The 115,343-nt window shown below is 58.2% G+C and carries 99 protein-coding genes, 5 tRNA genes, 2 rRNA genes and 3 pseudogenes (2 of these 109 only partly in view); 77 read left to right on the top strand and 32 right to left on the bottom strand.

Features of this window, described 5'->3' with window-relative positions; all coding sequences use genetic code 11:
• The 13 genes from AXF13_RS03870 to holA all read left to right on the top strand — a co-directional run.
• Nucleotides 1–766, top strand: the 3' portion of a protein-coding gene (locus tag AXF13_RS03870; protein WP_062251711.1) for a beta-ketoacyl-ACP synthase III. It extends 221 nt beyond the left edge of the window; only the last 766 of its 987 coding nucleotides appear in the window; the start codon falls outside the window, past its left edge; the stop codon is at nt 764–766.
• 225 nt (nt 767–991) lie between these two features.
• Nucleotides 992–1,762, top strand: a complete 771-nt coding sequence (gene fabG / locus AXF13_RS03865) for a 3-oxoacyl-[acyl-carrier-protein] reductase (RefSeq protein WP_062251710.1) — start codon at nt 992–994, stop codon at nt 1,760–1,762.
• A gap of 90 nt (nt 1,763–1,852) precedes the next feature.
• A complete protein-coding gene (acpP, locus tag AXF13_RS03860) occupies nt 1,853–2,086 on the top strand; it encodes an acyl carrier protein (RefSeq protein WP_008684722.1) in 234 nt (77 codons plus the stop codon).
• A 202-nt stretch (nt 2,087–2,288) separates the two neighbouring features.
• On the top strand, nt 2,289–3,536 hold the full coding sequence (fabF, locus tag AXF13_RS03855; RefSeq protein WP_062251709.1) for a beta-ketoacyl-ACP synthase II: 1,248 nt from the start codon (nt 2,289–2,291) through the stop codon (nt 3,534–3,536).
• 78 nt (nt 3,537–3,614) lie between these two features.
• Entirely contained in the window at nt 3,615–3,794 is a 180-nt protein-coding gene (locus AXF13_RS16450; RefSeq protein WP_150116066.1) for a hypothetical protein, read from the top strand.
• 17 nt (nt 3,795–3,811) lie between these two features.
• Nucleotides 3,812–5,050, top strand: a complete 1,239-nt coding sequence (gene glyA, locus AXF13_RS03850; RefSeq protein ID WP_009301853.1) for a serine hydroxymethyltransferase — start codon at nt 3,812–3,814, stop codon at nt 5,048–5,050.
• A gap of 206 nt (nt 5,051–5,256) precedes the next feature.
• Nucleotides 5,257–5,760 (top strand): deoxycytidylate deaminase, encoded by a 504-nt coding sequence (locus tag AXF13_RS03845; RefSeq protein ID WP_009301855.1) that lies wholly within the window; start codon nt 5,257–5,259, stop codon nt 5,758–5,760.
• A complete protein-coding gene (gene ribD / locus AXF13_RS03840; RefSeq protein ID WP_062251708.1) occupies nt 5,753–6,910 on the top strand; it encodes a bifunctional diaminohydroxyphosphoribosylaminopyrimidine deaminase/5-amino-6-(5-phosphoribosylamino)uracil reductase RibD in 1,158 nt (385 codons plus the stop codon). The genes AXF13_RS03845 and ribD overlap by 8 nt, the downstream gene beginning before the upstream one ends.
• Nucleotides 6,911–6,915: 5 nt before the next feature.
• Nucleotides 6,916–7,599: a riboflavin synthase gene (locus tag AXF13_RS03835; RefSeq protein ID WP_062251707.1), complete on the top strand. Its 684-nt coding sequence runs from the start codon at nt 6,916–6,918 to the stop codon at nt 7,597–7,599.
• 75 nt (nt 7,600–7,674) lie between these two features.
• Entirely contained in the window at nt 7,675–8,145 is a 471-nt protein-coding gene (gene ribH, locus AXF13_RS03830; protein ID WP_008684728.1) for a 6,7-dimethyl-8-ribityllumazine synthase, read from the top strand.
• Between the two features lie 3 nt (nt 8,146–8,148).
• Nucleotides 8,149–8,640: a transcription antitermination factor NusB gene (nusB, locus tag AXF13_RS03825; protein ID WP_008684729.1), complete on the top strand. Its 492-nt coding sequence runs from the start codon at nt 8,149–8,151 to the stop codon at nt 8,638–8,640.
• A 21-nt stretch (nt 8,641–8,661) separates the two neighbouring features.
• On the top strand, nt 8,662–11,175 hold the full coding sequence (gene leuS / locus AXF13_RS03820; RefSeq protein ID WP_062251706.1) for a leucine--tRNA ligase: 2,514 nt from the start codon (nt 8,662–8,664) through the stop codon (nt 11,173–11,175).
• Nucleotides 11,176–11,187: 12 nt separating this feature from the next.
• Nucleotides 11,188–12,213, top strand: coding sequence for a DNA polymerase III subunit delta (gene holA / locus AXF13_RS03815; RefSeq protein WP_062251705.1), 1,026 nt, complete (start codon nt 11,188–11,190; stop codon nt 12,211–12,213).
• A gap of 96 nt (nt 12,214–12,309) precedes the next feature.
• Here the strand turns inward: holA and AXF13_RS17210 are convergent, their stop codons facing one another.
• A complete protein-coding gene (locus AXF13_RS17210) occupies nt 12,310–12,576 on the bottom strand; it encodes a hypothetical protein (protein WP_223300019.1) in 267 nt (88 codons plus the stop codon).
• Between the two features lie 78 nt (nt 12,577–12,654).
• Nucleotides 12,655–12,774: pseudogene (locus tag AXF13_RS17430) on the bottom strand (helix-turn-helix domain-containing protein); the annotation flags it as partial.
• A 304-nt stretch (nt 12,775–13,078) separates the two neighbouring features.
• On the opposite strand from AXF13_RS17430, the pseudogene AXF13_RS03805 reads away from it, so the two are divergent.
• The 21 genes and pseudogenes from AXF13_RS03805 to rpoC form a co-directional block, all read left to right on the top strand.
• Nucleotides 13,079–13,642 (top strand): annotated as a pseudogene (locus tag AXF13_RS03805) (flagellin); the annotation flags it as partial.
• Between the two features lie 543 nt (nt 13,643–14,185).
• Nucleotides 14,186–14,500 (top strand): annotated as a pseudogene (locus AXF13_RS03800) (flagellin); the annotation flags it as partial.
• Nucleotides 14,501–14,616: 116 nt separating this feature from the next.
• A complete protein-coding gene (gene csrA / locus AXF13_RS03795) occupies nt 14,617–14,853 on the top strand; it encodes a carbon storage regulator CsrA (RefSeq protein WP_062251703.1) in 237 nt (78 codons plus the stop codon).
• Entirely contained in the window at nt 14,832–15,308 is a 477-nt protein-coding gene (gene fliW / locus AXF13_RS03790; RefSeq protein ID WP_083521942.1) for a flagellar assembly protein FliW, read from the top strand. The genes csrA and fliW overlap by 22 nt, the downstream gene beginning before the upstream one ends.
• Before the next feature lie 268 nt (nt 15,309–15,576).
• Nucleotides 15,577–16,269, top strand: a complete 693-nt coding sequence (locus AXF13_RS03785) for a JAB domain-containing protein (RefSeq protein WP_062251701.1) — start codon at nt 15,577–15,579, stop codon at nt 16,267–16,269.
• A 108-nt stretch (nt 16,270–16,377) separates the two neighbouring features.
• Nucleotides 16,378–18,978 carry an endopeptidase La gene (lon, locus tag AXF13_RS03780; protein WP_062251700.1) on the top strand — a complete coding sequence of 867 codons (2,601 nt, stop codon included), beginning with the start codon at nt 16,378–16,380 and terminating at the stop codon, nt 18,976–18,978.
• Nucleotides 18,979–19,034: 56 nt separating this feature from the next.
• Nucleotides 19,035–19,832, top strand: coding sequence for a peptide chain release factor N(5)-glutamine methyltransferase (gene prmC / locus AXF13_RS03775; RefSeq protein ID WP_236887154.1), 798 nt, complete (start codon nt 19,035–19,037; stop codon nt 19,830–19,832).
• Between the two features lie 117 nt (nt 19,833–19,949).
• A tRNA-Thr gene (locus AXF13_RS03770) sits at nt 19,950–20,025 on the top strand.
• A gap of 51 nt (nt 20,026–20,076) precedes the next feature.
• Nucleotides 20,077–20,162 (top strand) — tRNA-Tyr (locus tag AXF13_RS03765).
• Between the two features lie 143 nt (nt 20,163–20,305).
• Nucleotides 20,306–20,381 (top strand) — tRNA-Gly (locus tag AXF13_RS03760).
• A 208-nt stretch (nt 20,382–20,589) separates the two neighbouring features.
• A complete protein-coding gene (gene tuf / locus AXF13_RS03755) occupies nt 20,590–21,783 on the top strand; it encodes an elongation factor Tu (protein WP_008684736.1) in 1,194 nt (397 codons plus the stop codon).
• Nucleotides 21,784–21,786: 3 nt separating this feature from the next.
• On the top strand, nt 21,787–21,936 hold the full coding sequence (gene rpmG, locus AXF13_RS03750) for a 50S ribosomal protein L33 (RefSeq protein ID WP_008684737.1): 150 nt from the start codon (nt 21,787–21,789) through the stop codon (nt 21,934–21,936).
• Nucleotides 21,937–21,978: 42 nt separating this feature from the next.
• Nucleotides 21,979–22,055: transfer RNA gene (locus AXF13_RS03745), tRNA-Trp, on the top strand.
• Nucleotides 22,056–22,080: 25 nt separating this feature from the next.
• Complete coding sequence (gene secE / locus AXF13_RS03740; RefSeq protein WP_008684738.1) at nt 22,081–22,320, top strand: preprotein translocase subunit SecE; 240 nt, start codon at nt 22,081–22,083, stop codon at nt 22,318–22,320.
• 8 nt (nt 22,321–22,328) lie between these two features.
• Nucleotides 22,329–22,901, top strand: a complete 573-nt coding sequence (nusG, locus tag AXF13_RS03735; RefSeq protein WP_008684739.1) for a transcription termination/antitermination protein NusG — start codon at nt 22,329–22,331, stop codon at nt 22,899–22,901.
• Nucleotides 22,902–23,081: 180 nt separating this feature from the next.
• Nucleotides 23,082–23,504, top strand: a complete 423-nt coding sequence (gene rplK / locus AXF13_RS03730) for a 50S ribosomal protein L11 (protein WP_008684740.1) — start codon at nt 23,082–23,084, stop codon at nt 23,502–23,504.
• A gap of 174 nt (nt 23,505–23,678) precedes the next feature.
• Nucleotides 23,679–24,386 (top strand): 50S ribosomal protein L1, encoded by a 708-nt coding sequence (gene rplA / locus AXF13_RS03725; protein WP_062254702.1) that lies wholly within the window; start codon nt 23,679–23,681, stop codon nt 24,384–24,386.
• A gap of 199 nt (nt 24,387–24,585) precedes the next feature.
• A complete protein-coding gene (gene rplJ, locus AXF13_RS03720) occupies nt 24,586–25,113 on the top strand; it encodes a 50S ribosomal protein L10 (protein ID WP_008684742.1) in 528 nt (175 codons plus the stop codon).
• A 48-nt stretch (nt 25,114–25,161) separates the two neighbouring features.
• Nucleotides 25,162–25,548, top strand: a complete 387-nt coding sequence (rplL, locus tag AXF13_RS03715; RefSeq protein WP_008684743.1) for a 50S ribosomal protein L7/L12 — start codon at nt 25,162–25,164, stop codon at nt 25,546–25,548.
• A 527-nt stretch (nt 25,549–26,075) separates the two neighbouring features.
• Nucleotides 26,076–30,215 (top strand): DNA-directed RNA polymerase subunit beta, encoded by a 4,140-nt coding sequence (rpoB, locus tag AXF13_RS03710; protein WP_062251698.1) that lies wholly within the window; start codon nt 26,076–26,078, stop codon nt 30,213–30,215.
• Nucleotides 30,216–30,380: 165 nt separating this feature from the next.
• Nucleotides 30,381–34,553 (top strand): DNA-directed RNA polymerase subunit beta', encoded by a 4,173-nt coding sequence (gene rpoC / locus AXF13_RS03705; RefSeq protein WP_008684749.1) that lies wholly within the window; start codon nt 30,381–30,383, stop codon nt 34,551–34,553.
• A gap of 321 nt (nt 34,554–34,874) precedes the next feature.
• Here rpoC and AXF13_RS03700 read toward each other — a convergent pair whose 3' ends face one another.
• Entirely contained in the window at nt 34,875–35,558 is a 684-nt protein-coding gene (locus tag AXF13_RS03700) for an MgtC/SapB family protein (RefSeq protein WP_008684750.1), read from the bottom strand.
• 543 nt (nt 35,559–36,101) lie between these two features.
• Here AXF13_RS03700 and AXF13_RS03695 point away from each other — a divergent pair.
• From AXF13_RS03695 to AXF13_RS03650, 10 genes are all read left to right on the top strand, one after another.
• Entirely contained in the window at nt 36,102–37,040 is a 939-nt protein-coding gene (locus tag AXF13_RS03695; RefSeq protein WP_062251697.1) for a respiratory nitrate reductase subunit gamma, read from the top strand.
• Between the two features lie 11 nt (nt 37,041–37,051).
• Nucleotides 37,052–38,647, top strand: coding sequence for a (Fe-S)-binding protein (locus tag AXF13_RS03690; protein ID WP_008684768.1), 1,596 nt, complete (start codon nt 37,052–37,054; stop codon nt 38,645–38,647).
• Nucleotides 38,648–39,508: 861 nt separating this feature from the next.
• Complete coding sequence (locus tag AXF13_RS03685; RefSeq protein WP_009301877.1) at nt 39,509–40,066, top strand: DUF305 domain-containing protein; 558 nt, start codon at nt 39,509–39,511, stop codon at nt 40,064–40,066.
• A 221-nt stretch (nt 40,067–40,287) separates the two neighbouring features.
• Entirely contained in the window at nt 40,288–41,406 is a 1,119-nt protein-coding gene (locus AXF13_RS03680) for a hydrogenase small subunit (RefSeq protein WP_008684772.1), read from the top strand.
• Nucleotides 41,407–41,418: 12 nt separating this feature from the next.
• Nucleotides 41,419–43,227 carry a nickel-dependent hydrogenase large subunit gene (locus AXF13_RS03675; protein WP_062251696.1) on the top strand — a complete coding sequence of 603 codons (1,809 nt, stop codon included), beginning with the start codon at nt 41,419–41,421 and terminating at the stop codon, nt 43,225–43,227.
• Nucleotides 43,228–43,313: 86 nt separating this feature from the next.
• Entirely contained in the window at nt 43,314–44,012 is a 699-nt protein-coding gene (cybH, locus tag AXF13_RS03670) for a Ni/Fe-hydrogenase, b-type cytochrome subunit (protein ID WP_008684775.1), read from the top strand.
• An 87-nt stretch (nt 44,013–44,099) separates the two neighbouring features.
• Nucleotides 44,100–44,618, top strand: a complete 519-nt coding sequence (locus AXF13_RS03665) for a HyaD/HybD family hydrogenase maturation endopeptidase (RefSeq protein ID WP_008684777.1) — start codon at nt 44,100–44,102, stop codon at nt 44,616–44,618.
• 583 nt (nt 44,619–45,201) lie between these two features.
• The gene (locus AXF13_RS03660; protein WP_062251695.1) at nt 45,202–46,644 is read left to right on the top strand and encodes a putative sulfate exporter family transporter; all 1,443 of its coding nucleotides are present in this window, start codon (nt 45,202–45,204) and stop codon (nt 46,642–46,644) included.
• Nucleotides 46,645–46,686: 42 nt separating this feature from the next.
• Complete coding sequence (locus tag AXF13_RS03655) at nt 46,687–46,857, top strand: hypothetical protein (RefSeq protein WP_008684781.1); 171 nt, start codon at nt 46,687–46,689, stop codon at nt 46,855–46,857.
• A gap of 185 nt (nt 46,858–47,042) precedes the next feature.
• Complete coding sequence (locus AXF13_RS03650; protein ID WP_008684783.1) at nt 47,043–47,270, top strand: hypothetical protein; 228 nt, start codon at nt 47,043–47,045, stop codon at nt 47,268–47,270.
• A gap of 31 nt (nt 47,271–47,301) precedes the next feature.
• Here AXF13_RS03650 and AXF13_RS03645 read toward each other — a convergent pair whose 3' ends face one another.
• The 4 genes from AXF13_RS03645 to dsrO all read right to left on the bottom strand — a co-directional run bounded on the left by AXF13_RS03645 (nt 47,302) and on the right by dsrO (nt 52,817).
• A complete protein-coding gene (locus AXF13_RS03645) occupies nt 47,302–47,829 on the bottom strand; it encodes a P-loop nucleotide/nucleoside kinase family protein (protein WP_062251694.1) in 528 nt (175 codons plus the stop codon).
• Between the two features lie 5 nt (nt 47,830–47,834).
• A complete protein-coding gene (locus AXF13_RS03640; RefSeq protein ID WP_062251693.1) occupies nt 47,835–50,936 on the bottom strand; it encodes a molybdopterin dinucleotide binding domain-containing protein in 3,102 nt (1,033 codons plus the stop codon).
• 203 nt (nt 50,937–51,139) lie between these two features.
• On the bottom strand, nt 51,140–52,087 hold the full coding sequence (locus AXF13_RS03635; protein WP_062251692.1) for a hypothetical protein: 948 nt from the start codon (nt 52,085–52,087) through the stop codon (nt 51,140–51,142).
• Entirely contained in the window at nt 52,080–52,817 is a 738-nt protein-coding gene (dsrO, locus tag AXF13_RS03630; RefSeq protein WP_062251691.1) for a sulfate reduction electron transfer complex DsrMKJOP subunit DsrO, read from the bottom strand. Before dsrO ends, AXF13_RS03635 begins: the two co-directional genes overlap by 8 nt.
• 834 nt (nt 52,818–53,651) lie before the next feature.
• On the opposite strand from dsrO, the gene AXF13_RS17425 reads away from it, so the two are divergent.
• Nucleotides 53,652–53,894: a DUF2726 domain-containing protein gene (locus AXF13_RS17425; RefSeq protein WP_083521940.1), complete on the top strand. Its 243-nt coding sequence runs from the start codon at nt 53,652–53,654 to the stop codon at nt 53,892–53,894.
• Nucleotides 53,895–54,302: 408 nt separating this feature from the next.
• Here the strand turns inward: AXF13_RS17425 and AXF13_RS03620 are convergent, their stop codons facing one another.
• Nucleotides 54,303–55,973 carry a DUF3987 domain-containing protein gene (locus AXF13_RS03620; RefSeq protein ID WP_062251689.1) on the bottom strand — a complete coding sequence of 557 codons (1,671 nt, stop codon included), beginning with the start codon at nt 55,971–55,973 and terminating at the stop codon, nt 54,303–54,305.
• Between the two features lie 265 nt (nt 55,974–56,238).
• Here AXF13_RS03620 and AXF13_RS03615 point away from each other — a divergent pair, with 265 nt between their 5' ends.
• The 13 genes from AXF13_RS03615 to AXF13_RS03570 all read left to right on the top strand — a co-directional run bounded on the left by AXF13_RS03615 (nt 56,239) and on the right by AXF13_RS03570 (nt 72,350).
• Nucleotides 56,239–56,469, top strand: a complete 231-nt coding sequence (locus AXF13_RS03615; RefSeq protein WP_062251688.1) for a hypothetical protein — start codon at nt 56,239–56,241, stop codon at nt 56,467–56,469.
• A gap of 200 nt (nt 56,470–56,669) precedes the next feature.
• On the top strand, nt 56,670–57,089 hold the full coding sequence (locus AXF13_RS16440; RefSeq protein ID WP_150116063.1) for a hypothetical protein: 420 nt from the start codon (nt 56,670–56,672) through the stop codon (nt 57,087–57,089).
• Between the two features lie 368 nt (nt 57,090–57,457).
• Nucleotides 57,458–57,709 carry a hypothetical protein gene (locus tag AXF13_RS03605; RefSeq protein ID WP_062251686.1) on the top strand — a complete coding sequence of 84 codons (252 nt, stop codon included), beginning with the start codon at nt 57,458–57,460 and terminating at the stop codon, nt 57,707–57,709.
• Nucleotides 57,702–57,962, top strand: a complete 261-nt coding sequence (locus AXF13_RS16435; RefSeq protein ID WP_150116062.1) for a hypothetical protein — start codon at nt 57,702–57,704, stop codon at nt 57,960–57,962. The genes AXF13_RS03605 and AXF13_RS16435 overlap by 8 nt, the downstream gene beginning before the upstream one ends.
• Nucleotides 57,925–59,868, top strand: a complete 1,944-nt coding sequence (locus tag AXF13_RS03600) for a hypothetical protein (RefSeq protein ID WP_150116061.1) — start codon at nt 57,925–57,927, stop codon at nt 59,866–59,868. Before AXF13_RS16435 ends, AXF13_RS03600 begins: the two co-directional genes overlap by 38 nt.
• Before the next feature lie 384 nt (nt 59,869–60,252).
• Nucleotides 60,253–60,483 carry a DUF2188 domain-containing protein gene (locus AXF13_RS03595; RefSeq protein ID WP_062251684.1) on the top strand — a complete coding sequence of 77 codons (231 nt, stop codon included), beginning with the start codon at nt 60,253–60,255 and terminating at the stop codon, nt 60,481–60,483.
• 181 nt (nt 60,484–60,664) lie between these two features.
• Entirely contained in the window at nt 60,665–61,255 is a 591-nt protein-coding gene (locus tag AXF13_RS03590; RefSeq protein ID WP_062251683.1) for a restriction endonuclease subunit S, read from the top strand.
• A gap of 15 nt (nt 61,256–61,270) precedes the next feature.
• Complete coding sequence (locus AXF13_RS15730; RefSeq protein ID WP_083521939.1) at nt 61,271–62,833, top strand: N-6 DNA methylase; 1,563 nt, start codon at nt 61,271–61,273, stop codon at nt 62,831–62,833.
• 170 nt (nt 62,834–63,003) lie between these two features.
• The gene (locus AXF13_RS03585; RefSeq protein ID WP_062251682.1) at nt 63,004–64,518 is read left to right on the top strand and encodes a type I restriction-modification system subunit M; all 1,515 of its coding nucleotides are present in this window, start codon (nt 63,004–63,006) and stop codon (nt 64,516–64,518) included.
• Nucleotides 64,515–66,044 carry a type I restriction-modification system subunit M gene (locus AXF13_RS03580; protein WP_062251681.1) on the top strand — a complete coding sequence of 510 codons (1,530 nt, stop codon included), beginning with the start codon at nt 64,515–64,517 and terminating at the stop codon, nt 66,042–66,044. Before AXF13_RS03585 ends, AXF13_RS03580 begins: the two co-directional genes overlap by 4 nt.
• Nucleotides 66,037–67,248 carry a restriction endonuclease subunit S gene (locus AXF13_RS15725; protein ID WP_083521938.1) on the top strand — a complete coding sequence of 404 codons (1,212 nt, stop codon included), beginning with the start codon at nt 66,037–66,039 and terminating at the stop codon, nt 67,246–67,248. Before AXF13_RS03580 ends, AXF13_RS15725 begins: the two co-directional genes overlap by 8 nt.
• A complete protein-coding gene (locus AXF13_RS03575; protein WP_062251680.1) occupies nt 67,241–70,177 on the top strand; it encodes a type I restriction endonuclease subunit R in 2,937 nt (978 codons plus the stop codon). Before AXF13_RS15725 ends, AXF13_RS03575 begins: the two co-directional genes overlap by 8 nt.
• 82 nt (nt 70,178–70,259) lie before the next feature.
• Nucleotides 70,260–72,350 carry a GmrSD restriction endonuclease domain-containing protein gene (locus tag AXF13_RS03570; RefSeq protein WP_062251679.1) on the top strand — a complete coding sequence of 697 codons (2,091 nt, stop codon included), beginning with the start codon at nt 70,260–70,262 and terminating at the stop codon, nt 72,348–72,350.
• 64 nt (nt 72,351–72,414) lie between these two features.
• Here the strand turns inward: AXF13_RS03570 and AXF13_RS03565 are convergent, their stop codons facing one another.
• Both AXF13_RS03565 and AXF13_RS03560 read right to left on the bottom strand, forming a co-directional pair.
• Nucleotides 72,415–73,671, bottom strand: coding sequence for a hypothetical protein (locus AXF13_RS03565; RefSeq protein WP_150116060.1), 1,257 nt, complete (start codon nt 73,669–73,671; stop codon nt 72,415–72,417).
• 14 nt (nt 73,672–73,685) lie between these two features.
• Nucleotides 73,686–74,033, bottom strand: coding sequence for a helix-turn-helix domain-containing protein (locus tag AXF13_RS03560; RefSeq protein ID WP_062251677.1), 348 nt, complete (start codon nt 74,031–74,033; stop codon nt 73,686–73,688).
• A gap of 139 nt (nt 74,034–74,172) precedes the next feature.
• Here AXF13_RS03560 and AXF13_RS15720 point away from each other — a divergent pair, with 139 nt between their 5' ends.
• The 14 genes from AXF13_RS15720 to AXF13_RS17010 all read left to right on the top strand — a co-directional run bounded on the left by AXF13_RS15720 (nt 74,173) and on the right by AXF13_RS17010 (nt 82,791).
• Nucleotides 74,173–74,703, top strand: coding sequence for a phospholipase D family nuclease (locus tag AXF13_RS15720; protein ID WP_083521937.1), 531 nt, complete (start codon nt 74,173–74,175; stop codon nt 74,701–74,703).
• A 30-nt stretch (nt 74,704–74,733) separates the two neighbouring features.
• Complete coding sequence (locus AXF13_RS03555) at nt 74,734–75,399, top strand: hypothetical protein (protein ID WP_062251676.1); 666 nt, start codon at nt 74,734–74,736, stop codon at nt 75,397–75,399.
• A gap of 13 nt (nt 75,400–75,412) precedes the next feature.
• Entirely contained in the window at nt 75,413–75,877 is a 465-nt protein-coding gene (locus tag AXF13_RS03550) for a hypothetical protein (RefSeq protein WP_062251675.1), read from the top strand.
• Nucleotides 75,878–76,128: 251 nt separating this feature from the next.
• On the top strand, nt 76,129–76,548 hold the full coding sequence (locus tag AXF13_RS03545; RefSeq protein WP_062251674.1) for a hypothetical protein: 420 nt from the start codon (nt 76,129–76,131) through the stop codon (nt 76,546–76,548).
• Nucleotides 76,549–76,664: 116 nt separating this feature from the next.
• Nucleotides 76,665–76,892 carry an AbrB/MazE/SpoVT family DNA-binding domain-containing protein gene (locus tag AXF13_RS03540; protein WP_062251673.1) on the top strand — a complete coding sequence of 76 codons (228 nt, stop codon included), beginning with the start codon at nt 76,665–76,667 and terminating at the stop codon, nt 76,890–76,892.
• The gene (locus AXF13_RS03535) at nt 76,889–77,320 is read left to right on the top strand and encodes a putative toxin-antitoxin system toxin component, PIN family (protein ID WP_062251672.1); all 432 of its coding nucleotides are present in this window, start codon (nt 76,889–76,891) and stop codon (nt 77,318–77,320) included. The genes AXF13_RS03540 and AXF13_RS03535 overlap by 4 nt, the downstream gene beginning before the upstream one ends.
• 193 nt (nt 77,321–77,513) lie before the next feature.
• Nucleotides 77,514–77,972, top strand: a complete 459-nt coding sequence (gene tnpA / locus AXF13_RS03530) for an IS200/IS605 family transposase (RefSeq protein WP_062251401.1) — start codon at nt 77,514–77,516, stop codon at nt 77,970–77,972.
• A gap of 120 nt (nt 77,973–78,092) precedes the next feature.
• Nucleotides 78,093–79,088, top strand: a complete 996-nt coding sequence (locus AXF13_RS03525) for an AAA family ATPase (protein WP_062251671.1) — start codon at nt 78,093–78,095, stop codon at nt 79,086–79,088.
• A 17-nt stretch (nt 79,089–79,105) separates the two neighbouring features.
• Nucleotides 79,106–79,474 carry a hypothetical protein gene (locus AXF13_RS03520; RefSeq protein ID WP_062251670.1) on the top strand — a complete coding sequence of 123 codons (369 nt, stop codon included), beginning with the start codon at nt 79,106–79,108 and terminating at the stop codon, nt 79,472–79,474.
• 10 nt (nt 79,475–79,484) lie between these two features.
• Nucleotides 79,485–80,468, top strand: coding sequence for a DUF3150 domain-containing protein (locus AXF13_RS03515; protein ID WP_083521936.1), 984 nt, complete (start codon nt 79,485–79,487; stop codon nt 80,466–80,468).
• Nucleotides 80,469–80,539: 71 nt separating this feature from the next.
• Nucleotides 80,540–81,211, top strand: coding sequence for a hypothetical protein (locus AXF13_RS03510; RefSeq protein ID WP_190276375.1), 672 nt, complete (start codon nt 80,540–80,542; stop codon nt 81,209–81,211).
• Nucleotides 81,208–82,167, top strand: coding sequence for a vWA domain-containing protein (locus tag AXF13_RS03505; RefSeq protein WP_062251668.1), 960 nt, complete (start codon nt 81,208–81,210; stop codon nt 82,165–82,167). Before AXF13_RS03510 ends, AXF13_RS03505 begins: the two co-directional genes overlap by 4 nt.
• 84 nt (nt 82,168–82,251) lie before the next feature.
• Nucleotides 82,252–82,587, top strand: coding sequence for a hypothetical protein (locus AXF13_RS03500; protein ID WP_062251667.1), 336 nt, complete (start codon nt 82,252–82,254; stop codon nt 82,585–82,587).
• 27 nt (nt 82,588–82,614) lie between these two features.
• Complete coding sequence (locus tag AXF13_RS17010) at nt 82,615–82,791, top strand: hypothetical protein (RefSeq protein ID WP_190276374.1); 177 nt, start codon at nt 82,615–82,617, stop codon at nt 82,789–82,791.
• Between the two features lie 148 nt (nt 82,792–82,939).
• On the opposite strand, the gene AXF13_RS03495 is transcribed toward AXF13_RS17010, so the two are convergent.
• Together AXF13_RS03495 and AXF13_RS03490 are read right to left on the bottom strand one after the other, a co-directional pair.
• Nucleotides 82,940–84,148, bottom strand: a complete 1,209-nt coding sequence (locus AXF13_RS03495) for a tyrosine-type recombinase/integrase (RefSeq protein WP_062251666.1) — start codon at nt 84,146–84,148, stop codon at nt 82,940–82,942.
• Nucleotides 84,149–84,425: 277 nt separating this feature from the next.
• A tRNA-Leu gene (locus AXF13_RS03490) sits at nt 84,426–84,512 on the bottom strand.
• Nucleotides 84,513–84,915: 403 nt separating this feature from the next.
• On the opposite strand from AXF13_RS03490, the gene AXF13_RS03485 reads away from it, so the two are divergent.
• A complete protein-coding gene (locus tag AXF13_RS03485; RefSeq protein WP_062251665.1) occupies nt 84,916–85,476 on the top strand; it encodes a hypothetical protein in 561 nt (186 codons plus the stop codon).
• 13 nt (nt 85,477–85,489) lie between these two features.
• Here AXF13_RS03485 and AXF13_RS03480 read toward each other — a convergent pair whose 3' ends face one another.
• From AXF13_RS03480 to AXF13_RS03435, 10 genes are all read right to left on the bottom strand, one after another.
• On the bottom strand, nt 85,490–86,005 hold the full coding sequence (locus AXF13_RS03480) for a histidine phosphatase family protein (protein WP_236887153.1): 516 nt from the start codon (nt 86,003–86,005) through the stop codon (nt 85,490–85,492).
• A gap of 65 nt (nt 86,006–86,070) precedes the next feature.
• A complete protein-coding gene (locus AXF13_RS03475; protein WP_062251663.1) occupies nt 86,071–87,306 on the bottom strand; it encodes a DVU_1551 family NTP transferase in 1,236 nt (411 codons plus the stop codon).
• The gene (locus AXF13_RS03470; protein WP_083521935.1) at nt 87,303–88,457 is read right to left on the bottom strand and encodes a DVU_1553 family AMP-dependent CoA ligase; all 1,155 of its coding nucleotides are present in this window, start codon (nt 88,455–88,457) and stop codon (nt 87,303–87,305) included. The genes AXF13_RS03475 and AXF13_RS03470 overlap by 4 nt, the downstream gene beginning before the upstream one ends.
• Nucleotides 88,448–89,890 carry a radical SAM (seleno)protein TrsS gene (trsS, locus tag AXF13_RS03465; protein ID WP_062251661.1) on the bottom strand — a complete coding sequence of 481 codons (1,443 nt, stop codon included), beginning with the start codon at nt 89,888–89,890 and terminating at the stop codon, nt 88,448–88,450. Before trsS ends, AXF13_RS03470 begins: the two co-directional genes overlap by 10 nt.
• Nucleotides 89,887–90,372 (bottom strand): DVU_1555 family C-GCAxxG-C-C protein, encoded by a 486-nt coding sequence (locus AXF13_RS03460; protein WP_062251660.1) that lies wholly within the window; start codon nt 90,370–90,372, stop codon nt 89,887–89,889. The genes trsS and AXF13_RS03460 overlap by 4 nt, the downstream gene beginning before the upstream one ends.
• Nucleotides 90,369–91,091, bottom strand: coding sequence for a DVU_1556 family methyltransferase (gene trsM, locus AXF13_RS03455; protein WP_062251659.1), 723 nt, complete (start codon nt 91,089–91,091; stop codon nt 90,369–90,371). The genes AXF13_RS03460 and trsM overlap by 4 nt, the downstream gene beginning before the upstream one ends.
• On the bottom strand, nt 91,088–91,303 hold the full coding sequence (locus AXF13_RS03450; protein WP_062251658.1) for a DVU_1557 family redox protein: 216 nt from the start codon (nt 91,301–91,303) through the stop codon (nt 91,088–91,090). The genes trsM and AXF13_RS03450 overlap by 4 nt, the downstream gene beginning before the upstream one ends.
• Nucleotides 91,300–93,765: a pyridine nucleotide-disulfide oxidoreductase/dicluster-binding protein gene (locus tag AXF13_RS03445; protein ID WP_062251657.1), complete on the bottom strand. Its 2,466-nt coding sequence runs from the start codon at nt 93,763–93,765 to the stop codon at nt 91,300–91,302. Before AXF13_RS03445 ends, AXF13_RS03450 begins: the two co-directional genes overlap by 4 nt.
• 358 nt (nt 93,766–94,123) lie before the next feature.
• Complete coding sequence (locus tag AXF13_RS03440) at nt 94,124–96,847, bottom strand: molybdopterin-dependent aldehyde oxidoreductase (RefSeq protein ID WP_062251656.1); 2,724 nt, start codon at nt 96,845–96,847, stop codon at nt 94,124–94,126.
• A 59-nt stretch (nt 96,848–96,906) separates the two neighbouring features.
• The gene (locus AXF13_RS03435) at nt 96,907–97,932 is read right to left on the bottom strand and encodes a molybdopterin-binding protein (protein WP_335339377.1); all 1,026 of its coding nucleotides are present in this window, start codon (nt 97,930–97,932) and stop codon (nt 96,907–96,909) included.
• A 464-nt stretch (nt 97,933–98,396) separates the two neighbouring features.
• Between AXF13_RS03435 and AXF13_RS03430 the strand changes: the two genes are divergently transcribed.
• Nucleotides 98,397–98,795 (top strand): DVU3141 family protein, encoded by a 399-nt coding sequence (locus AXF13_RS03430; RefSeq protein ID WP_062251654.1) that lies wholly within the window; start codon nt 98,397–98,399, stop codon nt 98,793–98,795.
• Nucleotides 98,796–98,996: 201 nt separating this feature from the next.
• Nucleotides 98,997–100,562, top strand: coding sequence for a polysaccharide biosynthesis/export family protein (locus AXF13_RS03425; RefSeq protein ID WP_062251653.1), 1,566 nt, complete (start codon nt 98,997–98,999; stop codon nt 100,560–100,562).
• A gap of 78 nt (nt 100,563–100,640) precedes the next feature.
• Here the strand turns inward: AXF13_RS03425 and AXF13_RS03420 are convergent, their stop codons facing one another.
• Complete coding sequence (locus AXF13_RS03420; RefSeq protein ID WP_062251652.1) at nt 100,641–101,219, bottom strand: hypothetical protein; 579 nt, start codon at nt 101,217–101,219, stop codon at nt 100,641–100,643.
• 250 nt (nt 101,220–101,469) lie between these two features.
• On the opposite strand from AXF13_RS03420, the gene AXF13_RS03415 reads away from it, so the two are divergent.
• Entirely contained in the window at nt 101,470–102,327 is an 858-nt protein-coding gene (locus AXF13_RS03415) for a DMT family transporter (RefSeq protein WP_062251651.1), read from the top strand.
• A gap of 7 nt (nt 102,328–102,334) precedes the next feature.
• Here the strand turns inward: AXF13_RS03415 and AXF13_RS03410 are convergent, their stop codons facing one another.
• On the bottom strand, nt 102,335–103,102 hold the full coding sequence (locus AXF13_RS03410; RefSeq protein WP_062251650.1) for a helix-turn-helix domain-containing protein: 768 nt from the start codon (nt 103,100–103,102) through the stop codon (nt 102,335–102,337).
• A gap of 110 nt (nt 103,103–103,212) precedes the next feature.
• Between AXF13_RS03410 and AXF13_RS03405 the strand changes: the two genes are divergently transcribed.
• Nucleotides 103,213–104,046: a nitroreductase family protein gene (locus AXF13_RS03405; protein ID WP_062251649.1), complete on the top strand. Its 834-nt coding sequence runs from the start codon at nt 103,213–103,215 to the stop codon at nt 104,044–104,046.
• A gap of 51 nt (nt 104,047–104,097) precedes the next feature.
• Here the strand turns inward: AXF13_RS03405 and AXF13_RS03400 are convergent, their stop codons facing one another.
• The 8 genes from AXF13_RS03400 to AXF13_RS03360 form a co-directional block, all read right to left on the bottom strand.
• The gene (locus AXF13_RS03400) at nt 104,098–105,744 is read right to left on the bottom strand and encodes a Ppx/GppA phosphatase family protein (RefSeq protein WP_223299968.1); all 1,647 of its coding nucleotides are present in this window, start codon (nt 105,742–105,744) and stop codon (nt 104,098–104,100) included.
• The gene (locus AXF13_RS03395) at nt 105,729–106,517 is read right to left on the bottom strand and encodes an HD domain-containing protein (protein WP_062251647.1); all 789 of its coding nucleotides are present in this window, start codon (nt 106,515–106,517) and stop codon (nt 105,729–105,731) included. Before AXF13_RS03395 ends, AXF13_RS03400 begins: the two co-directional genes overlap by 16 nt.
• Before the next feature lie 25 nt (nt 106,518–106,542).
• Nucleotides 106,543–108,708 (bottom strand): polyphosphate kinase 1, encoded by a 2,166-nt coding sequence (gene ppk1, locus AXF13_RS03390; protein ID WP_062251646.1) that lies wholly within the window; start codon nt 108,706–108,708, stop codon nt 106,543–106,545.
• A gap of 139 nt (nt 108,709–108,847) precedes the next feature.
• Nucleotides 108,848–110,089, bottom strand: coding sequence for a pentapeptide repeat-containing protein (locus AXF13_RS03385; RefSeq protein ID WP_062251645.1), 1,242 nt, complete (start codon nt 110,087–110,089; stop codon nt 108,848–108,850).
• Nucleotides 110,090–110,414: 325 nt separating this feature from the next.
• Entirely contained in the window at nt 110,415–111,236 is an 822-nt protein-coding gene (locus AXF13_RS03380; protein WP_062251644.1) for a DUF4851 domain-containing protein, read from the bottom strand.
• 354 nt (nt 111,237–111,590) lie between these two features.
• Entirely contained in the window at nt 111,591–112,058 is a 468-nt protein-coding gene (locus AXF13_RS03375; RefSeq protein ID WP_083521934.1) for a hypothetical protein, read from the bottom strand.
• Between the two features lie 476 nt (nt 112,059–112,534).
• Nucleotides 112,535–112,649, bottom strand: a 5S ribosomal RNA gene (rrf, locus tag AXF13_RS03365).
• A gap of 45 nt (nt 112,650–112,694) precedes the next feature.
• Nucleotides 112,695–115,343, bottom strand: a 23S ribosomal RNA gene (locus AXF13_RS03360) (it continues 283 nt past the right edge of the window).

The following is a 115,343-nucleotide window of genomic DNA, read 5'->3' as shown; positions in this document are numbered from 1 at the left end:
CCTGACCCACATCGTCGCGGCCACCTGCACGCCGGACCTGCTTTCCCCTTCCGTGGCCTGCATTCTGGCCGGGAAGCTGGGCGCGGGCCCGGTCATGGCCTTTGATTTCAGCGCCGCCTGCTCGGGTTTTCTGTACGGTCTTTCCATCTGCCGGGCCATGCTCTGCCAGGCCCCGGAGGCGCGCATCCTTTTCGTCTGCACCGAAGCCCTGACCCGCCGCGTCAACTGGAGCGACCGCTCCACCTGCGTGCTGTTCGGCGACGCGGCCACGGCCTGCGTGCTCACGGCCTCGGCGGACAAAGCCCTGGCCGGAGTGGAAGACGTCATCTGCCAGAGCGACGGCAACCAGCGAGACCTGATCACCGTGGGCGGCGGCACGGCCTGCCGCTACGGCCTGGGCCAGCCCACCGACGAAAACTTTTTCATCACCATGCAGGGCCGTGAGACCTACAAGCACGCCGTGCGCCAGATGGTGCGCATCTGCGAGCAGATTCTCGCCCGCAACGGTCTTTCCATTGAGGATGTGGACCTTTTTGTGCCGCATCAGGCCAATATGCGGATCATTGAAGCCGTGGGCAGCCGCCTGAACATTGCCGAGGACCGCGTGTTCACCAATGTGGAGAGGTACGGCAATACCTCGTCGGCCTCCATCCCGCTGGCGCTGGCTGAAGCTCGTGCCGCCGGGCGCATAGCGCCGGGCAGCCGCGTGCTGATGACGGCTTTCGGCGCCGGGCTCACGTGGGGGGCGGCCCTGTTGAGCTTTTAAGGAAGCGCCGGTTGATGGTCTTTCTGCCCATTGCCTGCGGCAGGCTCGCTCCGTGCGAAATTCATACCGCCCGGCGTTCGCCTTCCCGGCAAAGGACAAAAATTCTGATAATCACCGCATCCCGTGTCGGGCCACGCCACTGACCGGCGCACGCGCGCATTGAAATTCCCCCGTGTCTGAGCTATAAACAGCATTCCACGTTCCCACAGCAAAGGCAGAACCAGCATGAGCACAGCGCAGTCCACGCCTTCCGCCGCAGAGACGCTCCCCACGGCCCTGGTGACCGGCGGTTCGCGCGGCATCGGCCGGGCCATCGCCCAGACCCTTGCCCGCGACGGCTTTCAGGTTTTTCTCACCTATGTGAGCCGCCCCGAAGAGGCGGAACAGGCCGTGGCCGAAATCACGGCGGCCGGAGGCCGGGCCCGTGCCTTCGCCCTCAATGTGGGCGACAGCGCGGCCGTGGCGGATTTTTTCGCCGCGGAAATCAAGGACAAGGTGGACTTGGCCGTGCTGGTCAACAATGCAGGCATCACCAAGGACGGATTTCTGGTGCGCATGAAGGACGAGGATTTCGACAAGGTCCTGGCCGTCAATCTGCGCGGAGCCTTTGTCTGCACTCGTGAAGCCGCCAAGATCATGAGTAAAAACCGCAAAGGGCGGATCATCAATATTTCTTCGGTGGTGGGCCAGATGGGCAATGCCGGACAGATCAATTATGCCTCGGCCAAGGCCGGTCTGCTGGGCCTCACCAAATCCTGCGCCAAGGAGCTGGCCTCCCGCCAGATCACGGTCAATGCCGTGGCTCCGGGCTTCATTGAAACCGATATGACGGCGGCCCTGAACGACGACGTGCGCGCGAGCTATGTGGAATCCATTCCCCTGAAGCGCATGGGCGTGGCCCAGGATGTGGCCGAGGCTGCGGCTTTTCTGGCTTCGGACAAAGCCGGATACATCACCGGACAGGTGCTGGCCGTCAACGGCGGCATGTACTGCTGAGACGGCGCGCCCAACCCTGCGGCAACGCGCCCGGAGCGCCTGCGCGCCACCGGGGCATATGATAAGAGTCAATATTACCTGGAGGATACCATGTCTGATGTCGCGGAAAAAGTAACAAAAATCATTGTGGACCAACTGGGCGTGAGCGCCGATGAAGTGAAGCCTGAAGCCTCCTTTGTGGAAGACCTCGGCGCTGATTCCCTGGACCTGACCGAACTGATCATGGCCATGGAAGAAGAGTTCGACATCGAAATCGCCGATGACGACGCCCAGAAAATTCTCAAGGTCCAGGACGCCATTTCCTATATTGAAAACAAAAAATAGTACGGCCCGGCGGCGGTTCCTTTGTCATAAAGGGCCGCAGCCGGAACGGGGCATGTCCGTTCCGCATCCGGCGGCCTAGCGTTTCCGGCGGATGCGCGACAGGCGCGGACGCGGTTTCGCGCCGTTGCGTAACGGCACATGTCTTGGCCGGTAGTCATCCGCAGAGCGGGGGGAATCGGCCCCCCGCCCAAAAGGAGTCCGCATGACCCGTCCCCGCGTAGTGATCACCGGCGTAGCCGGCGTTACGCCTCTCGCCAACGACATTGAAACCACCTGGAAACGCCTGCTTGCCGGCGAGTCGGGCATCGCGCCCATCACGCTGTTTGACGCTTCGGCCTACGATTCACGCATCGCCGGCGAAGTGAAAAACTTCGTGCCCGAGAACTATATGCCTCCCAAACAGGTGCGGCGCATGGACCGCTTCACCCAGTTTGCCGTGGCCTCGGCCAAGATGCTGTTGCAGGACGCCGGCTTTGAAGTCACCGAGGCCAATGCCTACGATGTGGCCGTGATCCTCGGCGTCGGCCTTGGTGGCCTGCACACCTTGGAGACGTACCACACCAAGCTGCTGGAAGCCGGGCCCAACAAAATTTCGCCCTTTATGATTCCCATGCTGATTTCCAATATGGGACCGGGGCAGATCTCCATTTTCACCGGGGCCAAAGGCCCCAACATCGTCACCACCACAGCCTGCGCCTCGGCCATCCACGCTGTGGGCACGGCCTACAGCGAAATTCTGCTGGGACGGGCCACCACCGCCATTTCCGGCGGCGTGGAAGCCACGGTGACGCCTCTGGGGGTGGCCGGTTTTACGGCCCTCAAAGCCCTGTCCACCCATTACAACGACGACCCCACGCACGCTTCCCGCCCCTTTGACGGCAAGCGCGACGGTTTTGTGATCGGCGAGGGCGCGGGCCTCCTGCTGCTGGAAAGTCTTGAATCCGCCCGGGCGCGCGGCGCGAAGATTTACGCGGAAGTGGCCGGTTACGGCGCTTCCGGCGACGCCTATCACATGACGGCCCCCTGCGACACCGGCGAGGGCATGGCCCGCGCCATGCAGAACGCCCTGCGCGAGGCGGGCATCGCGCCCGAGGCCGTGGGTCACATCAACGCCCATGCCACCTCCACCCAGCTCAACGACAGCACGGAAACCAAGGCCATCAAGCTGGTCTTCGGCGAGCACGCCGGGAAGATCAAAATCTCCGCCACCAAGTCCATGACCGGCCACCTGCTGGGCGCGGCGGGCGGCATTGAGACGGTCTTCACGGCCTTGGCCCTGCGAGAAGAAATGCTGCCCGGCACCATCAACCTGGAAAATCCCGACCCTGAGTGCGATCTGGATTATCTGGCGGACGGCTCGCGGCACGTTGCCTGTGAATACGCAATGTGCAATTCCTTCGGCTTCGGCGGCACCAATGCGAGCCTGATTCTGAAAAAGTGGACCGAGTAAGCGCTACTAAACGCCGCGCTTCACCAGCCTAGGGTTTTAGCGAAAAGACAAATTTTTTCGCTGACGATCCTGCAAAATATGTTGCGAACAACACTGCCCGCCGCCGTGGCGGGCAGCATTCTTACAGATATGCGCGGTAAAATTTTTCAGTTTACCGCGAAATCGGCGGCGCAAACGCGGTTGCGCCTTGCCTCCGCCGCCCGCGGCGGCGCATCGGTCTCACGACCGGTGTTTACTGATTTCCGCGGAAATCCGTAAGCAAAGGACAAGCGTTCATGGACGAAATTCTGCTTCAAGATCCGGAGCTGGCCCGGGCCATCATTCTGGAATCCGACCGGCAGGTGAGCAAACTGGAACTGATCGCCTCTGAGAACTTTGTTTCGCCCGCCGTGCGCGAAGCCCAGGGCAGCGTGCTGACCCACAAATATGCCGAAGGCTATCCCGGCAAGCGCTATTACGGCGGCTGCGAATACGTGGACATCGCCGAAACCCTGGCCCAGGACCGGGCCAAGCAGCTCTTCGGTTGCGGCTACGTCAACGTGCAGCCCCATTCCGGTTCCCAGGCCAATATGGCCGCCTATTTCGCCTGCCTCAAGCCCGGCGACGTGATCCTGGGCATGAATCTCTCCCACGGCGGGCATCTGACCCACGGCAGCCCGGTGAACTTCTCAGGTCGCCTGTTCAAGGTCGTTTCCTACGGCGTGCGCAAGGAAACAGGCCGCATCGATTATGACGAAGTGGCCGCTCTGGCCCGCGAGCACAAGCCCGCCGTAATCATGGCCGGGGCCAGCGCCTATCCGCGCCGCATCGACTTTGCCCGCTTCCGGGCCATCGCCGACGAGGTGGGGGCCAAACTGATGGTGGACATGGCCCATATCGCGGGCCTGGTGGCCGTGGGTCTGCACGAGAGCCCCATTCCCCACGCCCATATCACCACCACCACCACGCACAAAACCCTGCGCGGCCCGCGCGGCGGCATGATCCTCTCCAGCGAGGACAACGCCAAGACCCTGAACAGCCAGATTTTCCCCGGCATCCAGGGCGGCCCGCTGATGCACGTCATCGCGGCCAAGGCCGTGGCCTTCGGCGAAGCCCTGCGCCCGGCCTTCGCGGCCTATCAGCAGCGGGTGCTCGACAATACCGCCGCTCTGGCCCAATCCATGATGGACGCCGGTTTCGAACTCGTCTCCGGCGGCACGGACAACCACCTCATGCTGGTGGACCTGACCAACAAGGATATCACCGGCAAGGACGCCGAACAGGCCCTGGACCAAGCCGGAATCACGGTGAACAAGAACACCGTGCCCTTTGAAACCCGCTCGCCCTTTGTGACCTCGGGCATCCGCCTGGGCACGGCGGCCCTGACTACGCGCGGCCTGCAACAGGAAGATATGCGCACGGTGGGCGGTTTCATCGTGGAGGCTTTGGAAAAACGCCAGGATGCCCAGGAGCTGACCCGCATTCGCAAGAATGTGGAGGACTTCGCCCGCCAGTTCCCGCTGTTCACCTGGTAGCCCGCGTCCTTTCGTTTTTTGGGGAGGGGCTCCCTCCCCCAATTTTTATGATTCATCAGGATAGAGCAATGCACGATTAAAAAGCGTGAACCGCTCTCAAACAGGCCGTTTGCGCGGCCTGTTTCGTTTTCCGTGCCGCACTCCGCGCGGCTTGGCTTTTGGGCCGCCTCTGTGTAAACTGCTGGAAATCTTTTTGTGAGCGTCCTATGCAACGACTGCCCTGGCCTGATTATTTCATGAATATCACCTATCTGGTAAGCGAGCGTTCCACTTGTACCCGCCGCCGGGTGGGCGCCGTGGCCGTCAAAGACAAACGAATTCTGGCCACAGGCTACAACGGCGCGCCCGCAGGCGTGCCCCACTGCCTGGAGGTGGGCTGCCTGCGCGAGCAGCTCGGCATTCCTTCGGGCCAGCGCCATGAGATCTGCCGCGGCCTGCACGCCGAGCAGAACGTCATCATCCAGGCTGCGGTGCACGGCATCAACATTCAGGGCGCCGAACTCTACTGCACTACCCACCCCTGTGTGCTGTGCAGCAAAATGCTGATCAATTGCGGCATCCGCCGCATTTATTACGCCGAGGACTATCCCGACGACCTGGCCACGGCCATGCTGCGGGAGGCCGGCGTCACGGTGGAACAATTCCCCTTCACCCCGCCCCGCATCAGCGGTATGCCCGGGGGCATGAGCGGAGAAAAACGCCATGACTGAACAGGATTTCGCTCCGTTCATGCGCGAGGCCATAGCCTTGGCCGAACAGGGCCGCTGGAAGGCCTGCCCCAACCCCACGGTGGGGGCGGTGCTGTTGCGCGACGGCCGGGTTGTGGCGCGCGGCTGGCACCATGAGGCGGGACGGGACCACGCCGAGGTGGATTGCCTGAAAGACGCGGCGACGCGGGGCGTGGACCCCAAAGGCTGCACCCTGGTGGTCACGCTGGAACCCTGCAACCACCAGGGCAAGACGCCGCCCTGCACCCAAGCCATCCTGGACGCGGGCATCAGCCGGGTGGTTATGGGCCTGGCGGACCCCAATCCCCAGGCCGCGGGCGGCGCGGCCCGCCTGTGCGATGCCGGAGTGGAAGTGCTCGGCCCGGTCTGCGAAGCGGAATGCCGCGATCTGGTGGCGGATTTTCTGGTCTGGCAAAGCACGGACAGGCCCTATGTCATTTTGAAGATGGCCGCCACCCTGGACGGACGGATCGCCACACGCAACGGCCAGTCCCAGTGGATCAGCTGCGAGACATCCCGCCATGAAGTGCAGGAACTGCGCGCGGGTCTGGGACTGAGCGGCGGGGCCGTGCTGGTGGGCGGGGGCACCTTCCGGGCGGACAATCCCCGGCTGACCGCGCGCGAGGACGGCTACGACGGCCCGCAGCCTCTGGCCTGCCTGCTGACTTCGCGTCTGCCCAAACCTGACGCTGACTTCCATCTGCTCAAGGAACGCCCCGGTCAGACGATTTTTCTGGCCTCCCCGGCCGCGGCGGCCTCTACCACGGCCCAGGCCCTGCGCCAAATGGGCGTACGCGTGCTGGCCCTGGGACCCGGCCCGCAAGGCGGCCCGGATTTTCCCGAACTGTTCCGGGCCCTGCGCCGGGAACTGGGCTGCCCCTATGTGCTCTGCGAAGGCGGCGGACGTCTGGCCCTGGCCCTGCTGGAAGCGGGCTTTGTGGATGAATTCCATCTGCATCTCGCGCCCATGATCCTGGGCGACAGCGATGCCCGTCCGTTGTTCGCCGGGCGTGCGCCCCTGAGCCTGGACGAGGCCCTGCGCCTGCGGGTCAGCCGTACCGGCCTCTGCGGCAACGATGTCCATATTCTGCTGCGTCCGGCGGTCCCGCCTGACGCCGGCCGGGGGGCCTGAGCCGCATGTTCACAGGCATCATCCAGGGACAGGGCGAAATAACCTCCCTGCGCAAAAACGGCACGGAATGCCGCCTGGCCATCCGCCCCCTGTTCACCCTGACGGACGTCATCGACGGCGAATCCATCGCGGTCAACGGCGCCTGCCTTTCGGTGGAAAGCCACAGCCGCGAGGGCTTCACGGCATACGCCTCGGCGGAAACCCTGGCGCGCACCACTTTGGGCACTCTGCGCAACGGGGATCCGGTCAACCTGGAACGGGCTCTGGCTCTGGGCGACCGCCTGGGCGGCCATCTGGTCAGCGGCCATGTGGACTGCCTGGCCACGGTGCGCGAAGTGCGCCCCTCCGGGCAATCCGTGTGCTGCCGCCTGGAATTTCCGGCATCTTTCGGCCCCGAAGTCATTGCCAAAGGTTCGGTGGCCCTTGACGGAATCAGTCTGACGGTCAATGATTGCGGCCCGGATTTTCTGGAGGTCAATATCATTCCCGACACGCAGAAGCGCACCACCATGCGCCTGTGGCGGCCCGGCACGCGCGTCAATATGGAAACGGACCTCATCGGCAAATATGTGCGCAGCCTGCTGGGCCCCTGGTCAGGGTTGTCCGGCAAGGATGCCGGAAGCGACGCGGCAACGCGAACGGGCGCGGGCCTCAGCCGGGAGCTGCTGCTGCGCAACGGATTCATATAAAAAAAGCGTTACTACTCTATAGTAGTAGTAAGCAAACGTATTTTTGCCATCGTCTTGCACAGCACAGGAGTTTACATGAACCAAGTCAAAACCATCGCGGGCCGACTCGACGCCAAAGGCCTGAAGGTCGCCATCGTGGCAACCCGCTTCAACGACTTCATCGTGGACCGCCTGGTGGGCGGCGCTCTGGACTACCTGGAACGCCACGGCCTGGACCCGGCGGACATCACCCTGGTGCGCATTCCCGGCGCGTTCGAGCTGCCCCTGGTCTGCCAGAAGCTCGCCGATGCGCGCAAATACGACGGCATTCTGGCCTTGGGCGCGGTGATCCGGGGCGGCACCCCGCACTTCGACTATGTCTGCGCCGAGGCCAGCAAAGGGATTGCCCAAGCCATGCTGGGGTCCGGCACGCCCATCGGCTTCGGCCTGCTGACCTGCGACAGCATCGAGCAGGCCATTGAACGCGCCGGGTCCAAAGGCGGCAACAAAGGCGTGGAAGCCGCCGCGGCCATGCTGGAAACCATCCGCGTGCTGGAGCAGTTGTAATCCATGAGCAAGGCTAAGAACACCACCCGCCGGGGCGCGCGCGAACTGGCCTTTCAGGTGCTCTACGGGCTTTCCTTCACTCCGGCGGAAAGCCGCGCGGACCTGCGCCGGGCCTTTGTGCTCTCCCCCCACAATACGGCCATGGACGAGCAGGATCTCGGCAGCGAGCCCACGGGCTTCGCCTGGGAACTGGTGGAAGGCGTCTGGGGCAACAGCGCCGCACTGGACACGGCCATCAGCCGTTTTTCCCACAACTGGCGGGTGGACCGCATGGGCCGCATCGAACTGACCCTGCTGCGCCTGGCCGTGTTTGAAATGCTCTACCGCCAGGACGTGCCGCCCAAGGTGGCCATCAACGAGGCGCTGGAGCTGAGCGGCCAGTTCGGCGAAGACAACGCCAAAAACTTCGTCAACGGCATTCTGGACGCGGCGGCCAAGGCCCTGGAAAGCGGCGAACTGGTGCCGTCCGCGGGTCAGGCCCCCGCCAATTCCTAACCCGCCGCACGGTATCCGCACATGACGCAAGAACGCTACAATCCGCAGGCTATCGAAGAAAAATGGCAGGCCCGCTGGCGGAAGGAAAACGCCTTCGCCAGCACCCATGAGAGCGACAAGCCCAAATATTACGTGCTGGAGATGTTCCCCTATCCCTCGGGCAACATCCACATGGGCCATGTGCGCAACTATTCCATCGGCGACGTGGTGGCGCGCTGCAAGCGCATGCAGGGCTTCAACGTGCTGCACCCCATGGGCTGGGATGCCTTCGGCCTGCCCGCCGAAAACGCGGCCATCAAGCACCACGTGCACCCGGCCCAGTGGACCTACGCCAATATCGACAATATGCGCGCCCAGTTGCAGCGCCTGGGCTATTCCTATGACTGGTCGCGCGAAATCGCCACCTGCCGCCCGGAATACTACCGCTGGGAACAGATGTTCTTCCTGCGCCTGCTGGAAAAAGGCCTGGTCTACCGTAAAAAGGCCCCGCAGAACTGGTGCCCCTCCTGTCATACTGTGCTTGCCAACGAACAGGTCATCGACGGCCTCTGCTGGCGCTGCGACAGCAGGGTGGAACAGAAGGATCTGACCCAGTGGTTCCTGAAGATCACGGCCTACGGGGACGAACTGCTGGCCGACCTCTCCCGCCTGGAAGGCGGCTGGCCGGACCGCGTGCTGGCCATGCAGCGCAACTGGATCGGCAAATCCACGGGCGCGGCCATCAGCTTCGGCCTGGAAAAAAGCATTGGCGGCGTGCGGGGCATCGAGGTGTTCACCACCCGGCCGGACACCGTGTTCGGCGTGACCTTCATGACCCTGGCCCCGGAACATCCCCTGGTGGAAAAGCTCATTGAGGGCTACGAAAAAGCCGGGGACGTGCGCGCCTTTGTGGAACGCATCCGGAACATGGACCGCCTGGACCGCCAGTCCGACACCCTGGAAAAAGAAGGCATCTTCACCGGCGCATACGCCCTGCACCCCTTCACCGGCCAACGCGTGCCGCTCTGGCTGGGCAATTTCGTCCTGGCCGACTACGGCACCGGCGCGGTCATGGGCGTGCCCGCGCACGACCAGCGCGACTTTGACTTCGCCCGCAAGTACGGTCTGCCTGTGCGGGTGGTCATCAGTCCCGAGGGGCGTCAGCTCGATCCTCAAAATATGACCGAAGCCTGGACCGAACCCGGCATCATGGTCAATTCCGGTTCCTTTGACGGCATGCCCAACGAGGACGGCAAAAAGGCCGTGGCCGAAGCCCTGGACAAGGACGGCAAGGGCAAAGCCACCACCCAGTTCCGCCTGCGCGACTGGAACATCTCGCGCCAGCGCTTCTGGGGCGCGCCCATTCCGGTGATTTACTGTGAAAAGTGCGGCGTGGTGCCGGAAAAGGAAGAAAACCTTCCGGTGCTCCTGCCCCTGGACGTAAAAGTGCGCGACGACGGCCGCTCTCCCCTGCCGGAAACGCCCTCCTTCGCGGACTGCGCCTGCCCCTGCTGCGGCGGCCCGGCCCGGCGCGAAACCGACACCATGGACACTTTTGTGGAGTCCTCCTGGTACTTTGCCCGCTATACCGACGCCCGCGACGACAAAGCCCCCTTCAAGCCCGAAGCCCTGCAATACTGGCTGCCCGTGGACCAGTACATCGGCGGCGTGGAGCACGCCATTCTGCATCTGCTCTATTCCCGCTTCTTCACCAAGGTACTGCGCGATCTGGGCTTCTTCCCCAAGGATCTGGCCGAGCCCTTCACCAACCTGCTGACCCAGGGCATGGTGCTCAAGGACGGCGGCAAGATGTCCAAGTCCAAGGGCAATGTGGTCGATCCCACGGAGATGATCAAAAAATACGGTGCGGACACCGTGCGCCTGTTCTGTCTGTTCGCGGCCCCGCCGGAGCGGGATTTCGACTGGTCCGACTCGGGCATTGAAGGCGCGTCGCGCTTCCTCGCCCGCGTCTGGCGGCTGTTTACCGAAGAAGAGGCCCGGCTGCTGCCGCTCAATGCCTGCGGCTCCTCCGCCGAAGACGCAGACAGCGGGGAAAGCCGCGATCTGCGCCGCAGGGAACACCTCACGGTAAAAAAGGCCGGAGAGGACATGGGCGGCCGCTTCCAGTTCAATACGGCCATCGCCGCCGTCATGGAGCTGGTCAACGCCATGTACCTTTCGCGCGAAAAACTGGGCCGGAGCGAGGCAGAGCGCCGCGTCTTCTCCTCGGCCATGGCCACGGTGCTGACCCTGCTCTCGCCCATCACCCCGCATCTCTGCGAGGAGCTCTGGGAGCGCCTGGGCCACACGGCGCAACTTGCCGCCGAGCCCTGGCCCCAATGGGATGAAGCGGCCACGGCCCAGGACATGCTCACCGTGGCCCTGCAGGTCAACGGCAAGCTGCGCGGCACGTTGGAAGTGCCCGCCGGAGCGGACAAGGGCGCCCTGGAACAGGCAGCCCTGGCCGATCCCGCCGTGCAGCGCCACACAGCCGATCTGACCGTGCGCAAAGTGGTGGTAGTGCCCGGCAAACTGGTCAACATCGTGGCCAATTAGGCCGCCACCGGCATGAGCCCGCAGAACGGAACCGACAGACAGGGCAGGCCCGGTTTCAGCTTTCTGGTCTGCCCGGACAGCCAGTTGCTCCGCGCGCATCTCGCGGAGCAACTGGCTGTCTTTCCACCCGCGGGCGGCCCGTGGGAACGTCACGTCTATTGGGGCGACGAGGACCCCCCCCCGCGCTTCTGGGAGCAGCTCAGCCTGCAAGGCCTGTTCGGCGCTTCGCGTGTCCTGCTGGTCCGTCAGGCCCAGCTCTGGCCGGCGGCCGTCTGGAAAAAGATTTCCCAGGCCCTGGCCAGGCCCTCGGCCCAGTGCTGGCCTTTCTTCTGCCTGGAAGTGAACTGGGAAAAGGGGCAGCCCAAAATTCCGGCGCATATCGCCAAGCTGCGCTGTCTGGCCTTTGCCGACCGGCAGGGCTGGATCTGGCGGCATGAGGGCCTGACCGAACGCGGCGTCAAGCGCCATGTGCAGCAGCGCGCCCGCGATCTGGGTCTGACCTTTGAGGCCGATGCGCTGGAACAGTTCTGCGCCTCCGTGCCACCGGACGCCCAGGCTATCGAAAACGAACTGCAAAAACTCTCGCTTCTGCGCGGCGGGACCGGTGACGCAGGCGGAGGGGCCATCACCGCCGCCATGACCGCAACCGCCGCCTGGAGCCCGGAATGCAACGTCTTTGCCTGCATCCGGCATATGGAGGCCGGTAATCTGGCCGCCGTCTGGAAGGAACTGTCCCGCAGCCGGGACAGCGACAGCCTGCTTTTTTCCCTGCTGGCCCTGCTGGCCCGTGAGCTGCGCCTGCTCTGGCAGACCCAGGCCGGGGAAAAGGTACGCCTGCATCCCTCGGAGGCGGGCTTCAAGAAACAACTGGCACTGCGTCTCGGGCCACGGGGCCTGGCTGAGGGCATGGCGGCCGTGGCGGACGCCGAGTGGCAGGTCAAAAGCGGCCGCCGCACGCCGGAACAGACCCTGGACTTTCTGGCCGCCCGGCTGACCGGCCTGTTCGGCCTGCCTGGCTCAAATTCCCGTCCCTCATAACGGCGCCGCCTTCGGCGGAGCCGTCTGCTGACCTCCCGGCCCGCATCACTTCATTGCTCCGTCTTCATATCCCCTGCCCGTCGGGCGTCCACCCTCCTAGCCAGCATCCGCGCCAGGGCTGATACGGCCTGAAACCAAACGCGCGCTTTCAAGCCGCGCCAGGCTTTCGCGCAACTCCGCGTTCCGCTCAAGCAGAGCGGCTTTTTCACGGTGCAGCCGACGATTTTCCTCGCTCAGCTCGCGCCGTTCCTTGTTCACTTCGCGCAGCTGACTTTCAAGAGCGGCACAGCGGGCCTCCGCCTCCTGTGAAAGCGGCGCGTCATGGGGCCCCTCTCCCGGTGATGCCGCCGCGCCGGGGCGCATGGGGCCGGTTCCGAACAGAAGCCATTCCGGGCACACTTCAAAACGGGCGCAAATATCGCCTATCACTTCAAAACGGGGCTGGTTTCTGTTTCGCTCGTAATTTCCAAGTGTTACCTGCGGAATTCCCAACAGAGAGGCAAAGGCCGCCTGTGATTGGGAGCCGCGTAACTGCCGTAGCCGCTCGCCAAATGTTTCCATAACAAGCCGATATCACAGCGCCCGCCCTTTTCTTCCGGCTGTGCTCCCTTTGAATTTCCTATAATTTCAAAAAGAAATTATTTATCCCAAATTGAGTTGACAAATATCCCAAAACGGAAGATAAGGGCCTTGCGGGCGGTTGCATGGTTCCTGAAGAATGCGAAGTGAACTTACCCGGCCCCCCGCATGAAATCAATGGCCCGCCGCTTCCCTGACCAGGGAAGGGCGCGCAGGCGCTTGCCCGGATGCAAACGAGCCTTTGCGCTCCGCATGCAGGAACGACGCTATTCATGGAGGGATAGTCATGTACGTCAATCACAATCAGATGGCGACCAACGTCGCCAACACCCTGACCGACCACTACAGCAATCTGCAAACCTCAACCCGGCGCCTGTCCTCGGGCCTGCGCATCAACAGCGCGGCCGACGACGCGGCCGGGCTCGCCATCCGCGAGTTGATGCGCTCGGACATCGCCGCGCTGCAGCAGGGCGCGCGCAACGCCAACGACGCCATTTCCCTGATCCAGACCGCCGACGGCGCATTGGGCGTCATTGATGAAAAGCTGGTGCGCATGAAGGAACTGGCGGAACAGGCCTCTACCGGCACCTATGATGCCACCCAGCGCAAGATGATCGATGACGAATATCAGGCCATGGCCGCTGAAATCACCCGTATCGCCAATGCCACGGACTTTAATGGCATTCACCTCCTGGACGGAAGTCTCGAGGGCCAGCACGACGGCGAAACGGCAACCCCGACCGGCGCTCTCAAGGTGCACTTCGGCACGGCAAACGATGCGGCCGAGGACTACTACTTTCTTAATATCAACGACTGCACGGCCGAGGCGTTAGGCCTCGGAAAGGGCGCCACGCTGGACAATATGCTGGATCGCCTGAGCGTCAAATTCAAGAACAGCCTCTCCGCTCAAATTGATGCGGCTGAGGGCGATCCTTTTACTGCCGCGGCTAAAGGCGCCCTGCAAAAGCTGGTTGATACGTACGCCGACGACTTTAAGTCTGTATTGAGCACACTGGCGAAAGGAGGAGATGCGTATGATGCTGTAGAGGATGTCATGGGGATATGGAACGCTGACAAAGATACTGCGGGGTCCTTTCTCTCAAAGGAAACAGGCTATCATCTCGAATTCTTTGAGGGTAAAGAGGATTTTGCCAAACTCTCCGACAGAGACAAGGAGAAATGGCAATTCGCCTGGGCCAAGGCGGCTCTGTACAATTATGGTCACCCAAAGGAATTCACGGAAACGGAGCAGCAGGAATTCTATGGGTTCAATGATGGCGCGATAGGAGCCTTGATGGCATACGAGAATCAGGTAGGCGGGGTTGATGGTACTGCCTTCGAAAAGCTTCGCAGCGCGGCGCTCGCGGAGGTCTATGAGGCGTCAAAAACCTTCAGCGCCGGCGGCCGCTCCATCGCAACCCAGGAAGAGGCCCAGATGTCCCTGGTGGCCGTGAACAACGCCATTGTGGCCAAGGACAATGTGCGGGCGAGTCTGGGCGCCACCCAGAACCGGCTGGAAAACACGGTCACCAATCTGACCATTCAGGCCGAAAACCTGCAGGCGGCGGAATCGCGCATCAGCGATGTGGATGTGGCCACGGAAATGACGCAGTTCGTCCGCAATCAGATTCTGACCCAGTCCGCTGTGGCCATGCTGTCCCAGGCCAATTCCATGCCGCAGATGGCCATGCAGCTTATCGGCGGATAACGTCACCAACCCTCGTGGGGAGGGGAATGACCGTCACGGCGCGCGGCCATTCAAGCCGCCGCGCCGACGCAAGGCCGCTTCAGACATGTCACCTTCCAGCCCGATACGGACGCCGTATGCTCATATTAAGTCGCCGCGCGGGAGAAAGCATCTATGTGGGCCGCGATATACGCTTTACCGTCCTCAAGATGCAGGGCAAGCAGGTAAAAATCGGCCTGGAGGTTCCCGACGGCGTCACCGTGTACCGGGAGGAAGTCTATCAGCGCGTTATCGAGCAGAATCAGGACGCGCTGCAAATCCGCAATGAAGATATCATGAAGGTCGCGCAGCTATGGGAAACAACACACAGCTAGCCATCAACACCCGCATCGGGCCCCGCGAGATAGATCCCGACAGGATTATTCACTTCCCCTGCGGGCTGGTGGGTCTTGAGAGTGAACGGGAATTCGCGCTGCTGCAAATCCATCAGGACTGGCCGCTGCTCATCCTGCAAAGCGCCACGACCCCGGCCGTGGGTCTGATGGTGGCTGATCCTTACAGTTTTCTGGACTCCTATCCCATTCAGGTGGGCGAGGCCGAACTGGCGCTGCTCGGCCTTGAGAGCAAGGAGGAGGCCACGGTGCTCGTCACGGTGTCCAGACCGGCGGACCAGCCGGGAACGGTGAAGCTGAACCTCTGCGGCCCCATCTGCATCAATGCCCGGTTCCGGCTGGGCCTGCAGATTCCGCAGCCCGTGGACCTTTCCCGCATACCCGGCATTTTCCGGCCCGGCCCCAAAACGCCGGACAGAGAATCGGGCGGCCAGTGACCAGGAGCGCGGCCGCCGCATATTGAGGGGGAAAAAGATCGGCTTTTTTCCTCTCTCCCACAAAGGACTCGCGTCCTTGGATGGGCTAAGCTGTGAGGCAAGGGGGCGACTCCTTGCCTCTGCTTTTGTGCCGCCAGGCGGCACGCTGCGCGGAGGCTTTTTCCCGGGCCATATCCGGCTTCTTTTCTTTTACTTTTCATCGAAAATCGGCTAAGAATAACTCCCCTGAAATTCGCCCCCTTGCATCTCAGCTGAGACTGCTTACTTTATGTCAGCAAAGACTGTCTCCACCACCTCGCCGCACAGTGGGCACCGAGCCCGCGTGCGTGAACGTCTTGAGCGCGAGCCTCTGGCCGTGGCGGATTATGAGGTGCTGGAGCTTTTGCTTGGTTACGGGCTCACGCGCAAAGACACCAAACCGCTGGCTAAGGAATTGCTGCGGCGTTTCGGCAGCATTCGGGGCGCGCTGGACGCCAGGCCGGATGAATTATTGCAGGTGCCCGGCTTCGGGCCGGGGCTCATGGCCCTCTGGCGGGTTCTGCGTGAAGTACTGGCCCGTCACGCAACCTCGGCGGTGCGTAAACGCGAAATCATGGCTACGCCGGATGCAGTGGCCCGCATGGCTCAAAGCCGCCTGGCCGGGTGTCCGCATGAAGAATGCTGGTTGGCCCTGGTGGACGCGCAAAACGGACTGATCGCCTGGGAACGCCTACGGCGCGGAGGCATCAACTCAGTGCCCGTGCAGCCCAGAGATGTGCTTGAGACGGCACTCACGCACAAGGCCAGCGGCATCATTCTGGCCCACAACCACCCCGGCGGCAGTCCGGGCCCTTCCAAGCCGGACCTTATGCTGACCGAAGAACTGCAACGGCTGGCCCCGCGCATGGGCCTGCGCTTTCTGGACCATGTCATCGTCACCGAGGGAATCTGCTACAGCATAACGCAAAACAAGCCCCTTTAGAGCCTTACGTGTTCACCGCTGTAAAAGAACACAGACGAACCGCGTTCCCGGCGCAACCGAGCAAAGACTACGAATTTTACTGCTCCAAGGCAGTCAGGGAGAATATATATGGCTGACTACAAAGAAAAAGATCATCCGCTTCATGGGGAACAAGGGCTTGGCGCCGCCGAGCCCGCCGTCGACAACGACGTTCATGCGAAACAGGAAGAAGCGCCCGTGCAGGATCTGCTGAACGAAAACAATCTCAACGCCGCTGCCCAGGGCATTCCCGACGTGTTGCCCGTGCTGCCGGTGCGCGACGTGGTCATATTCAATTATATGATCCTGCCGCTGTTCATCGGCCGCGAAAAATCCGTGCAGGCCGTGGAATCCGCCCTGAAAAACGGACGGCATCTGCTGGTCTGCGCCCAGCGCGAGGAAAGCACCGACGATCCCGCGCCCGCGGACCTTTATAATGTGGGCACCGTGGTCCAGGTCATGCGCATGCTCAAGATGCCGGACTCGCGGGTGAAAATTCTGGTGCAGGGCGTAAGCCGCGCGCGGGTCACCGGCTACAGCCAGGTGGACCCCTATCTGGAAGCGCGCATTGAAACTCTGCCCGAAGTCGCTCCCCAGATCGACGCCACGGTGGAAGCGCTCTTGCGCTCCGCGCGCGAGCAGAGCGAAAAGGTGCTCACCCTGCGCGGCCTGTCCTCGCCGGACGTGCTGGCCGTGTTGCAGGGCGTGGAGGATCCGGGCCGTCTGGCGGATCTTATCGCCGCCAATATGCGCATGAAGATCGCGGACGCCCAGCGCATCCTGGAGGCGGAAAATCCGCTGGAACGCCTCACTTTGGTCAACACCCAACTTCAGCGCGAAGTGGAAGTCGCCACGGTGCAGGCCCGCATCCAGAGTTCGGCCCGCGAAGGCATGGACAAGGCCCAGAAGGATTATTTCCTGCGCGAGCAGCTCAAGGCCATCCGCCAGGAGCTGGGCGAAAACGAGTCCGAGGGCGAGGACGACCTGGAAAGCCTGAAAAAGGCCCTGGACAAGGCCGGCCTGCCCAAGGACGTGCGCCAGGAGGCGGACAAGCAGTTGCGTCGCCTGTCCGGCATGCACGCCGACTCCTCGGAAGCCAACGTGGTGCGCACCTATCTGGACTGGCTGGTGGATCTGCCTTGGAAAAAGCTCTCGCGTGACCGTCTGGACATCGCCCACGCCAAGGAAATTCTGGACGAGGACCATTGCGGTCTGGACAAGATCAAGGACCGCATTCTGGAATTCCTCAGTGTGCGCAAGCTCAATCCGCAGTCCAAAGGCCCGATCCTCTGCTTTGCCGGCCCTCCCGGCGTGGGCAAAACCTCGCTGGGCCGCTCCATCGCGCGGGCGCTGGGCCGTAAGTTCCAGCGGCTGTCTCTGGGCGGCATGCACGACGAGGCCGAAATCCGCGGCCACCGGCGCACTTACATCGGGGCCATGCCCGGGCGGATCATCCAGGCCATCAAGCAGGCCGGTACCCGCAATCCGGTCATTGTGCTGGACGAAGTGGACAAGCTGGGCACGGATTTCCGGGGCGACCCTTCCTCGGCTCTCCTGGAAGTGCTGGACCCGGAACAGAACCACACCTTCAGCGACCACTACCTGAACGTGCCCTTTGACTTGTCCAAGGTCATGTTCCTGTGCACGGCCAACCACCTGGAAACCATTCCCGCGGCCCTGCGCGACCGCATGGAAGTCATCTCCCTGCCCGGCTACACGCTGCAGGAAAAGGTGGAGATCGCCCGCAAGCATCTGCTGCCCAAGAAAATCACTGAAAACGGTCTGGCCGAAGGCGATATCGCGCTCAGCGACGGGGCTCTGGAAAAGGTGATCAAGGAATACACGCGCGAGGCGGGCCTCCGCAACCTGGAACGCGAACTGGCGTCCATCTGTCGCAAGCTGGCCCGGCGCAAGGCCGAAGGCAAAAAAGGCCCCTTCAAGGTGGAGCCCAAGGACGTGGAAAAGCTTCTCGGCGCGCCCCGCTTTGTGGAAGACGAGAAGGAAAAGGAACTCATGCCCGGCATGGCCCTGGGCCTGGCCTGGACCCCCGCCGGCGGCGAGGTGCTGACCGTGGAGGCCAGCGTCATGAAGGGCAAGGGCGGCCTGACTCTCACCGGCCAGTTGGGCGACGTGATGAAAGAAAGCGCCCAGGCGGCCCTGAGCTACATCCGCAGCCGCGCGGAAGAGCTGGGCGTGGACCCCTCCTTTGTGAGCAAATACGACATCCATGTGCATGTGCCCGCGGGCGCCACGCCCAAGGACGGCCCTTCGGCGGGCGTAACCCTGACCACGGCCCTGATTTCGGCTCTCAGCAATCGCAGGGTGCGGGCCGACCTCTGCATGACCGGCGAGATCACCCTGCAGGGCCGGGTGCTGCCCGTGGGCGGCATCAAGGAAAAAATCCTGGCCGGTGTGGCCCGTGGCCTGAAGCATGTCATCATCCCGCAGCAGAACGTGAAAGATCTGGAAGACGTGCCCAGGGAGCTGCTCAAGCGCATCACGGTGCACCCCGTGCACCACTATGACGAACTCCCGCCCCTGGTCTTTGAGACTCAGGGCAAGCGCGGCGGCGGTGAAAAGCACGGCCTGACCGAAAAAACGCCGCCCGCGCCGCGCAAAAAAAGTCCTGCCCGTCCGGCCGTCGCGGCCACGGGACGGCGCGGACGCGCGGAACGGCCCGCCGAGGCGTAAGCGTGCGCCTGCGGGAGTATGAACAGAACGCCGCACGGCGATTGACAAAGGCGGGGGTGGACAGCCCCCGCCTTTGCGCGCAACTGCTGGCCGGGCATGTGCTGGGTCTGGACCGTCTGCACTGCGTCCTGGCTGCGGAATGCGAGCTGACGCCCGACCAAGCCGGGACCCTGGAAGCCCTCACGGCCCGCCGGGCCACGGGCGAACCCCTGGCCCATATTCTCGGCGACAGGGAATTTTTCGGCCGCACTTTTCTGGTCACCCCGGACACCCTGATCCCCCGTCCGGAAACGGAACTGCTGGTGGAGACGGCTCTGGAACTGCTGCCCGCCGGACAGCCGCTGCGCTTTGCGGACCTGGGCGCTGGCTCGGGCTGCATCGGCGTGACCCTCTGCCTGGAACGCCCGCGCTGGTGCGGCCTGTTGCTGGAACTCAGCGCTCCGGCCCTGGAAGTGGCCCGCGCCAACGCCGCCCGGCTGGGAGCCGCCACGCGCCTGGACGCACTGCGGGCGGATCTGCGCGCCATCCCCCTGGCTGCGGGCTCCTGCGATCTTCTGGTCAGCAATCCGCCCTACATCGCGGATGCCGAGCGCGGCCAGGTCATGGACGAAGTACTGCGCTTTGAGCCGCATTCCGCGCTTTTTTCACCGGAAGCCGGTCTGGCCCATCTGCGCGCCGTCATTGCCCAGGCCGCCCGTCTGCTCCGGCCCGGCGGCCTGCTTTTACTGGAACACGGCGCGGCCCAGGGGAAGGCCGTGCGGGACCTGCTGTCCGCGGGCGATGCTTTTGTCGGCATCGCCACGCGCCGCGATCTGGCCGGACTGGAGCGTTGCGCTTTGGCCAGGAAAGTGTAATATGAAGTGCATTGCTTCCGGACAAAGCGCAATTACGGCCTTTTTTATAAAAAAATCGTGGAAAAGGCATTTTTTACTTGCCAAGAGCGTCGGAAGCGTTTAAGACACCATCTTGCCGCTGGCGTAGCTCAACTGGCAGAGCAGCTGATTTGTAATCAGCAGGTTGCGGGTTCGAGTCCCATCGCCAGCTCCACAAAAAGCTGAACAAAGGCCTGCTTACGGGCCGGACCTTTGCGGCACGTGTGGAGGGGTTCCCGAGTGGCCAAAGGGAACAGACTGTAAATCTGTCGTCGTAAGACTTCGGTGGTTCAAATCCACCCCCCTCCACCACCCCTTCCGCCTCATACTTTTTCAGGCGGTCGGTGGCTGGTTTTTACAAACTGCCTTGGCTGTAGGAGACAGAGTGACTGTCGGGGAACTACGGTGCGGTAGCCGTCAACTTGATTGACGGACAGCAACAGCATCGCCGGCGTGCGGGAATAGCTCAACGGCTAGAGCATCAGCCTTCCAAGCTGAGGGTTGCGGGTTCGAATCCCGTTTCCCGCTCCATTTCCTGCAAAATCAAAATCCCCCAGTCTGCCTCCTGCCAATGCACGTTCCCTGGCGACCAGGGACTGAATGCGGGCATCGGTTCAGGCCGTTCAGCGGCTTCCCCAGCCTGCCGTTACGCGAGGAACAGGCGCTACCAGAAATGGCAGAGCTCCGGGAATGTAGCGCACGTACAACCGCAAACAATTTTTTTCCAGGGAGACGTACAATGGGCAAAGCTAAATATGAACGCAAGAAGCCCCATGTAAACATCGGCACCATCGGCCACATCGACCACGGCAAAACCACCCTGACCGCCGCCATCACCAAGATCGCCGGCCTGAAGGGCGAGGGCAGCTTCATTTCCTATGACGAAATCGACAAGGCCCCCGAAGAAAAAGAGCGCGGCATCACCATTGCCACCGCTCACGTGGAATACGAAACCGACAAGCGCCACTACGCGCATGTGGACTGCCCCGGCCACGCCGACTACATCAAGAACATGATCACCGGCGCCGCCCAGATGGACGGCGGTATCCTGGTGGTGGCGGCCACCGACGGCCCCATGCCCCAGACCCGTGAGCACATCCTGCTCGCCCGCCAGGTGGGCGTGCCCCAGCTGGTGGTCTTCCTGAACAAGTGCGACCTGGTGGACGACGAGGAACTGCTGGAACTGGTGGAACTGGAAGTGCGCGAGCTGCTCTCTTCCTATGACTTCCCCGGCGACGACGTGCCCGTGATCCGCGGTTCCGCCCTGAAGGCTCTGGAATGCGACGATCCCAATGCGCCTGAAGCCAAGTGCATCGGCGAGCTGCTGGCTGCTTGCGACAGCTTTATCCCCGATCCCGTGCGCGACATCGACAAGCCCTTCCTGATGCCCATCGAAGACGTGTTTTCCATCTCCGGCCGCGGCACCGTGGTGACCGGTCGTGTGGAACGCGGCATCATCAAAGTGGGTGACGAAGTGGAAATCGTGGGTATCAAGCCCACCCAGAAGACCACCTGCACGGGCGTGGAAATGTTCCGCAAGCTGCTGGACCAGGGCGAAGCCGGCGACAATATCGGCGCCCTGCTGCGCGGCACCAAGCGTGACGACGTGGAACGCGGCCAGGTGCTCGCGGCTCCCAAATCCATCACGCCGCACAAGAAGTTCAAGGCTGAGGTGTACGTGCTCTCCAAGGAAGAAGGCGGCCGTCATACGCCCTTCTTCACCGGCTATCGTCCTCAGTTCTACTTCCGCACCACGGACATCACCGGCGTCATCGCCCTGCCCGAAGGCGTGGAAATGGTCATGCCCGGCGACAACTCGCAGTTCATTGTGGAGCTGATCGCCCCCATCGCCATGGAAGCCGGTCTGCGTTTCGCCATCCGTGAAGGCGGCCGCACCGTGGGTTCCGGCGTGGTTACCGAAATCATCGAGTAAGCCATGAGAGTCAACATCATTCTGGCTTGCACCGAATGCAAGCGGCGTAACTACAGCACTCGGAAGAACAAGAAGAACACCACCGGGCGGCTGGAAATGAAAAAATATTGTCCCTGGGACAAGAAGCACACCGTGCATCGCGAAACCAGGTAACAAACTTTCCGGCGGGGGGCGCAAGCCCCCCGGACGGTACGCAGGGCAGTAGCTCTAACGGCTAGAGCGGCGGTCTCCAAAACCGCAAGTTGGGGGTTCGAATCCCTCCTGCCCTGCCATTTTTTATCTCTCGGGTAGCACACCATGGCAAAAAAACAAGCGCAAACCGCGGACGTCAAGTCGGACAAGGCCCCCAATCCTTTTGTGCGCTTCTCGCGCTACGTGGAGGATTCCAAGGCCGAGTTGCGCAAAGTCACCTGGCCCACGCTGAAAGAAACGCGCAAGGCCACACTGGCGGTTTTGGGCTTCGTGGCTGTGATGGCCGTTATCCTGGGGCTGGTGGACCTTGGTCTGTCGGCTCTGATCAAGTCCATACTGTCCTGAAGGCTGTTATGAAAGATCCCGTCATCGATGAAGCCTCCGAGCTGAGCAAACGGCCTCGCTGGTATATTGTACACACCTACTCGGGTTTCGAGCAGCGCGTGCAGAAAACCATCAACGAGATGAGTCGCACCGGTCAGGATCAGGGCCTTATTCAGGAAGTGGTGGTGCCCACGGAAAAGGTCATTGAACTTGCCAAGGGCGGCGAAAAACGCACCACGACGCGCAAGTTCTATCCCGGCTACGTGATGGTGCGCATGATCATGACCGACTTGTCTTGGCATCTGGTGCAATCCATCCCCAAGGTAACCGGTTTTGTGGGCGGCAAAAATCGCCCCACGCCCATGCGCGACAGCGAGGCCGAACGCATTTTGGCACTCATGGAAACACGCCAGGAAACTCCCCGGCCCAAGTTCAACTTCGACAGGGGCGACGAGGTGCGCGTCATTGACGGGCCTTTCGGCGGCTTTAACGGCGTGGTGGAAGATGTCAACTACGACAAGGGAAAGCTGCGCGTCTCCGTTTCCATCTTCGGCCGTCAGACGCCGGTGGAGCTGGATTTCGTACAGGTTTCCAAAGGGTAGACATTTCACGGTTGAAATGCTCGGCAGGGTTTTTCCGCAAATCCTTGCCGCGAGGTGCCTGCGGGCGGGCTTTGCCCGACATACGGCAGGCATCGCAGGCGCAACAGGTTCTTAAGACTTGCCCCCGCGCGGCGGCCTGACGGCTGCGGACAGCGCGAGCAGCGATGAAGGATAACGAACATGGCCAAAAAAGAAGTTGCCAAGATCAAATTGCAGATTCCCGCCGGCGCGGCCAACCCCTCGCCGCCGGTGGGCCCGGCTCTGGGCCAGCACGGCCTGAACATCATGGGCTTCTGCAAGGAGTTCAATGCCCGCACCCAGGACCAGAAAGGGATGATCATCCCCGTGGTCATCACGGTTTACGCCGACCGCTCCTTCACCTTCATCACCAAGACGCCTCCGGCTGCGGTGCTGATTATGAAGGCGGCCAAACTCGAAAAGGGTTCCGGCGAACCCAACCGCAATAAAGTGGGCAGCCTCAGCATGGCGCAGGTGGAAGAGATCGCCAAGGTCAAGCTGCCGGACCTCAATGCCGCCACCTTGGAATCCGCGGTGAAGTCCATTGCCGGTACCGCCCGCAGCATGGGCATTGACGTTAAGTAAAGGCAGTCCGCGCCGGTTTTCCGGCGGATTCGCTCTTGCGGCGGCGGAAAGCCGTTCGGCGGAGATAGCAGAATCTCCGCTTTTTTCCGCCCATACTCGTTGAAATCAATTGTACTGCCGTTTTCCGCGCAGATTTGGAAACGGCAGGAGATGCCAAACGACAAGGAATATCTCATGCCCAGACATGGCAAAAATTTTCGTAAAGCCCTTGAGGCTTACAATCCGCAGGAGCGCTTCAGCATTGAAGAAGCTGTGAGCAAATCCTTGAACGCCTCCTTCGCCAAGTTCGACGAAACCGTGGATGTGGCCATCCGCTTGGGCGTTGACCCCAAGTATTCCGACCAGATGGTGCGCGGCGCCGTCACCCTGCCCAACGGGCTGGGCAAGACCGTGCGCGTGGCCGTGTTCTGTAAGGGCGAGAAGCAGGCCGAAGCCAAGGAAGCCGGTGCCGACGCTGTGGGCGCCGAAGAACTGGTGGCCAAGGTCAAGGAAGGCTGGCTGGAATTCGACGCCGCCGTGGCCACGCCCGACGTCATGGCTCTGGTGGGCCAGATCGGCCGTCTGCTCGGACCCCGCGGTCTGATGCCCAACGCCAAAACCGGTTCCGTCACCTTTGACGTGACCAAGGCCGTGACCGAACTCAAGGCCGGCCGCGTGGAATTCAAGGTCGACAAGGCCGGTGTGCTGCACGCCCCCTTGGGCAAGGTTTCTTTCGGTTCTGAAAAGATCCTGGGCAACCTCAAAGCCCTGCTGGACACCGTCAACCGCCTGAAACCCTCGGCCGCCAAGGGCTCTTACATGTTGTCCATGGCGGTTTCCACCACCATGGGGCCCGGCTTCAAGGTCGATATGCCCCAGGTCAAAAAATTTCTTGAAGGTTAGTGCCTTCAGGCTGTGGAACGCTTTGCGTCTCGCGGCCTGATCCGGCCGAATCTTCAAGCGGTTGTGAAAACAACCTCGGCAAAGGCTAAGGAATTCGAGTCGAAGACGGCAGGAGGACGCAAGTCCTTAATATCCTGCCCAGACGCTTCATCTTTGGCTCGGCATTCCACCTGGCAACCCCGAACGTGAGAGGTATCACGTGAACAGGTCTGAAAAAGCCGCAATTATTGAAGCCATCAAGGCCAAGGCCGACCAGGCTTCCTTTGCGGTGCTGACGGACTTCAAGGGCATGACGGTGGAAGAGCTGACGAACCTCCGGGTGAGCCTGCGCAATGCGGGCGGCGAATATCATGTCGTCAAAAACACCCTGGCTCGTATCGCTCTGACCGGCGGCACGCACGACGCCATCAAGGACAAGTTCCATGAGAACTGCGGCGTGGCCCTTGGGTTCGACGACCCGGTGGCGGTGGCCAAGGCGCTCAGTGATTTCGCCAAGCAGAGCAAGCTCTTTGAGCTGCGTTGCGCCAGCCTGGACGGCAAGGAAATGACCGCCGCCCAGGTGGATGCTCTGGCCAAACTGCCCGGTAGGGAGCAGTTGCTCGGCCAGTTGCTTGGCACTATGAACGCCGTGCCCACCAATTTTGTGTCGCTGTTTGCCAATATGCTGCGCGGTCTGCTCTATGCCCTCAAGGGTATTGAAGAACAGAAAGGCAAGGCCGCCGCGTAAGCGGATGTGGACAGCACAAACGTTAAGCCAAAGATCAGGAGAAATATCATGGCCGTGACCAAAGAAGAAGTTGTTGAATTCATCTCCAGCATGACCGTTCTGGAACTTTCCGAATTCATCAAGGAACTGGAAGAGAAATTCGGTGTTTCCGCCGCCGCGCCTGCCGCCGCCATGGTGATGGCCGCCCCGGCCGCCGGTGGCGACGGCGCCGCCGTTGAGGAAAAGACCGAATTCGACGTCATCCTCAAGGAAACCGGCGCCAACAAGATCGGCGTCATCAAGGTCGTGCGCGCCCTGACCAACCTTGGCCTCAAGGAAGCCAAGGAAAAGGTTGACGGCGCTCCCTCCACCCTGAAGGAAGCCGTTTCCAAGGAAGAAGCCGAGGAAGCCAAGAAGCAGCTCACCGAAGCCGGCGCCACCGTGGAAATCAAGTAAGTATTTTCCACTGCCTGCTTCGCTTCAGCGAAGCCGCTTTCCGCATGGCGGGGTCATTGATCCCGCCATGTTTTTTTTCGTCGGCGGGACTTTTTTGCTTTTCCGCTCCGAAACCCCGAGCAGAGCGGCAAAGTCGACGTTGCCACCAGCCTGTCGTTGCTGTCATCATCCGTAACGGCATTGCGGCGGACGCAAAATCCCCCTATATTTCTTCAAGAAAAAGTCTTGCCAAAAAAATAATTTCTGATTATCTATCTTTGTTCAATGAACGGCACGGGAGGCCTACTTTCTGTTTTTGATAACTCACTGTATATGCACACTTTTTTAAAATAGGCGCAACAGCCCAAGCCCTGTTTACCCAGACAGGGATGGGTTTTTGTCGTCTTTGCCGTGCACAGTAAGCTCCCCCGCGACTCCCCGCGGCCGTTTCATACGCTTTCAGGGTGCAGTGACAGCAAGTTTTTTGCCCGCCGGCAGACGCTTCTGTCCGCAGCCGGGGCGCAACCGCTACCTATCTTGAGGTACCCATGGGCCAGCTCACCAAACAGTTCGGCAAGATCAAGATCTCCCTCCCCATCCCCCATCTGCTGAATCTGCAGATCGATTCATATCAGAAATTCCTCCAGGAAGGCGTGCCCGAGGCCGACCGCAGGCCGGACGAAGGTCTGGAAGGCGTCTTCCATACGGTATTTCCCATTGAGGATTTCAACAAGACCGCCAGCCTGGAGTTCGTCAGTTACGAGGTTCAGGAACCCAAGTACGACCAGGCCGAATGCATTTCCAAGGGCCTGACCTATGAAGCGCCCATGCGCATCAAAGTGCGCCTGGTCGTCTATGATGCCGACGAGGCTTCGGGCAACCGGACCATCCGCGACATCAAGGAGCAGGATATCTACTTCGGCACCCTGCCTCTGATGACCGAAAAAGGCACCTTCATCATCAACGGCACCGAGCGCGTCATCGTCAACCAGTTGCAGCGCTCGCCCGGCATCATCTTCGAGCACGACGGCGGCAAGACCCACACCAGCCGCAAGGTGCTCTATTCCTGCCGGGTGATCCCCATGCGCGGCTCCTGGCTGGACTTTGATTTCGACCACAAAGACATTCTCTACGTGCGCATCGACCGCCGCCGCAAGATGCCCGCCACCATCCTGTTCAAGGCCATGGGCATGAGCAAGGAGCAGATTCTCGACTACTTCTACAGCCGGGAACAGTATCTGCTGGAAGACAGCGGCAGGCTGTACTGGGAAGTGCGCAAGGATCTCTACCGCAAGGACAACGCCTACGCGGACATCACCGCGCCTGACGGCAACGTGCTCGTCAAGGCGGGCAAGCCCATCACCAAGCGGAGCTGGCGGCTGATCTGCGAGGCCGGCATTCCGGCCATTGAAGTGCGCCCCGACCTGCTGGACGGCATGTTCCTGGCCGAGGACGCCGTGGCCCCCCTGAGCGGCGAAGTGCTGGCCGAAGCGGCCGACGAAATCACGCCCGGCATGCTGGAACGTATGCGCGAAGCGGGCATCAAGCGTCTCTCCGTGCTGCACACCAAGGGCACGGACACCTCTTCCTCCATCCGCGACACCCTGGTGCTGGACCGCATCCCGGACCAGCAAAAGGCTCAGGAAGAGATCTACCGCCGCCTGCGCCCGTCCTCGCCGCCCACCGCCGAGATCGCGGCCAGCTTCTTCGACAACCTGTTCCGCAATCCGGATTATTATGACCTTTCGCCCGTGGGCCGCTACAAGCTCAACCAGCGTCTGGGCATCGACGCGCCCGCCGACCTGCGCACCCTGAACGACGAGGACATTCTTACGGCCATCAAGGTGCTGGTCCAGCTCAAGGACAGCCACGGCCCGGCCGACGATATCGACCACCTGGGCAACCGCCGTGTGCGCCTGGTGGGCGAGCTGGTGGAAAACCAGTACCGCATCGGCCTGGTGCGCATGGAGCGCGCCATCAAGGAACGCATGAGCCTGCAGGAAATCTCCACCCTCATGCCCCACGATCTGATCAATCCCAAGCCCGTGGCCGCGGTGCTCAAGGAATTCTTCGGCACGTCCCAGCTCTCGCAGTTCATGGACCAGACCAACTCGCTCTCCGAGGTCACCCACAAGCGCCGTCTCTCGGCCCTGGGCCCCGGCGGCCTGACCCGCGAACGCGCCGGCTTTGAGGTCCGCGACGTACACACCTCGCACTACGGCCGCATCTGCCCCATTGAAACTCCGGAAGGCCCGAACATCGGCCTGATCGTCTCCCTGACCACCTTCGCCAAGGTCAATGACTACGGCTTCATCGAAACCCCCTACCGGGTGGTGCGTGAAGGCCGGGTGACCGACGAGGTGGTGCATCTGGACGCCTCGCGTGAAGGCGATCAGGTGGTGGCCCAGGCCGACGCCCGCCTGGACGGCGAAGGGCATCTGCTGGAAGAATTCGTCACTGTGCGCGTCAAGGGCGAAGTGGAAATGCGCCACCGCGACGAAGTGACCCTGATGGACATTTCGCCCAGCCAGATGGTTTCCATTTCCGCGGCGCTGATTCCCTTCCTGGAACATGACGACGCCAACCGCGCCCTGATGGGTTCCAACATGCAGCGCCAGGCCGTGCCTCTGCTGCGCTCGGAAAAGCCCCTGGTGGGCACGGGCATGGAAGTGGACGTGGCCCGCGACTCCGGCGCCTGCATTGTGGCCCCGGCCGACGGCAAGGTGCAGTACGCGGACGCCGACCGCATCGTGGTGGCCTATGAAGGCGACATCTACAAGGATCAGGGCGGCGTGCGGGCCTACGACCTGCTCAAGTTCCACAAGTCGAATCAGAACTCCTGCTTCGGGCAGAAGCCGACCTGCTATCCCGGCCAGATCGTCAAGAAAGGCCAGATCCTGGCTGACGGTCCCGGCATCGACGAAGGCCAGCTGGCCTTGGGCAAGAACCTGGTAGTGGCCTTCATGCCCTGGTGCGGCTACAACTACGAAGACTCCATCCTGATTTCCGAACGCACGGTCAAGGAGGACGTCTTCACCTCCATCCACATCGAAGAGTTCGAAGTGGTGGCCCGCGACACCAAGCTGGGACCCGAGGAAATCACCCGCGATATCCCCAACGTCAGCGAAGACATGCTGCGCAACCTGGACGAAAGCGGCATCATCCGCATCGGCGCGGCCGTCAAGCCTGACGACATTCTGGTGGGCAAGATCACCCCCAAGGGCGAAACCCAGCTCACCCCGGAAGAAAAGCTCCTGCGGGCCATTTTCGGCGAAAAGGCCAGGGATGTGAAAAACACCTCCCTGAAGGTTCCGCCGGGAGTGGAAGGCACCATTATCGACGTAAAGGTCTTCAACCGCCGTTCGGGCGAGAAGGACGAGCGCACCCTGGCTATCGAGGCCCACGACACTTCGGTGCTGGACCAGAAGGAAGCCGACCATATGCGCGCCCTTACCGAGCGCACGCGGGATCTGCTTGCACCGCATGTGCTGGGCAAGCAGATCGCGGCCTCCCTGCCCGGCAAGAAAAAGGGCGAAGTGCTGGCCGAAGCCGGCGCGGCCCTCACCGAGGAACAGCTGGCCCAGCTGCCTGTCAAGAAACTGGCCGGTCTGTTCAAGAGCAAGGAAGTCAACGACGAGGTGGCCGAACTGCTCCGGGCCTATGACCACGAGGTGGATTATCTCAAGGCCATTTACGACGCCAAGCGCGAGAAGGTCACCGAAGGCGACGATCTGCCCCCCGGCGTGATCAAGATGGTCAAGGTGCATATCGCCATCAAGCGCAAGCTCTCGGTGGGCGACAAAATGGCCGGCCGCCACGGCAACAAGGGCGTGGTTTCCTGCATCCTGCCGGAAGAGGACATGCCCTTCTTCGCCGACGGAAGGCCCGTGGACATTGTGCTCAACCCCCTGGGCGTGCCTTCGCGTATGAATATCGGCCAGATCATGGAAACCCACCTCGGCTGGGGCGCCAAGGAACTGGGCCGTCAGTTGGCCGAACTGGTGGATTCCGGCGCGGCCATGCAGGTCTTGCGCAAGGAAGTCAAGGACGTCTTCGGCTCCGAAGAGGTCTGCGCGCTGGTGGACGGCATGGACGACGAGGAATTTGTCGCCTCGGTCAAGAAGCTGCGCAACGGCATCGTGACCAAGACGCCGGTTTTCGACAGCGCCACTGAAGAAGACATCTGGGGCTGGATGGACAAGGCCGGTCTGGAAAACGACGGCAAAACCACCCTGTATGACGGACGCACCGGCGTGCCTTTCAGAAACCGGGTCACCACGGGCGTCATGTACATCCTCAAACTGCACCACCTGGTGGACGAAAAAATCCACGCCCGTTCCACGGGCCCCTACTCCCTGGTCACCCAGCAGCCTCTGGGCGGCAAGGCCCAGTTCGGCGGTCAGCGTCTGGGCGAAATGGAAGTCTGGGCTCTGGAGGCCTACGGCGCGGCCTACCTCCTCCAGGAATTCCTCACGGTCAAGTCCGACGACGTGACCGGGCGCGTCAAGATGTACGAGAAAATCGTCAAGGGCGACAACTTCCTGGAAGCCGGTCTGCCCGAATCCTTCAATGTTCTGGTCAAGGAACTCATGAGCCTCGGGCTCAACGTGACCCTGCACCAGGAGGAAGGCAAGAAAAAGCCCAAGCGCGTGGGCTACATGCGCGACCGCGACGAAGAGGCGGAATAGAGCAATTTGCGTTTGAAATGAGTGAACTGCTCTGCAAGGATTTGGTGCAAATCCTTGCCGCGAGATGCGGGTAGAGTGTTAAATTGCTTTAGACGCCTGTTGCGGCCTCCGTACGGATTACAGTAACGATTCCAACGAGCTTTTTACAAAGCAAGGTATGTATATATGAGCCTGGACGATCTTTTCACTGCTCGCGGCACGTCGGCCAATGTGACCAACATCCGCAATCTGAAAGCCATCCAGATTTCCATCGCTTCGCCCGAATCCATCCGCGAATGGTCCTACGGCGAAGTGAAAAAACCGGAAACCATCAACTACCGCACCTTCAAGCCGGAGCGGGACGGTCTGTTCTGCGCCAAAATCTTCGGCCCGGTGAAGGACTACGAGTGCAACTGCGGCAAATACAAGCGCATGAAGCACCGCGGCATCGTCTGCGAAAAATGCGGGGTTGAAGTCATCGCCTCCAAGGTGCGGCGCGAGCGCATGGGCCACATTGAGCTGGCCGCGCCCGTGGCCCACATCTGGTTCCTGAAGACCTTGCCCTCCAAGATCGGCACCCTGCTGGACATGACCATGGCCGATCTGGAAAAGGTGCTCTACTTCGACTCCTATATCGTGCTGGATCCCGGCCAGACCAATCTGCAGAAGCGGCAGGTCATTTCCGAGGACCAGTACCTTCAGATTCTGGACCACTACGGCAGCGACGAGGTGCTCACCGTGGGCATGGGCGCGGAAGCCGTGCGCAGCCTGCTGGAAGAGCTGGACCTGGAAAAGCTGCGTGTTGAGCTGCGCGAGGAAAGCGAGGCCACCAAGAGCCAGACCAAGAAGAAAAAGCTGACCAAGCGCCTGAAGATCGTGGAGGCTTTTCTGGAATCCCAGAACAAGCCCGAATGGATGATCATGGAGGTCATTCCGGTCATTCCGCCGGAACTGCGTCCCCTGGTGCCCCTGGACGGCGGCCGTTTCGCCACCTCGGACCTCAACGATCTCTACCGCCGGGTCATCAACCGCAACAACCGCCTCAAACGGCTCATGGAGCTGGGCGCGCCGGAAATCATCATCCGCAACGAAAAGCGTATGCTCCAGGAAGCCGTGGACGCGCTCTTCGACAACGGCCGCCGGGGCCGGGCCATCGCCGGCACCAACGGCCGCCCGCTCAAGTCTCTGTCGGACATGATCAAGGGCAAGCAGGGCCGCTTCCGCCAGAACCTCCTGGGCAAGCGCGTGGACTACTCGGGCCGTTCGGTCATCACCGTGGGCCCCTACCTCAAGCTGCACCAGTGCGGTCTGCCCAAGAAGATGGCCCTGGAGTTGTTCAAGCCCTTCATTTATTCGGAACTGGAAAAACGCGGCCATGCCTCCACCATCAAGAGCGCCAAAAAGATGGTGGAGCGCGAGGAACTGGTGGTCTGGGACATCCTTTCGGAAGTGGTACGCGAGTACCCCATTCTGCTCAACCGCGCCCCGACCCTGCACCGCCTGGGCATCCAGGCATTTGAGCCCCTGCTGGTGGAAGGCAAGGCCATCCGCCTGCATCCCCTGGTCTGCTCCGCCTACAACGCGGACTTCGACGGCGACCAGATGGCCGTGCATATTCCGCTGTCCGTGGAGGCCCAGATCGAATGCCGCGTGCTGATGATGAGCACCAACAACATTCTGTCCCCGGCCAACGGCGGTCCGGTCATTGTGCCCTCGCAGGACATCGTGCTGGGCCTCTACTACATGACCGTGGAGCGCAGCTTTGAAAAGGGCGAGGGCATGACCTTCTGCGCGCCTTGGGAAGTGGAAGCCGCCTACGACGCGGGCCAGGTCTCCCTGCACGCCCGGGTCAAGGTGCGCATGAAGGAAGGCGAGGATCTTGTGCAGACCACGCCGGGCCGTGTGCTGGTCAGCGACATTCTGCCGCCGGAACTCTCTTTCGAGCACGTCAACACGGTGCTGACCAAGAAGGCCATCGCCAAGCTGGTGGGCGCGGCCTACCGCACCTGCGGCATCAAGTCCACAGTCATCCTCTGCGACAAGCTCAAGGACATGGGGTATGAGTTCGCCACCCGCGCCGGTGTGACCATCGGCGTGAAGGACCTGACCATTCCCGAAAGCAAGAAGAACATCCTGGCCAAATCCCAGGCCGAGGTGGACGATATCGAACGCCAGTACCGCGACGGCATCATCACCCGTACGGAAAAGTACAACAAGGTGGTGGACGTCTGGACCAAGGCCACGCAGGACGTTTCCACGGAAATGATCAAGGAGATCTCCTACGACGTGCTCACGGACGAGAAGACGGGCAAGCAGGAAAAAAACCAGAGCTTCAATCCCATCTTCATGATGTCCAACTCCGGCGCGCGCGGCAACCAGGACCAGATGCGCCAGCTCGCGGGCATGCGCGGCCTGATGGCCAAACCGTCGGGCGAAATCATCGAAACGCCCATCACCTCGTCCTTCCGCGAAGGGCTCTCGGTGTTGCAGTACTTCACCTCCACCCACGGCGCGCGCAAGGGCCTGGCGGACACGGCCCTGAAGACGGCCAACTCCGGTTACCTGACCCGCCGCCTGGTGGACGTGGTCCAGGACGTGATCGTTTCCGAGCACGACTGCGGTACGGTGGACGGCATTGAGCTGACCCACATCAAGGAAGGCGGCGACATCAAGACCCCGCTGGCCGAACGCATCATAGGCCGTGTGCTGCTCTATCCCGTGCATGACCCGGACGAGCCGGAAAAAATCCTGCTGCCCGAAAACACCCTGATCACGGAAAGTGAAGCCAAGCTGATCAACGACAAGGGCATCTCCTCGGTCATGGTGCGCTCGCCCCTGACCTGCCAGTCGGAACGCGGCATCTGCGCCCTGTGCTACGGGCGCGACCTGGCCCGCGGCCATCTGGTCAATACCGGCGAAACCGTGGGCATCATCGCTGCCCAGTCCATCGGCGAGCCGGGCACCCAGTTGACCATGCGCACCTTCCACATCGGCGGCACGGCTTCGAGCACCATTGAAAAGAACAAGTTCGAAGCCCAGAACGCGGGCCGGGTGATCCTGAATCGCGTACGGGCCGTGACCAACCGTGACGGCGCGCAACTGGTGCTGGGCAAGAGCGGCCAGCTGACCATCGTTGACCCGCAGGGCCGCGAACGGGAGAAATACATTCTTCCCAACGGCGCGCGCCTGATGGTCCATGACGGCCAGGAAGTGACCAAGGGCGTCGTGCTGGCCGAATGGGACCCCTTCAACGAACCCTTTGTGTCCGAAGAAGACGGCGTGATCCGCTTCACGGACATCATCGACGGCAAGACCGTGCAGGAAAAGGTGGACGACGTCACCCGTCAGGCCTCACTGACCATCATGGAGTACCGCACCACCAACTTCCGGCCCTCCATCTCCATCTGCGACGACAACGGCAATGTGAAGAAGCGCGTGCACGGCGCGGCGGCGGCCATCTACAGCCTGCCCGTGGGTTCCATCATCATGGTCAAGGACGGCGAGAACATCCAGGCCGGCGACATCATCGCCCGCAAGCCCCGCGAAACCTCCAAGACCAAGGATATCGTGGGCGGCCTCCCGCGCGTGGCCGAGCTCTTTGAAGTGCGCAAGCCCAAGGACATGGCCGTGGTTTCCGAAATCGCGGGCACCGTCACCTACGCGGGCGAGTCCAAGGGCAAGCGCAAGCTGGTGGTCACGCCGGAAATCGGCGAGGCCAAGGAATACCTTGTGCCCAAGGGCAAGCACATCACCGCCGCGGACGGCGACTTCGTGGAAGCGGGCGATCCCCTCACCGAAGGCTATCCGGAACTGCACGATATCCTGCGCACCCGAGGCGAGAAATACCTGGCCCGCTATCTGGTGGACGAAATCCAGGAAGTCTACCGCTTCCAGGGCGTGGGCATCGACGACAAACACATCGAAGTGATTGTGCGCCAGATGCTCAAGAAGGTGACCATCCTCGACTCCGGCGGCACCAGCTTCCTGGTGGGCGAGCAGGTGGACAAGAGCGAGTTCAAGGCCGAAAACCAGAGGACCATAGCCGAGGGCCGCGTTCCGGCCACGGCGGAACCGCTGGTGCTGGGCATCACCCAGGCCTCGCTGACCACCTCATCCTTCATCTCGGCGGCTTCCTTCCAGGAAACCACCAAGGTGCTCACCGAAGCCTCGCTCAAGGGCAAGATGGACTATCTGCGCGGCCTCAAGGAAAACGTCATCGTGGGCCGCCTGATCCCGGCGGGTACGGGCTACCGCGAATACGTGAACGGCGACATCGAGGTGCCGGACCAGAAGGAACGCCCCGACAAGTTCCTGGAAGAACTGGAAGAAAACCCCGTGCTGGTGGATCTGAATCAGTAACGGCCGTACTCATAGAGATAACAGAAAGCCCCGGAAGCATGCCTTCCGGGGCTTTTTCGCGTTGACGTGATAGCGCGATTTCACTTTGGAATGGCTCTATCGCCGCACACAGTGCGGCGCGCCGCGAAGACCGGCCCCACGGGCGGCCCGTAGGGCCGTGCCTGTAGCCCAAAGGGCGTACAGGCATCGAGAGCAACGCGGCGTGGATTCCGGCGAAGCGGCCGAAGGCAGCCCGAATGGCTGTCCCCGTTGGCGGCAACGGAGCCATACGGGGTTTGAAATTTGTAAAATTTCAAAGTTAATCCGCTCCGGAGGCGGGGCTCAGCTCTTGATTTCCACCCGCAACACGTGTCCGTCCTTCTTCAGCAGATCCAGCAGGTCGGCCAGATCGTAGCCGTAGGGCACCTTGATGTGCGCGTCCACCATAATGATCTGACCCTCCTTGTCCGGAACGGCCTTAAAGCTCGAGATAAAGAGCTTGCGCTCGCGCAGGGCCGCGCGCACCACATCCAGACCCGTGCACCCGTCGCGGATATGCAGGCAGAGATGCTCCATGCTGGGCGCGCGCAGCCAGGTAAAGTGCCGGTGCAGAAAAATCTGGATCAAAAAAATCAACGCCGTGCCCAACACGCCGAGCAGATACAGGCCCGAGCCCACGGCCATGCCGATGCCCGCCGTGGCCCAGATGCCCGCCGCCGTGGTCAGGCCGCTGATGTTCTGCCCACGCACAAAGATCATGCCCGCGCCCAGAAAGCCCACCCCGGTCACGATCTGGGCCGCGACGCGCGAAGGGTCCAGGGCCACGCCGTGCAGGGGGATCATGTCCGCGAAGCCGTACTTGGAGACGATCATGAACAGCGCCGAACCCATGGAAACCACCAGATGGGTACGTATGCCCGCCTCTTTGCGGCGGTTGGCCCGTTCATAGCCGATAAAGGCTCCGCAGAGCCCGGCCAGGAAAAGGCGCCCCAGAAACTCAAATTCCTGCAACAATCCCAAGTCCATACCCTCTCCTCCAAATACCGGCCTAACACAGATGTACAACAGACTCAACCGCTACGAACCAACCATTCTCCAGGGAGGCGCGGATCGTACATGGTCTGCTGTCCGGCCCATGAACAGAGGCCCACAAATGCAACTGCGCACTGAGCCTCCGTGTTTTTCTTCTCCCGTCCCTGGCGAAAAAATTTTTTCCAAGCGCCGCGAAAAATTTTTTTTGCGGCGCTCTCTTTCACATAATATAGCTGATTTATTTAAATAAAATTATTTCACTCAAGATTACTATGATTCCTCCGAATCAGGCCGGGATCTTTGCATTTTTGTGAAATTCCGTTATCAGAAGTGACTTGCCACGTACCTTGACTTTCCCGTTTTTGTAACCAATTCCTGATAAGGATGAAGTTACAACGGGCTGGGCGCGTGCGTAATTTGGGATGAGGTTGAAAGGCAAGCAGGCGTATGCCGGGCTTGTTGCGGCGACATCGGCCCGGGGCCGATGTCCCGGCAAACCCATGATGCAGCGGCATCTTGACTTACGGGAGAAAACGCATGACCACTCTGTTCTACATTCTGGGCTACCTGGCGGTAGTCGGCTTCATTTGCCTGGCCTACTTGAAAATCAAGGCCTACATGGCGGCCAGCCCTCTGCACGTGCGCTGGGAACTCTATCCCGTGCCGCATGAAGGCCCCAAGGCCACGTACGGCGGCAGCTTCATGGAGGAAAAGGACTGGTGGACCAAGCCCCGCCACATTTCGCACTGGGGCGACATCAAGGGCATCCTGGTGGAAGTGCTTTTCCTGCACGCCACCCTGGAACACAACCAGAAGCTCTGGTTCCGCACCTATCCCTTCCATGTGGGCATGTATATGCTCATGGGCGGCACCATCATCGTGGTGCTGTCGGTCATTGCCCAGCTGTGCGGCCTGGACCCGCAGGGCGGCGTCATGGCCTTTGTGGGCAACGTGATCAGCGCCGTGGTGCTGCTGGGTTCGTTCTGTATCGTCGGCGGCGGCATCGCCCTGATCCAGCGTCGTCGTGAGGACGAAGGCCTGAAAAAGTACACCACGCCCGAGCACTACCTCAATCTTGGGGCCTTCGTGCTCTTCGGCCTGCTGTCGTTGGCGGCCTGGACCTTCAATCCCTCGTATTTCGAGCTGGCCCGCACCTTCATTTACAACCTGTTCACCTTCAACTTCCAACCCCTGCCCAGCGTCTTCTTCACTCTGAATCTGCTGGTGGGCTTTTTCCTGCTGATCTGGATTCCCGTGACCAACATGGGCCATCTGATCATGAAGTACTTCATGTACCACGACATCCGCTGGGGCGATGAACCCACCAACTACAGCGAGAAAAACAAGCAGAAGATCTCCGAGATGCTCAAGTACGATGTGACCTGGTCTGCCGACCACATTGCCGGCGACGGCAGCCCCAAGACCTGGGTGGATGTGGCTACCACCAATCCCGCAGCCCCCAAGAAAGAAGACTAGGGAGTTCCGACATGAAAGACAATCTGCGTTTGAGCGATGTTTCCACTGCCGAAGGGCAGATGGTCAGCATTGATCCGAATACCCTTCCCGAGCTCACGCTTGACGTGAAGCCCATGCCCTGGAAGCCCTTCACCGACGAGCAGAAAGAAAACACGGCCTGTATTCTGGACGACGTGTGCGTGCTGAATATTCCCAAGCCCAAAACCCCGCAGGAAGAGGAAGAGCTTGTCAACAAGTTCCTCGACGGCATGCGCAAGCTCTTTTCCAAGGAAAACAACTGGACCTTCCTGCCCATGCTGGAAACCAGCATGGACAACTGCGTGCAGTGCAACTCCTGCTCCGCCGCCTGCCATCTTTTTGAGATGTCCGGCGAGAACGAGATGTACCGGCCCAATTTCCGTTCGGAAATTTTCCGCCGTATCTACAAGCAGTATGTGAAAAAAGAGCCCTTCGCCAAATGGCGTTACGGCGACATCAATCTGAACTGGAAGACCGTGGCCCGCCTGGGCGAGCTGGCCTATCGCTGCAACCTCTGCCGGCGTTGCGCCCAGACCTGCCCCATCGGCGTGGACAACGGCCTGATCGCCCGTGAAATCCGCAAGCTGTTCAGCCAGGAGCTGGGCATCTACCCCCGCGAACTGCACGAAAAGGGCACCATGAACCAGATGAAGGTGGGCTCCTCCACCGGCATGACGCCCGAAGTGGTCAAGGAGAACGTGGAGTTCATCGACGAGGACTACTCGGAAATCACCGGTGTGGGCATCCACACCCCCTTTGACGTGCAGGGCGCGGACATCATGCTGCTGCACAATGCCGGTGAAATCATGGCCTGGCCGGAAAACATCGCGGCCTTCTCCCTGATTTTCCAGGAGGCCGGCCTGTCCTGGACCCTGTCCAGCAAGGCCGTGGCCTATGACGGCGTGAACTACGGCGTGTTCTACGACGACGCCCAGACCGCGCGCATCGCCCTGCAGCACATGATGGCGGCCAAGGAACTGGGCGTCAAAAAAATCGTGATCGGCGAATGCGGCCACGCCCACAAGGCCATCACCGTCATCGCGGACCGCGTGATCCCCTTTGAGTACCAGGTGCCGCGCGAATCCTGCTACGTGACCCTGCGCGACATCGTCATGTCCGGCCGTCTCAAGCTCGATCCTTCGCGCAACGACTTCCCGGTGACCCTGCATGACCCGTGCAACGCGGTGCGCCTGATGGGCATCGTGCAGCCGCAGCGCGAGATTCTGCATAAGATCGCACCCAAGTTCCGCGAAATGCCCTGCCACGGCGTGGACAACTACTGCTGCGGCGGCGGGTCCGGCTTTGCCATCATGACCCGCAACAACATCGACGAATGGCGCGGCAACATCTCCGGACGCAAAAAGATGTGGCAGATCGGCGAAGCCTTCAAGGAATGCCTCGGCCCCGAGACCAAGAAGTACATCTGCGCGCCCTGCTCCAACTGCAAGGGCCAGATCCGCGAACTGCTGGAACACAACGACCTGTATTCCAAGAACAGCTTCGCTTACGGCGGCCTGGTGGAACTGATCGTCAACGCCATGACCAACGTCAATCCCGGCTTCATCAAGTGGGAAGGCGACGAGGAATAACATCCCCGGCGCACTATGAAAGCCGATACACAGGGGGGCGCAAGCCCCCCTGAGGCTGTTGACAAAGTCGGCAGCCCCGAAAATCAGGAGCAGGTCGCGGCTTTGCCGCGCCGTTAAGCGACTGATTTTCGTGCCTTTCCACCCGGTGGCTAAGCCGCCGTTGGTGGCGCAAATCACGCGAAGCGGGGTTTGTCATCAGTCTGAGGGGGGCGAGAGCCCCCTTTTTTTGCGCCCTTTTTCCACCGCCCGGCCCAGGACCGGCCCAAGATTGATCTCTCACAGAATTGCCTTTGAAAAGTCGGAACGCAATGCGAATCGACCTGCATTCCGACGTTTCAAAGTTGAAATGCCCTCCCCCCTCCCCTTCCGCGGGCGGCGCATGCCGCCCCAGGCATCACTTTCAATTTCCTCATAAAATATCTGCGGAACGCTGTGATCTGCCTAATGCCGAACCACTTTGCTTGCCTTTCTTTCGTAATGGCTATAGTATTTTTTACGCGTAAGCAGGGTATTTCCCATATGCTTTTATATGGCCTGCCAAGCATCAAGGCATTGTGACAAGGCAAGATATCAGGCATCCTGTATAGCCGGTTTTCAGCCGACGAGCCGCTCGACGGGCGGCGGGCGTTGTACCCGGCAGGGATGCCGTAACATATTTAATCGGCCTTCCGCGTGGTCAGCATAGCTCCCGTACGCGAAAGGCAGCCGGGTCCGCAGGGACACGGCACACACCACTCCGGTCACACCGGACCGCTTTTGTACCGCAGGCGCGCTTCCCTTATCGGAAGCGGGCGCGAAACAAGGCGGGCTTACGGCTGGAACCGGGCCACACGGATGGCCGATGCAATTCTGGAGCAAAACATGCGTAAAATATATTTGAGCCTTCTTTTCCTTCTTCTGGCAGCCATGCCCGCACAGGCGATGGAACAAAACATGGGCGGCCACGACATGGCCCACGACCAGAACGCGTATTCCGACAGGGTCTACCTTTCCGGCATGATCGCCCATCATGAAGGGGCTGTGCAGATGTCCGAAGTGCTGCTGGCCGCGCCCAAGAAACAGCAGGACCCGCAGGTGGCCGCCTGGGCCAAGCAGATCATCAAGGCCCAGAAAGAGGAAATCGAGCAGATGAAAGCCTGGCTCAAGGATGCGGGCGGGCTGGATCAGCAGGCGTATGATGCCATGCGCCATGATATGCAGAATATGATGCATATGTATACTTCCCAAAATCCCAATGTGCAGTTTGTGCAGCAGATGCTGCCCCACCACGGCATGGCGGTGACGATGACCGTGCCCGTGCTTGTGCATTCGCAGAAAGCGGATCTGCTCAAGCTGGGCCAGGAAATCATCGAAGCCCAGGCCGCGGAGATGCACGCCTTCAGAACCTGGCTCAACGACCGGGGCGATCACAACATCTAACGAGAGAGAGGATGTTCCGGCGGCAGGGGGCTGCTGTCGGGGCAGGGCTTACGTATGGGGGGCATTGCGCCGTGAGGCGCAGTGGTCTTCAGTGTTTGCGTCCGGCGAATGGCGGCTTGCGCCGCTGTTCTCCCTGCGCACCGTCGGCCGGGGCCGGGCGGCATTGCAGGCCGCCCTGTGCGAACCATTGAAGCTATAATTTACATTTGAGGTAACGTTATATGGCACATCTTGAGACAACCGCTGAAATGCTGCGCAACCGCGGCGTCAGCCGCCGGGATTTCCTGAAATTCTGCGCAATCACCAGCGTGGCGCTGGGGCTCGGCCCCGGCTCGGATTTGGTCATGGCCGAGGCGCTGTCCACCAAGCCGCGTCTTCCCGTGCTCTGGATCAACGGGCTTTCCTGCTCCTGCTGCACGGAATCCTTTTTGCGCACGGCCCACCCCCTGGCCACGGACATCATTCTGGCCATGATCGCCCTGGACTATCAGGACACCATCATGGCCGCCGCCGGCGAACAGGCCACGGCGGCCTATGACGAGGCCATCAGCAAATACAAGGGGCAGTACATTCTGGCCGTGGAAGGCAATACGCCCCTGAACGGCCAGGGCATGTACTGCATCGACGGCGGCAAGCCCTTTATGGACAAACTCGCGCGCGGCGTGGAACACGCCAAGGCCGTGGTTGCCTGGGGCACCTGCGCTTCCTGGGGCTGCGTCCAGGCTGCCAGCCCCAACCCCACGGCGGCCACGCCGCTGCACAAGCTCTTTCCCAACAAGCCCCAGCTCAAGGTGCCGGGCTGTCCGGCCATTCCGGAAGTCATGAGCGCCATTCTGGCCTATATCATCACCTATGACCGTCTGCCCGCGCTGGATTCCCAGGGGCGCCCGGAAATGTTCTACGGCAAACGCGTGCACGACCAGTGCTACCGCCGGGCCCACTTCGACGCCGGTGAATATGTGGAATCCTGGGATGACGAAGGCGCGCGTTCGGGCCTCTGCCTGTACAAGATGGGCTGCAAAGGCCCCACCACCTACAACGCCTGCCCGGCCACACGCTGGAACAACGGCGTGTCCTTCCCCATCCAGTCCGGGCACGGCTGCATCGGCTGTTCGGAACAGAACTTCTGGGATCAGGGCTCCTTCTACGACCGCATCACCACCATCCCGCACTTCGGCACCAACGCCACGGCCGAGACTGTGGGTGTGGCCGCCGTGGCCGGTGTGGCCGCCGGTGTGGCCGTGCACGGCGTTGCCAGCATGATCCGGCATGCCCGCTGCCCCGAAAAAAAGGCCGACACCAGCGCTTCAACCACCAATACCAACGACTCCAACAGCTAAGGAACGATATCCATGGCCTACGAATATACCACGCAAGGATACACAGTCATTGACGCGGGCCGCCGCGTCGTGGTGGACCCGGTCACCCGCATTGAGGGCCATCTGCGCTGCGAGGTGAATCTGGACGAACAGAACGTCATCACCAACGCCGTGTCCTGCGGCACCATCTTCCGCGGCATCGAGATCATCCTCAAGGGCCGAGACCCCCGCGACGCCTGGGCTTTTGTGGAGCGCATCTGCGGCGTCTGCACCGGCACCCACGCCCTGGCCTCGGTGCATGCCGTGGAAAACGCCCTGGGCATCGACGTCCCGGACAACGCCAATATCATCCGCAATATGATGCAGCTCTGCCTGATGTACCATGACCATCTGGTGCACATGTACCATCTGGCGGGCCTGGACTGGGTGGATGTGGTCTCGGCCTCCAAGGGCGATCCATACGAGACCTCGGCCCTGGCCCAGAAGCTCTCGCCCTGGCCCAATTCCTCGCCGGGCTATTTCAAATCGGTCAAGGACCGGCTGCTCAAAGTCATCGAATCCGGCAATCTCGGCATCTTCACCAACGGCTACTGGGGTCATCCGGCCTACAAGCTGTCGCCCGAAGCCAATCTGATGGTGGTGGCCCACTATCTGGAAGCCCTGGACTTCCAGAAAGACGTCATTCACATCCACACCATTTTCGGCGGCAAAAATCCCCACCCCAACTGGCTGGTGGGCGGCGTGCCCTGTTCCCTCAACATCAACGCCTACGGCGCGGCCGACGTCATCAACCAGGAGCGCCTGGAATACATTCTTCAGGTCATCGAGCGCTGCCGGGTCTTCGCCCAGCAGGTGGTGATCCCCGATACCCTGGCCCTGGCCACTTTCTACAAGGACTGGCTCGGCATCGGCAGCGGTCTGTCCAAACTTTCGGTGCTGGCCTACGGCGGCATTCCGGACATCGCCAACGATTTCTCGGACAAGAGCCTGCTGATGCCGCGCGGCGCGATCATCAACGGCAACTTTGAGGAAGTCCTGCCCGTCAACCTCACGGACCCTGACGAAATTCAGGAGAGCGTCAATCACTCCTGGTACGACTACCCCCTGGGCAAGGTGGGCCTGCATCCCTTTGACGGCGTCACCGACCCCAACTATCAGCCCGGCCCGAACATCAAGGGCACGCCCACGGACCTCAAGCAGGTGGACGAACAGGCCCGCTATTCCTGGCTGAAAACCCCGCTCTGGCGCGGCAACCAGATGGAAGTGGGCCCCCTGGCCCGCACCCTAGTGGGCTACGCAAAAAAGGACGACGCCATCAAAGGCATGGTGGACGACTTCTGCGGCCGTCTGGGCGCGCCGGTCTCGGTGCTCCAGTCCACGCTGGGCCGCATCGCCGCCCGCTCCCTGGAGCTGGCCTGGTCCGCCGAAAAACTGCGCTACTTCTATGACCGGCTGGTGACCAACCTGAAAAACGGCAACACCTCCACGGCCAATACCAAAAACTGGAGCCCCGATACCTGGCCGGAAGGCGAGGTGCGCGGCGTGGGCTTTACCGAAGCCCCACGCGGCGCTCTGGGCCACTGGATCGTGATCAAGAACAGGAAGATCGAACGCTACCAGTGCATTGTGCCCACGACCTGGAATGCCGCCCCGCGCGGCCCCAAGGGCCAGCTGGGCGCATACGAGGCCGCGCTGATGGGAACCCACATGGATATTCCCGATCAGCCGCTGGAAATTCTGCGCACCCTGCACAGCTTCGACCCCTGTCTGGCCTGCGCCACCCATATCATCGGGCCCGACGGCAAGGACCTGCTGACCGTGCGCGTGGACCGGAGCTTCTGAACCGTTGTTGCCGCGCTGGCGCGGCAACAACGTACGGGCGCGGGGTGAATCCGGCATACGGAACCCCCGCCTTGTGGAGAAATGTCATGAACAACAGTGATAACGTGCTGGAGCCTGTGGGCAAGTCAGCCTATGTCTACCAGTTGCCCATCAGGATCTGGCACTGGACCATGGTCGCGTGCGTCAGCGTGCTGATCGTCACGGGCTACATTATCGGCAAACCCTGGCTTTCCGTCACCGGACAGCCTTACGATACCTTTTACATGGGCTATACCCGCATGGCCCACTTCATCGCCGGCTTCATCCTGATAATCAGTACGGTGCTGCGCTACCTCTACGCTCTGATCGGCAACAGGTACTCGCGGGAGCTGGTCATCCTGCCGTTCTGGCGTAAATCCTGGTGGGGCGGCCTGTGGAGCGACATCCGCTGGTATCTCTTCCTGGACAAGGAGCCCCGGGTCTATGTGGGACACAATCCCCTGGCCCAGGCGGGCATGGCCGTGGGCATGGTCTTCATGCTGATCATCATGCTCAGCGGTCTGGGCCTGTATGCCCAGAGCGCCCCCCAGTCACCCATCTTCAGGCCTTTCCTCTTCATGCTGGACCTGATGTACTGGGTGGGCGGCAATGATCAGGAGCTGCGCAGCCTGCACCGGCTGGGCATGTTGCTGCTGGTGACCTTCGTCACCGTGCACATCTATATGGTGATTCGTGAGGAAATCATGGGCAAGACCACCCTGGTTTCCACTATGATCAGCGGCTTCCGTGAGCGCCGCCGGAGCTGATCCGCGTAACCTCACAGCGTTCAAACGCCCGGCCGGTTCCCGCGCATTCCTTGCCGGAACCGGCCGGAATTGCGATAAGGAAAGAATATGGAAAAAACAATCATCCTGGGGCTCGGCAATCTCCTTTACGGCGACGAGGGCTTCGGCGTGCGCCTGGCGCAGCATCTGTACGCCCATTGGGATTTCCCGCCGGGCGTCAGCGTGGTGGACGGCGGCACGCAGGGCCAGACCCTGCTCACCTTCGTGGAGGAGGCGGACAGCCTGTTGGTGCTGGATGCCGTGGATTTCGGCCTTGAACCGGGCGAGCTGACCCTGCGGGAGGAAGTACCCGCCTATGTCACAGCGCAGAAAGTCGGCCCGCATCAGAACAGCTTTTCCGAAGTGCTGGGTCTGGCGGCCCTGCGCGGCACCCAGCCGCGACGCTGTGCCCTGCTGGGCGTGCAGCCGGCGGCCATGACCCTGGGCGCGCACTGCTCGCCGGAAGTGGAACGCATCCTGCCCGAGGCTGTGAACCAGGCCCTGGGCCTGCTCCGCCACTGGGGCATTGAAGCCGTCCGCCGCCCGGAGCCCCGCCATCTTTCGGCCCCGGTGCTGGCCGAACTCTGAACCGTTTTCCCGCAGCATTCGGCCCAAGGCGTCCCTCCGTTTGCGCGCAACACGGAACGACGCCCTGTTTTTACGGAAAAATACCCGAATTCACGCCGCTGCAAACAGAGCGGCAAAGTCGCCCTCTCCCGCAAGCTGAATTACTTAAAAAAAGCGGACGGGCCTGCAAAATGAACGTAACCATCCATTGAATGGGGATATACGTCCTGCAATATATTTGGGAAAATATGCGCAAATGCTCTTTCGGAAGAAATTACAGGGAGCACACGCGGAATTCACAGTACTGACGAATAAAAAAGTCCACGGATAGCGAAATACCGCTTTTATCAGCTTGAATTTATAGCTATAGTATTGACAGCGAAAGAGGGCTCTGATAGGCACGCACTGTCCGTGTCGCCCGCAGGCGTCTGCCTGCGGCAACGGAAAATTCACTGCCTCAGACCGCATATGGGGGCACAGCCAGATAACGGCTTTTCTGCCCGACGCGCGCCGAGTTGTCGACGTCCCGCCGGACATCAGCATAAGGGACTTCCGCCTATGGTGGAGGCAAATCCCGTATCTGCACTTCTAGGAGGGATGGTTTATGGCAAACAACAACAAATTAACCGAAGACAGCGTAGCCCTCTTTATCGGCTGCTTCGTCTTCATCCTGGCCGCCCTGAACCTGTGGGGCGTCGACGTGTTGGGCTGGGTGCTCAAGACCAACATGTGGACGAGCATGAGCGATGCCTTCTCGGTGACCAACAAGGGCTATGCCGGCATCTCCGGCATCGGCTCGCTGTTGCTGACCTGGGCGGCCATGACCGCTGTGCTCGCCGTGGGCATCAAAAGCCTGGGCGGCAATGTGGGCCGCTTTGTGGTGGCCTTTACCATCGTCTTTTTTATCGCTGAATTTTTCTTCATGCTGGGCGCCAACGCCCACATCGCGGCCACGCCCAACCAGCAGGCCAAATTCGGCATTTCCTGGTCCATCGGCCTGACCACGGAAGCGGGCTTCATCGTTGCCCTGATCGCGGGCATCCTGATCAGCAACGTCGCCCCCGCTCTGGCCGACATGCTGCGTGACGCCTGCCGTCCCGAACTGTTCGTCAAAATCGCCATCGTGGTGCTCGGCGCTGAACTGGGCGTGAAGGCCGCCGGCGCTTCCGGTTATGCCGGCCACATCATCTTCCGCGGTCTCTGCGCCATTGTGGAAGCCTATCTGATCTACTGGGCCACTGTGTACTACATCGCCCGCAAATACTTCAAATTCAGCCGTGAATGGGCCGTGCCCATGGCTTCCGGCATCTCCATCTGCGGCGTGTCCGCCGCCATCGCCACGGGCAGCGCCATCCGCGCCCGGCCCGTGGTGCCGATCATGGTTTCCTCGCTGATCGTGGTCTTCACCTGCATTGAAATGCTGGTGCTGCCCTTCGTGGCCGCCTTCTTCCTGCACAACGAGCCCATGGTGGCCGGCGGCTGGATGGGCCTGGCGGTCAAGTCCGACGGCGGCGCCATCGCCAGCGGCGCCATCACCGACGCCCTGATCCGCGCCAAGGCCATGGAAGCCGGCATCATCTGGGAATCCGGCTGGATCACCATGGTCACGACCACAGTTAAAATCTTCATCGACATCTTCATCGGCGTGTGGGCCTTTGTGCTGGCCTGGGTCTGGGCAGCCAAGTTCGACAAGACCAGAGGCGAACGCACCATGACCTTCGGCGACGTGTGGGCCCGCTTCCCGCGCTTCGTGCTGGGCTATGTGGGCACCTTCGTGATTATGCTGCTGATCTGCCTGCAGTCCAAGGAGCTGGCCGACATGGGCAAGAGCGTCATCAGCACGCTCGGACCTCTGCGCACCATCTTCTTCACTCTGACCTTCTTCACCATCGGCATGGTTTCCAACTTCCGCAAGCTGATGGAGGAAGGCATCGGCAAACTGGCCGTCGTGTACATCATCTGCCTGTTCGGCTTTATTATCTGGATCGGTCTGTTCATCTCGTGGGCGTTCTTCCACGGCATGACGCCGCCTGTGATGGCCGGTTAACGCGTTTCACCCAAGAGGTTTCATCCTCACAAGGAGTCGGATATGTCTGAAGACAAGAAGGACGTGAAGTTCCACGAAGAAGTCCAGAAAATGGAATATGAACCCCTGGATGAGACGGAACTGAAGCTCATCCACTGGAGCTGGGGGCTGGGCGTCACCCTGCTCGTGGTGCTCTGGTTCGTGAGCTATCTCTTCCCGAGCGCTCACAGCTAGACCAGGCCTTGCATCAGAACTGACAAAAGAGCGGGAGCGCGCCCACAGCGCGCTCCCGCTCTTCACCTTCTCTCTCAAAGGCCGATGCGGCTTGCCGCCCGGCGCAACCAGAGCATGTCACACTTGAAATGCTCGTTCAACCACCCGGCGTCCGGGCACGTCCCGCCGCCGTAAAGGAAGCAGTCATGCCGCAGTACCGTGTGCATTATATCGCGGGGCCCAACGAAAACCTTACGATCAGCCGCCATCAGATCATTGAGGCCGCTTCCTTTCAGGAAGCCCTGGGCCGGGTTACCCAATGGCCGGTGGTGGAAACCTACGATCACACTTCGGCCTGCGCCAAAAATCCCGGCACAAGCCTCTATGACTTCGAAGCCTGGGAAGCCATGCCGCTGGAAGAAAACAAAGCCTGAAAGAACTCCGGGAGGGGCGCGCGTCTCCGTCTCAACGCGCCCGCGAAGACGCCGCTACAGCCCGCACGGCGCGGCAAACGGCCTCCACAGCCTCGCACGGCGACAGTACGGCGGTATCCAACACCAGGGGCGCGCGCTCCCAGACCTCATATTCCCGTTCCCGTACCGCCCGCCAGTCGGGGAGAAGCAGACCGGGAACTTCGCACAACCGCGCTTCCACCCGTGCCTGATGCGCCCGCGCATCAGAGCAGACAAATTCCACTTCCAGCAGCTCCGCGCCCGCTTCAAACGCTACGTCCCGCCAAGCATTGCGAGTCAGGGCAAGCGGGTTGACGCAATCCGCCAGTACGGTAAGGCCCAGCCGCAGATTATCCAACGCCAGGGCATAGCCCACATAATAGCCCGCTGGCCCCAGGCCATCCCGGTCAACAACGCCGGAGCGGACCAAAGCCTGCTCCAGTGAATCAATGCGCAGCCAGACGGCTTTGATCCGCTGGGCAAGAAGTCGCGCCACGCTGCTTTTACCCACGCCGGGCAAGCCGCTGAAGCTGATCAGCACCCCCCTCAAACCTTCTCGATACGCACCGGTATGCCCTGTCGGGCCGCCGGGCCGCCCATATGTTCCGCCAGAGCGGACAGGCCCTTGCGGGTGGGATCGGGGGGCACCAGGTCATTGAGGTTGATGCCCGCCGCCACGCTTTTCCGGGCCGGGGTGCACACGCCGTCGATCTCCACATCAGAGGCGCCCAAGCCCGTATGCCCGAAACCGTGCTCCACCGCCACCACGCCGGGCATGACCATTTCCCCCACACTGGCATAGGCCGCCGCGCTGCCGCCCGGCGTGACCAAGCGCACCCTGTCGCCGTGCCGGACGCCCGCCTTTTGCGCATCGGCAGGATGCAAAACCACCAGGTTGACGCCCTTGATGCTCATAAGCCGGGGCGACACAACGCCGTAGGAATTGATCAGGCTGGATTTAAAGGAAATCAGTTCCAGAGGATATTCCGCCGAGGTCCAGACCTCGCGCAGCTTCCGGCCGTCATACAGCAGAGGCGGCAGGCAGCAGGGCGTGCCCCGATACGGCCTGCCTGTCCGGGAATTGACGGCCGTACCCGCGTCCTCGTTGTAGACGGCCAGGGCCTTTTCCCATTTGACGCCCAGTTCCTCGCCCCGATAGGCCGCGTCATAGGGCGCGAACCTGCCGCCGCGGGTGTAGAGAAAGGTGACGGGCCCCTGCTCTTCGGGCGGCAGAATGCGCCGGATGTCGCCCAGGATGGGCCGCACCCCGGAAAGCGCGATATCCTCCGCCCCAGGGGACGGCAGCACGTCGTTTTTGAACCAGGCGATATTCGCCGCATGCCGCAGATAAAAATCCTGCGGCGTGTGCAACGGATGCAGCGTGCCGTCCGCGCCCCGGATGGCCTTGTCCCCGAAACCGGGCAGGCCCATGCGCTTGGCCGCCTCAATGATGAACAGCTCCATACAGACCGGCTCGCCGGAGGCGCTCCGGGCCTGGCGTGGCGTCACGGCGGGCCAGCGGGCCGTGGAGACCGGGGTCAGCGTACCGGCCCAGGCTCCGGAAAAACCGCCCCAGAGCTCGTACATGCAGGGATCGGGCACCAGATAATCCGCATAGGCGTTGGTTTCATTATGAAAGGTATCGATGCCGATAATCAGCGGCAGATCGCGGGAGTCTTCCAGACATTTGCCCATCGCCTGTTTGAGCCCGCCGTGGCCGTAGAGCGCATTGCCCTTCCAGTTGATCCAGCATTTGTATTTGAAGGGATTGCCGTTGGCATGCGCCAGCAGATGTTCGGCGGGCATGTTGGGCGGCGTGAGGGGGAACCAGGGATATTCCGAAGGATACGGATTTTCACCGGCCGCGACCTTCTTTTTGAACTCCGTGGACTTCTGGTACGGTGCCCGGCAACGGATAGCCGGAAAGCCCTTGGGCGCGCTCTGCCCTTCAAAGGCCAGCAAATCATAGCGCGGCCCTTTGAGGGCTGCCTTGTGGTAGCCCCCGCCGCCCACGGAAAGGCCGCCTTTGACGTTGATATTGCCGATCAGGGTATTCAGCGTCAGCACGGCAAAGGCGGCGTTGACGCCGGAAGTGCTCATCATGCCGCCGTGCACATCCACGGCCGCGCGTTTGCCGTGAGCTGTCAGCCGTGTCGCCAGATCGGTGATGGTCTGCACCGGCACGCCGCACAGGCGGGAATATTCTTCCAGGCTGCGGCTGTCCGCCTCTTCCTTGAGCAGTTGCAACGCGCTGGCCACTTCCACCTGTTCACCGTCCAGAGGCAGCGAACCCCGGTAAAACAAGGCCGCCTGCTCACAGGCCCCGGCGGGCAGCATGCGGCCGTCCGGGCTCATGACCACGGCGTCGTTCTTGTCGGCCCCGGCAAAGACTCCCACCGCGCCCAGATCGGCCGCCCGCAGCAGCGCCCCGGCCTGCTTGCCGGAAAGCCGCACCAGATGCGTGGCATTGGAAAATCCGGCCTCTCCGGCTTTGCGCGCGGCCGCCAGTGTGGGGTGGCACAAAAAGGCCGCGTCATGGCGGTTGTTGTCGAGGATATAACGGATCATGCCCAGGGCCAGGGCTGAATCCATGCCCGGCCGGATCGGAACCCATTGCGCCCGGTCCCGCGCGGCGCTGGTCACGGGCAGGCGTAGGACGGGGTCAATGACCGCATAGCGCATTTTTCCCCCGGAGCGGGCGTCCGCCAGCATCCGCGCCGAGCGGTTGAAAGGATTGCCCGCCTGGGAAGGTGCCGTGCCCCAGAACAGCACGAATTCACAGTGCTCGAAATCGGGTTTGGTGTGGGGCATGGCCTGAAGGTCATTCAGAAAAAGTCCCGCGCCCAGCCGGAAGGACAGGCCGCAATACGCGCCGTGCTTGCCGAAATTCTTGGTGCCGTAGGAGGCCTGGCCGAAGCGGCGCAGAAAAATCTGCTCCCGGCCGTCCTCCGTGGTGTAGGTCAGCAAAAGGCGGTTGGACTGCGGGCCGAATTCGGGCATTTCCGGATTGGCCGGTCCCTTGGCTTCGCGGATGGCCCGCAGGCCGTCCACATGCCCTTCGTCGAAGAGGTCGCCGCCGTCCACCACTTCCGCCACCAGCTGCTCAAAGGAAATGCTCTTCCACTTGCCCTCGCCGCGTTTGCCCGCGCGCTTCAGGCAGCGGGTGATCCGGAAAGGGTTGCTGTTGGCCTCCAGCATGGCCGCCCCGCGCCCGCAGACCGTGGCCCGCTGCGCGTAGCCGCTGTCGCCGCGCGCGGAGAGCGCGGCCAGAGCCTCGCTCACGGGCGTGCTCATGGGCAGCTGATGACTGGTGGACAAGGGGTTGTAAGGATTGCCCGCAGCCCGCACCACACGGTCCGTGGCCTCGTCGATATGCAGGCGCACGCCGCAGAAGGTGGTGCAGCCCCAGCACTGGTTGAAAGCCACGCGCTGCCCCTTGACCGGCACGGCATGGCCTTCCGGATTCATCCAATATTCGGGAACCAGGGAATTCTTGTTTTCCGCGTCGGCAACAGGCACGCCTGCTGTGCCCTCGCGCAGGCCCCGCACCATGCGCCGCGCCGTATCCAGCGAGGCGGCGGCGAAAACTCCCAGCCCCACGGCGGCAAGCGCGCCTTTTTTCAAAAAATTCCGTTTCTTGTCATCCATATTTCTACAACCTTGTTGCGCCGAAGATGCGTTTGGCGCGTTGGCGATTCAGCCCTCAGGACAGATTACCTTTGAAAGGCTGCGCAGTTTCAAAGTTTCATCCCGCCGAAAACAATGTTTTTCGGCTGAATCCTCGCCGCGTTGTGGCGCGCCGCACCATGTGCGGCGTTAGAGCATTTCAAAGTTAAAATGCCCAAGTCGGCTCAAGCGGGTTCTTTCGCCGCATTCCAGGGAAAAAGCATGGAAAGCAGCAAGGCCAGCGCCAGCCAGAGACCGGCGCCGCCTGCCAGAATCAGCAGGGAACCGGGAGAAACAATATCCAGAAAAGCCGCCGCATCGGAAAACGTGGACGCATTTCTGCCGAAGGCTTGTCCCATATGGATGATTTTCCAGAAGACCATGAAGGCGCTCACACAGGTCATGGCTCCGGTCAGACGGAACCAGCGGCGGGGGCGGATTGCGGCGATGACGGCGGCGATCAGGCAGATGGTTTCAGGCGCGTGCCACCAGTATGTGGCGAATTGGGCAAAACCCTCGGGCGCGCGAAAGGCCAGAGCCGCCAGTGCGCAGACAAAGGCGGCCGCCGCGCTGGCCCACGGCAGTAGGGAAAAGGCGCCATCCGTGCGCGGCGCCATAAGACAGGTGAAACCAAAGGCCGCGCTCAAGCCCGCGAGAATGAAACCCATGGGCAGCAGAGGCCGCGCCCAGAGCACACGGCCCACGCAATCCATGATCTCGCTGTCCGCATAGATGAAAACGGCGCAGGCCGCCCCGATGGCGGGCAGAAACCAGAGAGGATGCACGCGTCCTTTCCGTCGCGGCCAGACCAGGGGCACGGTGCACAGCAGGCACAGCGGAATCAGAAAGCCGCCCCAGGCCGTCCAGGAAATGAAATGCGGACGGAGATACAGCTCATAGGTGCGCAAGGGTTGTTCCAGGCCCATCAGCAGGCAGGCTTGGCCGGCAAGGCCCGAGGCCAGCGCAACCACGCCGAACAAGCGCCCCGCTCCGGCGGATGCGCGCCGCCAGAGGACCGCACAGGCCAGGATGGCAGCCGCCGCCCCGGCAGTCAGAAAGAAAAATGCCAGCGGCTCCCAGACGCCCCAGACTTCCGGCGGCGCGATATTGGAAAGCTCCATGAAACTAGGCATGGCTTTCCTCCTGCTGCGGCAAGCGCGGCGACATGGGGGTCGCCACGCTGTCCGCGGCAACAAAAACGTCGTCAAGATGCAGATAAAACACGAAGGGCTCCGTGCCCTTTTCCGGATAGAGCACCTTCAGCGCATCCTTATGGGCGTCCAGCGTGCGCCGGATCAGACTGTCGGGCGCGTTGAGATCTCCGAACAGGCGCGCGCCGCCCACGCAGCTTTCCACACAGACAGGCAGCAGCCCGGCTTCCAGGCGATGGGCGCAGAACGTGCATTTGTCAGCCGTGCGGGTCTGGCGGTTCAGAAAACGCGCGTCATAGGGGCAAGCCTGCACGCAGAAACCGCAGCCGATACAGGCGGAAGCGTCAATGACCACAATGCCGTTGTTGTGTTGGTACGTGGCTTTGACCGGACACACCGGCAGACAGGCCGGTTCTTTGCAGTGATTGCATAGGCGCGGCAAGGGCGCGATATACATGCGCTCTTCCCCTTGCGGCTTGAGCGCATACTCTCCCACGCTGGTCCGGAACGCACCCGGCGGCACGGCATTCTCCATGCAACAGGATACGGTGCAGGCCTGGCAGCCCACACATTTTTTCAGGTCAATAAGCATGCCGTAACGGGGGCGGCGCCCCTGCTCCAGGGCAGGCACGCCGCCATGGACCGGCGCGGCAAGCCCCAGACCGGCCATACCGGCCAGTCCGGCAAGCTGTAAAAATTTTCTTCGCTGCATATGAAAACCACTGTGATTTCGGGTTAGTTGCACTTTTACGACGGATTACGATACCCGCCCAAGGATAATGGTTACAAACATACCCGATATGCCCCCACTGTCAAGAATGGGCGAGAAAGACAGCGACAACTCAACACGAAATGCGGAAACAGAGAAGAGAGAAAGGAGGCGGCGAGAAAAATGCCCGAAACGCTGCGGACCTAAAACTGCGGTGAAGCGAGGGCCAGGACTACTGCCCTCCGCACACGGCGCGACACGGTGTCCGCAAGGCCAGACTGCCCTTGATCAGGGAGAAGTGCTGGTTGAAATATATTTGGGGGTCAGCAACCGCTCATAAATTTCAAGGTCGTGAGCATGATGTAATAATCATGAGTACTGTTTTGGATAGTCGTGGAGCGCGGAAAAAGGGGGCGGCTTTGTAGATGAAGCGTGCCTGGTCAACGTGGCCATTTCACGGGCACGGGAGCAATTCGTATTGGAACTGACAATAAATTATTCCAGAAAAATGGACATCATGTACATGATCTGTTGATATCTATTTAATATAATACATTATATAAACATATAGTCAATAGACAGATTGTTTCTGATTTTGACTTGCTGTATAAAAATTACTCAGACAAACTTGATACGTTGAATTTAAAACTACTGCATCGCTCTAGATTTATGTCAGAAAATATCATCGCTACGGCCCTGAAATGTATTTTTCAAGAGTCAAAGTCTTCTCACTACGATATAGCTGAGCAAGCCATGTTGTGCAATATAATCAGGGAAACAAGCATGCTTGATACTCGTGAGGCCGACTTTGTCAACAGCTGAGCTTCTGTTGATTTTATTATATATAATAATCAGGACAAGAAATGCGCTCTTATTATAGAAGTTGATGATTTTGAGTACCATGAAAATAATCCAGAACAGCTAAAGAGAGACGCGATTAAAAATTCAATTCCGGATAAATATGATATACCTCTTTTGCGATTAGCTACAAGCGGCAGCGGAGAAAGAGAAAAGGTAAAAATCAAATTTGATGGAATGGAACGATCTCAAGCTCAAGGTCCGCTGAGCTTGAGTAGGTAATCACGTCTGAACTGGACAAATTTTTCTGCACCAAGTGCATAAAAGTTGCCGCCGTTATCTCACGAATCCTGCCGAGACCTGTCGGTAAATTTTCAAATCGAGGCAATTCTCGGAAAAAACAAACAAAAAGACCGGAATTCTGATTTTTCAGAAATTTCGGCGTGAAGGGACTCGTATAATAATGATAAGTACAAATAAATATTGAACAAAATATTTTTAAAAATTATTTCTACCAATAAAAATACCAACAGGTGCGTTTGGGGGCAGGAGTTTGAGTCTTGGGAAGGCCAGGGACGACGCGGGATTATGGCGTTTCTCCCGTATCACAGTCCCGCTCCGGCGTGTGAGTTCGAGTGTAGCGAATGCCTCCACCAAATGCAAGAAAATGCCGGAATCGCGCCCGCTACGCTATCTCAGCTTGTTGACATACGGCAGATTATTCTGTGGCGACGGCATATATTTGTCCTGATTGAAAATGTATAGTTGGCTGGCCCTTTCTCTATTCGATATGTCGAACTGAGGATGCACCTCAGCTATGTCGCCCTCGTCAATCATCCAGTCAATCGCCTTCTGAATATCAGTTCTTTTCAGGTTGCTCAGAACATCATGTTGTAAGAGGCGTAAACGAAAGTAGCGAAGTTTTCTGCGGAGCAGGAACTTTTTGATCCTGGTCGCCACGCTGAAGGCAGCACTTACTGGCGGAGCATTCTGGAAATGGTTTCGGCTATAAAACAACGCCTCCGCAAAACAAGCTCCGGCCAGTTCATTATTGACAAGAGAATGTGGTCCTTTCTCATATAGTGTAATGTAAACATTCAGCATATTGCATAGGAGCCGAAATTCCGGAGGGCAGCCATCTTGCCCAAAAACCGGGCAAGAGGTGTGGCTGGTCACTGAGTGGGTGATTGGCTCCATAAGTTGTATTGTGCGGATGATGGCTGCCATTCGATCACTATACCGTTCCGCACTTTTCGCTGCTACCGGAGGAGGAGAAAGACCATCTGTTATTGGAAAGAGCGAATTGAACAAATTACGGAAAGATGTTCTCCGAAGAGCGTGCAACGAGTAAAATTCCTTATAGGTAACGACACCTGCGTAAAAAAAGTCGCGCTGCGGGGCTCTATAGCGTTGGCCGTATTGATCTTCAAACTGAATGCTGGCTGCAGTTTTTACCGGCGCCATGAACCGGGCGACATCGTTGGTGCCGCGAGTATTCTTTTGCAATTCCTGAAAGAAATTGCCATCTGGATCAACGATGCCGCAACTTTCCGGATGTTCCATGATCTGCTTGAAAAATTTCATTGGAGTGTATTTTTCAATCAGCAGTCTCTTTTCCTTCGGCATTGTTAAAAGTCGTTTGAGCTTTGCGCCCAACTCTTTATAGTCTTTTGAGCCTGTCACTTCCTTTTTTAATTGACGCCGAAGACGGGCTATTTCTTTTTTCCTTGCTATATCAGTTCCAGATATGCCTTCTGCCAGACCTCTTTGATATTCAAGCAAAGGCTGGAATGCTTTATCCAATATTTCTTGCATCTCTCCCTTATACTGGGGTTCTGTAATGGCTAGAGGGAAAAACCTGGTCAGTTTCTTTTGCTGATGCTCGGTAAATAATACTTTTCCCTGGCTCGCCGTGGCCAAAGCGGAAATTATGAAAGCAGCGGCTATGCCGATTCTATCCACATTACCACTGGCTATTTCAAGGCAAGCAGAATGAAATGATTCAGGGAAAATACGCTGCGGAGCTAGCTCCGCAGCCACAGCCAAATTGAATGCATATTTCCTATCGGCATCTCTGCGTTCTCGCATATTAACAAAACGTATCTCCTCATGCGCGAATTCCAACGGGCTGAGAACTCCGCAAGTCTTTTTACATCCGTCAAGAACTGATAGTTTTTTACACTGTAGCAAACCAGGGTTGATGTCGGTTTTGTATGGCATGATGAAGCCAAGAGCCCAGGTGTAGGTCCGAATAATCTGCTTGACCCATGCGTGAGGCTGAGCGGAATGCTTTTCATCGGAAAAAGCGCCGTTCACGATGGGACACAGACGCCGGATTTTGACGAGATTTTCCTTCCTCATGGCGTCATTTCGTTCTGCTTCAGACAAACGTGTAGAGAGGGCGGAATTTGGGGAGTCAGAATTTCCATTCATAGCTATCAGTTCTCATTTTTAGAACGCAAAAAAAGTTACGACACTTCGACAGTAATTCATAACTCCATAATTACCAAGAGAAAATTTGTGCAGTGTTTATGCTGAGCTAGATCAAAGTTTATAAAAAAATATTTGCCCACATCATCCTGTGCCGTCACTGGCGGCTGGAGAATTTCAACCTCAGGAGGATGTCATGAACACCACGACACAGGATTTTTTTGATCGCCTGGAAAGGGAGCTTCCACCCCTTGTGCCCAGAACGCATATCCATTCCATTACCGGCGGGCTGGTCGCCAACAAGACGGCCGCCAACGAAGACAATCTGGGTACCGGCCCCGCAGAACGGGTTCGTTTCGGGCTCAGGGTGGCTTATCCCAAGCAGGCACTGATCGATTGGCTCAAGAAAAAGGTCAAAGACGTGTGAGCCGACCTGATTGACGCACCCCTCCCATATTTTGGAAGGGGTGCTTTTTTCATGGTTGGAAATTTATTCCCCTAACATTGCATGCGAAGGAAAGGGGTAAAGAGCATGGCTGTATGATACCGCTTGCCGGAATAAGCTCATCGCTCTGCTCGGATTAGGGTAATTGCTTTATAAGTAATTGTAACAAAAAGGTACGTGTTATGGACATAACGTATGAACCGACATTCAACGGATTCCCTGTCAACTCAGACAAAGAAAGAGGATTAGGCTGCTATAGCAAAGGGCTCGGAATACTTCAAAGCAAGCTGGAGTCGATGACAGAAAACCACAGCAAGGTACTCATCACCGGCGTTGTTATTCGTTATCCTCAAGACGGTTCGGTAGAACCGTCATCCAATGCCATCACCGTTTTCAACAAAAATCTCGTCAGGGATCTTGAAAGGAACAACATCCTGCCGGAGCACGGTAGACTCCGGGGAAAACGAAGGAACGAACCAAACAGAGTCCCCAAGCACCAGGTGGATCCGTCCGTCACCATCGTCTGTGAGCAGCACGGCGCGGATAAGAATCCGCACGCGCATGTTATTGGTCAACGGGAACGCCAAGAGGGATCCTCGTGATGTTCAGAAAAGGGCTTCCAGGGCTTGGGAAGCAGCTCTCGGTGTGGAGAACGGCTCGGGCCTGGTCCACTACTGCGAAAAGTTCCATCTTCTGGATCGGGCCTCTCCTGATTTTCAGCAGATAAAGCAGGACTCGTTTCACTACAATAGCTACCCCTTCAAAGTGAGAGGCAAGGAATACCGCCCAAAAGGGGTATGGATGGTTCGTGGAACACGGGTTTCCAGAGCAAACTCAGAGTAAATGCGGAAAATAAAGTCGGCTGCATCCATTGGAGTATTCCAACGGCGCAGCCTTTCTTTTTGGAGAAGTAGTGCTGTTGGGTGTTGGCTGACTTGGCCGCCCGGACGGCAACAAAATGGAGATGACAATGAAAAAACTTTCGGATTCGTTGCAGGATTCTTACGCGGGGCTGGAGGGCTCAACGTCTTCCTGCTTGTTCACTTCTTTTGATGTGCCACGTGGTTCCGCCTCTGACAGGCAACTGGGCCTGATAGAAAAACTCAGCCACGGATCGGGCGACAATCTGGTGGAAATACGTTTTGGAAAAAGTCTCATGGAGCTGAGTTCGGCGGAGGCATCGCTAATAATAGGCACTCTATCAAGATACGAGAATGAATAACCGGGCAGCCAGCAAGTCTTTTGTTGCTGCTTCATCCGCCGGGGTGCCGTACCTGATTTATAGGCACCCCGGTTTTTCTGACTCAAGCCTGTCAAAATATATAAAAAACACCGCAGCCATACTTTGTGAGCCAGAGGCAAAGGATGTGTTTTTTGGAGTGGATTTGAAAAAATTCAATGAAGGGAAATGTAATGACTCAAATAGAATTGAACAACATGAAACTTATTGCGGCGATATTGGAACGAATGCATGAACACGAGGATGACATTTTTAACCTTCCGGAACTCGGCGGCTATTACTTTTCCCGAGTTCAACCCGGTATTTGGCAACATCGTGAAACAGGAAAGATTTGTACTTCTCTGGTTGAAGCATACGCCCTTGAGGTCGGAACCAACGTCCATGCGGCCACCATGGAGTTGGCTGCTAACTTCGGCCATTTCGCTGAATCATGCTTCACCGAGACTATACGGGAGGTTATTGATCTGGCCGATTCCATTCCGGAACATTTCGGCGATTTTGCGCTTCACCGGCAAATACCCGAGACCTGTCACTATGAACAGTTGACTTTTGTCCGCAAGCATATTCATACCTTGGCCGCGCCTGACGGCCGTGTCAGTGGCTTTATCGCTTTCTACGCCTTGGGAGACACGTATTTTTCCATTCCTTTCTTTGTAAGGGAAGTAGATGATTTTCATGGTAAAAAACTTGCTTTGAGGATGGGGATGAGCCAGGGGCATAAACGGCCAATCAATCAAAAAAAGATGCGGGACCTCCCCCATGCAGCGCTCATTTATTGTTCTGACCCAATCGTTGCGGCAGCGTTGGAAGATTATCAAAACAATTTGGCTGCCAGCGAAATGAAAGATCAGGCAATAGTCGTTGGTGCGAGTGGCTCTGGTAGTATTGATTTAAGATACTTTGCGGGACGATTGGTGTATTTCATTCCGGCAGCATACGAAAAAGGATTCGTTGAGGCGGGTCAAGTCGGTCTTTTGTTTGAGAAAAATGAAGCGCTAGTGAAAATATGCACGGTACCAGTCGTTGCCTGCGATCAAGGCAATCCGAAACTGCACTCCATCTGGGACAGAGAAAATACATACTGCCGAACCCAGGCGGCATTCACCGAAGAAAAAACCATATTCAAAACCATTTTTGAAAACTCCATTCCACTCCAAGAGTATGCTGAATGGCTTGAATATTCGGGCATCAAAAAGAATTGCACACCTGTAATACTATCTCTCGTGCCCGGCAAACCTATTCCCGCACGTGTTGTGTCCATGCCGGCTCTTGATGCCGAAAGCTTGTCCGCAATGGTTATAGATAGAGCGATTACACTTATTCAGGGGAAGGACAATCAGGCCCGCAGCATATTCGCCCTAAATTTGGCGTTTGGGCTGGATTTGGGAGTGGATACATTCTGGCGATTTGTCAGGCGTCCCACGCGCAGAGAGCTTTACATCGATACGGCAAGCCATGGGGAGAGTGATGTCTGGTACGAGCGGGTGGAGGCAGATTTTCCGAAACACGGCATAGTCAGGGTCAAACTTTGCGAGATACTTTCTGCCAGTAACAATTCAGGATTGCCCGTGGAGCCTTCTGAACTCGCTCAGATTCTCGTTGCCAGATATAGAACAGCACGGGCTGAGGTTCTTTGCCTCGACTCGTTGGAGAGCTTGTTTCCGACTTGCACGCCACAGGAGCATCTCGAAAAGTTCTTGGCATTGGTGGAAAGCTGGCAAAATACAATGAGCGACCCGATAGTCTGTTGCTGTGCGGAGGGATTTTTCAGCAATGAAGCTGTCGATGCGTTTGTGGATAACAGAATCCTTGTTGAAGATCCTCGTATGCCTGGCGGCACGTTTACTGAGGATAACCGCAGGCAGTTTGACACCTTTATATCACTTCCACGCGTTTGCCTTAAGGTGACCGTTCAAAAAATGGTTGAGGCCCAATATCTCGAAGGGAAATACTTCTGCTATTTTCTGCCGGATAGCAGCGACATGGACCCGCCTGGATGGCGATATTTCGTTTTAACGGAAAGAGTACAGGAAAATGGCGAACATGTTTTCATAGAGGGGAATTGGAGTGAAGTGGAGACAACTCCAGAAAAGGCTCATGACTTCCTTTTCCGGGGGATTTCACGGGCAGATGACGAGTAGTTTTCTTACCAGAGGGAGAAGGTGCCTATCAACCTCTCCCTCTAATTATTTGCACATGTCCCCAAGAAACATTCACACGAACAGTTCCCGGCCGTCACGGTTTTGGTTTGACTCCGATAAATACCTCTGCTGATACTGAGCCTTTCCACTTCCAGCGTGTTCACTTCGGTTGCCGTAGTAGTGCGTGGCTCCGCCTCTGACAGGCCGCTGGGCCTGATAGAAAAGCCTAGCAGCGGATCAAGTCCTTCAACGCCTCCTTTAGAAAAGTTAGTTAGAGCAATAGTTCTTTAGTGGACACTAAAGATATTGACTTAGGGTTAGAAGGAGCGTATCGTGCCTCCTTAGTCTTTAGAATCCCCTAAAGACTTTAGTATAGGAGGTGGTATGACTTCAATTGTCTACCGGATCACGCCCCACCTTCGAGGTGGCTGGCAAGTTCGTCGCGATGGCGCGAGCCGGGCATCGGTTCGCGCCGTAACCCTCAGCCAGGCTGTGCATTTGGGAGAGCGCTTGTGCAAGAAACGGGGCGCAGCGCTTTTTATCCACAAGCGCGGGAGTTTCATCTTTGAGCCCGAGTCCAACGGTGCTTCTCCTCAATTTGAGGTAGCCTACTAAGAGGTGTCATATGTTGAGAGCCACACAAAAAAGGCTAGATGCTGCAACATCTGACCTAACTTAGGCTACCTGCCCAAACGAAGTCGTCGCAGGTCAGGGGTACCCTTCATTTGAAAAATATAACTGATTTTCCCCTTTTGCTCAAGACGACTTCAAGCGAGATACCTGCACAGGGATTTGTATGCAGAAAGTAGTAACAAAACTTGAGGAAATCGCAAACTTTGCCTCCAGCCATACATTTCGCTCGCGGCTGGAACATGACCCAAATGGTAATGTTTACGTTCTCCAGCTCCGCGATGTGCGGTTCGGCAAAAATATAGACTGGAAAGAAGTGCTTAGGATCAAAGATTTTCCAGGAGAGAAGCATCTACTTAAACCATCCGACTTGCTTTTTAGTATGAGAGGTTCCAATTATTCTGCTTTTTTTCTCTCGGAAGTGCGAAAACCCACAGTCGCTTCATCACAATTTTTTCGGATCCGAATCAGGGTCACGGAGCCGCAGTTAATTTTGCCGGAGTTTTTGGCTTGGCAGCTTAATCAAAAGCCGGCCAAAGCTTACTATGCCGCCAAAGAGACTGGCTCAACCGTCCGTAGTATCCGGATGAGTGAAATTCGAGCAATGCAGATCGTAATCCCAACGATAAAACGCCAGCGCGAACTACTCAATCTTGGAGAAAAAATTATGGAACACAACATGTTACTGGGCAATATTGTGGTTCATAATCAGAGCATCTTAGACGCAGTGGCGGAAAAAGAGTTGACTGCTGAATAATGGTAGGGACGAATCATGGACAATACCAAATTTATAAGAGAAGTCGCCAATTTTCCCTCAGGAATGACCATAATGGTCAGTGTTGAGGGACAAAAAGGTGAGGACGATTTTAATAAAGCTGTTGACAGCATTGTTTGGGAGTTCGCTCATTTGTTTCGCGAACAAGGGCGAATTCATCAGTCTCCTCAATACTTAATGGCTCTCCTTATTATCAAATGGTTGAACGACTTATATAGGGAACGGCGAACTGAGCTTTCTACTCTTAGGCCAATCGATAATCAACCAGTATCTGCCGATGCTGCGGATGATAACGTACTTTCTTTTCCCATTGCTTATACAGGTAAAAAAATTCATCAGGCTCTGAATCACCTTGAGCAAGCATTTCCTGATCTTTTAAGTGGAGCTTTTGCACAGATTGATTTTAAAGAGTCGCTGCCTGGTGGCTCATGGGATAAAGCAGAAGAGTTTATCAAGACTTTGAATAACTGCATAAGCGCAGTACGATTTACTCTTTCGGCTGATAATAACAAAGACTGCAGTACGCCGTTGAAACTCTGCCGCCGTATTTTATCTCGTGTCGATACCTTTACAGGCAAAAACATGGAGGGCTTCTATACGCCCGTTGAAATTTCCGATCTAATGGCACAGCTCGTTAAGCCGACATCTGAAGAAACTTTTTTAGATCCTGTGTGCGGTTCAGGCGGTTTTTTACTCTCGGCCATGGATTATGCCGGATCTAAGTCTAATGCTCACCAAAAGCTCATCGGGTTAGAACATAATGTTTTCGTCCGTTCTCTGACACAAATGAGTCTGTTCTTGTGCGGGGCACGTAATGGCGGTGTATTTCAGGGGGGGCTGTTTTCAGAGGTGCCACTGTCGCCAAATATTAAAGCGGGAAGTGTTGATGTTATCCTCACCAACCCACCATTTTCACAGCAATTGCCCCCTGAAATTGAATATGGATTGAAACGCAGAGGGCTCCTGAAATATAAAGCTCCTCGAATTCGGTTCGCGGATCTTGCTTATATCCAAGCAATGCTATCTACCTTGCACCCTGACCACGGTAGAATGATGATGGTTGTTTCCATGGGATCTTTAGTTCGTCTGGGAGCGGAACAAGAGATCCGAAGTCATCTGGCTGAAGAGGGTTTTATAGAGGCTGTCATCGGTTTACCAGATAAGCTTTTTTATAATACAGCTATTCCTGTAGCCCTTATTTCCTTCAGAAAAAACAAAAAAGATAAAAATGTATTGTTTATCAATGCATCTGAAAATTTTGAATCAATAAAAAGAGTAAATATTCTATCACCTGCGCATATTAATGCAATTGTGGATGCATATACGAAAAATGAGAATATAAATGGTTTTTCCCGTGTAGTTGAGTTAGCGGAGATAGTTGAGAATGAGTACGATTTGAGCCCTTCGCGATATGTTCCATCTGTGAAAAAAACAGAAAGTATAACTGATCTTTCAGATGTTTTAAAACAAAAAGAGCAGCTTCTGGTAGCCGCTAACGATGTCGAACAGGACATAGGACGGTTATTGGCGGGGTTGGGCTACTCATTCAAAGAGACATAAAACAAACGGCACAGATTATCTGATGACCCTATCGTCCTCCGCTTGACTATCTCATTAGAATTTAAACGGTTATGCGGATAACGAATTATGGGTATTGGCTGGACGAGATGAGAGTGCTATTAGAAATCTCATGTGTATTCTTTAACATTTCATTTGACTACGTAGGGCATATGGCACAGTCGACCAGTAAAAAAAACGGCTCCAACAATGACAGTCTTTCCAATCGGCTTTGGGCCGCCGCCAATATCCTGCGTGGCCCGGTAGATGCCGCCGACTTTAAAACTTATATATTTCCGCTGCTCTTTTTCAAACGTATCTGTGATGCGTATGATGAGGAGTATAATACTGCTTTGGATGAATCCGGCGGCGATGTCGAATATGCTGCCTTCCCGGAAAATCACCGTTTCCAAGTTCCAGAGGGCTGTCATTGGAACCAGGTTCGTGAAAAATCCATGAATGTCGGCCATGCTCTGCAGACAGCCATGCGTGGCATAGAGCAGGCCAACCCGGATACTCTGTACGGCATCTTCGGTGACGCCCAGTGGACAAATAAAGACCGTCTTTCTGATCGCTTATTGAAAGACCTTATCGAACATTTTTCATCACTCGATTTGAGTAACGCCGCCTGCAAAGGTGACATTCTCGGCCAAGCCTACGAATATCTCATTAAAAAATTTGCGGATCTCACCAATAAGAAAGCGGGAGAGTTTTACACCCCTCGTTCCGTTGTCGAACTGCTTGTTCGGATTTTGGCGCCCCAGGAAGGTGAATCCATTTACGACCCCGCCTGCGGTACTGGCGGTATGCTGCTGGAAGCGCTGCACTACGTAAAAGAACATGGCGGTAACGTTAAGCTGATGCTCGGGAAGCTCTATGGGCAGGAAAAGAACCTTACCACTTCGGCAATCTCCCGCATGAATCTTTTCTTGCATGGAGCTGAAGACTTTACCATTGCTAGAGGGGATACCTTGCGCCAGCCGGCCTTCTACGCTGGTGACAACCTCTCTACATTTGACTGCGTAATCGCCAATCCGCCCTTCTCCCTTGAAAAGTGGGGAAGTGATGTTTGGATTAATGACCCTTATGGCCGGAACTTTGCCGGTATCCCCTCTGATAAATCTGGTGATTTTGCCTGGGTCCAGCATATGTTCAAATCCATGACCGCGAAAGTCGGTCGTATGGCTGTCGTTTTACCTCATGGCGTTCTGTTTCGTATGTCAAAAGAGGGTGAGATTCGACGCAAACTGTTGGAGATGGATTGTCTGGATGCAGTCATCGGGCTGGCTCCGAATCTGTTTTACGGCACTGGACTTGCCGCGTGCGTGCTGATTTTCCGGGCCAAAAAGCCGAAAGAACACCAAAACCGTGTGTTGTTTATTGATGCATCAAAACAATGCAAGGTTGGCCGTGCACAAAATGAACTACTCCCTGAGCATATTGATGCCATTCATGGATGGTACCAAGGGTATGAAGATGTTCAGGGAAGTTGCCGCGTGGCGCGCCTCGAAGAGATCCGGGAGAATGACTATAACCTAAACATCCCTCGCTACGTTGAGCCGTTGATGGAAGAGGAAAGTCTGTCGGTTGATGAAGCCTTGGCCCAATTAAAAACCTCCCTTGCTGCGGCCTATAGTGCCGAGGACAAGTTGAAAATGCTGCTTACTCGGGAGGGGTTGATCAAATGAAAGAGACAATGAGTAAGCATATTACCCAATCCCAACTGGAATCGTACCTTTGGGGGGCAGCTACCCTGCTGCGCGGCCATATTGACGCTGGAGATTACAAGCAGTTTATATTTCCGTTGCTGTTTTACAAGCGGCTCTGCGATGTTTACGATGAAGAACTCGCTGACGCCCTTGAGGAATCGGGCGGCGATGTCAACTACGCAGCTTTGCCTGAGCAACATAGATTTCAAATTCCTGATGAAGCCCATTGGAACGCCACCCGCGCCAATGTGCGCGAGGTGGGCAAGGCCATCCAGGACGCCCTCAGGGCAATTGAAAGCGCCAATCCGGATAAACTGCAAGGAGTCTTTGGTGACGCTCAATGGACCAACAAGGAGCGGCTGCCCGACAGCATGTTGAGAGAATTATTGGAACACTTCAGCTCGCTCACTCTCTCCCTCGCGAACTGCCCTGAGGACGAGCTCGGTGTAGGGTACGAGTATCTTATCAAGAAATTCGCTGATGATTCAGGACACACCGCAGCGGAGTTTTACACCAATCGCACGGTAGTCCACCTGATGACGGAAATGCTGGAGCCGCAGCCGGAAGAGTCTGTCTACGATCCCACCTGCGGTTCCGCCGGCATGCTCCTTTCCACAGTGGCGCATTTACGCCGTGGTAATAAAGAGTGGCGCAATTTGCGCTTGTTCGGACAGGAGCGCAACCTGCTCACTTCGGCAATCGCCCGCATGAACCTCTTCCTCCATGGAATCGAAGATTTCAATATTATCCGGGGCGACACCCTTGCCAATCCGGCCTTTGTGGAAGGTGATCGGCTTATGCGTTTTGATGTGGTTCTGGCCAACCCTCCTTACTCCATTAACCAATGGGATAGAGGTGCCTGGGCTTCTGACCCCTGGGGACGCAATATTTATGGCACTCCTCCGCAGGGCCGAGCCGACTACGCCTTTTGGCAACACATCATTCTAAGCATGGATGAAGACAGCGGCCGATGCGCCATCCTGTTTCCGCATGGTGTTTTGTTCCGTAATGAGGAAGCAGCCATGCGCGAAAAGCTCGTGGCCGATGATGTGTTGGAGTGCGTGCTGGGGCTTGGGCCGAATCTTTTTTACAACTCGCCCATGGAGGCCTGCGTTGTCATTTGCCGCATGAACAAACCTAAGAAACGCCAAAACAGGGTTCTGTTCATCAATGCTGTCAATGAGGTTACGCGTGAACGGGCGCAGAGCTTTCTCACGGACCGTCATATTGAACGAATTCTGAATGCCTACCGTTCTTTTGACGATGAGGATGGTTTTGCCAAGGTGGTTGAGCGTGAAACGATTCTGGAGCGGAAGAGCAACCTAAGTATCCCCTTGTATCTTGCACCGCGAAATGGGAACAGCGGAAATCAGGAAGGAGAGGTTGTTAGTCTGGAACAGGCCATTGCTGATTGGCAGGAGAGCTCACAGGCCCTGCACGTTTCCATGACGGAACTTTTTGCCATGCTGGAAAACAACCGCGAAGAGGTGTTGCCGCATGAGTAACGCACTTCAATCCGGTTGGCGAACATACCGATTTGATAAAATTGCGCAAAGTATTGCTGTTCGGGCAAATCCAGCCAATGTGGCGTCTGATGTATATGTTGGTCTTGAGCACCTTGATCCGGAAACCATTCATTTACGAAGATGGGGCCATCCTTCTGATGTTTCCGGCGACAAACTCGAGTTTAAAAAAGGTGATGTGATTTTTGGCAGGCGTCGGGCATATCAACGCAAACTTGCTGTTGCTGATCGTGATGGAATTTGCTCCGCCCATGCGATGGTGTTGCGCGCCAAGCCGGAAGTAATCTTGCCGGAGCTTTTGCCATTTTTCATACAGTCTGACATGTTTATGGAGCGGGCTATTTCTATTTCTGTTGGTTCACTGTCCCCCACGGTAAACTGGAAAACTCTTGCTGCGCAAGAATTTTTTCTTCCGCCCATTGAAGAACAAGAACGAATGGCGGAAATTCTTGGGGCTGCGGATGAGGCGCTGGAAAGAAGCTTAGATATCCAACTTTCAATTATGGAGTTTAAGTCGGTTTCACTTAATGAATTAACTTCAAAAAGTTTAATTTCCAGCAACTTTCAAGAAACTCGTATAGGCAAGATACCCTCTGGATGGAAAGTTCTTTGTCTGGGCGAAGTGTTATCCGAGTGCCAATATGGATTATCGATTCCCCTTCACGACAGAGGACAGTATCCAATTCTGCGTATGATGAACTATGAATGTGGACGTATCACTGCATCAGATCTGAAATATGTAGATTTGAATGAAACCACATTTTTGGAATATAAAGTATATAAAGACGACATTCTATTCAATAGAACAAATAGTGCGGACTTGGTTGGGAAAGTTGGTATATTCAAGCTTGATGGTGACTATGTATTTGCTTCATATTTAGTTCGATTAAAAGCAAACACAAATATTATTCTTCCGGAATATTTAAATTATTATTTGAATTCCAGCACAGGACAAAGACGTATCCTTGCCTATGCCACTCCGGGTGTAAGCCAAACTAATGTCAGTGCGAGTAACCTAAAAAAAGTGTTGGTACCTGTTCCTCCATTAATGGAACAAGCACAAATTCTTGAACGACTATTGAAAATTGAAAAAGAAGTGGCTTTGGTTGGAGACCATTTAAACCGAGCAAAAAAATTATATTTTGAACTCTTATCATTGTTCTTAAGCGGGGGTGATTATGTTTAACGAAGAAAACACCGTAGAACAGCTCCTTATTGACTCCCTCTGCAAGCTGGGTGCGCCAACTCTTTCCGATGGTCTCTCCGCCAAATGCTGGCGCTTTGTCGCGCCAGAAGACGTGCCACGCCCTCTCGATCAGGTCCTTGTGGAACCATGGTTGCACGATGCCCTTCTTCGTTTGAACCCAGAGATAGTTGCCCAGCCGGATCGTGCAGACACAGTATTCTATCATTTGAAAGCTATCCTGATGAGCGTTCAGGGCGACGGTCTTGTGCGATGCAATGAGCTTTTTGCTCAATGGTTACGTGGCGAAAAGTCCATGCCTTTTGGCGAGAACAATGAGCATACGCCCGTTCGCCTTATTGACTTCGAGAATCTCTCCAACAACGATTACGTTGTTACCAACCAGTGGGTGTATCCCACCAAGGAAGGTGGCCGCAGGCTAGATGTGGTTTTACTGGTTAATGGCATCCCGTTGGTTATTGGCGAGGCCAAGACTCCGGTGCGGCCGGCGGTGACCTGGGTGGACGGCGCCAGCGATATCCACAACGGCTATGAGAAAAGCGTTCCGCAGCTTTTCGTGCCCAACGTTTTTTCATTCGCCACGGAAGGTAAATGCTTCCGTTATGGTTCCGTGCGCATGCCTCTCGAGCTTTGGGGGCCTTGGCATGATCCGGAAAACAAATCTGAAGGCACACTTTTGGACGTGCAGCGTTCCGCTCGTTCCATGCTTCAGCCGCATATTATTTTGGACATGCTGCAAAACTTTACGCTTTTCGGCACAGACAAAAAGCATAGGCGCATTAAAATTATCGCCCGCTATCAACAATATGAGGGTGCAAATCTCATCATCGAGCGCGTCGTGGCCGGCAGGCCAAAAAAAGGTTTGATCTGGCACTTTCAGGGGTCAGGCAAGTCGCTGCTCATGGTGTTTGCCGCGCAGAAGTTGCGCATGCACCCCAAGCTGGGCAACCCCACAGTCATGATTGTGGTGGATCGAATCGATCTGGACACGCAGATAACCGCCACGTTCAACGCCACAGACATTCCGAATATAGTCGGCACAAATTCCCGACAGGAATTGCAGCGCCTACTGGCGGCGGATACGCGCAAAATCATCATCACCACCATCCACAAGTTTGCCGAGGCGGATAGCTGTCTCAATGATCGCTCAAATATCATCGTTATGGTGGACGAGGCCCACCGTACTCAAGAAGGCAACCTTGGGCGCCAAATGCGCGACGCTTTGCCCAATGCTTTCTTGTTCGGCCTCACCGGAACGCCTATCAACAAGCGTGATAGAAATACCTTCTGGGCATTCGGTGCGGAAGAGGACGAGCAAGGCTACATGAGCCGGTATTCTTTTCAGGATTCGATACGAGACCGGGCAACGCTTCCTCTCCACTTTGAAGCTGTGGATGTTCGTCTACGCATTGACCGTGCCGCTATTGACGAGGCATACGCCAATCTCACCGATTCGCTGGAAGACGAGGATCGGGATGATTTGGCAAAGCGAGCCGCCAAAATGTCGGTACTCATCAAGACGCCTGCTCGTGTGTGGGCCATCTGCGAACACATCGTGCAGCATTTCCAGAGCAAGGTCGAGCCTAACGGTTTCAAGGCTCAGGTAGTAACTTTTGATCGAGAATGCTGCGTCCTCTATAAGAATGTCCTGGATGAACTCGTCGGGCCGGATGCCAGCGCCATTGTCATGCATACGCAAGGCGGTAAATCCGACGAGTATGCAAAATGGAAACTGTCCAAGGATGCGGAAGAAAAGTTGCTAGATCGTTTCCGCGATCCCCTTGACCCGCTGAAATTTCTTATCGTTACCTCGAAGCTTCTCACCGGTTTCGATGCGCCTATCCTGCAGGTCATGTATCTGGATAAGCCCATGAAGGATCACAACCTTCTGCAGGCTATTTGCCGGACAAACCGCGTCTATACCGAGAAAACTCACGGCCTTATCGTTGATTATCTTGGTGTGTTTGATGACGTTGGCACTGCCCTCGACTTTGACGACCAAAGCATCAAAAAAGTCATCACAAACCTCGAAGATGTGAAAAAGGTTCTGCCCGAACATGTTGCTAAGTGCCTGGCCTTCTTTCCCGGCGTGGATCGCTCGGTGGGAGGCTATGAAGGACTCATTGCTGCTCAGCAGTGCCTGCCTGATAATGAGAAGCGCGATGCGTTCGCGGCTGAGTATTCCGTTCTTTCCCGTCTTTGGGAGGCCTTGTCCCCTGACCCGGTTATTGCTCCTTACACCAAGGATTACAGCTGGCTCACCAAGGTCTATGAATCCGTCAAGCCGCCCAGCGGAAACGGCAAATTGCTTTGGCACGCACTGGGTGCAAAAACTATTGAGTTGGTGCATCAGAACGTCCATCTCGAGACAGTGATTGATGACCTTGAAACCCTGGTTATGGATGCCGATGTACTGGAAGAGTTAATCGGGGACCGGGATCCCAATAAAAAATCCAAAGAAATCGAAATCAAGCTTGTGGCTCGTCTACGTAAACATCAGCACAATCCAGTTTTTGTCGCTCTCGGTGAGCGGCTTGAACAACTGAAAGCCCGCCATGAGCAAGGGCTCTTGCACAGCATCGATTTCCTAAAAGCGCTCCTTGATTTGGCCAAAGAAACGGTCATGGCCGAAAAAGAGGTTGATCCTGTTGACGAACAGGACAAAGCCAAGGCGGCCCTTACGGAGCTTTTCTCTGAGGTCAAAAATGGTGATACCCCTGCTATTGTTGAGCGCATTGTGGCTGAGATTGATGAAATCGTGCGTTTGGTGAGATTCCCCGGTTGGCAGGGAACCTCTGCGGGTGAACGTGAAGTGCAGAAAGCGCTGCGTAAAGTTATCTACGTAAAATACCAAATCAAAGACCAAGAACTATTCGATAAAGCTTATGGATATGTGAAGCAGTATTATTAAGAGATGCACTAAGCAGATATTAATGACGAAAACGTATTTGCATCTGCTTAATTTCTAGGCAACTTCCGGGAGAGTGTGCTCAATGAAGGCAAAAGAAACACGTGTTTTGGATTTCATTAACAATGCGCCGCAATTTGTTATTCCCATATACCAGCGCAACTATTCCTGGACCGAGCAGCAATGCAGGCAGCTATGGAATGATATTCTTCGAGCCGGAAGCAGTGAGGATATCACTGGGCACTTTATTGGATCCATTGTTTACGTGGAGGAAGGGCTCTCCAATGTGTCACTCAAGTCACCTCTATTGGTTATCGACGGCCAGCAACGGCTCACCACGGTAACCCTATTGCTGGCAGCCCTGGCAGAAGCACTGGGCGATGAAGAGCCAGTGGAAGGCTTCAGCAAAGAAAAAATTCTCTATTATTACCTGCTGAATCACCTGGAAAGGGGAGACAGGCATTACAAACTGTTATTGTCACAAACCGATAAAAACAGTTTGCTCCATATTCTTGGAGCGCTGGCCCCCCAGGAGCCGTCATTAGCCATTACGGAAAACTCCAAGCTTTTTAAAGAACTACTGGCAAACTGTTCGGATCTTACCGCCGTTTGTAAAGGCATGGCAAAGCTCCTTGTTGTGGATATTGCTCTGAACCGCGACCATGATAACCCCCAGCTTATTTTTGAAAGCATGAACTCCACTGGTCTTGCGCTCAGCCAGGCGGATCTCATTCGAAATTATTTGCTTATGGTGCTGGGGACAGAGCAACAAAGCGATCTGTACGAACGGTATTGGCGCCCCATGGAACTCTCCTTTGGCCAAGCCGCCTATCAGGAGCATTTTGATGGATTTATGCGGCATTACCTGACCACAAAAACAGGTGATATTCCCCGGTTTGACCAAGTTTATGCCGCTTTTAAGAAATACGCCCAGCAAGCGTCTATGGCTGAAAAAGGCGTGGAGTTCCTCGTTGCCGATTTACATGCTTATGCTGGCTATTACTGCAAGATGGTTTTGGGAGGTGAGCCAGATAATGCGTTGCGCCAGGCCTTTATTGACCTACGGGAACTCAAGGCGGATGTCGCATACCCTCTTCTTTTGGAGTGGTATCATGACTACGCAACGGGTTTGTGGGACAAGGAGGATCTGCTTTCAGCTACCCGTCTTGTTGAAAGCTATGTTTTTCGACGTGCCGCCTGTGCAATACCAACGAACTCATTAAACAAGACTTTTACTACTTTTTCCCGGAGCGTGAATAAAGAGCGGTACTTGGAAAGCGTTAAGGCGACCTTCGCCCTGCTTACCTCGTATCGGCGCTTTCCTGATGATGAGGAATTTAAACGCGAACTCCAAGTGCGCAATCTGTATACCAACCGCTTGCGCAGCTACTGGCCACGGCGCATGGAAAATTTTGACCGCAAAGAGCGGGTGCCGGTGGAAGAGTATACTATTGAGCACATCATGCCGCAGAACAAAGACCTTTCGGCAAAATGGCGTGAAGCCTTGGGCGCAGAGTGGCAACGCATCCAGGAGCAATGGCTGCATACATTGGGCAACTTAACGTTGACCGGCTATAATTCAGAATACAGTGACAGACCTTTTGAAGAAAAAAGGGATATGGCAGGAGGTTTCAGGGAAAGCCCTTTGCGCCTGAATGCGGGACTTGGAGCGGAAACCGTTTGGAATGAAGATGCAATAAAAAGGCGGGCAACGAAACTTTCCGATATGGCTTCAAAAGTATGGGCCTATCCCGATCTTGAACCAGATCTCTTGGAGCGTTATCGGCCGCAAGTTTTGCCGACAAATACCGGCTATTCTCTCGAAGATTACCAGTATCTGCAAAATCCAGAGACCAGAGAACTTTTTGAAATGCTCCGGCGGGAAGTCCTTGCACTGGATTCAGTTGTTTCTGAAGAAATTCTGAAACTATACATTGCTTTCAAAGCTGAAACCAACTTTGTGGATGTGGTCCCTCAGGCAAAGCGCCTTCGTCTCTCATTGAATATGAAATATCACGACCTCATCGATCCCCGGGAAATGTGCCGGGATATTACAAATGTCGGCCGTTGGGGCAATGGGGACGTGGAGGTTTTCTTTTCCAATCCTGAAGAGTTGCCCTACATAATGGGCTTGATAAGACAAGCTTTTGACGTGCAGATGGCAGGGAATGAATAATCTGCTAAAGAATTTGTCTTCTATTGGCGGTCTCTTCTTAGGTTATGGGCAAGGCCAATCCACCTCATAAAATAGTGCTTCTGACACCGGAAAACCTCTCTACTTCTTCAAGCAGGGAGGTTTTTAATTGGCCAATGTTGTCCCTAAATGACTCTCGCCTCTTTTCTCTCTTTATGCGCGCGCTGAGTGAATAATACCTTTGATGAAAATCATTATGAATTTTTTCATCATCCGAGATTATTTCGAGTGGATTTTTTGCGTAGAACGGGATTGGTCGCTTATCATCTTTAGAAAACGCAATTGCTTTAAGAGGATGGAGGTCCATCATGTCACTAAGGCCTTGGTCAAAAGTCAACAGAGCCGGCAGAAAATAATCAGCCTTCTCTTCGGGCTTTATTGTGATAGACTCTTCAAGCTGCATAACATGCAACATATCCCATGCCATTCCATTTAGTGCCTCAAAAAGGCCTTTTCTCCCCTTCTGAATCTTGCCAAAGAAAGAAAAATTTTGCCCTTTGGAGAAATACTCTTTTGCAATAGCTATGGCCCGCCAATCAAATGTGGCCATTTCGTTGTTACAAAATTCAAAGAATGATGACAATTTATCCGCTATCGTTTTATTTGGCATACCAAATTGAATGGAGACCATTTTAAGAATTTGGCACAATTTAAAATCGCGCCTAAATATAATGGTTCCAAGAGTATCATCCTGCGTAAGCCTGACATAAAAATCGCTTATAAGAGATTGTGTCTTGGCTATTATTTCGTCTTCAGTGAGAGCGGTACGAATTATTCCTTTTTTCAGTAAGGCAGGATCTAAATTTCTGAGTATTTCATAGCCTTTAACTCTATTAAAAATTTGAGTTGAGTTTGATAGGTCCAATAATCTGGGTGCGTTCTCCATAAAAAATGGAATTGGATCAACAAAAACATCATCTCGGGAGATGAATTCAAGAACTTCGACTAAATCAACTGCACCAATGCGATCACTGTTTATATATGGCCACAGGTAGCTTGTCGTATTGCTGTCGAGAGAGATTGAATAGTCAACACGAAGAGTCGCACGGTCACAAAGCTGCATTTCAAATGCTGAGCTCCGATCGATAAAAATGAGCTGGTCAGAGAGAAAAGGTGTCTTGATTTTTGCCGTGTTTGAAAAATATTTCTTCCTAGCATTTCCTGGAATATTGCCAAACGGAACCGATATTACGAAATGATAGTTTTCCAAAACTGGCTTATATAGATTAAATTTTTGGACAGCTTCAGATAGCGTATTGGAGTAACACACATCGTGAATAAATTGTTCGGGCGTTGAAATCATGACTGGCTAAGGATTCACTTGTCTGGATTTCTGGTCATTTGGGATACCATTTCCGATACAATCCTTAAAACAGACTCCTGGCTTTCTGGTGGAAGTTGGCGGAGCAATTCAGCTATAGCCGCAGCCCGCTCGTCGGCGCCTTCATCCGGTTCGCGGAAGAGATCCGCAACACTGCACTGTAAAGCAGAAGCGATATCCCGTAATCGTGCTATTTTAGGGGAAATTGCTCCATTCTCCATCCGTGAGAGAGCGTCTTGGCCTATATCCAGTTTTTCAGCCAGCTGAGCTTGAGTCAGCCCAAGCTTTCTTCGGCGGCCTGAAATATTCTCTCCAATAATCTCAGCAAGTTCTTTCTCCGTCATGTCTTCTCCTCAAGAATATATGCGAGTTACACATATTCTCATGAAGAGCAGCTTGCCCGAAGTGATAAATAATCATAAAACTAGACTTAAAACTCATATTCCATTACGATACATCTCCATACTTGGTTGATGGCGAAATATGAAACGAGCACACATTTATGTGGCTATTGCCTGCCTATGCGTATTCCTGGGGTACATAATTGGCGGAGAGCAATCGAAGATAGTCGTTGGTTTCTCTCCAAATGGGCAAGCGGAGAGCCTCGTATTAGGTGCAATCCAAGGAGCAGAAAACTCCATTTTCGTTGCAGCCTATACGTTTACCAGCAAACCTGTTGCTGAAGCATTGCTGTGCGCTCACAGGCGTGGGGTCTCAGTATATTTGGTTGTAGATGCCAAAAGCAACGGGCAGCGCTACACTGCTGCAACCTATCTTGCGAACCAGGGCGTGTTGGTACGTCTCAATGCAAGCTATGCAATAATGCATAACAAGTTCATGGTCATTGACGGAAAACAAGTACAGACCGGGAGTTTTAATTACAGCTCAGTCGCCGCAATAAGAAATGCCGAGAATGTTCTGTTGATCAATGGACTCTATGAACTAGCAGAACAATACTTGAATGAATGGTATCGGCTTTGGAATGAAGGAATACCTCTTGAACCATCCTATTAGACTACAAATTTATACGTAAGGAGATAAAAAATGAAGATCCCATACCTGCCAATCACCTTATTCGTATTGTTATTTGTCACCGGTTGCTCAGACAGCAGTATCGATCTGGTAAAAAACGGCAATTTTCCGGGATACCCAAACGTGAGCATAGGAAAAATTCTTGATGGCAGTTTTTCCGGCACCAAATGGTCCTCTCAAGAAACCTCTAAGGGAGAGGTAAGAGTGATGTTTGAGGGTGCCATAACCCCCAAAATACATGCCGCGTTTAAAGATCAAGCGTTACGACTCATCCATGCGGATGCTACCAAAGGGTGGGTGAACGGAGTTACCAGCAATTATAATAAATATCTTCTGCAAGCCAGAACGGCTGGAGTTCTATCTGTCGTCATTGGCGACGATAAAATTCCCAGGAGCTTTATGAGCGACTTCCGTCAGGATTGCTCCAGAAAAGCCGCAAACCTCCAAGAAAACTCAGAGCCATGGAATCAGCTACTGAGCGAGTGCGCTGACACGCTGGAAAAGGCAATCAACGAAGCCTTTGACGAACTATATTGGAAAGAGGGGGATACGGTCTTTTTTGAATGGGTGATACACAGCAGCGGGCAAAATTTTGAAGTGACCAGATTCGGCGCAGCTACAATGCCAACTGGCATTTCTTTGGATCGTGCCCTGAAAGCCGTCTACTCCGTTGAATAAGGGAGAAGGCTGCATGAAGCGTTTATTTGTAACCATGTTGGTTTTTTCCGCGTACATCTTTGGTCTTTCAGTGCATTATGCTCACGCAGCCAAGCACATGGTTGTCGGCGACCACGAAGTTACCATCAGCGGTGAGCCCTATGAAGAAAAAGTATTCATCCCCGGTGGGGTGGCTTACGACAATGCTGACGGAGATCGCACACTGAACATCAAGGCCCAGTTCGAAATCGACGGAGGCGATACCATGGTTTTCTTCCTGGAATGCCTCTCCGGTGGAACAGCCTGCCCCGCAACCTATCGTTTCATCTTCGCCGAATCTGACGGGCAGATTTCAATCACGGATAGTTTCGGCACATGCAGCGACCTGCCGGAGCTTCGGGTTGGTCCTGAAAGCGTGATGGTGATCTTTCCGAACATGCACGGCCAGGGAACCAACAGTTACCGGCTCCAGGGAGAAGATGTTGTGGAGGCAAAGTAGGCCCAGACCGAACAGGAAGATTAACCAATTTCGGAAATATATCATCAAGTTGATGAGCATACTCTTCATTAAAAACCCGCCCGCGCAGCAATGCGTCGGCGGGTTTCCCTTTTCCGTACACAAATTTTATCCAAAGGAGTCCCACCATGAACAAGGAATTTCCCGAAACCCAATACGATTGACTGCTATACGCTCTCGGCTTGGAGCAAACCGGCGGCTATTATCGCACCTTTTTTACCCAGGCGTCGGACATGCTTGAGGTCAGGATGAGCCAACTTTCCGACTGCATTCGGCGCGGTAAAATCGTCACTGGCCCTGTACTCGAAGCGGCCAAGGCCAAAGGTATCAACCCTGATTTCATCAAGCACGGCAAGGAACCTGTCTACCTGGGAGGTTTCGCTGAAACCAACGGGAAGAACATGAATACCTTGCCGGAGAAAATAACGATTTATTTTGCCGGGATAGACGGATGGTGCCGCTGTGTTTTCAAGGGGGACAATGGACGATTTTACAAGACCATCGAACTTGACCCGGACGAAGGCTTTGAAAGCCTGTCCCGCGAGGAGCAGATTGCTCTTTTGCGCAGCCTGCACACCACGGACGAATTCGACGGCGAACCAGGATGGCCGTGTAAATTGGAAAACTTCATCTTCGGCAGCGTCAATTTGTGATTATGTGAGTGACAAGATTACCTTCGATTGACACCCCGTGTGAATCTTGACAATTCAAGAAAACAAGATAATCTTAAAACAAGGAATCCTTGTTTTCTTCCATAAAGGAGGAGCATATGTTCGCTAAAATCACGACCAAGAACCAGCTTACACTCCCCAAAGCTGTTATGCAGCAAATCGGCAAACCGGAATATGTCGATGTCTCGCTTGAGAACGGACGCATCATCCTCACCCCCATGCAGATCCAACCCGCTGACTCCGTGAGGAGAAAACTGGCAGAACTCGGCATCACGGAACAGGACGTGGAGGATGCCGTAACCTGGAGCCGGGGGGCAGGAGCATGACGCCTGTTCGGGTTGTGCTGGACACCAACTGTCTGGTGTCCGCTCTCATCTTTTCACACGGAAAAGCCGGGCAGCTACGCGCCGCATGGCAACGCGGAGATATTATCCCTTTGGTCTGCCGGGAGAGCATAACCGAGTTAATCCGTGTGGTTGGATACCCAAAATTCAAACTTGACCAGGAAGACATTGAAAGTCTGCTCGCGGATATACTCCCGTGGACTGAAACTGTGGAAATGAATGCCAGCCACGATGCCATTGAGTCCTTACGGGATGAGGACGATGCTGTTTTCATCCGTTTGGCTCAAGCCACAGGCGCAACCTTTCTAGTCTCAGGTGATAAGCATCTGTTGGAATTGCGCGATACTTTCCCAGAATTACATATCGTCTCACTTGCCGAGTTTATTGAGCAAATAGGCATCGACAGTTAGCTGTAATAACAAAAAATTTCATATGGCAGCACATCCTTCCGGGTGTGCTGCTTTCTTGTATGGAGAAAACCCCCGCTAGGCGGGGGGTTCTAAAAAGCTTACAGCTTTGCCCATGTCAGTAAAACTCCTTTTGATTTGTTAAAAAGTCTCGCGGTCTGGCAACTGCGAGTCAACAAATCAAAAGGAGGTCACGATGGGTGACGCCAAAAGTTTAGCCCACACAAGGTGGAACTGCAAATATCACATTGTTTTTGCGCCTAAATATCGCCGCCAGGTGTTCTATGGTGAAAAGAAGCGCGCCATTGGCGAAATTCTGCGCAAGTTGTGCGAATGGAAGGATGTAAAAATAGTGGAGGCAGAATGTTGCCCAGACCACATCCACATGCTGCTTGAGATTCCCCCCAAAATGAGTGTGTCGAGTTTTATGGGCTATCTAAAGGGTAAGAGTAGTCTCATGATCTATGAACAATTTGGGGATTTGAAGTTCAAATACCGCAATCGAGAATTTTGGTGCCGTGGGTATTACGTCGATACAGTGGGCAAGAATAAGGCCAAGATTCAGGATTACATCAAGCATCAGCTGGAGTCGGATAAACTTGGCGATCAGTTGAGCCTACCCTACCCAAGGAGCCCGTTTACGGGCCGCAAGTAACAGAAATGCAAATGTCAGATCGCAAGAGCGCCTGCTAGGGCGCAGCTGGTAAGAAAGCCTTACAGGCGCATATGAAGAACCCCCGGCTATGCCGGGGGGTTCCTTTTTTTTGGAGGAAATATGGAAAGTAAAATCACCATCTTACAATCGTTGCAGGTCACGGACTTCGACGCCGGAACCGTGTTCAGCGGAACGCCTTCCGGGAGAATGGTCAAAGGCTACGCAGCGCCGTCGCTGTTCACTCCCGCCGTTGACCCCAATTACATCTTTCACGAACAGAGTCGCGATATGGTCGTCTGGTTCATAGACGCCAGCGATCCGCTCTATGTATACGGACCGAGTGGTGCGGGAAAGACCAGTTGCCTGAAACAACTGGCGGCAAAATTGAATTTTCCTGTTTTCGAAGTCACCGGCCACAGCCGGTTGGAGTTCCCTGAACTCATCGGCCATCACGTTGTACGTCAAGGGAGCATGGAATTCGAGTATGGCCCTCTGGCCCTGGCGATGAAGTACGGTGGGCTCGCCTTGGTAAACGAGATTGATTTGCTCGAACCATCCACAGCCGCAGGGTTGAACGGCATCCTTGACGGACAGCCCTTGTGCATCCCGGAAAACGGCGGCGAGCTTATTACCCCTCACCCCATGTTCCGGTTTGCGGCCACGGCCAACAGCAACGGCGGCAGCGATGAAACCGGCCTGTATCAAGGAGTGTTGCGCCAAAATCTGGCGCTGATGGACAGATTTGTGCTCTGCGAAGTGACCTACCCCAAGCCTGAAGCCGAAGAACAGCTTTTGGAAAAGACCGCTCCGCAACTCCCGGATGGTGTTCGCAAAAAGATGGTGGAATACGCCAATGAAATACGAAGACTGTTCATGGGAGAATCCGGGAACAGCTACAACAGTGGCGGCATTGAAATCACCTTCAGCACCCGTTCACTGCTCCGGTGGGCTGATTTGACCATCCGATATCAGCCTTTAGCCAGGCAGGGCATACAGCCGGTGTCCTACGCTCTGGACAGAGCCTTGGGCTTCAAGGCTTGTAAAGAGACGCGGGCCATGCTGCATGAGCTTGTACAGCGGGTCTTTCCCCAAAGCGGAGCACAATCGGGGGAGTGAGCGGAGGCGGCCCTACCGTGCAGGATGACGCCGCCTCCCCAGGTTGGTACCCGGCCAATCAACTTGTTTCCGGTCCCATCATCCAACGTCTGGATCAGTATATCCCGGCGGTCCAAAACGATCCCGACTTTCTGCTCTCTCTCCCGCAATACCCGCGCATAGCACTGGAAAGCCCATCCGCATCCGGAGGTAAGTTCTGGCTGGGTGTGGCTATGGAAACAGGCATTTCCGTCCGCTGGGGCAAACTCGGGACAAAAGGAACCGTGAAGCACATCCCCATCACCCAATGCAAGAACAAAAATCCCGTGCTGGAGCTGAAGCATCGGCTTCAGAGCAAAATGAACAATGGGTACAACATCATACCGCATGAAACCGTAGTCCCTTGAGGAGGAACACATGACAACCGCCATACAGGCTCTTGACCAACTCGTTGTGGTCAATCTCGATATTCATATCTGGACCGCCAGGAAGAAACTGGTTCCGCTCGATCTGGGGGGAGCCGAACTTCCGCCGGAGGATCTTGCGTCATTGGGCAGTAAGCGTATCTGCAACCCTGAAGATTTGCGCACGTTCGGCACCCTGAAAGCGCGAGCCGTTAACTTGTTGGAGCGCAATGGGATACGCTTCCTCAGCGGATGGGCAGTGCCCGAAACACGGATGGATGAAATCGGCATCGAACTCGCGGCCATCCGCGACGAGTTCAATGCGGCCAAGGAATCCTTCCTGCAGCGCTATGACCAGTCAGTACAGGATTGGATCGCCAAACACCCTCAGTGGGGCAACATAATCGCCGGTTCCACGGTCAGCGAAGAGTATGTGCGCTCACGCATAGATTTTCGCTGGCAAATGTTTCAGGTACAAGCGCCACCCGTCGCCCCAGGCAAGCTGAAGGACGATCTCCAGCGCGATGTGGATACACTCGGCCTGACGCTTTTTGACGAGGTGGCCAAGGCAGCCGGCGAAGCCTGGCAGCGCTGTTATGCCGGGAAAACCGAGATCACCCGCAAGGCATTATCCCCTCTGAAATCCATTTATGACAAACTCATGGGCCTGACATTTGTGGAGCCGCGAGTGGCGCCGGTGGCGGAACTGCTGGATACGGCTTTTCGCAGCATTCCCAAGCGTGGTGCTATTACCGGCAGCATACTGATCATGTTGCAAGGCCTGGTTTCACTTCTGCAAAATCCGCAGGCCCTGCTGGAGCATGGCCAGATGATTCTGGACGGGCGTAAAAACAGCCACAAGATTCTGGAATCGCTGCTCATGTCCGAGTGCGCCATCCAGGTGGAAGCTGAAAAGGATAAATCTGGTTCCCAGGAGGAACCGCTGTTCGACGATGCAGCCTTACCGCCGGTCATCGAGAGCCACGGATTATGGTAACGGCACAAATCACAACACCCAAAGCCCTTTGAGCCGCAATGCTTGAGGGCTTTTTCTTTTGGAGAAATACCATGAAGCACAAGCACATCATCAAATCATTGCCTTTGCTCGCGTCCATCTTGGGACGCAAGTACGGGGTACAGGTACGAATAGGCGGTGACAAGGCTTTTACCAACGGCAACATCATTCAACTGCCGAGTCTGCCCCTGGATTGCGACGACACATTGCTCGGGCTGATCCGGGGATACGTGGATCACGAGGCCGCCCATATCCGCGATACGGATTTTGACGCCCTGAAAGCGGCCAACCTGACACCGCTGGAAAAACATATCTGGAACACCATAGAGGACTGGCGAGTCGAAAATGTCCTGGCCGCCATCTATCCGGGCTGCCGTGAGAATTTTCAGTGGCTCATCAGGCATTTCTTTCTCCCAAAATCGGCAAAGCGCAAACCCAAGGCGCCGCCAACCGAGCCGGCCATGCAAATTCTGGAATGGCTGCTCATCACCGTGCGTTCCTGGGATGTTGGGGAGTTGAACGCCGAGCGGGATTTCCTTCGGGCGTCGGCGGAAATCTACTACTCCGGCCTGACTCACGAGCTTGAACCAGTGCTCCGGCTTATCCCCAAGAACTGCTCAAGTACGCTGGATGCCTTTGGTTTCGCCTGTGAGATCACGGACATCATCCGTAAGTATGCCACTTCATTGAGCAGCAACAAAACCAGGCAGGGCAAGGAGCGGTGAGCGTAGCATCTGGCTCGTCCGGTCAACCGGACGGGCAGGTTGATCCGGCGCAAGCTCTGCAAAGCCTTCAAAACTTGCTGGCGGCCGGAGCAGATGCATTTCCGGACGGCCTTGGGGAACAGCTTCGTCAGGTGCTATCCAGCACCAAGAAGCAGGGAGTTGATAGGGTGCAGGTTGCTGTTGCCACAAGGAAGTCCACTCAGCCGCTTACCCTGGACGATATAAACGACTCCCGCCAGGCAACTACGACTTTGCGCACCAGGCTGCAAGCCTTGATGCAGAGTACACGTTCCCTCAGAAATCACAGTGGTTATGTTGGTACGCTGGATACCCGCAAACTGCATACCCTGGCAGCCGGCAACACCAAAATATTCTTGCGCAAAGGCGAGAAAATCAGCGTCAATACTGCGGTTCACATCCTGCTGGATGCATCCGGCTCCATGAACGGCAATCCCATGGCTCTGGCCAGCAAGGTATGCTTTGCAGTGGTCGCGGCCCTGAATTCCATAAAGGGACTCAACATAGGGGTAACCGCATTCCCCGGCAGCCGCACCCAGGATTTACCTGGTCAGCAAGGGCATTGGCAGACGGTAGCTCCAATTTTGTTGCACGGTCAGAAGCTGCATAACCAGTTCAGCATTGGAACAGGAGGCAGCACGCCCATGGACACGGCCCTCTGGTGGGTGCTGCAACAGCTTCATCCCATGGCGGAACCACGCAAGATGGTGCTGCTCATCACCGATGGCGAACCGGACGAGCAGGAACCCACTTTGACCGCCATTCGGGTCATCAAGGGTTTTGGACTGGAAGTATACGGCATCGGTATTAAAACCATGTCAATCCAGACTCTGCTGCCCGGAAAAGGAAGCAGAGTCATCAATGACATCTCGGAACTGGCGCCTTCCATGTTCGAGATTTTGCATGACGCACTCATCCGCGGCCAGCCGGTAAACTGAGTTCCCACATTTTTCTCCAGGTATCCATGGCGCTCTCCTACTGACCGGCGCTTTTCTTTTGCCATCATCAAATCAGGAGGTTTCATGAAGGAACTTATACCGGCTTGTCCGAAGTGCAAGACGACGAAATTCGTAGTCAGGGACAGGGCCGCTGAAAAGTTGGGAACTGTTGCCGGTGGAATAGCCGGAGCAGGCAGCGCCTACGCCGGACTTAGTTCCGGCGCTGCGGCCGGTGCAGCTGTCGGCTCTTTCATTCCTATTTTGGGTACGGCAGCCGGAACGGCTATCGGAGCCATCACGGGTACGCTGCTAGGATTCCTGGCCGGAAGTGCTACGGGGAACACCATAGGCGAGCGGATCGATACCCAGATCCGCATGAAATACAGCTGCACCCACTGTGGCAGCGAAATCCAAGGGTAAATTCCCCAAACCAAAAGGAGACAAGATATGAGCAGGTTATTGTGGTTTGTACTGGGCGGCATCGCTACGGCCGTCGGAGCGGGCATTACGAGTGTCTTACTCGATGATGGACAGGGGGGCGATCCTGCTGATGACATCGATGGCTGCCAGGAAAGCGCTATCGGAGATGAAAGCAGTATGCTTGATGAAGGTGAGAACGATTAAAACCTTTGGTCTTGCTTCATGAAAAGTGAAATAAAATGAAGATATAAAAAGGGACGGCGTTCTTGCCGTCCCTCTCTTCGTCCAAAATGCATTGTGACTGCATTTTAGACGATGTTTATATTAACACACTGAAAATAATTATTTTTTTCTAGCACCCACTGGTTTTCGCACCCTTCAGCTCGTCGAGGTAATCTGCCCAGCTCTGCATCATTTTTTTGCGTTCATCCATGTATTGCGCCCGGTTATAGGCCAGTCGCACGGAGTCCGGCTCCCGGTGGGCAAGCTGAACCTCGATGACATCAGCCCGGTGGCCGAGCTCGTTCAGGTTCGTGCTGGCCATGGCCCGAAAGCCGTGCAGGGTCATATCGCCCTTGTCATACCCAAGACGGCGCAAAGCCGCCAGGGGGCCTGCATCGCTGATAACGGAAGATTTCGCCTGGATGCTGGGGAAAAGATACTGCGTGTTGCCTGAATACATGGAGAGTTCCTGAAGCATCTTCAGAACCTGCGTGGCCAGGGGTACCACATGCGGCTGGCGCATTTTCATGCGCTCGGCCGGGATAGTCCAGATATTGCTGTCAAAATCAAATTCCGTCCATTGGGCGAGGCGAAGTTCGGACGGCCGGGTGAAAACATAGGGAAGGATTTTCAGGCAGTAGTGGACCGAGAAATGTCCCCTGTACGCATCAATATCCCTCAGTAATTGGCCGATTTCTTTGGGTTTGACTATGGCCGCGAAGTGCGTGACCTTGGGTTTCATCATTGCTTCAGTCAGCCCGGAAGCCACGTCATATTTCACTCTGCCGGTGATTCGGGCATAGCGCATCACTTGGCCGCAAAGCTGCATGAGCTTGTGCGCGGTTTCAATGTGCCCCGCCAATTCGGCCGGGCGAACGGCATCCAGCAGATGTGACGGTTCAATTTGCCTGACCGGCATGGCGCCAATGGCGGGAAAGAGCCGCTTTTCCAGAAAGCTCAAAAGTTTTTGGGCGTGTTTCGGTGAAAGTCCAGGGGCATAACGCTCGAACCATTCGCGTGCAATCAACTCAAAATTTTCCGACTGTTCCTTTTCAGCGGCAATGGCTTCAGCTTTGACCTCCCGCTTGTGCTCCATGGGATCTATTCCCTTGGCCAGGAGTTCCTTGGCTTCATCGCGCAGTTTGCGTGCATCCTTGAGTGAAACGGCCGGGTAGGCTCCAAAGCTGAGCGTCTTTTGCTTGCCGTTAAACCGGTAGGCCATCCGCCAGAGCTTGCCGCCGGTGGGCGCGATGTGCAGATAGAGTCCTCCGCCATCGGACAGCTTCTGGATGGCAGATTTGGCCTTTGTATTACGGAGAGTAGTGTCGGAAAGCTTCATGTTGGTATCTCCTGAAAGCTGTTGGTATTTGCGTCGAAATTCCACGAAAAATACCAGCCACTATTGCCGGGAAAGTATGGGAAGCGTAGGGCAAATGGGCATTGTTGGTATTGCGCTCAGCGTTCTGGGGGCCAAAAAACGCTGGTACCAACAGAGATACCAAGAAAAAACCAGTATGGGCAAGGTAGCCCTGGGTTGGTATGGGAAAATCAGAAAGGCCGGAATCCTGATTTTATTCAGTTATTCCGGCCTTTTAGGATGCTTTAGGAAGCATAGTTGGTGCCGAAGGGGAGACTCGAACTCCCACTCCCTTGCGAGAACTAGACCCTGAACCTAGCGTGTCTACCAATTCCACCACTTCGGCGCGAAAATGTATTTAGCCTAAGCGACACCGGCTGGCAAGTATTTTTTTCAAATCAGGCAAAAAAATTTCCATAACTGCCGAAAATCCTTACGGGCCGCCAAATTGCAAAGTACGGAAGAAATTCGGCGGCGTGCATGAAAGCGAACGGCGCTCCACTGCAAACGGCAACCTCTATCGCGTTTGACAGAGTTCGCATCTTGGGGATAGGGGAAGATAGATACAAACCGTGCATCTTCGCGCGGATAGCTCTCATTTTTATTTTCTAGAGCGTTTTGATATTAAAAATATCTCAACACTCTGTGCGGGTTTTCCGTGGAAAGCCGCACCGCGAAATTATCGCAAGGCGAATTTACTTCGCCGTTAAGCGATAATTTCAAGCGCAAAATGCTCTAAAGGACATCTTATGCAAAAACTGCAAAAAGGTTTCTGGCACTATCTTGAACTCTGGCGGGCGCTCTTTCCCCGCCGCCGTCCGTTGCGTTGGCGCGGCGACTGGCTGCAAAACGGCTATTGCCGCGACTGCCGCTACTGCTGTGGCCCGCAGGACTCAAACGCCCCCTTCCCCATGGCCCTGCTGCCGGGGCAGCTCCGCCCCAACCTCAGCGATGATTTCTACCTGCTCAACGCGGATACAGCCTATCTGGACGCCAGGGGCTGCAAGTCCGACACGGACCACGGCTGCCGCCTCATGCGCACACAGCGGCCCGTGGCCTGTGGGCTGTTCCCGCTGGTGCCGGCCAACGGCGGCCTCTATCTCTATAAGACTTGCCCGGCCGTGATCTTCACGCCGCTGGACCGCCTGGCCGACCTGGGCCTGGAGGCCGCCCGCTGGCTGAGCGGCTTCAACCTGGCGGATCTGCGCCACATCTCCCTGGAGCTTCCGCTCCGGACTCTGGCGGACGACTATATCTCGCTGGATATCACGCTTTTTGACGAAAACGGCGTGGAACTGCGCCTGAATTGAATGCGGGGCAGGCTTACCAGCCGGGCAGGAATGTCCGGCTGGCATAGCCCTGCGGAATGCGCATAAGATCGGCCAAGGGCAAGGCCAGATAGCGGGCCAGAAGGCATCTGTTCAGCCCGGCATGCCCGGCCAGGAGCAGAAGCCCCTCGGGATAGCGCGCCCGCCAGCGTTCCAGAGCCGCCAGGGACCGTTGCTGCACCCAGACGAAACTTTCGCCGCCGGGCGGGCTGAAATGAGCGAAATCCCGACCGCGCAAGGCGTACTGACCGGGAAAGGCCCGCTCCACCTCCGCGGGCGTCAGCCCTTCCCAGGCTCCCAGACTGATTTCGCGCAGATCCGCGTCCGCATGCACAAGCAGGGGCCGCCCGGCAGCGGCGGCAAGGATAGCCGCCGTTTCCCGGCAACGGGACAAATCCGAACTCAACAGAGCAACAAGGCGCGGGTCGGCCAGCACCGGCGCAAGGTCCACAGCCAGGGCCCGAACCTGGGCGCGCCCGGCTTTGCTCAGCGGCAAATCACGCGCACCCACGAAACGCCGTTCCGGGTTAGGCGGCAATGCGCCGTGACGCACGAGCCAGAGGCCCCGCTCCGCCGTCACGTATCGCCTCTGCTACTGTTCGGTTCGGCTTCCGGCTCCCCGCCTTTGGCCTTGAGCAGGGCCTCAAGGGCCTGCCGGGCAATATCCGCCGGGGGCCGCCCCATTTCACGGGCCAGACGCGCCTCCAGGGCCCGGGCACGCCCCAGACGGCCCCGGATGGCCGCACAGGCGGCGGGATCGGCGGCATACAGATCCAGCTTCTGGCCGAAACGCAGTTCCAGCGGCACAAACTCCCGGCCGTGACAATACTTGTCCGCCAGATAGACCAGTTCGCGCTCAGTCAGCGGCGCGGCGTCGGGTACGCTCAGATCACGATGATCCGCCACCAAAGCTGCGGCCACGGGCAGGCCCAGCTCCGCCAGGAAGCGGCCCCCGGCCTTTTCATGCTCCGGCAGGCCCTTGCAGACATCGTGCAACAGCCCTCCGGCGCGCGCCAGCTCGGGATCCGGCCCGGTCCCGGCCCATTCCCGCTCCGCCCTGCTCTCACGCAGAACCTGAGCCAAGGCAGCCGCCACGGCGCCCACGGCGCAAGCATGGCGCAAGCCGCGCTCAGGAACGCGGCACAGGCGCAGCAGATTCCAGGCCTCGGCGGGCCACAGCGCCTCCCGCAACGCGGCCAGCGTCCTCAGGCGGGCGTAATCCTCAGGGCAGTCCATATCTTCTAGAATAAAGGAATCCGCCACCGGCACATACCGTCGGGGAAGTCCGGCCAGTGCAGACCGCAGGCCGCCCTCGCCCCCTTGCCGCTCATGGGCCAGGATGTGCTCCCGGTACACAGAGGGCAGCAGCGGCGGATGGCCTTCCTTGCCCTCATAGGTGGGAATCAGTACGGAAGATGATCCGTGCTGAGATTCACTTGCCGCCGCGTCCAGCAGCGCCGCCAGGGTCAGAGAGCGGACCAGAGGCACGTCCACCGGATGCACGAAACAGACGGCGCAGTCCTCAGGCACGGCGCGCAGCCCGGCGCAGGCGGAGGAGAACATGCCCTCTTCCGGCCGGGGATTGCGGACGACGGCCAGTCCCAGTCCGCGCGCCGCCGCCTCCACCTCCGCCGCATGGAAACCGCTGACCAGTAGAATGTCTTCCACACCCGCGCCGCGATAACAGCGGGCTAGCCCCTCCAAGGCGGAACACGGCGCGCCGCCGGACAAAAGAGGCAAAGGCAACAGGGCCTTCACCGCTCCCATGCGGGAGGCCCGGCCCGCCGCCAGCAGAATGGCGCATGCCTTCACAATCCCACTCCTTCAGGAAAACGCGCCGCATCCAGCTGTTTCGCCCATGATGCGCCGCTGCCCTTGGCCGGATGGACCACGCGCAATGTCTGCCCCGCGTCCGTATCCAGCCGCCCCAGCAGCGGCCCCAGACGCGGCAAGGGGCTGCCGCAACGACAGGGTCCCGGCAGCAAACTCGCAATGTCGCCGGTACGGTACCGGATCAGCGGCATGGCCTCGCGGTTGAGCGTGGTCAGCACCACTTCGCCCGTTTCTCCCCAGGGCAGCGGCCGCCCGTCGCGCGGGTCCACCACTTCCAGCAGGGCGTCCAGGGCCCGCAAATGATAGCCGTCGTGGGCCGGGCATTCCACGGCGCAGCCGAAGCCGCTCTCCGTCAGGCCGTAGTGATCCAGCAGTTCGCAGTTCCAGGCCGCGCGCAGCCGTTGCTTCTGGTCCGGGTCAAGCCGGTCCGTGCTGGAAAGCACTCCGCGCAGGTCCGGCGGCGCGGCCCGCGGAAAGCTGCGCAACAGACCTTCCAACTGCGCGGGCGAGGCCACCAGGGCCTGGGGCCGGTGCTCCGTCAGCCAGTGCGCACGCGCGGCATCCCCGGCGGGGGTCATGTCAACGGCTATAGCAGAGGGCAGCCCCTCCACCAGAACGCCCGAGGGGCCCAAGGCTCTCCGCAGCAGATCCGCCACGCCGTCGGGGCGCTCCGCCCCCGGCAAAAACACGGCCAGGCCTTGGCCCGCCCGCACAAGTTGCCCCATGCCCACCTGGAAAAAGTCGCGGGTGCGGGCCAGATCGCGCTCCGTAAAGGCCAGGCGCTTGGGCGCGCCCGTAGTGCCCGAAGTTTGCAGGCTGACCATGCGCTGCACGTCGCCCTGCGACACACAGCAAAAATCCCGCCAGTCACGCAGATGGGCGGCTGTGGTGAACGGCAGACGGGCCAGATCCTCGGGTTCGCGCATCCCCAGATCGCAACCGGCCAGATGCCGGGCGTAAAAGGCGCTGTGCCGCGCGGCATGGCGCAGAATACGGTTCAGGGCTTCGATCCGCGCCGCGCGCAGCCGTGTCGGAAGCGCCGCCATGCTTTCCGCGCCGCAGGCCTGGGCCAGCCAGCGGTCCATGGGGTGAGGACAAGGGACGGTACAGCGCCCCCGGCTCACGCCCATGCCCCGCTATAAAGACGAGCGCCGTCGCGGGCCGTGAGATTGTGCAGGCAGAAAGGCACCAGCCGCCCGTCCGCCTGGACCACATGGATGCAGCAGCCGCGCACCCGCTCCAGATCCAGACTGTAGGCGTCCTGAAAGGCCATGGCCGAAACGGTGAAACGCCGCTCCGCTCCGGCCCGGTTCAGAAAGCGGCTGAAATCATCGGCACGTTCCGGAAGCGCCGCGCCGCCCGGCGTGTCCGCCGCCGGTATCCGTTCGGCTCCCTTCCAATGCAGAGCCACAAACTGCCTGGCCTTGCGCGCGCCTTCCGCCGCCGGAGGCGGCACGGGAGAGCAACAGGACTGCCCGGCCTGAGGCAGCCACTCCAGCTCCGCGCCCTCAACGCCTGTGCGGCGGTAGGCCGCGCTGAAGGAACAGAGCGCATGCTCGCAGCCCGGCGGGTGGAAATGCTCCATCCGGACCAGTTCCGGCGCCTGCCGCACCAGCGCGGCCATAACTTCGGGCAGGGTCAGCCGGGGCGCATTGCTCAAGGCCCAGGGATAACGGCCGAACGAGGACACGGGCTGAAAATGCACGCCGCGCACCGCAGGCCCCAATGCCAGAGCCAGGCGGAGCAAGTCCCCCACTTCACCGTCGTTGACGTGGCGGGCCAAGGTGGCCACCAGCACCACGCCCAGGCCGGCGGCGGCGCAGGCCTCCACGGCCAGGCGCTTCAGGTTCAGGCAGGCTCTGCCGCGCATGGTCTCGAACACGGCTTCGCGCACGCCGTCCCATTGCAGGTACACGGAATCCAGACCCGCGGCCCGCAGCCGGGCGGCGTAGCCCGCGTCCCGCCCCAGACGCAGGCCGTTGGTATTGAGCTGCACCAAGCCGAAGCCGCGCTCCCGCGCCAGCGTCACTATGGCGGGCAAATCCTCGCGAATGGTGGGCTCCCCGCCGGAAATCTGCACATTGCAGGCCCCGGAGGCCGTTTTCAGACTGTCCAGTTGCGCGGCCAGCGCGGCCAAGGGAGGATCGGGCGGCGGGGCCTCCTCTGCGCTGCCCGCTCCGGCATAGCAAACCGGACAGGCCAGATCGCAACGCATGGTCACTTCCACCAGGCCGGTGCAAGTGTGCTGGGCGTGCAGGGGGCAGAGCCCGCAGTCAAAGGGGCAGCCCCGCGCCACAGCGGTACGGGGCTCCTCCGGGTAGGAGGGACTTTTGGGCCGCGACCAGGACTCGAAAGGCGGCGCATTCACAACGCCGGGTACGACGCCCTGTGCATCAACAGGCTCAAGCGCAAGCCAGGCCGGCACGCTGAACACGCCATGTTCCGGGCAGGTTTTGCGCAAAAAGACGCCCTTCTCCGTCCCCGCCGTTTCCGGGCGCTCGTACACGGCCTCAATACGGCGCAGACAGATGGGGCACAGGCTTTGCGTGCGGCGCAGAATCACGGCATCGGCCCCGTCCGGACGGCGGTCAGATCCAGCTCATAATTCTGGGCCAGTTCCAGAATTTTTTCCCAGCATTCGGCCAGCAGATCGCCGCAGGCCACGGGATCGGGCGTCGCGTCTGTTACTGCCCCGCCGGAAGCGGCTCCCAGGCCCGTGGCGATACTGCCGCAACTGATGCCGCCGTAAGGATTCACGCGCTCGTAAAACCAGGTGGCGTACTCATTGAGCAGAGGCGTGAGCATGGGATGGGCCGTCTCGTCGTCCGTACCTTTGCCCGCGGCCAGAGCCAGGGCGCAGGCTCCGCCCGTCAGCAGGCCGCAGGGGCCGTCCGACTGGCCGATGCCGTGGCAGAGCCCTTGCATGGCGCGCACCAGATCAGGATTCTGCTGGTCGCGCGCCTGCAACATGAGCAAGATCAGCAACTGGCTGCAACAATAACCCTGGCGGACCATGGGCAACAATTCCAGCATGAGAGGATTCATGAGCCCTCCTTTTGCGCTATCCACAGGCCGTAGCCGACAGCCCCGCGCCTACCGCCGCAGGCGCAGCCGCCGCGCAGCCATTCGGGCGCGGCGTCGGCTCCATACCAGAGCAGCCGTGCCGCCATTTCGACCAGCGCCCGGCTGTGGTCCTCAAAACAACGCGGTACAAAACCGGCCCGGACAAGCAGGCCCTCCCAGACGGCACGCGAACGTGCCCCGGCCAGACAGCCGGATTCCGGGGGAGCCAGGCTCGCGCCTCCCTCCTCCAGCATGTCTCCATGTCGGAAAAGATCGCTCAGCAGCAACGCGCCGCCGGGTCGCAAGGTCCGACGGCAGCCGCGCAACGCGTCCAAAGGGTCAGGCAGGAGGGAGAGTACGCATTCGCTGAGCACGCCGTCCACGCTGTTGTCGGCCAGGGGCGGGCAAGCGGCATCCCCTTGCAGAAAAATCACGGCTGGGCTGCGCTCCGCTCCGGCTGCCCGCTTCGCCCAGGCCGCATGCGTGCGCCTGTCCAGCCCCAGAGGGCGGTAGCCCAGCCCGGCCAGCAGTTCCAGGCTTGCGCCCGGACCACAGCCCAGGTCCAGCAGACGCGCGCCCGGCGCAAGGCCGCATCGGCGCGCGGCCAGTTCCAGAGCGCGCCGGGTCAGCTCCGGACCACCCGGCCGCCAGATCTCGCCCGCCACGCGCTGAAAATCTTCCTGTTCCCAGAGAGGCTTCACTTGTCTTCCAGCAGCGTTTCCACTTCCAGCATTTTACCCTCGGCCAGGGATTTGGGCACCATGGTCAGCCCGCACTGCGGGCAACGCGGCAGAAAGACGTCAAAAGCGCTGTTCAGATAAAAGACCTGCACTTTGCCCTGCTCCAGCGGGCAGCCACAACGGCCGCACCGCCATTGGCCGCCGTCCGGCGGATAACTGGGTCCCATGGTCATGCGCTTGCACCTCCCTGCTCACAGCAATCCCGGCCGTCCCCCGCGTCGGAGCCGCCGGGACCACCGGGCCCACCGGAACCAGGCACGCGCATGCGGTGGCACCAGGCGTCGTACAGAACAAGCTCGCCGTTCTCCCGGCCGTATTCCACCCAAAAGGTCACCTGACGGGGCCGCCAGGAGCCCAACCGGTGCCCGTTTTCCTGATTTTCAAAGTATTGTCCGCAGGCCTCCACCCCGGCCACGGCCTCTTCCACGTCCAAGAGCAGAATGTGCTTCTCTTCCAGGCGGGCCAGCAAGTCCGGCGGCACATGCAGCGCGCCGGGGGCCGGTTCCGGAAGGTTTTCGCCCAGATAGTCGCGCAGCAGACGGCGGCGCAGGGCCGCCCGGTTAGCCCGGCGCGCCGACAGGCCGGGCCCTCTGCGGGTTCCTCTCCCGGCGCTTTCTCCCCCATCAGAGGCCGGGAAAAGCAGGTCCAGCAAATGCCAGCATTCTTTGCCGTCCGCCACCAACCGGTCCCGGCACATGATGCAGGAGGCCAAGGCCGGATACGGCAGCTCGGCGGCACGGTGTTCGCTCACGGCTTGGGCCAGCTCGGGCTGCGCGCACCAGACCAGGCCGCCGTAACCGCAGCAGGCCGTGGTCGCGCCGGTCAGGCGCGGTTCCTCAAGGCGCGCGCCGCATTTCCGGGCCAAACCGCGCACGGCTTCCAGCCAGGCCCCATCCCAACGGGCCGTGCAGGGATCATGAATGGAAAAGACCTTGGGCAATGCGGCTTCGGCCCGGTCCTTCGCCAGTCCGTCCACGTGTTCCGGCGGCAGAGGCAGGCCGTTCAGCACTTCCCAGACGGATACGGGCCGCGCCTCGGGCAGAGCCAGACGCAGGGCGCTCAGACAGGAAGAGCAGGCCGCCATGATCCGGGGCCGCCCCAGAACTTCCCACTCTTTTCGGATTTCCGCAGTGTGCTCCTTGAACAAAGCCTCGCGACCGGCCCAGCGCGCCGGGATGCCGCAACAGGAAAGCAGCAGGGACACGCCGCCCCCCCCGTCCCGGTAAGGCAGGGCCGCGCGCAAAAAGGCATACAGCGCCGCAGTCTGCCCTCCGCGCGAGGCGGCCAGCTGACAGCCGGGAAAGAACAGCCAGGACGCGCATGCGCCCTCGGGCAGCGCTACATCCGGCAAAGTCAGGGCGCATTCCGGACCGGAGGCATTTTCCATGTCCTCCAGGGCGAATTCGTGGGCCGAGGGCGGCATGAAATCGCGCTGTACCATATCCTCGCGCGCCGCCAGGCAGAGCTCGGCCATGGAGAAATTTTCCGGGCACAATTCCTCGCACTGCCCGCAGAGCGCGCAGCCGTTGACCAGGGCATTGGCCGTGTGCAGGCCCTTGACGATGGAGGCGTTATTGTGGATCTGGCGGGCGTAGACGCGCGGGTAGCCTTTGTATTTCTGCAGATAGACGCATTCCCGCACGCAGATCAGGCACTGGCACTGCAGGCAGCGCCCGGCCTCCAGGGCCGCTTCTTCCGTGGTATAGACCGGGCCGGAGGGCTCCACCCGCGCCAGGGAGGCGATGCCGTCCAGGGGCGTGTGCAAGGGGCCCTGCACCTTTTCACGCGCCGCCGTCAGCGACACCTTGCCCACCAGCCGTTCCAGGGTCTGGGCGGCGCGGCGCCCCTGCCCGGCCTGCGCCGAAGCCGAGGCATAGACGTGTCCCGTGGGCGTCCGGCTGAGCCAACCGGCGCAACAGATATTATCGCGCCAGTACAGGGTCAGCGCGTCCACGCCGTTCATGCCATCCACAGCGTCCATGCCGCCGGGCGTATCCTCCGCCGGGGCAAAATTTGGAGCCAGGCCCGGGGCCGCGCCCGCGTCTATGAGCACGCCGTCGAACTCCGCCGCCACCCGAGCCAGACAATCTTCGTCCAGCGCGGCGGGGCTGAACGTCACCTTCTGGCGGCCCAGCAGTTCCCAGTCGCCGGCCAGGGGATCATCCTCACGGTCCGGGCGCAAGGCCGGGTACTGTTCCAGCAGAACGCTTTGCGCGTCGCCCTGATAAAAAACCGTCACCGGGTAGCCCTTGCGCGAAAGATCCCAGGCCGCCGCCAGGCCCGCCAGGCCCGCGCCCAGCACGGCCAAGCTGAATTTTTTGCGCGGCATGGGCAGAGGACGGCTCTGCGTGCCCACGGCATACACGCAGGCATGCTCCAAGGCGTGGATGGCCAGGCTGCCGCCCAGGTCCAGCCGCAGGCAGACGTTTTCACAAGGATGATCGCAAATCCGGGCCAGAATACCCGGCAAAGGCAGATGGCGCTCCAAAATTTTCCGGGCTTCCGCCGGGCGGCCTTCGGCCATCCGGGCCATGAAGGCCCGCACATCCAGATTGAAGGGGCAGGCCGCCTGACAATGCGGCGGGCTCTCCTGGGTACAGCGGGCCTCGATTTCGTGCAGACGGGTCTGATCCATTTTCCCGGCCTCAGTATGTGGACATTGGAAATTTCACGCGCGGGAGACTCCCGGCGCGGGGCGGAACCTGTTCGCAAGTATGGCACGGCGGGGACTTACACGCAAATCCCCGCCGCGCGGTCCACAACGAATAAACGAACAAGGGGGAGGTTGCCCTCCCCCAGACTGACGACAAACCCCGCTTACGCGGTATTTGCGCCGCCATCGGCTCGTTTTCAGGAAAACTCGCCGGGCGGAAAGGCACAAAAATCAGTCGCTTAACGGCACGGCAAAGCCGTGACCTGCTTCTGATTTTTGGTCGTGTTGACTTTGTCAACGCTCGGGGGGAGGTTGCCCTCCCCCCTGTTTGCGGATTGTCTTACTTGGGCATGGCCTCCAGCACCTTTTCCGGATAGGCGGGCAGGTGCGTGATGCGCGCGCCGCAGGCATTGTAGATGGCGTTGATGATGGCCGGGTGCGGCGCGGTGAGGGGCATTTCGCCCACGCCCGACGCGCCGTGCGGGCCGTCCTTGCGCGGAGTCTTCACATAGACGATTTCCATTTCGTCGGGAATCATCTGGATGGAAGGAATGCCCGCGCCGACCATGGTGCTCTGCTTCTTGATGTCCTCATAATCCTCGGACAGGGCCAGGCCCACGCCCTGGGCCAGGCCGCCGTAAATCTGGCCGTCCACGATCAACTGGTTGCAGAGTTCGCCGATATCGGCCACGCAGGTGAGCTTTTCCACCTGAGTTTTGCCGGTAGCCTTTTCCACGGCCACTTCGGCCATGAACAGACCGTACATATAGCAGGCAAAGGGGCTGCCCTGGCCGTTGGCGTCGCAGTCCTTGGCCGGGGCGGACCACTTGCCGTCATAGCGCAGCGGACGGCCTTCGGCCTTCATGCCCGCGTAGTCCAGGAAGCCGCCGGCGGGTTTGCGCATGCCCTCCATGAGCATTTCGCAGGCCACGCGAATGGCGTTGCCCGTGACCACCTGCGAGCGCGAACCACCGGCCGGGCCGGAGTTGGGAGTTTTGCTGGTGTCGTTCATGACCAGGCGGATTTTCTCCGCCGGGATGCGCATCGGACGCAGGGCTTCATGCGCCGTGCCCAGAGCGCCGGAATCCGCGCCCTGGCCGTGATCCTCCCAGGAGGAGCCCACGGTCACGCCGCCGTCCTCATTGAGTTCCACCCAGGCCTCGGAGGTGTCCGGGCCGTCCAGGCCCGCGCCGTACACGCCCAGAGCCACGCCCACGCCGCGTTTGACTTCGGGGGTGGAAAGATCCTTGGCGCGTTTCTTGGCGGCTTCATACTTGGGCCGCATGATGTCGAACATCTCCGGCAGGCTCATGACTTCGGGGGTCTGGCCCGTGGGCGTGGTGTCGCCTTCCTTGTAGCAGTTGAGGGCGCGCAGCTCAAAGGGATCCATGCCCAGCTTCTCGGCCAGCATGTCCATGAGCACTTCGGAGGGGAATTCGCTTTCCGGCGCGCCGTAGCCGCGGAAGGCCGCGCCCCAGCAGTGGTTGGTGCAGACCGTGCGGCCTTTGCCCCGGATGTTGGGGATGCCGTAGCCCGCGCCGATGTACTGCGCGCCGCGCAGGGTCAGCAGGTCGCCGAATTCCGAATACGGGCCGTGGTCCACGGACCAGTCCGTTTCCATGGCCAGGATTTTGCCCTGCTTGTTGGCGGCAAAGCGCATGGTGGTCCAGAAAGGCGAGCGCTTGCCGGTGTACTGCTGCTGTTGTTCATAGTTGTAGCGCAGATGGCAGGGACGGCCCGTGGCCATGACGGCCACGCCCAGCAGGGCTTCCATGGTGGGGCTGAACTTGTAACCGAAGGTGCCGCCCGTGGTGTTCTGCACCATGACCAGATCCTTGGGGAATTCCAGGCCCAGGCCGGGCGCGATCATCAGAGCGTGCAGATGAATGCCCACGGATTTGGAGTGGATGACCACCTGGCCCTGATCATTGATATACGCATAGCCCACGTCCGGCTCAATGGGCAGATGGGGCTGGCGCTGGGTATAGAAGCTGCCTTCCGCCACCACGTTGCCGGGGTCGTCGAAGAAAGGCTGGGTCTCCCCGCCCTTGGCTTCATTCTGGTCGTAATAGACGTTGGGCGTGCCGGGATGGATTTCAATGGCGTCCGGGGCCATGGCTTCGGGCGCGCTCATGTATTCGGGCAACAGCTCCAGGTCGAATTTAACCTTCTCCGCCGCGGCGCGGGCATTGGCCTCGCTGTCGGCGCAGACGATGGCCAGGGCGTCGCCGTACTGGAATACCTTGGTATCATTAAGAATAGGCCGTTCCCAGCCGTCGCCCTTGTTGGTGGGGAAGGTGATCAGGCCGGTGATGCGGTTTTTGCCCTTGACGTCCTTATGGGTCAGCACGCGATACACGCCGGGCATCTTTTCGGCTTCCGAGGTGTCGATGCCCTTGATGATGGCATGGGAAACCTTGGCCTGGGCCAGGGCCAGATGCAGGGTGTCGGGCGGCATGCGGTAGGCGGCGTCGGCGCCGAATTCCGCCACGCCCGTGACCTTGGCCACGGCGCTGGGCCGGGGCAGGCGCGAACCCCAGATGCGGCCGTCGGCGGGCATCTTGAACTGGATGTCCTCCAGAGTTTTTTCGCCGCGCATCACGGCCGCCGCGTCCATGACCGCGTCCACCAGCGGTTTGTAGCCGGTGCAGCGGCAGATATTGTGGTGTTTCTGGAACCAGTCGCGCACATCCTCCCGGCTGGGATTGGGATTTTCATCCAGCAGCCCCTTGGCCGACACGATAAAGCCCGGCGTGCAGAAACCGCACTGGGCCGCGCCGTGGAAAATCCAGGAATGCTGCAACGGATGCAGGCAGGTGGGCGTACCGATGCCCTCCAGAGTGGTAACGGCGGCGTTTTCCGGCACACGGCGCATTTTGGTGATGCAGGAGCGCACCACCTTGCCGTCCAGAATCACGGTACAGGCGCCGCACTGGCCCTTGCCGCAGCCCACCTTGACGCTGGTCAACTGCAACTGCCCGCGCAGCACGTCAACCAGGGTGTCGTCGGGGTTGACCAGCAATCGTCTGGGAATGCCATTGACCACAAGCGTTTTTGTTTCCATGTGCGACTCCTTGGTAATGTATGGATATCCGTGCCGAAGCGGCCAATCCGCCCCGGACTTCATTTGCCGAAAGGACAGACGGGATAGCGGCACTCCGGACAGGCGGAACAGAAGCCGCCGTGTCCCAGCACGGCCACGTCTTCCGCCGTCACGTCAAGCCCGGCCAGCAGGCGCGGCACCAGCAGATCGAAGATGCTCGCCTTGTGGTACATGACGCAGCCCGGCAGGCCCAGCACCGGCACGCGGCCCTTGGGCGTGCGGGCATAGGCCAGCAGGAACATGGCCCCGGGATAAACCGGCGCGCCGTAGCTGACCACCTCCGCGCCCGCCGCGCGGATGGCCGCCGGGGTGCGGTCGTCAGGGTCCACCGACATGCCGCCGGTGACCACCACCATGTCCGCGCCCTGTTGCAGAAAGGCGGCAATGGCCGACGCGGTCATCTCCACGTCGTCGCTGGTCAGGGTCTGGCCCATGACGCTGCTGCCCAGGCCCGCGAATTTTTTGCGCAGCACCGGACCGAAGCCGTCCTGAATACGCCCGTAAAACACTTCGCTGCCCGTGGTGACCATGCCCACCTGGAAACGGCGCAGGGGCAGCACCTCCACCACCGGAGAACCGACCATGCCCTCAAGGGCGCGCAGCTTTTCGTCGTCAATGAGCAGCGGCACCACGCGGGTGCCCGCCACGTCCCGGCCCTTGTCCACTCTTTGCAAGCTGTGCAGCGTTGCCAGGGTGATTTCGCCCAGGCTGTTGATGCGGCTGAGCGCGGCCACGTCCACCCGCAGCAGGCCGTCACAGGCGGCGGAAAAATTGATCCGCCCTTCCTTGGGCTCGCTGAGCAGGATGTTGGCCCCGGCCGTGACCGCGGCAATGCGGGCCGCCGCCTCGTTTTCATGCACCATGCCCGGCTGGGGTTCGAACACGAAGAGGTGCTCCTTGCCCACTTCCAGCAGTACGGGAATGTCTTCTTCCCGCACCACATGGCCTTTGCGGAAGACCGGCCCCTTGCTCTGCCCCGGCACGATGCGGGTGATGTCGTGACAAAGCACGCTGCCCACGGCATCGCGCACATCAATGGTTTTCATGGCCGCCGGTTTCGACATGGCGTCTCCAAAGCCTTAGATATGAGACAGTTGCCGTCCCAATGGTTTTTTACAAATATTTCCCGCGTCGCCGGGGTGTTGCGAAGGCAATCTCATTGAAGTTGTGCATATTTCTGAACTATGCTTTTATCAACATATTACCAATCCCGCCATAATATGCAAAATAAAAAATAGGCATTTACAAATCGTGGACATTTTAACAGGCTGTCTTATAATACTTTTTTCTATCTATTTTCTCTCTTTTCACTGAAAACGTGACTATTGGCGAAAGACGGGAGCGCGGGGGATCACCTTTTTCCCGCGCAGGACAACGGATGAGGGCGGGAATTGACAGGAGTCCTTTTTCCTGCAAGAGGAAGCAGAAAAACACGCTGCACGCCCCTTGGCGGCACGGCGTACGGCACGGCGTCTTGTCGCAAGCCGGGCCGCAAGCCGGAGAACTTGCCATGAACAGATTCTTTTGTCGTCCGTCCCGGCCTCGGCGGCCTTCCATGTCGGTTTTTGCCCGGATTCTGGCTCTGGCCCTGCCCGCGGGTTTTCTCCTGGCCGGTTGCGGCCTTTTCTCCGATCCGCCACCGCCCCCGGCATATCAGCCCGGCCCGGTGGAAGCCTATCTGATTTCCGCCTCCGCCGGGGAATCCACCACGCTGGACGACCCGGCCTTCGGCAAGAGCGTCCGTGTCACCCTGGACGACGGTTTTACCTCGGCCAAGGGCGAGGAATGCAAACGTGCCACCGTGCTGGCCGGGCAGAAAGAGGCCGAGGTGGTGGTCATCTGCCGGGACGGCGAGGGGCAGTGGCGGATGGCGCCGAGGGTTTGGGGACAGGGCATCGACACTCCCTGACTGAAAGGACGCCTTTTGCCTTCTGGACTGCGTCAGAAGGCGATTGCGGCCCAGGCCTGTACCAAAGAGTGCTATTCCTGAGCCGCAATCGCCTTCTTCCTTGCCGGAAAACAAAAATCACCCTTTCAGGCTATGCGCAATACAGCTCTGCGCCGCGTTCACGCCGCGCGGCCCGGATCAACACAAGGCGTGATCACAACCATGCTCAAATCATTCCGCTTTGTTCTCGTTCTCCTTTGTGTCGGCCTTGTCTGCGGGACGGGCCCGTCCGCCCGGGCCTCCGACAGCGTGCTGCCCTACGGGGCCAATCTTTTTCAGGGTAATTTCGCCAAAAGCCAGGAAAACGGCGCGGTGGCTCCCGGCGACCGCGTGGTGCTGCGCCTCTGGGGCGGCGGCCTGAATGTGGACGGCACCTTCACTGTGGACGCGCAGGGCCGCATCGACCTGCCGGAAGTGGGCCCCCTGCCCGTGGCGGGACTGGCCCACGACAAGCTGGTGGACGATCTGCGCAGCAAGCTGGCGGCCACCGGCCATGCCGATACCCAGGTTTATGTGGCTCCGCTGGACGCCCGGCCCGTTTCCATTTTCGTGACCGGCGGCGTGGCCAAGCCTGGCCGTTACGCGGGCTCGCCCAATGATCCTGTGCTCAGCTTTCTGGACAAGGCCGGAGGCATTGATCCGGTGCGCGGCAGTTACCGGGCCGTGAACCTGATCCGCGACGGCAAGACCATCAACAGCCTGGACCTCTATCCCTTTGCGCGCCGGGGCGAGCTGCCCTCCGTGCGCCTGCAGGAAGGCGACACCCTGGTGGTGGGCGACAAGGGCCCGACGGTCACGGCCACAGGCGCGGTGCGCAACGCCGCGCGTTTTGAGTTTCTCAAGGGCCGGGCCACGGGCGCGGCGCTCATGGAACTGGCCGAACCTGAACGCCGGGCCTCGCACGTCGCCCTCAACGGCACGCGCAACGGCGCGCCCTACAGCACCTATCTGCCGCTTAAGGAATTGCGCCATCTCAACCTGGAGGACGGCGACCGCGTGCAGTTCATGGCCGACGCCACGGGCAACACCATGATGATCGAAGTTCAGGGCGCGGTGCGCGGCACGTCGCGTTTTCCGGTGCGCCGGGGCGCGCGCCTCAAGGACGTGCAGAACTTCATCGCCGTGGAGCCGGGGCGGGCCAATATCAAGGCCATGTACATCAAGCGCAAAAGCGTGGCCGCCCGGCAGAAGAAAGCCATTGCCGACTCCCTGCGCCGCCTGGAGGAAACCGCGCTCACGGCCTCGTCCTCCAGCTCCGAGGAATCACAGATTCGGGCCAAGGAAGCGGAGATGATCGCCAAATTCGTGGAACGGGCCAAGAGCGTGGAGCCCGAGGGCGTGGTGGTGCTGGACAACGGCGCGGACAGCGGCAAGCTGGTGCTGGAGGACGGCGACGTCATCGTGATCCCCGGCAAGAGCGACGTGGTGCTGGTCAGCGGCGAGGTCATGGTGCCCCAGGCCATGCTCTGGAACGAGGACAAGGATCTCCGGGATTACATCAAGGGCGCGGGCGGCTACAGCAATCGGGCCGACCGGGATCATGTGCTGGTCATGCACCAGAACGGCTCGGTTTCCCAGAACGGCGACGCCATCCGCTCCGGCGACCAGATCCTGGTGCTTCCCAAGGTGGAATCCAAGAATATGCAGGCCGTCAAGGACATTTCCCAGGTGCTCATGCAGGTGGCTGTGTCCACCGGCGCGGTGCTCGGCCTGCCGTTCCTGCAATAATCTTCCATTTGACGAACAAAACGGCGCGCGCTCTTCCGGTGAAGAGCGCGCGCCGTTGCAGTTATAAAAGAAAAAAACTTACACCGTCAGGTCAAGGGCTCCGGGCAGCGCACCGGCTTGAGTCGCGGAGGTTCCGGCAGCCTCGACCGGCGCTGCCGCCGGGGATTCCCCGGCAACGGCGGCAGTGCTCTCCGCGCCGCCGGTATCGAATGCCGTGGTTGCAATCGGCCGCGCCCCGCCGTCGGTACGCCCTTGCGCGGGCTTGGCAGTCGCATCAGGCGTTACGGCGGCAGACGCGTCCTGTTCCTCAGCAGCCTTCCGCTCGTCCGAACCGTTCAGGATTTCCTCGGTCTTTTCTTCCAGGCGTTTTTTGATCTCATCCAGAGTATCCTGAGACTTTTCAGCCACGTTCTGCCGCATGTCCAACTGCATCCGGCGGGCGGCTTTTTGTCCCTCAAGGACCCTGCGGCTCATACTCGCGCCATTGGGATCAGCAGCCGTACAGGCCGCCATGCCCGCGAGAAGCACGCTGTTCTGGCGGTTGGCCATCTGACCGCGCGCCTCGGCGGCAACCTGCCGTGCCTTGCTGTATTTGGACTCCTGCCTGTCGTCGGAAACAAAATTTCCGGCCATGACATTGATGCCGTCCACGCCCATACAGACCTCCTCTACTCCGCCTCTCCCGCGCCGCAACGGGTGGAACGCGGAATGTCCCAACGCCCCTGTTCATAATATCGCTCTTCCGGCCGTAAACTTTAGAGCAACGGCTGCTCCCCGGTGGAAAAACGCGCTTTTCCTCACCGCCCGGCAGAAAAACGAATATCCGCTTCCCACCGCAGCCGGAGCGCAATTTTATCCAAGCGGGCCGCCGGGGCGGCGCATAGCATATCCTTCAAAAGGAGATGCCATGTCCGCCCGTTATTGCAGCCATTGTTACGCGCTCTGCGCCGTCGTGCTCTGGTCCTCGGCGTATGTCTTCACCAAGGTGGCACTGGCTTCGTTCACGCCCGCGACTCTCGGCTTTCTGCGGTGCGCCGTGGCCGCCCTTGCCCTGCTCTGCCTGGCCGCGCGGCGCGCAAAGCCTGCCGCGAGGGACTGGCCCATATTCCTGCTTTCCGGCATTCTGGGCTTTTCCCTGTATCTCTGGCTGTTCAACACGGGACAGGCTGGCCTGACCGCCGCCACGAGCTGCGTTCTGATCTCCACCGCGCCCCTGATCACGGCGGTCATGGCGGCCGGGCTGCTGCGGGAAAGGCTGCGTCCCTCGGGCTGGCTCGCTCTGGCTCTGGCCTTTGCCGGGGTCCTGATCCTTACGCTCTGGGACGGAACGCTTTCCCTCAATGACGGGATTTTCTGGACTCTGGGAGCAGCCGTCTGCATCAGCGGCTACAATCTGCTGCAACGGCGCTATGCCGGGCGCTGCGGCACGCTGACGCTGACCGCCTGGAGCTTCGTCTGCGCCGCGCTGACGCTCAGCCCTTTCGCGCCCGAGGCCGTGCGCCGATTCTGCCTCGCGCCCTGGACGCACAGTTGCGCGGTCGTCTTTCTGGGGCTTTTCCCCAGCGCCCTGGCCTATCTGCTTTGGGCCAAAGCGCTGGCCCTGGCGAAAAGCACCGGCACTGTGGCCGCCTATATGTTTCTGACCCCGCTCTTTTCCTTTTTGCTGGGCTATGCCGTTCTGGCTGAGATGCCCGGACCGGAGACCTTCGCGGGCGGGGCCGTGATTCTGGCCGGGCTGGCATTGTTTCAACGCGGCCGGAGCTGACCGCCGGTCAGCCCCAATTCTCCCAGAAAATGCAGGCCTCGCGGTAAGCCTTGGGGCTGACGCCCAGCGCCCGCTTAAAACAGCGGTCCAGATGACTCTGATCGCAAAAGCCCAGCCGGGCGGCCAGGTCGGCAATGGACGGCGCGTGCGCGAGCAGGTGGCGAGCCGCGCGGACCCGGCTTTGCACAAGATACTTGTGCGGCGTGAGCCCCAGTTCCCGCCTGAAACGGCGGATAAAATGAAAGGGGCTGAGCTCATTTGCAGGAGGGGCTGTGTCCGCGCCTTCCTCCTCCGGGAGCTCAAAACGCCGCAGCGATGCGCTGACAGCGGGATGCAGCGGCGGCCGCCCGTCCCTGACCGGCATTCCCGTCTCCGGAAGCAGGGTATTCAGGCCGGTCAGCAGCGCGCCCGCGTCCTCCGGGCGCAGCAGGCCCTTTTCCCGCAGCAGGCCGCAATACTCCGCGCAGACGCGTTTGAGCGCCTCGCGGCGCAGGGCCGCGCAACGTTGCAGGTCAATGCAGAGGGAAACACAATCAAAATCGTCGCTGTAGGCCGGACTGTGCGGCTCATGCCGCGCCACGGCATACACGCTGCCGCGCGGGTAAACGCATTCCGTCCGGCCCCGCCGCAGACAGACCACGCCCCGGCGTACCAGGGTCAGGGTACAGGACGCCACATGGGTATGCTCCGGATAGCGCAGGGCCGAGCCCCTGGAAAAGACCATTTCCAGCCCGGCTTCGCGGGCGATATGAAAAGTCAGTTCCGGCTGACGCATTTTTCCTCTTGTTCCATGCGATGCGGTGCCCCATGCCGCCGCTCTTGTCAGGCCGGGGCCCCGCGCCTATCATGGGCTATCGGGTGTCTCCGCCCGCAAAGGAGTTTATAATGCTGCAATTTACTGTTGATAAAGACAAATGCGTTTCCTGCGGCGCCTGCGCCGAGGATTGCCTGCCCCAGGCCATTCAGATGCTGGATCAATATCCGGTTATCCCCAATGAGGACATCTGTATGCGCTGCCTGCACTGTCTGGCGGTCTGTCCCGTGGGGGCCATTTCCATTCTGGGGCACAGTCCTGCGGAAAGCAAAGCTCTCAAAGGGAACCTGCCCGCGCCGGAACAGGTGGCGACCCTGATGAAGGGCCGCCGTTCCGTACGCCGCTACATCCGGAAAGACGTGGACCCCGCGCTGCTTCGCCAAGTGCTGGACGTGGCGGCGCAAGCGCCCACGGGCGTCAACGCGCGTAAGCTCTGGGTGACGGTCATTGACGATCTTGAGGTCATGGATGACTTCCGGCGCGAAGTCTACCAGCGCCTGGAGAACCTGGTACGGGAAAACCGTATGCCGGAAAACCCGCGCCGCCGTTTTTTCACCACCGCGCCGGAGCTCTGGCGCAACGGCCAGGACCCCATTTTCCGGCAGGCGCCCCACTGCATTCTGGTTTCCAATGCCGTGGACGCGCCCTGCCGGGAGCAGGATTCGCTGATCTATCTTTCGTACTTTGAACTCATGGCCCAGAGCGCCGGTCTCGGCACGGTCTGGTGCGGCCTGCTCTACTGGTGTCTGCGGCTGGTGCTGCCGGACCTGCTGCCCCGGCTGGGCATTCCGGAGACGCATGAACTGGGCTACGCCATGCTTTTCGGCACTCCGGCGGTGCACTATATGCGCACCGCAGAACACGGCCCGGCCGAAATCCACCGCGTGGCCTGGTCCGGCCGCTGAACGGGCCGCCGGTAGCCGGACTCGCGCCCGGCGTCTGGTACCGTGTGACGTTTAAACGTCACACGGTACCAGACGAACGCCCACCTTCTCCCCCAGCACCTTGTGCAGCAGTTTGCGGCTGCGCTCCATTTCGCGCAATTCCATGGGGCAGGCGGCCACGGTTTTGATGTGGAGCTCCAGTTTTTTGCCCCGGCGTTGAAATTCCGCCGCGCGCACCAACTGGCAATGGGTTTTGTCCAGACGCTCGGCCAGGGTCAGAAAAAGGGAAAGAATCCGCACGGCCTCCTGCCGGGCCGGAGCGAGTTGCGCGAAAATTTCGTATTTGGGCGAAGCCCGCTTGCGGTGAAAATAGACCGTGGCAGCCAGCACATCGATTTCCTCATCCGTGAAGCCCAGCAGTTCCTTGTTCCGGATCAGATAATGGCTGTGGGCATGGTGGTTCTCAAAGGAAATGAAAATGCCCACGTCATGCAGCAGGCCCGCGTAACGCAGAAGTTCGCGACGGCCCTTGCCGCCTTTGTGCAGCCCCAGGCTGGCGGCGCTGTCGAAAAGCATCAGGGCCAGATCGGCCACGTGGCTGGAGTGGCGCTCCTCAAAGCGGCAGAGGCGGCCCAGTTGCAGCACGCTCTGCTCCCGCGTGGGAATGCCCTCGGGGAAGACATCGGGCCGGGTCCGCATCAGATAGTCCAGCAAAATGCCGTTTTGCAGGCTGCGGTTGCTGACGCTGATGCTCTCCACGCCCAGCTCTTCCATCAGGGTCTGGACAATGGCCGCTCCGGCCACGATGACGTCGGCCCGTTTGGGATTGATGCCCGGCAGAGCCCGGCGCTCCTCCAGAGTGCAATTTCGGATTCTGTCCGCCAGGGGCAACAATTTGTCATAGGTCAGAAAGCGCGCTTCCGGCGCTTTTTTGCCCAGTCCAGGCTGGTCGGCGGCAGCGGCCATGGCTGCCAGGTTCTGGATGGTGCCGGAACTGCCCACGGCCTCGGCCAGGTCGTAACCTTCAATGCGCTTGACCGCGTGCAGCAGTTGATTGCGGATGGCGTCCTGCACCTGGCGGTAACGCGCCGCGGATACCGGGCCGTCGTCCGCGCCGAAAAACTGGTTGCTCAGGCGCACGCAGCCCACTTTCACGGAATCCAGATTGGAGAAATTGTGGGAATTGCCCACAATCAACTCCGTGCTGCCGCCGCCGATGTCGATGAACAGCCGGTTTTCCTCACTGTATTCCAGGCCGCTGGCCACGCCCAGATAGATCAGGCGCGCCTCCTCCCGTCCGGAAATGACAGTGAAGGTCAGCCCCGTATGCTCCCGGACCCGCTTGAGAAAAGCCGGGGCGTTATCCGCGTCGCGCACGGCGGCCGTGGCGCAGGCCACAATATCCGTAACGCCGTAAGCCGAACACATCCCGGCCATGCCCTGGAGCACATGGACAGTGCGCTGCATGGCCTCCTCGTTCAGGCGGCCGTGCAGAAACACGCCCTCGCCCAGACGGACCATATGCTTAACCTGATTGAGCACCGTGCAGGAGGCATTGACCGGCCCCACCCGCACCAGCATCAGGCGCACGGAGTTGCTGCCCAGGTCGAAAATGCCCAGCACTTTGCCGGGCTGAACGGCGGGTCCGGGGGCTTCGCCTGTTCCCGCCGGGTCAGCGGGAACGGCGGCATGGGTCGGGGACTTCATTGCGGCAGGCATGAACAGCGCAGCTCCCTGCCGAACTCGGCTTCAAAAAGGTCGCCCTTGACCTTGGCCCGGCGCATTTCCTCCGGGCAGGGGGCCTTGGCCTGCAGGCACAATTCCACGCGCTTTTTGCCGATCCGGGCGCTGATGTCCTCCACCAGGCCCTGGCGGCTGTAATCCAGGGCGTCGGCCAAGCGCAACAACGCGGCCAGACGCCGCACGCATTTCCGATCATCCTTGCCCAATGCTGCGAACCGCCGATGCCGGGGCGAAGGCCAGGCCCGCCGGTGATAGCGTGCCAGCAGGGCCACCAGGGAACGTTCCGTCTCATCCGGCACCAGGGCCGGATCCGTTTCAATAAGCCGCATGCTGGTTTTATGGTGCTTTTTCCGGCCCTCCACCCAACCGATATCGTGCAGGCGGGCGGCGGCGCGCAGGCGCTCATCCCAAGGGGCATCCAGTTTGTGCAGCGGCGCAAGCTCGCGGAAAAGCGCGGCGGCAAGGTGCTCCACCTGTCGGCCGTGAACCAGAGCCCCGGTGTAGACCGGGTCGTCGGGCAGACTGGGCTCGTAGGCCACGTCCACCGGCGCGACCGGGCAATGCGCGGCAGCGCCGTCCACGGGCTTCGGCGTCTTGGCCGCGGGGGCCTTTGCAGCGGCGGGCGCCGATGCGGCCTTGGCCGTACCGCCGGTTTTGGCGCGGGAAGGCCGCTTCCTGGCCGAGGGCGCGGGCTTGGCCGTTGTGGCCGTTGGAGCCGGTGTTTTGTTTTCGTCGTTGTCTTTTTTCATAGTTTGGTCGGCGTTAGGGTTGGCATTACTTCTGAGAGGCACTGTACAATTCTATCAGGCTCTCCTGAGAATTGACAAGTTTGTCCTTTTTCCCGGACTTGATGCGAAGATATTCACCGTCGGCAAGCATTCTGTAGCACTGCACAGTGTCTTTCAAATGCAGTTTCAGAACAGTATTGCGAAGATAGTCGCGCAGTTCCTTGTCCAGCACGGGCGTCAGAACTTCCACGCGGCGGTTGAGATTGCGCGGCATCATGTCGGCACTGCCCATGTACAGCTCGTCCGTGCCGTTATTGCAGAACCAGTAGATGCGCGGATGTTCGAGAAAACGCCCCACCACGGAGGTGACGTCGATATTTTCGCTCACCCCCGGCAGGCCCGGTCTGAGGCAGCAGATGCCGCGCACCTGCAGGTCAATGCGCACCCCGGCCTGTGAGGCGCGATACAGCGCGCGGATCAGCCCTTCGTCCACCAGGTGATTGCATTTGATGATGATCTGACCGTTGCCGCGCTCCCGCTGATGCTCGATTTCGCGCTCAATGCGCGAGAGCAGGCCCCGGCGCATATTGACCGGCGAAACCAGAAGGCGCTGATAGCGTTCGTGCACGGCGTAGCCGGTCATGTAGTTGAAAAGATCCGTTATGTCCGCGCAGATCTGCGGATCGGCCGTGAGCAGGCCCATATCCGTATAAATCCGGGCGGTGGAGGGATTATAGTTGCCTGTGCCGATGTGCGCGTAGCAGGTCAGGCCGCGCCCCTCCCTGCGCACCACCAGGCAGAGCTTGGCATGGATCTTCATGCCCTTGAGGCCGTAGACCACGTTGACGCCCGCATCCTCCAGTTCCTCGGCCCAGGTGATGTTGCGCTCCTCGTCGAAACGGGCCTTCAGCTCCACCACGGCCGTGACCTGCTTGCCGCGCCTCCGGGCCTCCATGAGCGCCCCCACGATGGGCGAATTGGCGCCTACCCGGTAAAGGGTCTGCTTGATGGCCATCACGTCCGGGTCCTCGCTGGCCTGTCGGATAAATTCCAGCACGGCACAAAAACTGTCGTACGGGTGGTAGAGCAGCCTGTCCTTGGCGCGGATGGCCGGAAACATGCTTTCCATGCCGCAGATGTCGGGCTGACGGGGGTGCTGCGGCGGCAGCTTGAGGCCGGGTCTGTCCACGCCGTAAAACGGCAACATCTGGGAAAAAGCCAGGGGCCCCCGGATCTTGTAGATTTGAAACGGCCTCACCTCCAGATGCCGCGCCAGAAAATCAACCAGCATGCGATTCACCCCGCTGGCGAACTCCAGGCGCACCACATCGCCGAAGCGGCGCTGGTCCACCAGGTCCCTGATAGCTTCCAGCAGGTCGTCGGCTTCTTCCTCGGCAAGCTCCAGGTCCGTATTGCGGGTGATCCGGAACAGGCCGCAGGCCAGAATTTTGTTGCCGTAAAACAGGGTTTCCAGATACTGGCGGATCAGATCCTCCAGCAGAATCACGTCCGTGTCGCGCAGGTTGCTGGACAGGCCGAGGCAGACATAATCCTTGGCCGCCTTGGTGCGCGGCACGAAGACGAAACGCGAAACATTGCTGGGGCAGCGCAGCCGGGCAAAACGGATGGTATTGTCCGGGCACTGGAGCTGGACGATAAAGTTGATGCTCAGATTGGAAATGGTGGGAAAGGGATGGGCCGGATCAATGGCCTGGGGCGTCAGCACCGGATAGACTTCGGTATGGAAAAAATCATCCAGAAATTTACGCTGTTTTTCCGTGAGCTGGCTGTAGCGCCGGAAGCGCACGCCTTTTTTAGCCAACTGGCGTGAAAGTTCTTTCCAGTGCTTATAGGCTGTTTCCTGCAGGGCCAGAACCCGCTTGCGGATTTCCGCCAGCTGGCGGGCCGGGCGCAGCTTGTCCGGCGTGCCGCAGGGCAGACCGTTCTTGTGCTGCTGCACGATGCCCGCCACCCGGACCATGAAAAATTCATCCAGGTTATTGTGAAAAATAGCCAGAAATTTCAACTGCTCCAGCAGCGGAAAACGCGGATCCAGCGCCTGGTCAAGCACCCTGGCGTTGAATTTCAGCCAGCTCAACTCGCGGTTCAGATACAGATCCGGGCAGCTCAGATCTTCAATCGCCGCGGCGCAGCACCCCGCTTGGCCTTCATCAACCTCGACGGACCCGGTTGCAACGGCATCCTTGGACATACGATCTCCTCAGTGAGCGTTGAACAGGCACGATCCAGGCACGGCCCCGCCCGTTATGATCCGCTTGTTCAGCATACAGCACACGGGACGGCAGACAAGAAGCAAAAGGTGACATTTTCGTGACATTTTCCGGGACGACTCACCGCCCGCCGATCACACGCCAGGCAATGCCCCAATCCTCGGGCTCGGGCACATGCACCTCTTCCCAGGCAAAGGGCGTGGGCCGCCGCGTCACGCCAAAATACAGAGGCCCTTCGGACTCTTCAACCTCACTCCAGGGCTCCCCTTGGGGAAATTGCAGATTATAGGCCGCCACATTTTCCAGACGGCTTTTGTCCACAATGACAGGCGGCTCAATGACCACATTTTCCCATTGGCCGCTCAACAGACGCAAATAGCGCCAGCTGCCGCCTTTGATCTGCACATTGCGCAAATCCAGGCGCCGGGTGACTTCCCCGGCCTTGCTGCCCAGTATCGGCGATGCCAGGACAATGTCCCGCGCTTCCAGGTTGCCGCCGCCCAATGACAAATGCGCCGGAGCCGGGTCACGGTGCAGGACGTATATTTTGCCCTTGCCCAAAGCATGCGCGCTGTTGCCCGCCCCGCCCTTGCCGGAGGAATACAGATTATAGACCAGATAGCCCTTGACCGTGCTGAGCACCTCCGCACCGGACAGGCTGGAATCGCGCACAATCAACTCGGCGGCTCCCAGACGGGAATCGGCGATGGTGCAGTTCTGCATGAAGATGGCGTCGCAATAGACTGAAAAGCGGCTGAAAATACTGTTGCGCGCAATCAGGAAGCTTTTATTTTTTTCAGCCATGTGGATTTTAATCTTGCCGCCGCTGATCTGCGAATCTTCCACACAAATCCGGAGCTCCTGGCCGGACAGCAACAACCCGTAGTTTTCTTCGGGCACGATATCGGTCATTTTCTTGAACGACACCTTGCCGCCCGCCCCCTGAAGTTCGGCCAGGCGGACTCTGTACAGACGGCTTTGTTCAAAAAGCACGTCCTTCATGGACGAGCCCTCGAACGTGGTCAGCACGAGCGTGTCGTCGGCATTTTTTCCCGACTCCAGAGCGCAATTTCTGAACACCACATTTTCAAATGTGGAATGGCTCAGATCCACCCGCGAAAAGCGGCAGTTTTCAAAAATAATGTTGCGGAAATGCGCTCCGCCCGCGACCACGTCTTCAAACACCATGTCCCGGATGACCGTATCCGCCAGGCGCAGGTCGCAGAGGCGGACGCCCACAAAGGTATGCCCGCTGAGTTGTTTGCCCGCACCGGAAAGACGCACCTCCGCGCCGGAGATCTGGCTGAAAAAAATAATAAACGCCGCCAGAAGCAAACTGAAACGGCGCATACTGCGCAACATAGGGTCTCCTCCGTCCAGGGACTCCGCCTGTCCCGGACTGCAATACTCTTTTCAAGACATAATAATCATTTATCTGATCGCAGGGTAGCTGTCCACAGCGGCAGCCGCCGTTTTCGCGGTAAAACAGCCCGACAGGGAACAGCGAAAAAAGAAAGCCCGATTGCCGAAACAGCCGGGCTTCACGCTTCTTGCGTGAAAGAAGAATACGAATCTACAAATCGGCCACTAACCCTGGCTGGTTAAAAAGACTTTTTACAACATACGGCATGCCGCGCTTTGGCTACAGAACTAAGTCAGAAACAGCCCCTAGAGAAAAAATCACACTTCAGCGTCGGAAATAGGAAATGATTTCACGAACATCATCCGCAAACAGCGAAAGATATTCAAAAAAGCTCTGTTTGCGCAACAGCATGCCGGTCATATCCGCAAGCAGCTTGTCATCCACTTCCGGAGGCGAGAAAGGCAGCGTACCGGAACCGCCGGGCAAAGGAGCTTCTCCGCTGCCTCTGATAAGCCGGAATGAAGCCTGGGCGCGTTCCACAAAGTCCTGGGGCACACTGTCGTCCTCGGCGAGAGGCACGCCGGGTCGGGCGCGCATATCCGGCTCACGATAATCGACAATAATTTTAAGCTTGTTTTTCTTGGTCAGAAAAATCATCCGGTAGGCAAGGCTTCCACGGCTCCAGGGCTCGGATTCGTGCGCATTGAACCAGGGGTCGTTCTCCGCCGTGGGCAGCACTGTGGTGCCCGTGCCCTCAAGCTCATCATAGCGCAGGTTGACATGATGCAGACCAACCACGCCGGTAACCGCATCCGACGCCCAAGAGAGCGTTCCCGAGGTAAAAGCCAGAATAACGATCATCCGGGCGGGCGGACACGCCTCATTCCCGGCGCCGTTGGCATACAGGCCATACCAGACATTTGCGGGGTAGGTTCTCATGATCCTGGCGCTCAGCCTGGGAAAAATCCTGGTCCGGCGGGCGTCAAGCAGGTCGAAGTCCTCACGGCAACGCACGGCAAGTGAAGGCGCATAGGCGGAAATCAGCATATCGTCCGCCGACACAACGCGCCGGGCCTTGGCCAGCTTGTAAATAATGGCAGCCAGGCACACGAGCGGGATCAGCAAAATGAGCACGAGACGCGCCATACAGCCTCCTTGCAACGAGTGAGAGGCCACGCCTCGCCTATCGGCTCGGCGTGAAGAATCGCACAGCAAAGCACACGCTTTTTCCTGTGCCCACGCCGCCTGCGGCGGCGCATAACCCCTTACGGGTTTGCGACACGTGTCGCCCAATGCGGCACCAGATTGTTCCTGTAGTTCGGGCTTGCCTGGAAAACCAAAGAAAGTCAACGAGACGGAGGACATGATCCGCGTTGCCCGCCCTTGTGATATGGTACTAAAATCCCGCAGACGACGCTGCCGGGCCTCTTTTCAGGAGACAAACAGAGAGCCCACGCAACTCCGTTGCAAGCCGCCGCTGGCAGCATTCCAAACAGGCTGTTACGGTTTTTTTTCAATCCGCTGCAATACGCCGTTCTGAATGTAAAAAATATGACCGCGCCGCTCCGGGAGGCCCTCCTCAGGCGTGGATTCCGAAAGCGGTCGCACATGCATGATTATCATCTTTCCCGCAGCGGTCCTGCTCACTTTCATGCAATAATTGAAGTCTCCTATTCCTTCGCGCTCCAGTTCCGCGCGTACCAGATTCTCAGCCTTTCGAATTTCCTCTTTGCTCGGAAAATCGGCACTAAGATTACTGCCAAGTTCAATAACAATACTGCCCATCAGGCAATCGTCCTCGCCCGGCGGCAAAATGCGCAAACGCTGAAAAGCGGCAGCGGGCATGCCGATAACTGTCAAAAGGCAGAAAAGAGCACAGGCGAAGAGCAAGGCGCGCATCGGCCTGAATCCTCCACAAATACTGCCCGGAACGGCACGCCGGATTTCCGGCTCTTCGGCAATGGACATCTAAGCGCAGTATCTGATCATCATGTGGTTGTCCACCCCGCATAAGGCGGGGGGAGGTGCACGTACCGAAGGAAGGAAGGAAGGAAGGAAGGAAGGAAGGAAGGAAGGAAGCGGAGGGCTGGTTCGGGAATTCGCGGAGTTGGGGGGTCTTGCAGGCGCGGCAGCACAGAGCGGACAAGAGAAGCCCCCCTTGCGCTGAGAGCGGCGAGGGGGGCTTCCGAGCAATTTTTGGCAGCGGCCTACTTTCCCACATGACGTTGCCTCAGCCGTAGGCGAGGAACGAGCCGTACGGATGCTTCAAGCGTTGCGACACAGGAAGCTACGCTTGAAGACAGCATAGACTAACATCATGGATCATCTACGCAATTGCTGTCGCCATCCGTAAGGCCTACGGCCAACGGCTGGCGCGAGGACAGCACACCTATAAAAAAGAAGGCCCCCCGGACGAAGTTGGTCCTGGGAGCCTTCCGAGCAATTTTTGGCAGCGGCCTACTTTCCCACATGACGTTATGCAGTATCATCGGCGAGGAAGAGCTTAACTACCGAGTTCGGAATGGGATCGGGTGTACCCTCTTCTCTATGGCTGCCAAAAAATTTGGCAAAATATAATTGACAGGGAAGGAAGGAGTTTTTCAAGAGAACAAGCCTCACGGGCTATTAGTACTGGTCAGCTCCACGCCTCGCGGCGCTTCCACCCCCAGCCTATCAACGAGGTAGTCTACCTCGGCCCTTCAGGACTTGCGTCAGGGAGAACTTATCTTAAGGCAGGCTTCCCGCTTAGATGCTTTCAGCGGTTATCCCTTCCGCACATAGCTACCCTGCTATGCCGTTGGCACGACAACAGGTCCACCAGGGGTGCGTCCATCCCGGTCCTCTCGTACTAGGGACAGGCCCTTTCAATTCTCCAGCGCCCACAGAAGATAGGGACCAAACTGTCTCACGACGTTTTAAACCCAGCTCGCGTACCACTTTAAACGGCGAACAGCCGTACCCTTGGGACCTGCTTCAGCCCCAGGATGTGATGAGCCGACATCGAGGTGCCAAACCGCATCGTCGATGTGAACTCTTGGATGCGATCAGCCTGTTATCCCCGGCGTACCTTTTATCCAATGAGCGATGGCCCTTCCATTCGGGACCACCGGATCACTAACACCTACTTTCGTACCTGCTCGAGATGTCTCTCTCGCAGTCAAGCTCCCTTATGCGTTTGCACTCGACGGCTGGTTTCCAATCAGCCTGAGGGAACCTTTGCATGCCTCCGTTACATTTTAGGAGGCGACCGCCCCAGTCAAACTACCCACCAGACACTGTTCCCTCGCCGGCTTACGGCTGAGGGTTAGGGACCTGAAAAAACAAGGGTGGTATTTCAACAATGGCTCCCTCCATACTAGCGTACAGAGTTCACAGCCTCCCACCTATCCTACACATGCAGGTTCAAATCCCAATGTCAAGCTATAGTAAAGGTGCACAGGGTCTTTCCGTCTTTCTGCGGGTACACGGCATTTTCACCGCGACTTCAATTTCACCGAGTCTCTGGCCGAGACAGTGTGGAGATCGTTACGCCATTCGTGCAGGTCGGAACTTACCCGACAAGGAATTTCGCTACCTTAGGACCGTTATAGTTACGGCCGCCGTTTACCGGGGCTTCAATTCGGAGCTTCGCTTGCGCTGACCCCTCCTTTTAACCTTCCGGCACCGGGCAGGCGTCAGTCCGTATACGTCGTCTTTACGACTTCGCACAGACCTATGTTTTTAGTAAACAGTCGCCACCACCATTTCTCTGCGGCTCCCTCAGGCTCAACAAGTGAATCGCTTCACCTAAAGGAGCACCCCTTCTTCCGAAGGTACGGGGTTATTTTGCCGAGTTCCTTGGCCAGAGTTCTCTCGAGCGCCTTGGATTATTCATCCCACCCACCTGAGTTGGTTTCCGGTACGGTTTGCGTGTTCTAAACTTAGAAGCTTTTCTTGGCAGCATAGACTCAGCGACTTCAGGGCTTACGCCCACGGACTCGCGTCTCAGCATACAGGGAAACGGATTTGCCTGCTTCCCATGCCTACTCGCTTGCACCGGGTAATCCAACACCCGGATCGCCTATCTTCCTGCGTCCCTCCTTCGCGCGAACACACAAGTACGTGAATATTAACACGTTTCCCATCAGCTACGCCTTTCAGCCTTGCCTTAGGGGCCGACTAACCCTGGGAAGATTACCTTTACCCAGGAAACCTTGGGTTTACGGCGAACGGGTTTTTCACCCGTTTTATCGTTACTCATGTCAGCATAATCACTTCTCCACAGTCCAGCATGCTTTACAACACACCTTCAGCCCATGAAGAACGCTCCCCTACCAGACCGCATACGCGGAATTCAAAGCTTCGGCAGCATGCTTAGCCCCGTTACATTTTCGGCGCAACGTCATTAGACCAGTGAGCTATTACGCTTTCTTTAAACGATGGCTGCTTCTAAGCCAACGTCCTGGGTGTCTCTACAACGTCACCACCTTAACCACTGAGCATGCATTTGGAGGCCTTAGCTGTTGATCTGGGCTCTTACCCTCTCGACAATGGACCTTAGCACCCACTGTCTGACTCCCGTGGTACATCTGACCGGCATTCTGAGTTTGAAAGAGTTTGGTAATCTGGTAGGACCCCTAGCTCTGTCAGTGCTTTACCTCCGGTAGACAATCCACGAGGCTATACCTCAATATATTTCGGGGAGAACCAGCTATCACCGGGTTTGATTGGCCTTTCACCCCTATCCACAAGTCATCCCAACCGTTTTCAGCCGGTATGGGTTCGGTCCTCCACAAGGTTTTACCCGTGCTTCAACCTGCTCATGGATAGATCACCCGGTTTCGGGTCTAATCCGCACTACTATCGCCCTTATCAGACTCGCTTTCGCTACGGCTCCACTTACGCTTAACCTCGCAGTACAGATTAACTCGCTGACTCATTATGCAAAAGGCACGTGGTCACCATGCAAGCACGGCTCCCACAGCTTGTAAGCATCAGGTTTCAGATTCTATTTCACTCCCCTGACAGGGGTTCTTTTCACCTTTCCCTCACGGTACTGGTGCACTATCGGTCGTCGGTTAGTACTTAGCCTTGGAAGATGGTCCTCCCGGATTCCCACGGGGTTTCACGTGCCCCGCGGTACTCAGGTACCGGCTGTGTCACTTTCAGGTTCGGGTACGGGGCTGTCACCCGCTTTGGCAAAGCTTTCCAGCTTCCTTCCCCTGCCTACTCATGAATCACCTATGCCGGCCCTACAACCCCGGCTGGACGAAT

This window comes from Desulfovibrio fairfieldensis (genome assembly GCF_001553605.1).
GTDB classification, from domain to species: domain Bacteria; phylum Desulfobacterota; class Desulfovibrionia; order Desulfovibrionales; family Desulfovibrionaceae; genus Desulfovibrio; species Desulfovibrio fairfieldensis.
The sequence above is the reverse complement of the archived record's forward strand: the minus strand, read 5'-3'. Positions and strand labels throughout refer to the sequence as shown.

Bases quoted from the DNA above. Each gene is read 5' to 3' on its own strand.
- fabG (WP_062251710.1), top strand. From the start codon at position 992: ATGAGCACAGCGCAGTCCACGCCTTCCGCCGCAGAGACGCTCCCCACG.
- acpP (WP_008684722.1), top strand. From the start codon at position 1,853: ATGTCTGATGTCGCGGAAAAAGTAACAAAAATCATTGTGGACCAACTG.
- fabF (WP_062251709.1), top strand. From the start codon at position 2,289: ATGACCCGTCCCCGCGTAGTGATCACCGGCGTAGCCGGCGTTACGCCT.
- AXF13_RS16450 (WP_150116066.1), top strand. From the start codon at position 3,615: ATGTTGCGAACAACACTGCCCGCCGCCGTGGCGGGCAGCATTCTTACA.
- glyA (WP_009301853.1), top strand. From the start codon at position 3,812: ATGGACGAAATTCTGCTTCAAGATCCGGAGCTGGCCCGGGCCATCATT.
- AXF13_RS03845 (WP_009301855.1), top strand. From the start codon at position 5,257: ATGCAACGACTGCCCTGGCCTGATTATTTCATGAATATCACCTATCTG.
- ribD (WP_062251708.1), top strand. From the start codon at position 5,753: ATGACTGAACAGGATTTCGCTCCGTTCATGCGCGAGGCCATAGCCTTG.
- AXF13_RS03835 (WP_062251707.1), top strand. From the start codon at position 6,916: ATGTTCACAGGCATCATCCAGGGACAGGGCGAAATAACCTCCCTGCGC.
- ribH (WP_008684728.1), top strand. From the start codon at position 7,675: ATGAACCAAGTCAAAACCATCGCGGGCCGACTCGACGCCAAAGGCCTG.
- nusB (WP_008684729.1), top strand. From the start codon at position 8,149: ATGAGCAAGGCTAAGAACACCACCCGCCGGGGCGCGCGCGAACTGGCC.
- leuS (WP_062251706.1), top strand. From the start codon at position 8,662: ATGACGCAAGAACGCTACAATCCGCAGGCTATCGAAGAAAAATGGCAG.
- holA (WP_062251705.1), top strand. From the start codon at position 11,188: ATGAGCCCGCAGAACGGAACCGACAGACAGGGCAGGCCCGGTTTCAGC.
- AXF13_RS17210 (WP_223300019.1), bottom strand. From the start codon at position 12,576: ATGCGCCCCGGCGCGGCGGCATCACCGGGAGAGGGGCCCCATGACGCG.
- csrA (WP_062251703.1), top strand. From the start codon at position 14,617: ATGCTCATATTAAGTCGCCGCGCGGGAGAAAGCATCTATGTGGGCCGC.
- fliW (WP_083521942.1), top strand. From the start codon at position 14,832: ATGGGAAACAACACACAGCTAGCCATCAACACCCGCATCGGGCCCCGC.
- AXF13_RS03785 (WP_062251701.1), top strand. From the start codon at position 15,577: ATGTCAGCAAAGACTGTCTCCACCACCTCGCCGCACAGTGGGCACCGA.
- lon (WP_062251700.1), top strand. From the start codon at position 16,378: ATGGCTGACTACAAAGAAAAAGATCATCCGCTTCATGGGGAACAAGGG.
- tuf (WP_008684736.1), top strand. From the start codon at position 20,590: ATGGGCAAAGCTAAATATGAACGCAAGAAGCCCCATGTAAACATCGGC.
- rpmG (WP_008684737.1), top strand. From the start codon at position 21,787: ATGAGAGTCAACATCATTCTGGCTTGCACCGAATGCAAGCGGCGTAAC.
- secE (WP_008684738.1), top strand. From the start codon at position 22,081: ATGGCAAAAAAACAAGCGCAAACCGCGGACGTCAAGTCGGACAAGGCC.
- nusG (WP_008684739.1), top strand. From the start codon at position 22,329: ATGAAAGATCCCGTCATCGATGAAGCCTCCGAGCTGAGCAAACGGCCT.
- rplK (WP_008684740.1), top strand. From the start codon at position 23,082: ATGGCCAAAAAAGAAGTTGCCAAGATCAAATTGCAGATTCCCGCCGGC.
- rplA (WP_062254702.1), top strand. From the start codon at position 23,679: ATGCCCAGACATGGCAAAAATTTTCGTAAAGCCCTTGAGGCTTACAAT.
- rplL (WP_008684743.1), top strand. From the start codon at position 25,162: ATGGCCGTGACCAAAGAAGAAGTTGTTGAATTCATCTCCAGCATGACC.
- rpoB (WP_062251698.1), top strand. From the start codon at position 26,076: ATGGGCCAGCTCACCAAACAGTTCGGCAAGATCAAGATCTCCCTCCCC.
- rpoC (WP_008684749.1), top strand. From the start codon at position 30,381: ATGAGCCTGGACGATCTTTTCACTGCTCGCGGCACGTCGGCCAATGTG.
- AXF13_RS03700 (WP_008684750.1), bottom strand. From the start codon at position 35,558: ATGGACTTGGGATTGTTGCAGGAATTTGAGTTTCTGGGGCGCCTTTTC.
- AXF13_RS03695 (WP_062251697.1), top strand. From the start codon at position 36,102: ATGACCACTCTGTTCTACATTCTGGGCTACCTGGCGGTAGTCGGCTTC.
- AXF13_RS03690 (WP_008684768.1), top strand. From the start codon at position 37,052: ATGAAAGACAATCTGCGTTTGAGCGATGTTTCCACTGCCGAAGGGCAG.
- AXF13_RS03685 (WP_009301877.1), top strand. From the start codon at position 39,509: ATGCGTAAAATATATTTGAGCCTTCTTTTCCTTCTTCTGGCAGCCATG.
- AXF13_RS03680 (WP_008684772.1), top strand. From the start codon at position 40,288: ATGGCACATCTTGAGACAACCGCTGAAATGCTGCGCAACCGCGGCGTC.
- AXF13_RS03675 (WP_062251696.1), top strand. From the start codon at position 41,419: ATGGCCTACGAATATACCACGCAAGGATACACAGTCATTGACGCGGGC.
- cybH (WP_008684775.1), top strand. From the start codon at position 43,314: ATGAACAACAGTGATAACGTGCTGGAGCCTGTGGGCAAGTCAGCCTAT.
- AXF13_RS03665 (WP_008684777.1), top strand. From the start codon at position 44,100: ATGGAAAAAACAATCATCCTGGGGCTCGGCAATCTCCTTTACGGCGAC.
- AXF13_RS03660 (WP_062251695.1), top strand. From the start codon at position 45,202: ATGGCAAACAACAACAAATTAACCGAAGACAGCGTAGCCCTCTTTATC.
- AXF13_RS03655 (WP_008684781.1), top strand. From the start codon at position 46,687: ATGTCTGAAGACAAGAAGGACGTGAAGTTCCACGAAGAAGTCCAGAAA.
- AXF13_RS03650 (WP_008684783.1), top strand. From the start codon at position 47,043: ATGCCGCAGTACCGTGTGCATTATATCGCGGGGCCCAACGAAAACCTT.
- AXF13_RS03640 (WP_062251693.1), bottom strand. From the start codon at position 50,936: ATGGATGACAAGAAACGGAATTTTTTGAAAAAAGGCGCGCTTGCCGCC.
- AXF13_RS03635 (WP_062251692.1), bottom strand. From the start codon at position 52,087: ATGCCTAGTTTCATGGAGCTTTCCAATATCGCGCCGCCGGAAGTCTGG.
- dsrO (WP_062251691.1), bottom strand. From the start codon at position 52,817: ATGCAGCGAAGAAAATTTTTACAGCTTGCCGGACTGGCCGGTATGGCC.
- AXF13_RS03620 (WP_062251689.1), bottom strand. From the start codon at position 55,973: ATGAGGAAGGAAAATCTCGTCAAAATCCGGCGTCTGTGTCCCATCGTG.
- AXF13_RS03615 (WP_062251688.1), top strand. From the start codon at position 56,239: ATGAACACCACGACACAGGATTTTTTTGATCGCCTGGAAAGGGAGCTT.
- AXF13_RS16440 (WP_150116063.1), top strand. From the start codon at position 56,670: ATGGACATAACGTATGAACCGACATTCAACGGATTCCCTGTCAACTCA.
- AXF13_RS03605 (WP_062251686.1), top strand. From the start codon at position 57,458: ATGAAAAAACTTTCGGATTCGTTGCAGGATTCTTACGCGGGGCTGGAG.
- AXF13_RS16435 (WP_150116062.1), top strand. From the start codon at position 57,702: ATGAATAACCGGGCAGCCAGCAAGTCTTTTGTTGCTGCTTCATCCGCC.
- AXF13_RS03600 (WP_150116061.1), top strand. From the start codon at position 57,925: ATGAAACTTATTGCGGCGATATTGGAACGAATGCATGAACACGAGGAT.
- AXF13_RS03595 (WP_062251684.1), top strand. From the start codon at position 60,253: ATGACTTCAATTGTCTACCGGATCACGCCCCACCTTCGAGGTGGCTGG.
- AXF13_RS03590 (WP_062251683.1), top strand. From the start codon at position 60,665: ATGCAGAAAGTAGTAACAAAACTTGAGGAAATCGCAAACTTTGCCTCC.
- AXF13_RS15730 (WP_083521939.1), top strand. From the start codon at position 61,271: ATGGACAATACCAAATTTATAAGAGAAGTCGCCAATTTTCCCTCAGGA.
- AXF13_RS03585 (WP_062251682.1), top strand. From the start codon at position 63,004: ATGGCACAGTCGACCAGTAAAAAAAACGGCTCCAACAATGACAGTCTT.
- AXF13_RS03580 (WP_062251681.1), top strand. From the start codon at position 64,515: ATGAAAGAGACAATGAGTAAGCATATTACCCAATCCCAACTGGAATCG.
- AXF13_RS15725 (WP_083521938.1), top strand. From the start codon at position 66,037: ATGAGTAACGCACTTCAATCCGGTTGGCGAACATACCGATTTGATAAA.
- AXF13_RS03575 (WP_062251680.1), top strand. From the start codon at position 67,241: ATGTTTAACGAAGAAAACACCGTAGAACAGCTCCTTATTGACTCCCTC.
- AXF13_RS03570 (WP_062251679.1), top strand. From the start codon at position 70,260: ATGAAGGCAAAAGAAACACGTGTTTTGGATTTCATTAACAATGCGCCG.
- AXF13_RS03565 (WP_150116060.1), bottom strand. From the start codon at position 73,671: ATGATTTCAACGCCCGAACAATTTATTCACGATGTGTGTTACTCCAAT.
- AXF13_RS03560 (WP_062251677.1), bottom strand. From the start codon at position 74,033: ATGACGGAGAAAGAACTTGCTGAGATTATTGGAGAGAATATTTCAGGC.
- AXF13_RS15720 (WP_083521937.1), top strand. From the start codon at position 74,173: ATGAAACGAGCACACATTTATGTGGCTATTGCCTGCCTATGCGTATTC.
- AXF13_RS03555 (WP_062251676.1), top strand. From the start codon at position 74,734: ATGAAGATCCCATACCTGCCAATCACCTTATTCGTATTGTTATTTGTC.
- AXF13_RS03550 (WP_062251675.1), top strand. From the start codon at position 75,413: ATGAAGCGTTTATTTGTAACCATGTTGGTTTTTTCCGCGTACATCTTT.
- AXF13_RS03545 (WP_062251674.1), top strand. From the start codon at position 76,129: ATGCTTGAGGTCAGGATGAGCCAACTTTCCGACTGCATTCGGCGCGGT.
- AXF13_RS03540 (WP_062251673.1), top strand. From the start codon at position 76,665: ATGTTCGCTAAAATCACGACCAAGAACCAGCTTACACTCCCCAAAGCT.
- AXF13_RS03535 (WP_062251672.1), top strand. From the start codon at position 76,889: ATGACGCCTGTTCGGGTTGTGCTGGACACCAACTGTCTGGTGTCCGCT.
- tnpA (WP_062251401.1), top strand. From the start codon at position 77,514: ATGGGTGACGCCAAAAGTTTAGCCCACACAAGGTGGAACTGCAAATAT.
- AXF13_RS03525 (WP_062251671.1), top strand. From the start codon at position 78,093: ATGGAAAGTAAAATCACCATCTTACAATCGTTGCAGGTCACGGACTTC.
- AXF13_RS03515 (WP_083521936.1), top strand. From the start codon at position 79,485: ATGACAACCGCCATACAGGCTCTTGACCAACTCGTTGTGGTCAATCTC.
- AXF13_RS03510 (WP_190276375.1), top strand. From the start codon at position 80,540: ATGAAGCACAAGCACATCATCAAATCATTGCCTTTGCTCGCGTCCATC.
- AXF13_RS03500 (WP_062251667.1), top strand. From the start codon at position 82,252: ATGAAGGAACTTATACCGGCTTGTCCGAAGTGCAAGACGACGAAATTC.
- AXF13_RS17010 (WP_190276374.1), top strand. From the start codon at position 82,615: ATGAGCAGGTTATTGTGGTTTGTACTGGGCGGCATCGCTACGGCCGTC.
- AXF13_RS03495 (WP_062251666.1), bottom strand. From the start codon at position 84,148: ATGAAGCTTTCCGACACTACTCTCCGTAATACAAAGGCCAAATCTGCC.
- AXF13_RS03485 (WP_062251665.1), top strand. From the start codon at position 84,916: ATGCAAAAACTGCAAAAAGGTTTCTGGCACTATCTTGAACTCTGGCGG.
- AXF13_RS03470 (WP_083521935.1), bottom strand. From the start codon at position 88,457: ATGGGCGTGAGCCGGGGGCGCTGTACCGTCCCTTGTCCTCACCCCATG.
- AXF13_RS03460 (WP_062251660.1), bottom strand. From the start codon at position 90,372: ATGAATCCTCTCATGCTGGAATTGTTGCCCATGGTCCGCCAGGGTTAT.
- AXF13_RS03450 (WP_062251658.1), bottom strand. From the start codon at position 91,303: ATGACCATGGGACCCAGTTATCCGCCGGACGGCGGCCAATGGCGGTGC.
- AXF13_RS03445 (WP_062251657.1), bottom strand. From the start codon at position 93,765: ATGGATCAGACCCGTCTGCACGAAATCGAGGCCCGCTGTACCCAGGAG.
- AXF13_RS03440 (WP_062251656.1), bottom strand. From the start codon at position 96,847: ATGGAAACAAAAACGCTTGTGGTCAATGGCATTCCCAGACGATTGCTG.
- AXF13_RS03435 (WP_335339377.1), bottom strand. From the start codon at position 97,932: ATGAAAACCATTGATGTGCGCGATGCCGTGGGCAGCGTGCTTTGTCAC.
- AXF13_RS03430 (WP_062251654.1), top strand. From the start codon at position 98,397: ATGAACAGATTCTTTTGTCGTCCGTCCCGGCCTCGGCGGCCTTCCATG.
- AXF13_RS03425 (WP_062251653.1), top strand. From the start codon at position 98,997: ATGCTCAAATCATTCCGCTTTGTTCTCGTTCTCCTTTGTGTCGGCCTT.
- AXF13_RS03420 (WP_062251652.1), bottom strand. From the start codon at position 101,219: ATGGGCGTGGACGGCATCAATGTCATGGCCGGAAATTTTGTTTCCGAC.
- AXF13_RS03415 (WP_062251651.1), top strand. From the start codon at position 101,470: ATGTCCGCCCGTTATTGCAGCCATTGTTACGCGCTCTGCGCCGTCGTG.
- AXF13_RS03410 (WP_062251650.1), bottom strand. From the start codon at position 103,102: ATGCGTCAGCCGGAACTGACTTTTCATATCGCCCGCGAAGCCGGGCTG.
- AXF13_RS03405 (WP_062251649.1), top strand. From the start codon at position 103,213: ATGCTGCAATTTACTGTTGATAAAGACAAATGCGTTTCCTGCGGCGCC.
- AXF13_RS03400 (WP_223299968.1), bottom strand. From the start codon at position 105,744: ATGCCTGCCGCAATGAAGTCCCCGACCCATGCCGCCGTTCCCGCTGAC.
- AXF13_RS03395 (WP_062251647.1), bottom strand. From the start codon at position 106,517: ATGAAAAAAGACAACGACGAAAACAAAACACCGGCTCCAACGGCCACA.
- ppk1 (WP_062251646.1), bottom strand. From the start codon at position 108,708: ATGTCCAAGGATGCCGTTGCAACCGGGTCCGTCGAGGTTGATGAAGGC.
- AXF13_RS03385 (WP_062251645.1), bottom strand. From the start codon at position 110,089: ATGTTGCGCAGTATGCGCCGTTTCAGTTTGCTTCTGGCGGCGTTTATT.
- AXF13_RS03380 (WP_062251644.1), bottom strand. From the start codon at position 111,236: ATGGCGCGTCTCGTGCTCATTTTGCTGATCCCGCTCGTGTGCCTGGCT.
- AXF13_RS03375 (WP_083521934.1), bottom strand. From the start codon at position 112,058: ATGTCCATTGCCGAAGAGCCGGAAATCCGGCGTGCCGTTCCGGGCAGT.